Below are 115343 nucleotides of genomic sequence, written 5' to 3' on the forward strand. Positions count from 1 at the left end.
GTCGGCGATGCGTCGGACCGCCCGCAGGTCATGCGAGACGAACACCATCGCGACGCCGGTGCGCTCCCGCAGCCGTTCCAGGAGCGTCAGCACCGCGTCCTGCACGGTCGCGTCGAGTGCGGTCACGGGCTCGTCGAGCACGAGGACCGCCGGGTCGGTCGCCAGCGCCCGGGCGATCGCCAGCCGCTGCCGCTGCCCGCCGGAGAGCGTCAGGGGCGAACGGCTGCGGAGCGCGGGGTCGAGCTCGACCTGCCGCAGCGCCCGGTCCACCCGGTCACCGAGGTCGCCCGTCGCCCGTCGAGCCGCGCCGTCCGTCAGCGCGTCGGCGAGCACCCGCTCCACGCTCCAGCGCTCGTCGAACGTTGCGCCGGGGTCCTGCACGACGGCGGAGACCCGTCGGCGTCGGGGTCGTCGCTCGCGTTCGGGGAGCGGTGCCCACGGCTCGCCGTCGAGGGTCACGGTGCCCGTGTCGGGGTCCTCGAGGCCGAGGAGCATCCGGACGACGGTCGTCTTGCCCGAGCCCGACGCCCCGACGACGCCGAGCGACCGCCCGCGCTCGATGCCGAACGACACCCCGCTGACGGCGTCGACGCGGTCGTAGGCCTTCCGCAGGTCCTGCGCCACCAGCACGGCCGCGCTGTGGGCCGGGTCGTGCGAGGTTGCACACTCCGTGCGAGGGTCGGACCCCCGCACGGAGTGTGCAACCTCGCACCGGTCGACAGACCGCGCACCGTGCGCTTCGGTACCGGCACCAGCGGCACGGGCCGTGGCGACGACACCGTGCGCGGCAGCAGCGACGAGCGCCCGCGTCACCGGGTGCTCCGGCGCGCGCAGCACCCGCGTCACCGGACCCGACTCCACGACCCGCCCGGCGTCCATCACGACGACCCGGTCGGCCCACCCGGCGACGAGCCCGATGTCGTGCGTCACGACGAGCAGCCCGGCGCCCCGCTCCTGTGCCGCGCGGAGCTGTTCCATCACCCGGACGGCGACCCCGGCGTCCAGCGCCGTGGTGGGTTCGTCGGCGACGACGAGCGCCGGCGCCCCGATCGTCGCCGCGGCGATGAGCGCCCGCTGCCGCATGCCGCCGGACAGCGTGCCGGCGAGCCGCCCGTCGGAGGCGATCGCGGGGTCGAGCCCGACGCCCTCGAGCGCGTCGCGCACGGCGTCCACGCGCTCCCTGGCGCTCAGCTCGGTGTGCAGCCGCAGGGTGTCGGCGACCTCGCGCCCGACCGGACGCAGCGGGTCCAGGGCGCCCAGGGCCTCCTGGCCGACGTAGCCGACGCGCGATCCGCGGACCGTCCGCCAGCGCCGTTCCGTGAAGGCGCGGACGTCGAGCCCGGCGACCTCGAGCCGTTCGGCACGGACGGCGGAGCCGGACGCGGAGAGCCCGAGCAGGGCCCGGACGGTGACGGTCTTGCCGGAGCCGGACGCACCCACGAGCGCGACGCACTCGCCGGCAGCGACGTGCAGGTCGACGTCGTGGACGAGCGCCTCGCCGCCGATCGTGACGGACAGTCCGTGGGCCTCGAGGACGTTCACCGCAGCGCTCCTGTTCGTCGGAGTGCCCGGCCGAGCACGGTCACGGCGGTCGCGAGCACGACGATCGCCAGCCCGGGGAAGGTGCTCATCCACGGCGCGGTCAGCAGGTACGTGCGGCCGTCGGCCAGCATCGCGCCCCACTCCGGTGCCGGCGGCGGTGTCCCGACGCCGAGGTAGCTCAGCGCCGAGGCCCAGACGACCGCCTGCCCGATGCCGAGCGTGCCCACGGCGACGACCGGCCACAGCGCGGCGGGCAGCACGTGCCGGATGACGATCCGGGCGGGGGAGCGCCCGAGCAGCACCGCGGTCTCGACCACCTGCGAGGACCGTGCCGACCGGACGAGCCCCCGGACGATGCGGGCGTAACCGGGCGCCGTGGCGAACCCGACCGCGAGCATCGCCGGCACCGGACCGGGCCCGGTCACCGCGATGACGACGAGCGCGACGAGGAGCAGGGGGAGGGCGAACGCGACCTCGGTGACGCGCCCGACGACGGCGTCGACGACCCGTCCGCCGAGGCCGGCCACGACGCCGAGCACCACCCCGACGACCCCGCCGACCAGGGTCGCGACGACCCCGACCAGCAGGCTCGCGCGGGCGCCGGCCACGACCCGCGCCAGGACGTCACGCCCGGACTCGTCCGTACCGAACACGTGGCCGGGGCCGGGAGCGAGCAGCGCCTCGGTCGGGTGCACCGCGAGCGGGTGCGCGCCGCCGAGCACCGCCGGCCACACGGCGGCGACGACCGCCAGCGCGACGACCCCCGCCGCCACCAGACCGGCCGGTCCGAGCGTCCCCCCACGGAACCGCTCGGACCGGTCACGGCCGCTGCCGGTGTCGGCCGGGAGGCTCGGCTCGGCGATCCCGCTCACCGCGCGCCCGCCCCGTGCCCGGCCCCGGCAGCCCCGGCCCCGGCGTCCCCGGCGTTGGCGTCGCCAGCCCGCTGAGATCGCACTCCGTGTCGCCTCCCAGCGCCAGGACCCGACACGGAGTGCGATCTCGGCGCATCGGGAGCGCGGGAACCGCGCGGGTCGACGGCCCGCTCGACGAGGTCGGCCACCGCGAGCACCACGACGTAGGCCGCCGCGGAGACGAGTGCGATGCCCGCCACGAGCGGCATGTCCCGCTGGGTCACGGCGGTCACGAGGGCACGCCCGATGCCGGGCAGCGCGAACACCGACTCCACGACGACGGCCCCGGACACCAGGGACCCGAAGGCCCAGGCGGACAGGGCGATCCCGGGCAGTGCCGCGTGCCGGAGCAGGTGGCGTCCGAACAAACCGGCGCGGGTCTCGCCCCGGCCGCGGGCGGCGAGCGCGAAGGCCGAGCGCTGGGCGTCGACCACGCCGTCGCGGACCGTCTCGGCGAGGTACCCGGCGACCGGCACCGCGACCGTCAGCACGGGGAGCACCCACCCCCGGACGCTGCCGTCGCTGACCGCGGGCACCCAGCCGAGAGCGCTCGCGAAGACGACGATCAGGACGCTGCCGAGCCAGAAGTGCGGCGTGACGCTCGCCGTGACCGAGATCGCGCTCGTCAGCGCCGCGGCGACCCGGCCACGCTGCGTGGAGCACCACGCGGCGACGATCGCGAGCACCCACGCGACGACGAGCCCGGCGACCGCCAGGGTCAGCGTCACCGGGAGCTGCTGCCCGAGGAGCGTCGCCACGGGCGTGCGGAACGCGTACGAGTCCCCGAGCTGCCCGGACGCCAGGCGGCCGAGGAACACCGCGTACTGCACGAGCACCGGCCGGTCGAAGCCGTAGTCCTGGCGCACCTGCGCGACCGCGGCGGCCGAGGCCTGCGACCCCGGTCCACCGATGACCGCGAGCGCCGGGTCACCGGGGATGAGCCGGATGGCGACGAAGACGATCGTCGCCACCGCCCAGAGCACCCCGATGCCGCCGACCGCACGCCGGAGCACCCAGCGCGACCAGTGCCCTGCGACCGCAGCGGCGCCGGAGCGTCGCCCGTCTGTGGGACGCCTGGGGAGCCTCCTGTCCGTCACCGCGTCAGCGGTCGATCCAGGCGGTGCCGAACCACGGGGTGGAGACCGCGGTGGTCTCGATGCCGTGGACGGCCGAGCGGTACAGGAAGTGGTTCTGCTGGTCGTAGAGCGGCAGGACCGTGCCGCTGGCCAGGATCTTCTGCTGCGCCTCCTTGTACAGGGTGCCGCGCTCGCCGGAGTCGGACGTCCGTGCCGCACGCTGCAGGAGGTCGTCCACGGCCGGGTCGTCGAGCTGCGCGAGGTTGGCGAAGTAGCCCGACGGTGCCGGGGTGATGCTCGCGCTGTCGTAGAGGATGCGGAGCACGTCGGCGCCGACCTTCGTGTACGGGGCGCTCACGACGTCGTACTGGTTCTTCGCCAGGGCCCCGTACCAGCTGGACAGGTCGAGCTCCTCGAGCTGCACCTTGATGCCGACCTCGGCCTCGGACGCCTGGATCTGCTGGAACAGGCTGCGCTCGGCGGGGACCGACTGGTTCGTCGAGACCGGGAACGTGACCGTGAGCTGCTTGCCGTCCTTCTCCCGGACGCCGTCGCTGCCGACCTTCCAGCCGGCGTCGTCGAGGAGCTGCTTCGCCTTCGACGGGTCGTGGTCGAACAGCTGCTCGTCGGAGTACCCGTACGGCTCGACGCTGGAGAGCACCGAGTACGAGCGCTTCGCGGTGCCGAGGAACAGCGAGCTGATGCCGGGGTTGATCTCGGCGCCGGCGATGAAGGCCTTGCGCACGGCCTCGTCCTGGAACACGCCGTGCCCGGAGTTCAGCTCGAGGCGGTTCGACGCACCGGGCCGCGGGGCGTCGAGGTCGCGGATGGCGGCCTTCGCGGACGCGGCCTTGAGCTGGTCGGGCTGCGCGTTGTCGATGACGTCGACCTGGCCGGACTGCAGCGCCGCGTAGCGCGAGGTGGCGTCGGGGAGGAAGCGCCACGTGATGCCGGAGAGGCGCGGTTTGGTGGACCCCCAGTACTCCGCGTTCTTCGCGAGCGTGACCCGGTCGCCGTGCTTCCAGTTCGTGATCGTGAACGGGCCGGTGCCGACGGGTGACTCGCAGTTCACCGCCTGTGAGCGGTCGAGCGCCTTCGGGCTCTCCATGCCGACCCACGGCTGCGAGAAGGACTCCAGCAGGGCACTGTCCGGGCGGCTCAGCGCGAGCGTGACGGTGTGGTCGTCGGTGGCGGTCGCTGTCGTGATGGACTGCAGCGCGAGGTAGCCCGTGCTCGACGCCGTCTTCGGGTCCTGCACGTGTTCGATGTTGCGCACCACGGCGGCGGCGTCGAACGGAGTGCCGTCGGTGAACGTGACGTCGTCGCGGAGCGTGAACGTCAGGGTCCTGCCGTCGTCGCTCGTGGTCCACTTCGTCGCGAGGGCGGGCACGGGCATGCCGTCCCGCAGCCCGACGAGCTCCTCGATGTACTGGGTCGAGAGCAGCGCCTGCGGGTAGTTGCCGCCGACGTGCGGGTCGAGGCAGGTCGGTTCGGCGTCGCCCGAGGCGTACGTGAGCGTGCCGCCGGCGACCGGGGTGCTGCTCGTGGTGCTCGCGCCCGAACCGGTGCAGGCCGTCAGGGCGAGCAGGATCGTCGCGGCGCCCGCGACAGCGCTGGCAGCGCGCATCCGAGCTTTCTGTACTGAGTCCAACATCATGGCGAACCGAGTCTAGCTGTTCAATGGGGACATGGATGAACGCAGTCGCCGCGGGGGACGACCACGCCGCTCGAGCGCCGAGGTGCTCGCGGACGCGGCGGCGGAGCTGTTCCTCGAACAGGGCTACGGCCGCACGACCGTGGACCAGGTCGCCGCCAGGGCCGGGGTCAGCCGGGCGACCTTCTTCAACTACTTCCCGGCGAAGTCCGACGTGATGTGGCTCGAGCTCGACGCCGCCGTCGCCGCGCTGCCGGAGCTGCTCGCGGCGTCCACCGAGCCCACGGCCGTCCGCGCGGTCGAGGACGCCCTGCTCGCCGCAGCCCGTGCCCACGACCCGGAGCGGGTGCCGTGGGCGGTGGCGCAGGCGGAGGTGATGGGGATCGGTGCCGAGCTCGTCGCCAGCGTGGCCGCGCGGGTCATGGCCCAGCACGCCGCCGTCGCCGCGTTCGTGGGGCGGCGGACCGGGGAGCAGGCCGGGGCGCTCTGGCCGCAGACGGTGTCGGGCGCGATGCTCGGGGCAGCGGCGGCGGCGTTCGGGGTGTGGGTCGCAGACGGGGTCGGCCGCCGGGCCCTCGTCGAGTACGTCGCCGCGGCGCTGACCCCGGTGGTCGCGGGGCTCGACGCGCGCTGAGGCGTCAGGCCCGCAGCGTCCCCGCGCCGCCCGACGCCACGTCCTCCACCGTCCCGTCCCGCACGGTCTGCGGGATCTCGTCGCCGGTGGGCACGAGCGCCACGTCGTCCGGGTAGCTCAGGGTGAGGACCGCCTCCTCGATGTACTGGCTCTCCTCGAGCGACTTCTCGACGTCCCGCAGTCGGACGGCCACGTGGGACTCGTCCTCGTTGCCGGTGAGGTCGACCGCCGCGACGAGGTACACGCGGGACGGCCCGACGAACTCCAGGTGCAGGTAGGTCACGCGCTCGACCTGCTTGCGGGCGAGCAGCTCGACGAGCACCGCGTTCTCCAGCTCGGGGGAGGTGCTCTCGCCGAGCAGGAACCGGCGGTTGCGGTCGATGAGCACGATCGCCACGACGCCGAGCAGCAGGCCGACCGCGATCGAGCCGATGGCGTCGAAGACCGCCAGGCCGGTGACCTGGTGCAGGAACACCCCGAGGAACGCGATGACCAGGCCGACGAGGGCGGCGGCGTCCTCGGCGAAGACGGCACGGAGCGTCGGGTTGGAGGACTGCAGCACGTGCCGCAGCACCGGCACCTTCCGCTTCGTCGCCGCCCCGTGCGCCTGGCGGTACGCCTGCAGGAAGCTCGTGCCCTCGAGGCAGAACGACAGCGCGAGCACGACGTAGTTGAGCACGACGTCCTCGGCCGGCCCGGTCTCCCCGAGCTCCGAGATGCCGTGGTAGATCGAAACGATCGCGCCGGCGGTGAACAGCCCGAACGCGGCGAACATCGACCAGATGTAGGTCTCGCGGCCGTACCCGAGCGGGTGAGCCGCGTCCCGCTTCTTCGCTCCCCGCCGCTCGGCGATGAGCAGGAAGATCTCGTTGCCGGTGTCGGCCCACGAGTGCGCGGCCTCGGCCACCATCGACGCCGACCCGGAGACGAGCGCAGCGATCGACTTCGCGATGGCCACGAGCAGGTTCGCCCCGAAGGCGATGATGACGGTCAGCATGGACTCGGGACGGTCCTGCTGCTGTTCAGACGACGGCATCACTCAAGCATGCTCCCGTCCGGTAAAGTCGTGTTCCACAGGCATCGATCCGGCCATCACCGGGGAGTCATCCGGAAGAACGCGGACCGTCTCGACGGGCCGTCAGTAGAACCGGACGGGTTCGGGACCGTCACCATCCCCGACGACGAGCGGTCGTCCCGGTCCCACCGGCACGGCAAGCGAGGTGGTACCGCGGAGCCCTCGGGCCCCGTCCTCGTGGAGACGAACCGAACCCACAGGAGCCCCCGTGCGTTACCCGCTCACCTCGAACACCGACGGCGTCACCCCGTCGCCCTCCTTCCCCGCCGTCGAGCAGGGGATCCTCGCCTTCTGGAAGGGCGACGACACCTTCCGCGCGTCGATCGAGGCCCGCAACGGCTGCGACGAGTGGGTCTTCTACGACGGCCCGCCCTTCGCGAACGGCCTGCCGCACTACGGGCACCTGCTCACCGGCTACGCGAAGGACGTCTTCCCGCGCTACCAGACCATGCGCGGCAAGCAGGTGCACCGCCGCTTCGGCTGGGACACGCACGGGCTCCCCGCCGAGCTCGAGGCCATGCGCCAGCTCGGCATCACGGAGAAGCACGAGATCGACACCATGGGCGTCGACGTCTTCAACGCCGCGGCGCGGAAGTCGGTGCTGCAGTACACCGACGAGTGGCAGCAGTACGTCACCCGCCAGGCGCGCTGGGTCGACTTCGAGGACGACTACAAGACCCTCGACGTCACCTACATGGAGAGCGTGCTGTGGGCGTGGAAGCAGCTCTGGGACAAGGGGCTGGCGTACGAGGGCTTCCGGGTCCTGCCGTACTGCTGGAACGACCAGACCCCGCTCTCGAACCACGAGCTGCGCATGGACGACGACGTCTACCAGATGCGCCAGGACCAGTCCGTGACGGTGTCCTTCCCGCTGCAGGGGGCCCGCGCTTCCGAGCTCGGTCTGGACGGCGTGCGGGCGCTCGCCTGGACGACGACCCCGTGGACGCTCCCGACGAACGCCGCGCTGGCGGTCGGGCCGGCGGTCGCCTACGTGGTGCTTCCGGCTGGGCCGGGAGGCTCCGCTGACGGCGGCAGCGCCGGTTCTGACAGCTACATGCTCGCCGCCGACACCGTGGCCGCCTACGCGAAGGACCTCGGCTACGAGACGGCCGAGGCCGCTGTCGCGGCCGTCACGCGTGAGCTGCAGGGCCGCGAGCTCGACGGTGTCGAGTACGAGCGCCTGTTCGACCACCTCGCCGACACCGAGGGCATGGAGAACGGCTGGAAGATCCTGGTCGCGGACTACGTCGAGACGGGTGAGGGCACCGGCATCGTGCACCAGGCCCCGGCGTACGGCGCTGACGACCAAGAGGTCTGTGCCGCCGCCGGGATCCCCGTGGTGCTCTCCCTCGACGAGGGCGGCGTCTTCACGTCGCAGTTCGGCGACGTGGCCGGCCTGCTGTGGTCGGACGCGAACAAGCCACTGACCAAGGCCGTACGCGACGCCGGACGGCTCCTCCGCCAGGCGTCCTACGAGCACAGCTACCCGCACTGCTGGCGCTGCCGCAAGCCCCTCATCTACAAGGCCGTCTCGTCGTGGTTCGTCCGCGTCACCGAGATCCGCGACCGCATGGGCGAGCTGAACCAGGACATCACCTGGGTGCCGGACAACGTCAAGGACGGCCAGTTCGGCAAGTGGGTCGGCAACGCCATCGACTGGTCGGTCTCCCGCAACCGCTACTTCGGCACGCCGATCCCGGTGTGGGTGTCCGACGACCCGGCGTACCCGCGGCAGGACGTCTACGGCTCACTGGCGGACATCGAGCGCGACTTCGGCCGCCTGCCGGTGGACGCCGAGGGCAACGTCGACCTGCACCGCCCGTTCATCGACGACCTGACCCGCCCGAACCCCGACGACCCCACGGGGAACTCGACCATGCGCCGGATCTCCGACGTGTTCGACGTCTGGTTCGACTCCGGGTCGATGCCGTACGCCCAGGTGCACTACCCGTTCGAGAACCGTGAGTGGTTCGACACCCACAGCCCCGCCGACTTCATCGTCGAGTACATCGGGCAGACCCGCGGCTGGTTCTACGTCATGCACGCGCTCTCCACCGCGCTGTTCGACCGACCGGCGTTCACGAACGTCATCAGCCACGGCATCGTCCTCGGGTCCGACGGCCAGAAGATGTCGAAGTCGCTCCGCAACTACCCGGACGTCTCCGAGGTCTTCGACCGCGACGGCGCCGACGCGATGCGCTGGTTCCTGATGTCCTCGTCGGTGATCCGCGGCGGCAACCTCGTCGTCACCGAAGAGGGGATCCGCCAGGGCGTCCGCGAGTTCCTGCTGCCGTTCTGGTCGACGTACTACTTCTTCACGCTGTACTCGAACGCCTCCGGCGCCGACGGCTACCAGGCATCGCGGCGCACGGACAGCACCGACGTCCTCGACCGGTACCTCCTCGCGAAGACCCGCGTGCTCGTCACCGACGTCACGACGCACCTCGACGCGCTCGACACACCGCTCGCGGCGCAGGCCATCCGCGACTTCGCCGACGTGCTCACGAACTGGTACGTCCGCCGCTCGCGTGACAAGTTCTGGCTCGGCGCCGCGTCGTCGTCCTCGGCGAAGGACGCCTTCGACACGCTCTTCACGGTGCTCGAGACCCTCGCGCGGGTCGCGGCCCCGCTCGCACCCCTGGTGTCCGAGGAGATCTGGAAGGGCCTGACCGGCGGCCGCAGCGTGCACCTCACCGACTGGCCCGACGCCGCCGAGTTCCCCGCCGACGACGCCCTCGTCACGGGGATGGACCGCGTCCGGGACGTGGCCTCGAAGGGCCTCGCGCTCCGCAAGGCGACGGGCAAGCGTGTGCGCCTGCCGCTCGCCACGCTGACGCTCGTGCTGCCGGACAGCGACGCCGTCGAGCCGTTCACGGACATCCTCCGCGACGAGCTCAACGTCAAGCGGGTCGTGCTCGAGGCCCAGGCTGAGGAGTCGCTGGCGCAGTACGGCATCGAGCGCAAGCTCACCGTCAACGCCCGCGCTGCCGGCCCCCGCATCGGCAAGGCCGTGCAGCAGGTCATCCCGGCCGCCAAGAAGGGCGACTGGGTGGCGACCGACACCGGCGTGACCGTCGGTGGCATCGACCTCGTCGAGGGCGAGTACACGCTCGACCTCACCGTCGCCGACGCCGCCACCGCGGTCGCGTTCCTCGACGGCGGCGGGTTCGTGGTGCTCGACACCGTGACCACGCCCGAGCTCGAGTCCGAGGGGCTCGCCCGCGACGTCGTCCGTGCCGTGCAGCAGGCCCGTCGTGACGCCGACCTCGACGTCAGCGACCGCATCGTCCTGACGCTCGGCGCCGACACCGTGGCCGCGGACGCCGTCCGGACCCATCAGGACCTCATCGCGGGGGAGACCCTCGCAACGACCATCGACGTGGTGGAGACCACGTTCGCCGACGGCGAGGGCACCGTCGTCGGTGACGGTGCAAAGGTGTCCGTGGAGGTGGCACGCGCATGAGCGACAGCAACCACGACCAGCACGACGACGGTCAGGACGACGGCATCCGCCACGACGCCGACGGGATCGAGATCCCCGTCGGACCGTCCGGTGACACCAACCCGGCCGAGTCCGTGCCGTTCGGCGGGGACGACGACGAGGTCAAGCGCGTCGAGGCCGCCCTGTACGCCAGGATCGGCGAGCAGTCGCCCGAGCACCGGCTGACCGCGACCCGGCGCGCCGTCGAGCTCCTCGGCGACCCGCACCTGGCGTACCCGGTCATCCACATCACCGGCACGAACGGCAAGACCTCGACCGCCCGGATGGCCGAGAGCATCATCCGCGCGCACGGACTCCGCACCGGACTCATGACGAGCCCACACCTGGTGTCGATCCGGGAGCGCATCGTCATCGACGGCGAACCCATCGCGGCCGACCGCCTCGTCGAGAACTGGGACGACATCACCCCGATCCTCGACATGACCGACGCCGAGCTCACCGCCAAGGGCGAGCTCCCGCTGACGTTCTTCGAGGCCCTGACGGTGCTCGCCCTGGCGTGCTTCGCCGAGGCGCCCGTCGACGTCGCCGTGATCGAGGTCGGCATGGGCGGCGAGTGGGACTCCACCAACGTCGTCCAGAGCCAGGTGCAGGTGTTCACCCCGATCGCCATCGACCACGCCAAGCAGCTCGGCAACACCGTCGCCGAGATCGCCCGGACCAAGTCGGGGATCATCAAGCCGTCCTCGGCGGTCGTGTCGAGCGCGCAGGTGCCGGAGGCGCTCGCCGAGCTCGAGCGGGCCGCCGAGCTCACCGAGTCGTCCCTGGCAGTCGAGGGCAAGGGCTTCAGCGTGCTCGACGTCACCCCGGCCGTCGGTGGCCAGCTCATCACCGTGCAGGGCGTGGCCGGGCGCTACGACGACCTCTTCCTGCCGCTGTTCGGCGCGCACCAGGCCCACAACGCCGCCGTCGCCATCGCCGCGGTCGAGTCGTTCATCGGGCGCGGGTCGCAGCCGCTCGACCAGGACGTCCTCAGCGAGGGGCTCGCCGGCGCCACCAGTCCCGGTCGCCTGCAGCCCATCGCCCAGGACCCGACCGTCGTGGTCGACGCCGCGCACAACCCCCATGGCGCGAAGGCCCTCGCCGAGGCGCTGCCGGTCGCGTTCCCCTCCGGACACGTCGTCGGCGTGGTCGGCATCCTCGCCGACAAGGACGCGCGCGGGTTCGTCCGGGCGCTCCGGGACACCGTCCGGACGTTCGTCGTGACCCAGCCGCCGGGGGAGCGGGCGCTCGACGCCGACGCCTTCGCGCGGATCGTGGTCGACGAGGTCGGCGGCGACCGCGTCGTCGTCGAGCCGGTGCTCGCGCAGGCCCTGCAGGAGGCCCGCGACCTCGCGGACGAGGACGACGCCGACGACGCCATGGTGCTCGTCGCCGGGTCGATCGTCATGGTGGGCGCCGTCATGGAGCTGGTCCACCGGGAAGGCGGGGCGAAGTGACGGACGCAGGGGGAGCCTCCCGGCCGGGTCGACAGCCGCGCACGCGGCGACCGCGACGCGACCGCGGAGCCCAGGAGAGCCTGCTCTCCATCACGCTCGTGCTCGAGGCGATCATGTTCTTCTTCCCGATGCTCGTCGTGTTCGGCAAGCACACCCTGCCCGCCGGAGTGGCCTTCGGTGGCGGCCTCGCGGCCATCGTCGTGCTGGCGCTCGCGTCGCGTCTGACCGGCAGTCGTGCCGGTGTATGGTTCGGGTGGCTGCTCCAGGCGGCCATCCTCGCGACCGGCTTCATCGAGCCGTTCATGTTCGCGGTGGGCGTGGTGTTCCTGGCGCTGTGGGTGTTCTGCTTCGCCAAGGGCGCGCAGCTCGACCGCCAGAACGCCGCTGCACGACGTGCCGCCGCCGAGGACTGATCCCATCCACCCCCGAACTCCAGGGAGCACCGCTGTGTCCGACTTCGAAGAGACCCTCGTCCTCGTCAAGCCCGACGGCGTCGCCCGCCAGCTCACCGGTGAGGTCCTGCGCCGCATCGAGGCCAAGGGCTACGAGATCGTCGACCTCAAGATGCTGACCGCCCCGCGTGACCTCCTCGACGCGCACTACGAGGAGCACCAGGGCAAGCCGTTCTTCGAGCCGCTCGTCGAGTTCATGCAGTCCGGCCCGGTCGTCGCCGTGCGCGTCGCCGGCAACGGCGTCATCGCGGGCTTCCGCTCGCTCGCCGGCACCACCGACCCGACCTCGGCCGCGCCCGGCACCATCCGCGGTGACCTCGGCCGTGACTGGGGCCTCAAGGTGCAGCAGAACCTGGTGCACGGCTCCGACAGCGCCGAGTCGGCCGCCCGCGAGCTGGGCCTCTGGTTCTCCTGACGCATCGCGCACCCGCGAACGACGAAGGCCCCCACACTCACTGAGTGCGGGGGCCTTCGTCGTGCGGGCTACTTGGTCGAGCCGCCGTTCTGCTCGACGAACGCGGCGAAGGAGTCGGTGTCGCTCCAGGCGCTGGTGTTGTCGGCGTTGTACTGCTTGCCGTTGACGATGACCGTCGGGGTGCCGGTGAGCTTCGGGACGTCCGAGTTCGCGAGGGGCTCGGTGAGCACGCGGTTCGTGGCGTCGGCGACCCAGTTGGCGAAGCGCTGGTCCGTGATGCAGGACGCGACGTCCTTGTTGGTGGCACCGGCGCCCTCGGCGATGTCCGCGAGCTTCTGGTTCGTCAGGCCGCGGGTGCTCTCGGACGGCTGGTTGGCGTAGAAGGCCGTGTTGACGTCGAGGAAGGCGTCGGGGTCGTAGTTCGCGACACAGGCCGCAGCGGCGGCGGCACGGGTCGAGTACTTCGAGCCGAGCGAGACGCGGTCGAGCAGGTTGAACGGGTGGATCTCGAGCGTGGCCGAGCCGTCCTGCACCCACTTCTTGATCTGCGGCATGTTGCCGGTCTCGAACTGGTTGCAGACGGGGCACATGTAGTCCTCGTACACCGTGATGTTCGCGACCGAGCTGTCCTGCTTGGTGGCGGTCGGCTTGCCCTTCTCCGGGATCGCCTTCGTCTCGACGGGGACGATCTTGCCGTTCTGCCCCTGCAGCACGATGCCGTCGCTCGCCATGTTCTTCGGCCCCGGGCCCGCCGGCTGCACCGAGTTCGCGATGACCAGCACCACGACCGCGACGATCGCCAGGGCCCCGACGATGATGCCGCTGATCGTCAGCGTGCGGTTGCGGCGCCTGCGGGCCTGGTCCTTCGCGCGCTGGGCGGCGGCGCGCTCGCGGGCCGCGTTCCTGCGAGCCTTCTTGCTCTCGTTGTCGCTCATCGGGAACGAGCGTAACGGCTGCCGACGCGCCGACGCGGCGTCCTGGCTGAGAAGAGCCCAGGAATCGGGTGACACGTCACCGAGTTCGCATCGGCGTGCGCGTCAGGAGAACACCGGCGTGCGCGTCAGGAGAACCGGTCGTCCGGGCCACGGGACCCGGCGTCCGCGTCACAGGAACGACAGGACCGTGGGGAACTTGATCAGGATCGTCACCACGATGAAGAGGTAGTTCGCCAGGGGGAACGCCCAGCAGAACGGCAGCAGCGCCCGGCCGATGCGACGTCCACCGTCACCGAACGTGCCCCGGGACAGGTTCCAGATCGTGAACACCCAGAACATCGGGATCGTCATCGCCCACACGAGCATGCACCACGGGCAGAGCGCGCCGATGAACCAGACGGTCTGCGTGAAGAGCCACGTGACGAACACCCACGCCAGGAACACGCCGGCGTTGAACGCGATCCAGAACCACCTGGTGCCGCGGAACCCGGCGAGCAGCACCACGCCCACGGCGATCGGTGCCACGAAGCCCATCACGCCGATGAGCGGGTTCGGGAAGCCGAGGAGGTGCCCCTGCGCGCTCGTCATGACGTCCGAGCAGTTCACGAAGGGACTGACGTCGCAGGAGAGCACCGCCTTCGGGTTCTCGTACTTCGCGAACTCGTCGAGGACCAGGCGGAACGCCGCGTAGAGCGCGACGACGCCGGTGACGAGGAGCAGGATCGCGATCGCGACGGGACGACGGGTGGTGGGTGCTGTCGTGGTCACGGCGTCATCATGACACGGGCCTCCGACCGTTCTCCGTCGTCGCGTGCGACAATGACAGTCGTCGCACGGCCGATCCGTGTGACGACGAGAGCTTTCCGGGCGACAGCCCGGACGAACAAGGCACGGTGACAGCGTGCCGTGACCGGACGACGCGTCACTTCCGACGCCGGACCGGGTGGGGCCGGGTGCTCCGCTCGGGCGGACACGAGATGTCGACGCCGGACGGTCACTGACCAGCGAGTGCGGGTGGCGTGGCCGCCGCCCGCCACAACCACAGAGTTCCCGCCACCCGACAGGGCCAGCGCGGGGTCGAGGAGTGCACCAGTCCATGGTGGAGCAGAGCGAACACAACGCGAACGACAACAACGACGACGCACCGAAGCGACGGGGCCGCCTGTTCGGCGGACGCCGCGCCCGGTCGGGGCAGCAGACCGCCGGGGGCGTCCCGACGTCCACGGACGCGGTCGAGACCACCGGGGCGTCCGAGCCGAGCGCACCGGAGCAGGCCGCGACGGAGACGACCGAGCCGGTCGTGACCGATTCGGTCTCCGTGCAGGTCGACGTGCAGACCGGCGCGACCGCGGTGGCCCACGACGTCAGCACCCTCACCGGTGACCTGCCGGTCGTGGACGCCGAGGCGGTCGCCGCCCAGGCAGCCGACGCCGAGGTCGCCGCGGTGGCCGAGGCCGCCGGAGCGGACGACGCGCCCGAGACCGCCGTGGCCGACGCCGCTGCACTGGCGGACGAGCTGGCGACGACCCCGGAGCAGAGCACGGGTGCCGCGACGGAGGCCAGCACGGTCGCCGCGACGGGGGCCACCACGGCCGCCGCGACGGAGACCAGCACGGTCGCCGCGACGGGGGCCACCACGGCCGCCGCCCGCAACGCGCTCCGCTGGTCCGACGAGGACGGCGACACCGAGGCCGACGACGAGACCCCGACGGACTCGGACACGGCCGCGACCGACGAGCCCGCCGCGCCCGCGACCCCCGCGGCCGAGGCCCCCAAGGCGACCTCCACCCTCAGCCTGATCTTCCACGCCCCGGTCCTGCCGGAGCTCCCCGTCCGCGGCGCCCGGTCCGACCGGGACGACCGCTGGGACGAGGACGACGACCAGGAGTCCGGCAGCCGTCGTCGCACCCGTCGTCGTGGCAGCAGCGCCGACCGTGAGCCCCGCGAGCCGCGCGACCACCAGGAGCCCCGCCGCCGCGAGGTCGAGTACATCACCGAGCCCCAGAAGGTGAAGGGCTCCACCCGTCTCGAGGCCAAGAAGCAGCGTCGCCGCGACGGCCGTGACGCCGGCCGCCGTCGCCAGGTCGTGACCGAGGACGAGTTCCTCGCCCGCCGCGAGAGCGTCGACCGCCAGATGATCGTCCGCTCCAGCGCGGAGAAGATCGAGATCGGCGTCATCGAGGACAACGTCCTCGCCGAGCACTACGTCACCAAGTCGCACAACGTGTCGCTCATCGGCAACGTCTACCTCGGCAAGGTGCAGAACGTCCTCCCGTCGATGGAGGCCGCCTTCGTCGACATCGGCCGCGGCCGCAACGCCGTGCTCTACGCCGGTGAGGTCGACTGGAACTCCGTCGAGACCGGCAACCACGGCCGCCGCATCGAGGCAGCGCTCAAGCCGGGCGACAAGGTCCTCGTGCAGGTCACGAAGGACCCGGTCGGCCACAAGGGCGCCCGCCTGACCAGCCAGGTCTCGCTGCCCGGTCGCTACCTCGTCTACGTGCCGAACGGCTCGATGAACGGCATCTCGCGGAAGCTCCCGGACACCGAGCGCGCCCGCCTGAAGAAGATCCTCAAGGCGGTCCTGCCCGAGCACGCCGGCGTCATCGTCCGCACCGCGGCCGAGGGCGCCACCGAGGAGCAGCTGACGCGCGACGTCCAGCGCCTCACCGCGCAGTGGGAGGCCATCCAGAAGAAGGTCGCTGTCGGCCAGGCGCCGGTCATGCTCCACTCGGAGCCCGACCTGCTCGTGAAGATCGTCCGCGACGTCTTCAACGAGGACTTCACGAAGCTCATCATCGACGGCGACGCCGCCCGCGAGACGATCGAGGAGTACCTCGACGCCGTCGCGCCCGACCTCAAGGACCGCGTCGAGCTCTACGACGGCCCGGACTCCTTCGAGGAGCACCGCCTCAACGAGCAGGTCGAGAAGGCCCTGGACCGCAAGGTCTGGCTGCCCTCGGGTGGTTCGCTCGTCATCGACCGCACCGAGGCCATGACCGTGGTCGACGTCAACACGGGCAAGTTCGTCGGTTCCGGGGGCAACCTCGAGGAGACCGTCACGAAGAACAACCTCGAGGCCGCCGAGGAGATCGTCCGTCAGCTCCGGCTGCGGGACATCGGCGGGATCATCGTCGTCGACTTCATCGACATGGTGCTCGAGTCGAACCGTGACCTCGTCCTGCGTCGTCTCGTCGAGTGCCTCAGCCGCGACCGCACGAAGCACCAGGTCGCCGAGGTCACCTCGCTCGGCCTCGTGCAGATGACCCGCAAGAAGATCGGTGTCGGCCTGCGCGAGTCCCTCGACGAGGTCAACGCGAAGGTCAACGACAACAACGCCGACCCCGGTCCCTCCAAGGGGCGTCGCAAGGGGCGTGGCAACGGCTCCGAGGGTGCGTCCTCGGCCGGCAGCTCGAACGGGCCGCGCGGCAACGGCAACGGGAACGGCAACGGGTCCGGGTCGAACGGCTCCGGCGGCGAGCAGAAGGCGTCGCACGCACACCAGATCACGGACGACGTGAAGCACGCGCTGTCCCGGATCGCCGCGTCGACCATCGGCCACGAGGAGCCGGCCGCGTCGCCGACCGCTCCCGAGTCGTCGTCGTCCCCGGCTTCGGCACCCGCCGCACCCGCCGCACCGGCAGCGTCGGCGGCCCCCGCGGCCGCCGATGCCCCCGAGACGTCGACCGAGGGTGGCCCCAAGCGCCGTCGTCGTCGCGGTGGTCGTGCCAGCTCCGAGCAGAGCGCCCCGGCATCGACCGACGGCGTCCTGACGCTGCCGGCCCCGGCCGCCGCCACCGCCGCCCCGGCGGTCGCTCCCACCGAGCGCACCGCCGCGTCGACCGAGGCCCCGGCCGCGACCACGCCGGCCGCGACCACGCCGACGGCCGACGCAGCGACCGCGCCGGCACCCGAGCCGTCGACCCCGTCGACCCCGCCGACCCGTCGTCGGGCGTCCTCGTCCGCCACGGTCACCCCGGCCGACACCACGGTCGCCATCCTCGACATCCCCGTCGCGGTCACGAAGCGCGAGCCCCGCAAGGCACCCGACGCGGACTCCCTCCTCGACTCGGTCCTGCAGGCGCTCCCGGAGCCGAAGCAGCCCGGTCAGGGACGGTCCCGGTCGCGCCGTGTCTCGTCGGGCAGCATCAGCGCCCCGGCGACCACCGACGGTGCGGCCTCCGACGACGGCACCGTGATCCTGGGGAGCTAAGGTGGCGAACCCCGAGCACCGCCCGCAACCAGACGACCGCGGGTACTACGGCGCCGGGTGGCAGCAGCAGCCGCCGCAGCAGTACGCCCAGCAGCAGCAGCGCGGCGGCGGACCGGCCGGCGGCGGGTACCACCCGCCCCGGCCGCCCCGGCGGGCGGGGGACCCGACCAGGGCCTTCGCGCCCGGTGCCTCCGGCGCTGCGGTCGCCGGAGCGGCCATCGCGGTCGTCGGGGTGCTCGCGGTGCAGGCCCTGTCCGGCCTCATCGGGATGATCGGCACGAGCCTGTACGTCGGCCCGTTCGGCTCCTACGGCGGTCACAGCGTCGTGCTGAGCTTCGCCACGGCCGTCTTCCTGACGCCGTTCCCGTTCTACGCGGGCGCCTTCCTGGCGCTGGCGTTCCTCACGCCGATCACCCGGCGCAGCCCGCTGCCCGTCGTCCTGCTCCGCGCGGTCCTCGGCGGCGCCGCCGGCACGCTGGCCCTGGCGCTCGTCGGGATCGTCACGGGTGCCTACGGCGCGGTCGACGACGGGCCCAGGCGCCTGGTGACGGACGTCCTGACGTCGCCGCTGCAACGCGGTGTGCCGCTCACCGCGATGCTCCTCGCCGCCGCCACGGTGGCGTGGCTCTGGCTCGGCCGTCCCCGTGGCCGCACCGGACGCCCGGGTTCCGGCACGCCGGGCACGGTCCGTCCGGCGGACGCGGTCCCGCCGGCGACGGTGCAGCCCCAGCAGCCGCCCGCCCAGCAGTGGGCGCCCCCGCAGCAGCAGTGGGGACCGCCGCCGGGTCGCTGACCCGACGTGCCCTGGTCATGGCACCCACCGGACAGGAGGCTCGTGGCGACCCCGCCACGGGCCTCCTGTCCGTGCTGGGGGCGGCTCAGAAGCCGCGCTTGTCCCGCTGAGCGACCCGCAGACCGCTCCGGATCAGGCGGAGCACCAGCTCGCGCCCGGACACCGGCGTCGCGCCGAGCGCGACCAGTTCGTCGTAGCGGGCCTGCGGCACGTCGTAGTGGTCGTGGTCGAACGCCCGGCGTGGCACACCGGCACGTGCTGCGAATTCGTGGAGCTCCGCGTACGATAGGTCACTGACGAGGTGCGACCACACGGTTTCGTGGGCGGGCCACGTCGGTGGGTCGATCAACACGGTCACGTGTCCATGCTAGGCGCGTGTCGCCGTTTGACCGGACCCATGCCCATCGAGTACGCTCGATCCCTGGTGTCAACGGGCCGTTCTGCCTGTGTCGCCGGCCACCGGTTCCGCCGGTGGTCGCGCAGGAACAGACACCCGAGACTTCCCTCAAGCAGAGTTACGTAAGGATTTCCACGTGGTTTACGCAGTAGTGCGCGCCGGCGGCCGTCAGGAGAAGGTCGAGGTCGGCACGATCCTCACCATCGATCGCAAGAAGGCCGATGACCAGGGCAACATCGAGCTCGCGCCCGTGCTCCTCGTGGACGGTGACACCATCACCTCCGCCGCGACCGACCTGGCGAAGGTGACCGTCACCGCCGAGGTGCTCGAGGACCTCCGCGGCAAGAAGGTCATCATCCAGAAGTTCAAGAACAAGACCGGTTACAAGAAGCGCCAGGGCTTCCGCGCGGACCTCACGCGCGTCAAGGTCACCAAGATCGCGTAAGGCGGGAGCAGACAATGGCACACAAGAAGGGTGCGAGTTCCACTCGCAACGGTCGTGACTCGAACGCACAGCGCCTCGGCGTGAAGCGCTTCGGTGGCGAGGTCGTCAACGCCGGTGAAATCATCGTCCGCCAGCGTGGGACGCACTTCCACCCGGGCGCGAACGTCGGCCGCGGTGGCGACGACACGCTGTTCGCCCTGGCCGCTGGCTCGGTCGAGTTCGGCACCAAGGGTGGCCGCAAGGTCATCAACATCGTCGACGCCGTGAGCGTCTGACGACACAGTTCTCTGGATGAGGGGCGGGCCGCGTGCCTGCCCCTCATTCGTGTTTCGACGGCCCCGGCCGTCACTGGCGGCTCCGGTCGCCTCTGGTCTACGGAGAGTGAACAACCGATGGCGACGTTCGTCGACGACGTGATCCTGCACCTCAGCGCGGGGAACGGCGGCAACGGATGCGTGTCCGTTCGTCGCGAGAAGTTCAAGCCACTGGCCGGTCCGGACGGTGGCGACGGCGGCGACGGCGGCGACATCGTGCTCGTGGCCGACCCGCAGGTCACCACGCTGCTCGGCTACCACCGCTCGCCGCACCGCTCCAGCCGCAACGGCCAGCCGGGCATGGGCGACATGCGCAGCGGTCTCAGCGGAGCCGAGCTCGAACTCCCCGTGCCCGTCGGCACCGTGGTCTACGACGAGTCCGGCGAGCTGCTCGCGGACATGACCGAGCCGGGGATGCGCATCGTCGTGGCCCAGGGCGGTCAGGGTGGCCTCGGCAACGCCGCACTCGCCTCGACGAAGCGCAAGGCCCCCGGGTTCGCGCTCCTCGGCACCGACGGCGAGTCCAGCGACGTCCGGCTCGAGCTCAAGACGATCGCCGACGTCGCCCTGGTGGGGTACCCGAGCGCCGGCAAGTCCTCGCTCATCGCCGCGGTCTCCGCCGCGAAGCCGAAGATCGCCGACTACCCCTTCACCACGCTGACCCCGAACCTCGGCGTCGTCGAGTCGGGAGAGGTCCGCTTCACCGTCGCCGACGTCCCCGGGCTCATCGAGGGCGCGTCGGAGGGCAAGGGCCTCGGCCTCGAGTTCCTCCGCCACGTCGAGCGCTGTGAGGTCCTGCTGCACGTCATCGACTGCGCCACCCTCGACCCGGGCCGCGACCCGATCAGCGACCTCGACGTCCTGCTCCGCGAGCTGGAGCGCTACCCGGTCCCCGAGGGCCAGCTGCCGCTGCTCGAGCGCCCGCAGCTCATCGCGCTCAACAAGATCGACGTCCCCGACGCCGCCGAGCTGGCCGCGTTCGTGACCCCGGAGCTCGAGGCCCGCGGCTACCGCGTCTTCCCGATCTCCACCGCGTCGCACCAGGGCCTCCGCGAGCTGAGCTTCGCCCTCGGCGGCATCGTCGAGCAGGCCCGCCTCGCGAAGGCGGCCGAGCCGCTCCCGGAGCGCATCGTCATCCGACCGAAGGCCGTCGACGCCAAGGGCGGGTTCACCGTCCGTGCCGAGGGCGGCGAGGAGCACCGCTTCTACCGCGTCCGCGGGTCGAAGCCGGAGCGCTGGGTGCAGCAGACCGACTTCACCAACGAGGAGGCCATCGGCTACCTCGCCGACCGGCTCGCCAAGCTCGGCGTCGAGGACGGCCTGTTCAAGGCCGGGGCCGTCGCGGGCTCGACCGTCGTCATCGGTGGCGACGGCGGCATGATCTTCGACTGGGAGCCGACACTCACCTCGACCGCGGAGCTCATCACGAGTGCCCGTGGCACCGACGCCCGACTCGACCAGTCCGGGCGCCAGACGAGCAACGAGCGTCGACAGAACTACTACGAGCGGATGGACGCCAAGGCCGCCGCGCGTGCCGAGCTCGAGCAGGAGCGGAAGTCCGGCATGTGGGCCGACGCCGAGGACGAGCAGGACTGACCACCGCATGACCGACACGACCTCCCTCGGCCCCGTCCGCCGGCGCGCTGACCTCCCGCGTGCCCGGCGGATCGTGGTCAAGGTCGGGTCGTCGTCGGTCTCGGGCGACGCCGCCGGCCAGATCGGGTCGCTCGTCGACGCCCTCGCCACCGCGTACGGCCACGGGACCGAGGTCGTCCTGGTGTCGTCCGGTGCCATCGCGACGGGCTTCCCGTTCCTCGGGCTCGAGGGCAGGCCGGACGACCTCGCCACCCAGCAGGCGGCGGCCGCCACCGGGCAGAACGTCCTGATGTTCCGGTACCAGCAGCAGCTGGACCGGCACGGCGTCGTCGCGGCCCAGATCCTGCTGACCGCCGGGGACCTGCAGAACCCGACGCACCGGGTGAACGCGCAGCGGGCGATCGACCGGCTGCTCGCGCTGCGGGTGCTGCCGATCGTCAACGAGAACGACACCGTCGCCACGCACGAGATCCGGTTCGGCGACAACGACCGGCTCGCGGCACTGGTGGCACGGCTCCTCGGGGCCGACGCCCTCGTGCTGCTCTCCGACGTCGAGGCCCTGTACACGAAGCCGCCGGAGCAGCCCGGGGCCGAACGCATCGACGAGGTCCCGTTCGGGGACGAGCTCGCCGGGGTCACGTTCGGGTCCGTGGGCGCGGCCGGGGTCGGCACCGGGGGAGCCGGCACGAAGGTCGCGGCGGCACGGCTCGCGGCAGAGGCGGGCACCTCGGTGCTCGTGACCGCGACGTCCCTGGTCGACCGGGCCCTGGCGGGGGAGCACGTCGGCACCTGGTTCCACGCGGCGCCGCGGGGGTGACGGTCCGGCCCTGACGCCGCCGGTCGTCGGCTGCCGCCGTCACGCGGGTGGTGCCGGTCGCTGACTGCTGCCGTCACGCGGGTGGTGCCGGTCCTACAATCGACCCATGTCGCTGACCGCCCCCGCTCCGACCCTCACCGACAAGCTGGTGGCGGCCCGCGCCGCGGCCGGGACCCTCGCGACGGCCACCACCGCCGTCAAGGACGCCGCGCTCCTGGCCATCGCCCGGGCGGTCCGTGCGGCCACTGACGACATCGTGGCGGCGAACCACCTCGACCTCGTCGCGGGCGAGGACAGCGGGCTCGCCGGGGGACTCCTCGACCGGCTCCGACTCGACCCCGCCCGGATCGACGCGCTCGCAGCGGCGGTCGAACACGTCGTCGGGCTCACCGACCCCGTCGGCCAGTCCGTCCGCGGGTCGGTGCTGCCGAACGGCCTGCAGCTCAGCCAGGTCCGCGTGCCGTTCGGCGTCGTCGGCGCGATCTACGAGGCCCGTCCGAACGTGACGGTCGACATCGCGAGCCTGGCGCTCAAGAGCGGCAACGCCGTGGTCCTGCGCGGGGGATCGGCAGCGGAACGCACGAACGCGGTGCTCGTCGGGGTGCTGCAGGACGCGGTCGAGTCCGTCGGGCTGCCGCGTGCGCTGGTCCAGACGATCGACGAGTTCGGTCGCGCGGGTGCGACGGAGCTGATGCGCGCCAGGGGCCTCGTCGACGTGCTCATCCCGCGGGGCAGTGCATCGCTCATCCAGACGGTCGTCACCGAGTCGCAGGTCCCGGTGATCGAGACCGGCGCCGGAGTCGTGCACGTGTTCCTCGACGCCTCGGCACCCCTGGCCCGGTCCGTCGACATCGTGCTCAACAGCAAGGTCCAGCGGCCCAGCGTCTGCAACGCGCTGGAGACCCTGCTCGTGCACCAGGACGCCGCCGAACGGCTCCTGCCGACGCTGGCGGACCGGCTCCGCGCGGCCGGGGTCACCCTCCGCGGTGACGACGCGACCCGGGCGATCGTGCCGGGCGTGCTCCGCGCGACCGACGTCGACTGGGCGACCGAGTCGATGGACCTCGACCTGTCGATCCGGGTGGTGGCCGACGTCGACGCCGCCATGGCGCACATCGCGCAGTGGTCGACGCACCACACCGAGGCGATCGTGACGAACGACGTCGACACCGCCGAGCGCTTCCTGCAGGCCGTCGACTCGGCCGTGGTGATGGTCAACGCGTCCACGCGGTTCACCGACGGCGGTGAGTTCGGCTTCGGTGCCGAGGTCGGCATCTCGACGCAGAAGCTGCACGCGCGGGGGCCGATGGGGCTGCCCGAACTCACCAGCACGAAATGGGTCGTGCGCGGACAGGGTCAGATCCGCGGCTAGACTGGCCCACAGCCTTCCTCGATCGATCGGAGCATCGCACCATGACCCTCCTCGCTGAAGCCGCCGAGAACGCCTCGTCGGTCCCCGCGTTCATCTTCCCGGTCGTGGCTGCTGCGTTCTTCGCCTTCCTCGGTTTCGTCACCTGGTCGTTCCGCGACATCGCGTACCGCCACTCGAACAAGTTCGAGGCCACCCGCACCCACGAGACCGGTGTGGACGAGTACGGCCACACCAAGATCTGACGCGCCGCTCCATGCTCGAGAGCTCGGGGCGGCCCCGCATCGGTGTGATGGGTGGCACGTTCGACCCCATCCACCACGGCCACCTCGTCGCGGCGTCGGAAGTCGCCAGGTCGTTCGACCTCGACGAGGTCGTCTTCGTCCCCACCGGGCAGCCCTACATGAAGTCCGGTGTCACCGACGCGGAGCACCGCTACCTGATGACGGTCATCGCGACCGCGTCGAACCCGATGTTCACCGTCAGCCGTGTGGACATCGACCGTCCCGGCCCGACCTACACGGTCGACACCCTCCAGGACCTCCACGAACAGCGCCCCGACGCGCAGCTCGTCTTCATCTCCGGTGCGGACGCCGTCCAGCAGATCGTCGACTGGAAGGACCACGACGGCCTCTGGGACCTCGCGCACTTCGTCGCCGTCACGCGTCCTGGCCACAACCTGAGCATCACCGGGCTCCCCGAACGTGACGTGAGTCTGCTCGAAGTCCCGGCTCTGGCGATATCCTCGACCGACTGTCGTGACCGGGTCCGACGTGGCAACCCTGTCTGGTACCTGGTTCCCGACGGCGTCGTCCAGTACATCACCAAGCACCACCTGTATCGGAGCGTTGCATGAGTCCGTCCGACGCGCAGCCGCCCCTGTCGCGGCGCCAGGCGCGCGAGCGAGAGCGCGCAGCCTCGGCCGGGGGCCAGCCCGTGACCCCGCCGCCGACCGTGGCCGCCCCCCAGCCCACCTCCGTCGACGGCGCACGCCGTCGCCCCGGGTCGCACGTCGCTCCGGCGGCGCCCGGCCCCGCGCAGTCCGCCGCGCCGGTCGTGCCGTCGGCACCGACCTTCGCCGGCGTGCCGGACCAGCCCCCGGCCTCCGCAACGGAGATCGTGCCGGGGTCCGGCGGTCTCACCCGCCGACAGATCCGTCAGATGCGCGCCGCCGAGGGCCAGGCCACCGGTCCGGTGCCGCTCCGGAACCCGGCACCGCAGTCGTCCGACCGCACGATGCAGGACGTGCTGGGGACCGTCGCCGAGCTGCAGGGCGACCAGGGCGGCACCACGCCGCCGACCGCTCCCGCCGGGTTCGCCGGGTCGACGCCTTCCGCATCGCCCTCGCCCGCATCGCCCACGCGCGCTCCTGCATCGCTGCCCGACCCCGTCGCTGAGCCGTCGGACTGGCAGGAGCCCTCCACCGAGACCACGCACCTCGACGAGGCCGCGGTCGAGCAGGCCACCGCCGCCGACGGGTCCCCGGATGGACTCGAGCCCCTCGAGGAAGCTGCCTCGCACGCCGAGGAACCCCGACGCCACCGCTCGACCTGGGCGCCCCAGGCCGGTGACGCCACGTCGGACGCCGACGACGTCGCGACCGACGGCGGCTCGACGGACCGCGTCCCGGACGCCGACGCCGCCGCTGAGCTGCCGGCCGGCGTCCTGACGGACACCACGGCTGCGCCGGACGCTGCCGCCGCGACGCCCGGGGTGTTCCCGCTGTCGCTCGACGACGACGACACCAACGAGGTCCCGGTCCAGCACGACGACCGTCCGGCCTCGGCTGACGCACAGTCGTCGCAGGCAGCCCCGGGGGTGGCCTTCGTCCGCCCGCCCGAGCCGAAGCCGATGACGACCACGTTCGCCACACCCGTCGGACACTGGTCCACGCAGGCGCACGACTCGAACGACACCGAGGTCCACGACGAGGCGACCGGCATCCGTCGGGTCGCCGAGACGGGCTCGAACGCGATCATCCTGCCGAACTCGGCGCTGGCGGACCCCACGGGTGCGCTCAACGCCACGGGAGAGGTCATCCTGACCGGTTCGATCGACCTGCCGGCGTCCCTGTCCTCGACCGGGTCGCACCGGCCGATCGACGGCGCCGAGGTGGACCGCCTGCTCGAGCAGCACGACGAGCAGCCCGAGACGGACGCCAGCCCCGTGCGGGCGAGCCGTGCGGTGTCGAGTCACACGTCGACGCGGCAGGTGGTCCTCGCGGCCGCCAAGCCGAAGGAGTCGCGGGTGCCGATGATCCTCGGGTTCACCGTCGGCGGCGTGTGCGTCGCCGCTGCCACCGTCATCGTCGTCGCGCTGGTCTCGACGAACTTCTTCGGGTCCTGACGTCCGCGTCCTCCCACCCGTGTCGGCCCCCGCGGTCGACGACCCCCGCGCCGCCGTCGGTGGCGTGGCTTATGATCGTGTCCCGTCCGGTGTCCTGCCGGATGACAACCGGAAGGACTCCGTGACCGCTTCCACCCGTGCTCTGGAACTCGTGCAGGTCGCCGCCGGCGCCGCCGACGCCAAGCAGGCCGAGGACCTCGTGGCCCTCGACGTGACCGGCCCGCTGCAGCTGACCGACGTGTTCCTCCTCGCCACCGGGCGCAACGAGCGCAACGTGATGGCCATCGCCGACGAGGTCGAGGACCGCATGCTGCAGGCCGGCGCCAAGACGCTCCGCCGTGAAGGCCGGAGCGAGGGCCGCTGGGTCCTCATCGACTTCGGCGACATCGTCGTGCACGTCTTCCACGAAGAAGACCGCCAGTACTACTCGCTCGAGCGTCTCTGGTCGGACTGCCCGACCATCCCGCTCGACGTCGTCGTCGCGAACGCCCCGGCGGAGACCCCGGCCGACGCCTGACGCCGACGCGCCCGGGGTGCCAGCGCGATTTCGCTCCCGGGGTCGGCCATGGTGTACGCTTCACTGGTGCCTCGGGGGAACCCGGGACACGAAGTACACATCGGATCATGGGTCTGTGGCGCAGCTGGTAGCGCACCTGCATGGCATGCAGGGGGTCAGGGGTTCGAGTCCCCTCAGATCCACCCACGAAGCCCCGCTCTCCACTCGGAGAGCGGGGCTTCTTTCGTTCCGGGCTGGGTGCCAGCAGACGTGCGCGGGTCTCGGGGCGGATGCCGCCGGTTCGCTACGCTGAGCGCATGAGCAACGACGCCCCCCTCTCCGGCACGCAGCTGTCCATCGCCGCCGCCGGGTACACCGCCGAGATCGCCACCGTGGGAGCCACGCTCCGCGCACTTCGGCAGGGGGACCGCGACCTCGTCGTCCCGTTCGAGGCGGACCAGGTCCGCCCGGTCTTCCGCGGGGCCGTCCTCGCCCCGTGGCCGAACCGCGTGGTCGACGGCCGCTACACCTTCGACGGGCAGGACCATGAGCTCGCCCTGTCCGAGCCGAAGCGCTCGCACGCCCTGCACGGTCTGGTCGGCTGGGTGGACTTCGCGGTCGAGGTGCACGAGGCGGACCGGGTCACCCTGACGACGACCGTCCCCGCGCAGGAGGGCTACCCCTTCCGCGTCGTCGTGCACGTGGAGTACCGCCTCGACGCCGAGGGCCTGCACACGACCGTGACCGGCACGAACACCGGCGACCGCCCGGCACCGTGGGGGACCGGCCCGCACCCGTACCTCTCCGCAGGCGCAGGGAGCGTCGACGACTGGACGCTGACCCTGCCCGCCGCCGAGGTGCTCGAGGTCACGGAGGACCGGCTCGTGCCGACGGACCTCGTCCCCGTGCACGACGAGTTCGACCTCCGCACGCCGACCCTGATCGGCAGCCGCTTCATCGACCACGCCTTCACCGGCTTCGACCGTGACGCCGACGGCACCGCCGCGATCACCGTCACCGCCGCCGACGGGCGTGGCGTCCGTGTGACCTTCGGCACGGAGTGCGGCTGGGCCCAGGTGCACACGGCCGACCACGTCGTGCCGGAGTACCACCGCTCGGGCCTCGCGGTCGAGCCGATGACCTGCGCGCCCGACGCGTTCAACGCGGGCGAGGACCGCGGCCTCGTCGTGCTCGCCCCCGGCGCGGCACACGCGGCCGCATGGACGATCGCGGCCGTCTGAGGATCGAGTCCCGTCGGGTGGACGGGGTCGACCTCGCGGCCCTCGTCCGATCGGAGGAGGGCGACCTCGTCTGGTTCGACTCCGCCCTGCCCGATGACGCGCCCGCATCGGCCGCACACCGGGCTCGGTGGTCCGTCTTCGCCCCGTGCAACGGTCCCTTCGCCGTGCGGTTCCGCCACGAGGCCCGATCCGCCGTCATCGACGTCGCGGCACCGGCCCGGTCGTGGTTCGGCATCGCCCGATCGGAGGACCGCCCCGCGTTCGCCGTGCTCGACGACCTGCTCGCCGCCACCCCGCGCCTCGACGAGCCCCTCGCCGGTCTCGGGTTCGCGCTCGGCTGGGTCGGCTTCCTCGGCTACGAGCTCGGCCGGGAGTCCGGGGGTCCCGACCGGACCGCCGACGGCCACGCGGACGCCGACCTGCGGTTCGTCGACCGTGCCGTCGTCGTCCGTGACGACGGCAGGGCGTGGGCGCTCGTCCTGGTGAGCGACGCCGAACCGGTGGCCAGCGCCGCCAACCGGGCCTGGCTCGACACGGTGGCCGCCCCGGCACCGGTGGCCGACGTCGTCGGCGGGCCCCCGAGCCTCCCGGACGGGTCGGCGGCGACCGGACGCGTGTCGCGCGCCGCGTACGAGACCGCGGTCGACGCGTGCCGCGCCGAGATCCGCGAGGGGAACGCGTTCCAGGTCTGTCTCACCACCGCCTTCACCCTGCCGGTGGCCGCCCAGGAGGCTCCGCTCGGGTCCGCCACGGACCCGCAGCTCGACGAGTACCTGCGCATGCGCGCGACGGACCCGGTGCCGTTCGGGGCGTACCTGCGGCTCGGACCGCTGCGGGTGGCGAGCCGGTCGCCGGAGCGGTTCCTGCGGATCGACGCGGACGGCGGGGTGCTCGCCGAGCCGATCAAGGGGACGCGGCGACGGCTCGAGGACCCCGAGGCGGACGCGGTGGTGCGTGGCGAACTGGCGGCGAGCGTCAAGGACCGCGCGGAGAACGTGATGATCGTCGACCTGCTGCGGAACGACCTGCTGCGGACGGCGACGCCCGGGTCGGTGCACGTCGACCGGCTGTGCGACGTCGAGACGTACGCGAGCGTGCACCAGATGGTGTCGACGATCGGCGCCGTGGTGCCGGAGGGGACCTCGCGGGCGGCGGTGGTGCGGGCGGCGTTCCCGCCCGGGTCCATGACCGGTGCGCCCAAGATCAGCGCGATGGCCGTCTCCGACCGGTTGGAGGATGTGCCGCGCGGGGTGTACTCAGGCGCGATCGGGTACTTCTCGACGAGCGGTGCAGCGGATCTGTCGGTGGCCATCCGGACACTGGTGACGGTGGTCGGTGCGGACGGCGTGCGGTCACGGACGCTCGGAGCCGGTGGCGCGGTGACCTGGTCCTCGGTCGCGCAGGACGAGGCGGACGAGGTCGAGACGAAGACACGGTCGGTGCTGGGGAGCGTGGGGGCGTCAGCGTCCTGGTGAGCTGATCGAACGGGTGTTCGAACCGCTGTCCACGAATGTCGGACGCGATTGACATCATCGAACACATGTTCGAATATGAGGGCATGCAGACGGCGACGGCACTCCGTTCGCCCGGGGACCGCGCTGAGCGCCCCGGGCGTCGTGGCGCTGCCGTCAGCGGTGCCGGCGGTGCCGCCGACCACGTCCGGGACGCCCGCGCGGCACTCGACCGGATCACGTCGCTGCGGTCGCGGGTCAACGCCATGGAGTCCACCCGCGTCGACACGGCGGGACTCCCCACGGCGGCGGCGCTGGAGCCCCTGCTGCCCGGGGGAGCCATCCGGGTCGGCGGCACCTACGCGGTGCCCGAGTCCGTGCTGCTCGCGATGACCATGCTGCAGGCGGCCTCCGCAGCGGGGGCGTGGTGCGCGGTCGTCGGGGTGCCGTCCTTCGGGATCGAAGCCGCGGCGGCGGCCGGGATCGACCTGGAACGCCTCGTGCTCGTGCCCGACCCGGGCGACCAGTGGCTCGCCGTGACCGCGGCGATGGCCGACGTCGCGCAGATCGTCCTGACCCGCCCACTCGGACGGGTCGTGCCCGGTGACGTCGCACGGCTGTCCGCCCGGCTGCGGCAGCGCGGGGGGGCGCTCGTCGCCCTCGGGTCGTGGCCAGGAGCAGACGTCACGCTGCGGGTGACGTCGTCCACGTGGTCGGGGATCGGGCAGGGGCACGGCCACCTGACGGAGCGCCGTGCCACGGTGACCGCGACCGGTCGTGCCGGTGCGGTGCGGCCGCTCAGCGCCGAACTGCTGCTGCCGGCGGCCGACGGCGTGGTCAGGACCGCGACGCCGATGCCGGTGGCACTGCCCGGGGGCGGCGAGCACGGCGTGCGCGGCGACCTGCGGCCCGTGGCGGTGGCGTCGTGATCGGGCAGCAGCGCGTCCGCGTCGACGCGATCGTCCGTGGTGGCGGTGCACTGCCCGAGCCCCCGCCCACCAGGACCATCGTGCTCTGGTGCCCGGACTGGCCCGTCATCGCCGCGGCCCGGGCAGCGGGTGCGCCGCCGGAGCAGCCCTTCGCGGTGGTGTCGAAGGGCCTGGTGTACGCGAGCTCGGCGTCCGCGCGCCAGCACGGGGTCGTCCGGGGGCTCCGGCTGCGCGAGGCCCAGGCGCGCTGCACGGACCTCGTCGTGCAGTCCTACGACGACGCCCTCGACCACCGTGCGTTCGAGCCGGTCATCCGGGCTGTGGAGGCAGCGGTGCCCGGGGTCGAGGTCCTGCGCCCCGGCACGCTCGCGCTGCGGTCCCGCGGTCCGGCGCGCTACTACGGCGGTGAACGCGCCGCAGCGGCCACGCTCGCGGGGATCGCCGCCGACCACGGTGCGCCGGGGGTCCGTGCCGGTGTGGCGGACACCCCGTTCGCGGCGGAGCAGGCGGCCAGGGCCCGTCCGGTCCGGCCGGGGGAGCGCGTGCGCATCGTGCCGGTCGCCGGTTCGTCCGACTTCCTGGCGCCGCTGCCGCTCGGGGTGCTGGGCGACGCCGACCTGGCCTCCGTGCTCGACCGCCTCGGGATCACCACGCTCGGGGCGTTCGCCGCGCTGCATGACGAACAGGTGCGCGACCGGTTCGGGCTCGCCGGGGCGTTCCTGCACCGGCTGGCGGGCGGCCGCGACCCACGCGAGATCTCCGCGCGCGAGATCCCGCCGGAGCTCCGGACCGAGGCCTCCTTCGAGCCGGCGCTCGACCGCGCCGACCAGATCGCGTTCGCCTTCCGCCGGTCGGCCGACGACTTCGCCGACCGGCTCCGCGCCGCCGGGCTCGTCGCGACGACGATCCGCGTGGGGATCCTCGACGAGCGGGACATCCTGCTCGAGCGCACGTGGACCCACCCCCGCTGGTTCGAGGCCGCCGACGTGGTCGACCGGGTGCGCTGGCAGCTCGCCGGCGGGGTCGACCCCACCGGGCTCGAGGCCCCGGTCACGTCGGTGGTCCTCGAACCGGTCGCCGTCGACGACATGGCGAACCACGAACGCGGGCTGTGGGGGTCTGGGCCGGACGAGCGGGTCCACCACGGGCTCGCCCGCGTGCAGGGCATGGTCGGACACGACGGCGTGGTGACCCCGCGCATCGGCGGAGGACGCACCCTGTCCGAGCGGATGGTGCTCGTGCCGTGGGGCGACGCGCCACCCGCCGACCTCGGCGCCGTGCGGGACCGCCCCTGGCCCGGCAAGCTCCCCGGGCCGCCCCCGGCCACCGTGCTCGAGCGTCCCCGACCCGTGGACGTCGTCACGGTCGACGGCGGCAGCGTGGACGTCGACGACCGCGGTGTGCTCTCGGGCACGCCCGGCCGGTTCCGGGCAGAGGGCGACCGCGGCGGTGGCTTCGGTGCGGTGACCGCGTGGGCCGGTCCCTGGCCGCTCGTCGTGCGCTGGTGGGACGCCGGCGGTCGGCGGCTGCACCGGTTGCAGCTCGTCGACGCCGAGGGGCGGGCCTGGTACCTGGTCCTCGCCGACCACCGCTGGTGGGCAGAGGCGGTCGCCACGTGAACAGGAGCAGCTGATGGGGTACAACAACCCACCGATCCCGTGGTCGCAGTTCGAGCGGGCGCTGTCCGACAAGCGGAGCCCGGGGACCGCACACGAGGGCGACGGCGGGGACAGCCCGGCGTGGTCGCGCAAGCGTGCGCCGTACGAACCGTCCGAGGTCGCCCGGGGCGGTGACGCTCCCACCGTGCCGTACGCGGAACTGCACGCGCACTCCACGTTCAGCTTCCTCGACGGCGCCAGCCAGCCCGAGCACCTGTTCGAGGAAGCCGCCCGGCTGCGCCTGCACGCCCTCGCGCTCACCGACCACGACGGCTTCTACGGCGCTGCCCGGATGGCGGAGGTCGCCGAGGCCTACCCGACCGTCGGCACCGTGTACGGCACCGAGCTCTCCCTCGGCCTGACCGAACCGCAGAACGGGGTCCCGGACCCCGGGGGATCCCACCTGCTGCTGCTCGCCGACGGACAGGACGGCTACCACCGGCTTGCCGGCGCCGTCACGAGTGCCCACCTGCGCGCCGGGTCCGAGAAGGGCCGCCCGCAGTACGACCTCGACGACCTCGCCCAGCGCTCCGGCGGACACTGGCGGGTGCTGACGGGCTGTCGGAAGGGTGCCGTGCGACAGGCACTCGAACGCGGCGGCGAGTCCGCGGCCGACACGGCCCTGCGCGCGCTGCTGGACCGCTTCGGGACCGGCAACGTGGTCGTCGAGCTCCTCGACCACGGCGACCCGCTCGACAGCGCCAGGAACGACGCCCTCGCGGCGTTGGCGACCGCGCACGCGCTGCCCGTCGTCGCGACCGGCAACGTGCACTACGCCACTCCCGACCGGTTCCCCGTGGCGACGGCACTCGCCGCGGTGCGGGCACGACGGAGCCTCGACGAGATCGACGGCTGGCTGCCGGCCGCCGACACCGCCCACCTGCGCTCCGGCGCCGAGATGGCCCGTCGGTTCGCGCGGTACCCGGGCGCGATCGAGCACAGCGTGACGCTCGCCGACGAACTCGGCTTCCGCCTGAAGACCGTGCAGCCCGGGCTGCCCGACATCGACGTCCCGGACGGCCACACCGCGATGTCGTGGCTGCGGGAGCTCACGTGGGACGGCGCGCGTCGCCGGTACCCGGGCAGCGCGGACGGTGTCGACCCGCACAAGCGGGAGCGCATCGAACGCGAGCTCGCGGTGATCGAGGACAAGAAGTTCCCCGGCTACTTCCTCATCGTCCGCGACATGGTCCAGTACGCCAGGGGGCGGGGGATCCTCTGTCAGGGGCGCGGTTCGGCGGCGAACTCGGCGGTCTGCTACCTGCTGGAGATCACCGCGGTGGACTCGATCCGGTACGGCCTGCCGTTCGAGCGGTTCCTGTCGGCGATGCGTGACGAGGAGCCCGACATCGACGTCGACTTCGACTCGGACCGCCGAGAAGAAGTGATCCAGTACGTCTACGACAAGTACGGCCGGTACAACGCCGCGCAGGTCGCGAACGTCATCACCTACCGGCCGAAGGGCGCCGTGCGGGACATGGCCAAGGCGCTCGGCCACAGCCCCGGGCAGCAGGACGCCTGGTCCAAGCAGGTCGAGCGCTGGGGGTCCGTCACCGAGAGCCAGGACCACGACATCCCGGCCGAGGTCGTCGGGCTGGCCAGCGACGTCCTCGGGTTCCCCCGACACCTCGGCATCCACTCCGGTGGCATGGTGCTCACCGACCGGCCCGTGGGCGAGGTCGTGCCGATCGAGCACGCCCGCATGGACGGCCGCACCGTGCTGCAGTGGGACAAGGACGACTGCGCGTACATGGGGCTGGTGAAGTTCGACATGCTCGGGCTCGGCATGCTCGCGGCGCTGCAGTACTCGTTCGACCTCGCGGCGGAGCACTGCGGGGAGCGCTGGGAGATGCACTCCATCCCGAAGGAGGAGCAGGGCGTCTACGACCAGCTGTGCCGGGCGGACACGATCGGGGTGTTCCAGGTCGAGTCCCGCGCGCAGATGGGCACGCTGCCCCGACTGCTCCCGCGCCGGTTCTACGACCTGGTGATCGAGGTCGCGCTGGTGCGCCCCGGGCCGATCCAGGGCGGCGCGGTGCACCCGTACATCCGGCGCCGTACCGGCGAGGAACCGATCACCTACATGCACCCGTCGCTCGAGCCGGTGCTCGAACGCACCCTCGGTGTGCCGCTGTTCCAGGAGCAGCTGATGCAGATGGCCATCGCCGTCGGCAACTGCTCGGGCGACGACGCCGACCTGCTGCGGCGTGCCATGGGGTCCAAGCGCGGACACGAGAAGATCGACCGGCTGCGGGACAAGCTCTACGCGGGCATGGCGGACAACGGCATCCACGGCGCGGACGCCGACGCCATCTACGCCAAGATCCAGGCGTTCGCGAACTTCGGCTTCGCGGAGAGCCACTCGATCAGCTTCGCGCTCATCGTCTACGCCAGCGCCTGGATGCGGCTGCACTACCCGGGAGCCTTCCTCGCGGCGCTGCTCCGGGCCCAGCCGATGGGGTTCTACTCACCGCAGACCCTGGTGGCCGACGCCCGCCGACACGGCGTCGAGGTGCTGCGTCCGGACATCCTGCGCTCGGCGGTCGACGCCACCCTGGAGCCCCTCGAGGGACACACCGCTGGTCCACACGGTGACGACGCCTGCCTCGCCGCCGAGCAGCCCCCCGTGCTGCCGTTCGACAGGACACGGCCCGACGACACCGCGCAGCACCGGCGGGACGGCGGCCTCGCGGTCCGGCTCGGGCTGGCCGAGGTGGCCTCGCTCGGACGCAAGAGCGCCGAGCGGATCGTCGCGGAGCGGGACGCCAACGGACCGTTCACGGACATGTCCGACCTCGCACGTCGGGTCGGACTCACGACGGCACAGCTCGAGGCCCTCGCCGCCGCCGACGCGTTCGCACCGTTCGGGGTCGACCGCCGTGGCGGCATGTGGTCGGCTGCCCAGGCCGCAGCCGAGCGTCCCGACCAGCTGCCGAACACGCAGGTCGTCGTGCAGCCGCCGCTGTTCGGACAGATGACGAGCGGCGACGTCCTCATCGCGGACATGTGGTCCACGGGCATGACGACGGACGACCACCCCGTCGGGCACCTCCGCGACCGGCTGCGGGCGAAGCGGGTGCTCAGCGTCGGAGACCTCGCCACGGCCGAGAACGGTCGGCGGATCGAGGTCGGCGGCATCGTGACGCACCGGCAGCGTCCGGCGACGGCGTCGGGGATCACCTTCCTCAACGTCGAGGACGAGACCGGCCTGGTCAACGTCATCTGCAGCGTCGGGGTGTGGGGGCGGTACCGACGGGTTGCCCGGGAGTCACCGGCGGTCGTCGTGCGCGGGATCCTCGAGCGTTCGCAGGACGGCGTCGTGAACGTCGTGGCCGACCGCATCGAGCGCCTCCCGCTGGCGGTCAGGACGAGGTCCCGTGACTTCCAGTGACGCGCATGCCGCGCCGCGCGCTCCCCGCTCCGCGGTGCCTGCACCCCGTCCGCACCCCGCTGCGTCGGCACGGACTGGGCGGGAGGCGCGGTGTGGGCTGGCACCGAGCCTCCTGTCCGGCGTACCCGCCGCGAGCGGTCGCGACACCCCGCTCAGGTCCGCCGACCGATCACGGTCCGTCGGTCGGAGCGTCGCGGAGCGACGACGACCGCCCACTCGGCGGAACGCATGCGGGGCGTCGTGCCCACTCGACGCTCGCGCTACCGCGCCACGGGGACGCGCACCGTGACCTCGAGGCCACCGGAGCGGACGTTGCGGAGGGACGCCGTGCCTCCTGCCCGTTCAGCGACGGCACGCACGATCGCGAGCCCCAGGCCGGAGCCGCCCGGCAGGGGGATCGTGCCGGTCGCCGGGTCGGGAGCCGGGCGGGACTTCCGGGCCTCGTCGGGTCGGGTGAAGCGGTCGAAGGCCACGGGTACGAAGGACTCGGGCACGCCGGGCCCGTCGTCGGTCACCTGGAGCTCGCCGAACTCGGGCGTGCTGCGCCAGGTGACGAGGACGCCGCCGCCGCGGGGGAGTGCGGAGACCGCGTTGCCGGCGATGTTCGTCACGAGTTGGGCCATGCCACCCACGTCGAGCCGGTAGCGGGCTTCGTCCGGACCCGGACCCGGTGCCGAACCGGAACCCGGAGAGGCAGCCGGCGGCTCCAGGTCGAAGTCGACCGTGATGTCCTTCGTGCTCGCGATCAACCGGACCCGGTCGACGGCGGCCATCACCTCGTCGCCCAGGTCGGACCACGTCGAGAGCGCCTGCTGGTCGGTGTCGCCGGCGCGCTCGGACTCCTCGATCCGGGACAGCGTCAGCAGGTCGTTCGCCAGCCGGGACAACCGCGCGACATTGTTCTTGGCGCGCTCGATGTGCTCGGCCAGCGCGGCGGCGTCGCCGGTGTCGAGCGAGGCGAGGTCGAGCTGCGTGGTGAGGATCGCGAGCGGGGTGCGCAGCTCGTGGCTGGCGTCGGAGACCATCTGGCGCTCGCGCTCGGTCGCCTGCCGGGTCCGTGCCAGGAACGCGTTGAGGGTCACGGCGAGGGACGCCAGTTCGTCCTGCGCCGGCCCGACCGGCAGCTCGGCGCGCTCGGGGGCGACGGAGAGCCGCTCGGCCTCGCGGCGCATCCGGTTCACCGGCCGGAGGGCGGCGGTGGCGAGGATCCACGACGCGACCCCGAACGCGACGAGGATCGCCAGCCCGGTGACCGAGAGCGTGGTGGTGAGGTCATCGACGACGATCGCCTCGGCCTGGGCGTTGCGGGCGGCGACGACGGTCCAGCGGCCGGCCTGGTTCACGGGGTGCTCGACGACGACGCGGTACTGCGACCCGGACACGTCGATGACGCTCGTGCCCGCGGCGGTCGTGGTCAGGCTGCCGAGGGCGTTCTCGACCCGGGACGGCATCGTGGAGAGCACGATGTCGCCCTTGGGGGAGACGACGGCGACGAGTTGCAGGTTCCCCGGCGGCGAGAAGTCCGGGTTGCTGTCGACCTCGAGCGTGGCCACGTACGGGTCGGCGTCGGCGTCGAGCAGCGTCCTGGTGGCCGACGCGACGACGCTCACCACCTGGAACCGCATCACCAGGACGAGCAGCACGATGACGACCGCGGCGATCGCCGTCGAGCCGATCGTGATCCGCGACCGGAGCGAGAGCAGCCGGAGCGGCCGGATGAAGCGCAGCACGTCGGGCGCGTCAGGACCCGAGCAGGTCGAGCCGGTAGCCGCGTCCGCGCACGGTGGAGATGGCGACCGTCGCCTCGTGCGACGTCAGCTTCTTGCGGAGGTACGAGATGTACTGCTCCACGACGTTCGGGTCCACGTGCTGCGAGCCGTCCCAGACCTCCTCGAGGATCTTGGGCCGGTCGACCACCGTGCCGACGGAGCGCGCGAGCAGGCGCAGCAGCGCGAACTCGGTGGGGCTGACGGCGACGCGCTGGCCCTGGATCGAGACCCGGCGCGCCTCGGAGTCGATGGCGACGTCGCCGACCTCGATGATGCGCGGTGCCCCGGCGGCCTCACGGCGGCCGAGTGCGCGGAGCCGGGCGGTGAGCTCGGCGAAGGCGAACGGCTTCGTCAGGTAGTCGTCGGCACCGGCGTCCAGGCCGAAGACCCGGTCGTCGACGCCGTCACGGGCGGTGACGAGCAGGATCCGTACGGGGTCCTCCCGTTCACGGATGCGCCGCGCCAGCTCGAACCCGGACATGCCGGGCATCATCACGTCGACGACCGCCAGGTCGAACGCGTTGTCACCGAGCGCGATGAGCGCCTCGACACCGTTCTCGACCGCGGTGACGCGGTACCCCTCGGCGGCGAGACCGCGTTCCATGAGGGCGCGCATCTCGTCGTCGTCCTCGACCACCAACAGCCGCATAGTGACCTCCTGGCACCCATCGTGGCATCGAACCGGCGTCCGGTGGTGTCCCGGCGGCGATCCTGACTGAATCTCGTCACAGCGTGCCCCGCGATCGAGGGACGTGAGGACTTCTTGCGTCGTTGCTAGGCTCCCCGGCAGGACGGGCTGTACCCGACGGACCGTCCTGTCTCTGGGGGACCCATGAACGACCACGCCGACCACCCGGCAGTCATCCGACTCCGCGCCGAGCTCGACGCCGCGTGGAAGGGCGTCGGAGCACTCGCGCAGCTCGAGGACGTCAGCCGCGACCGCGTCGTGGCCGAGCTCCGCGCCGCCGTGCCGGACGTCGCCAGTCGCGCCGCTCGCGAAGCCGGACAGGAGGCGGTGGTCGCCGAGATCCGTCGGTTCGCGGCCGTCGACGTGGTCGCCTCCGACCCCACCGTGCCGAGCCGCGTGATCTGGGGCGACATCGTCGGCACCGCCACCGTCGCGGCCACCGCCACCACGACGCTGTCGTAGGAGGGGCTGGCACCCCGGCGCCGCGGCACACCGGCGCGGCTCCGGTGCGCGGCACCGCGGGTCAGTCGTCCTCGCCGAGCAGCTCCTCGCGCACGCGACGGATGTCCTCGAGCAGAGCGCCGATGAGGACCCAGTGCCGGGAGTTCGGCCGGACGACCTCGAGCGGTGCCGTGAGCGCGGTCTCGGACTCCTCCACGAGGACCTCCGGTTCCGCCTGTGCCAGCTCCGTGGACTCGACCTGCCGTCCGAGCGCCCGCACGTCGGCGCCGATCCTGGCCACCTCGGTCGCGATCCGCCCCACCATCGGGTCGGCGCGGAGGTCGGGCGTGGCGGTGTCACGGATGGCTCGCGTCATGCCGGTGACCCGGGTGACGAGGACCCGCAGGTGCTCGGTCACGGCGACGTCCCGGTCGAGGATCGTCCGGTGTCGGCCCCCGCGCGGGTTCATCGTGAGCGACTCCCGCGCCGCGGTGAGGGCGGCGTCGGCCTTGGCGTGCTGCTGGCGGAGCGCCCTGGCCCGGAGCAGGGCGTCGTGCCACCGGTCGTGGTCCCAGCCCTCGGTGAGGCCGATCGCGACCCGCTCGAACGCCACCGCGGTGTCCCGCGCCAGCCGACCGACCGCCAGGTGCGCCGGCCGGAGCAGCACCGGCGGCACGATGACGGCGTTCACGACGAGGGCGACCGCCGCGCCGAGCACGGTCTCCAGCACCCGGTCGGCCGAGTAGTTCGGCGTGACCACCCCGGCGGTGAGCACGAGCATCCCGCTGATGCCGACCTGGGTCGCCGACGTCGGGGTGAGCCGGAGCGCCCAGGCCATGACGATCGACACGACGATCGCGACGAGCACGACCCACACCGCGTTGCCGAGCAGGAAGTGCAGCCCGGTCGCCAGCACGACGCCGAGCACGACGCCGGCGCTGCGCTCGAGGCCCTTCACGAAGGACTGGTTGATGCTCGGCTGGACGACCAGCAGCGCCGCGATGGCCGCGAAGGTCGGGAAGGGCCCGCGGATGACGAGTTCCGAGAGCAGGACCGCCGCGACCACCGCGACCGCGGTCTTCACGACCTGCAGGAAGGGGGAGCGGCTCGAGCTGCGGAGGCGCGAGACCGGGTTCACGAGGACCACGCTAGCCACGCATCCGCACGCCGAGCCGTGCACGAACGCGACGAAAGCGCACGGACACGGTTGACTGGTGTCGTGTGGCCGAATCATGAGCGCGTCATCCCGGAGGCCTTCGTCGGCTCCGGGACCACTGTGGTGGCCGCGCGCGCGCACTCGGTCGAGCCGTCGGGCAACGGGTACCTCTACGGGTACGAGGTCGACACCCTGGACCGCAACAACCTGCGCGCCACCGTCCTGACCTACGTCGACACCGGCGGCACCCACGACCAGAACAGCGCCCTGGTGACCGACCCCGCGACGAACGAGCCGGTCTCGGTCTGGGCGTACCCGAACGACCCCGGCCTGCCGGTCCTGCCGCAGGTGACCTACCGCGACGCCGTGGCAGAGCTCCTCACCACCCTCGGCATGCCGGTGACGAACCCCGTGCTGACGGTCGCGGCCTACCGCCCGGGCAAGCGCGCCGTGGTCCGGGTCGACGCCCCCGAGGGCACGCTCTTCCTCAAGGTCGTCCGCCCCCACCGTGTCGCCCCGATCGTCCGCACCCACGAGCAGTTCGTCGCGGCCGGGCTCCCGGTGCCGCGCGTGCTCTCCAGTCGCGGCGACGGCCTGCTCGTGCTCGAACGCATCCGCGGCGTGCCGGCGGGCAGCCGGATCCTCGACATCGCCGACGACCCGCGCTTCGTGGCGTCGCTCGCCGCGCTCACCGGCCGGATCGCCACCGTGCCGATGACCCAGCAGGCCCGAGCCGACGCGATGGACCACGCCGACTGGCACCGGAAGACGCTCGTCACGGCGCTGCCACAGGACGCGCTCGAGATCGACGAGCTCTACGACGCCATCGGCCGACGCTCGATCGGCTGGACCACGACGGACAAGCAGGTCGTGCACGGCGACCTGCACCTGGAGCAGGTCTTCGTCGACGAGGACGAGCCCTGGCGCATCTCCGGCCTGCTCGACATCGACACCGCCGGCTGGGGCTACCCCGTCCGCGACATCGGTGCCGTGGTGGCGCACCTCGTCGTCACCGGGCTGTGGCACCGCTCCCGGGGCGACGCCGACCGCGGCGCAGCCGCGGAACGGCTCGCCGACGCGATCGCCCGCGACTGGGCCGCGCGGAACCCCGCCGCGGCCCAGCGACTCGGACCGGCCATCGGTGCCCAGCTGTTGGCGCACGCCGGCGGCCAGGCGACCACGGGTTCCGCGAACGGCATCGCCACCGCGGAACAGCTGCTGCGGGCGACACGGGCAGCGCTCGCGGAACCGGCCCCGAGCCTCCCGGCCGACGGTCTCGGCCGTCCGCGGTCCGCACCCCGCGCCTGAGACGCGCGTTCCCACTCGCCACGCGCGATCCCGCCTGCCACCCGATGTGCGGCAGGTCAGAACGCGCGTCGTGGGTCGGAAGATCCGACTGAGTACGCGTGATTCCGCCTACCACGCGGGTTTCCACTCGCCACGCGCGATCTCGCCTGCCACCCGATGCGCGGCAGGTCAGAACGCGCGTCGCGGGTGGGAAGATCCGACCTGGGACGCACGATCCCACCCGCCACGCGCGGTCCGGCCCACTGCCACCGCCTGGAGGCTCGACGCGCGCGGGGTGCGCCGAGTCGCCTCCGTCGGTGGTCCGGGAGTACACTGACCGCGCACGCACCGCGTGCTCGCACGTCGCGTCGATTCCGGACACGGCACTCGACCGGTTGGCCGAGCGGGCACCGGATCCGCGACCGCTCCCGGCGAGTCGCGTGCGTGCGACAGCGCCGGATCCTCCGCGCAGATCGAGCCCATCGGACACCACCCGGGTGACCGCGACGGGCACGGTCGACAGCCAGACCGTCGTGGGGATCGGCGCACCGGTGGGCCGCATCGGCCCGCCACGGCAGCGGTGCGACGGACGCACCGACGACTTCCGCCAGGACGGCGGCTCGCCCCGGTCTCGGGACGGAACAAGGAGGAGCCTTGGCTCGATCAGGCACGCGGCGTGCAGCCGGTGGGACGCGGACCGCGTCACGCCGGACCCGGCCGCTCGACAACGACGGCGTCATCCCCGTGCTCGCCCGCGCGGTGCGCGAGGTCGAGGCGGCCGCCCAGCGCGGGCCGCTGAAGGCGTCGAACCGCACGAAGTTCCAGGCGGTCGCGCTGCTGATGCGCGAGGAACGCTCCCGCGTCAAGGCGGACACGACGCTCACGGACGCCCAGCGCGCCGAGCAGATGAAGCGGCTCGACGGCGTCGCGACGATCCTCGCCAAGACGGCGGCGCGCGACACCAGCGTCATCCAGCTCCTGGCCGAGGAGTCGCCCGTCACCGAGGCGACCCGCACCGTCAAGCGCGACATGATGATCGCCGGCGGCGTGGAGATGCAGCCGGAGGACCTCGTCATCGCGGCCGAGCCCGCGCCGGTCGTCACCGCGCAGGAGCGTGCCGTCGTGCCGCAGGCCGTCGTGCAGCGCCAGCTCGCGAACCCGTTCCTGCCGCCGGACTTCGCCCTCGCCGACCAGCCCGTCGCGCACCCGCGTCGCCTGGCGAACTGGGAGCTCTTCGGACCGCTCTTCAAGTCCTTCGAGTACGGCGCCGGTGGGGGATCGGCATCGATGCCGCTGCCCGACCCGACCTCCGTGCAGACGATCTCCGGCACCACGCTGATGCAGCACCAGGCGGAGCTCGTCGCCGCCGCAGCACAGGGCCACCGCACGTTCCTGCTCGCTGACGAACCCGGACTCGGCAAGACCGCGCAGTCGCTGCTCGCCGCAGAGGCCGCCGGGGCGTACCCGCTCCTCGTCGTCGTGCCGAACGTCGTCAAGACGAACTGGGCCCGCGAGGCCGCCCGCTGGGTGCCGAACCGCCGCGCGACGGTGATCCACGGCGACGGTGACGACCTCGACGGGTTCGCCGACATCGTGATCGTGAACTACGAGATCCTCGACCGGCACTTCGGCTGGCTCGGGGCCTTCGGGTTCAAGGGCATGGTCGTCGACGAGGCCCACTTCATCAAGAACAAGGACTCGCAGCGCTCGAAGTTCGTGCTGCAGCTGGCCGAGAAGATCCGCGCGCGCACCTCGTCGCCGCTGCTCATGGCGCTCACCGGCACCCCGCTGATCAACTCGGTGGAGGACTTCCGCACGATCTGGGAGTACCTCGGCTGGATCGACGACAAGAAGCCGCGCGCGCAGCTCATGAACGAGCTCGAGGACATCGGGCTCACCCCGGCCGACCAGGGCTTCTTCGCCGAGGCCCGTCGTGCCGTGATCGACATGGGCATCGTCCGGCGCCGCAAGGTCGACGTCGCCGCTGACATCCCCGCCCGTCGCATCGCCGACATCCCGGTGGAGCTCGACGGCGACGAGGGCCGCTCGATCCGCGACGCCGAGCGTGAGCTCACCGCGAAGCTCGTCAAGCGGTACCACCAGGCGCTCGACGCCCGCACCGGCCAGGCGCCGGTCGACGGCATCGACCACAAGCTCGTCCGCCAGGTCGCGCGGTGGGAGCTCGAGGACCAGGACGCCTCCTCCACCGGGGAGAACGTGTTCTCGATGGTCCGGCGCATCGGCCGCGCGAAGGCCCAGCTCGCGGCGGACTACGCGGCGCAGCTGGCGGCCAACGTCGGCAAGGTCGTCTTCTTCGCCAAGCACCTCGACGTGATGGACCAGGCAGAAGAGGTCTTCGCCCGCCGGCACCTGCGCACCGCGACGATCCGCGGCGACCAGACCGCGGCGCAGCGCACGGCCGAGATCGACTCGTTCGTGAACGACCCCGACGTCGCCGTGATCGTCTGCTCGCTGACGGCAGCCGGCGTCGGGCTGAACCTGCAGGTGGCGTCCAACGTCGTCCTCGCCGAGCTGTCCTGGACCAGTGCCGAGCAGACCCAGGCGATCGACCGTGTGCACCGCATCGGGCAGGAAGAACCCGTCACCGCGTGGCGCATCATCGCCGCGCAGACGATCGACACGAAGATCGCCGAGCTCATCGACTCGAAGGCCGGCCTGGCAGCGCGTGCGCTCGACGGCTCCGACGAGGAGGTCGTCGACTCTGGCGACATCCAGCTCGACGCCATGGCGGCCCTGCTGACGGAGGCGCTCGGCGGCTGAGCTGGGTGCGTGCGTGCTGGTGCGCAAAACACCGGTGTTCGTGCGTCGCGCCGCGGAGTTCCGCGGCGTGGAGCACGAACACCGGTGTTTTGCGTCCCGGACGGCGCCGCCGGCACCGCGCGTCAGATGCGCGACTGGACCTCGGCCAGGGATGGGTTCGTCGCCGTGCTGCCGTCGGGGAACACCAGCGTCGGAACGGTCTGGTTGCCGCCGTTGACCTCGGCGACGAGCTCGGCCGTGCCGGGCGTCTGCTCGATGTCGACCTCGGTGAAGGGCACGCCGGCCTTGGTCATCTGGTTCTTCAGGCGGGCGCAGTAGCCGCACCAGGTGGTGGTGAACATGGTGACGCCGCCGGCCTGGGGCACGAACGCGTCGCGGGTGATCGTCTCGCTCATCTCCACAGGCTAACCCGCCGTGTCGTGAGCACCCCCTGCACCCTGGTAGACAGGGGCATGTGACGGACACGCACCTCGAGATCGAGCGCACGTACGACCTGCCCGACGACGCCAGCCTCCCGGACCTCATCGGGGTCGGCGGCATCATGCAGGTCGACCACCAGGAGCCCTTCGAGCTCGACGCCACCTACTGGGACACCGAGCGCTACGACCTCGTCGCCGCGCACGTCACGGTCCGTCGGCGCACGGGCGGCACGGACGCCGGCTGGCACATCAAGCGCGCCGAGTCCGACACCGTCCGGCACGAGGAGCACTTCCCGCTCACCGACGACGCCGACACGGTGCCGGTCGAGGTCCTCGCCGCACTGTTCACCGAGCGCCGCGGCCGCGGTCTCCACCCGGTCGTGCGCATCACGACGACCCGCACGGTCACGCGACTCCTCGACGAGGACGGCGACCAGATCGCCGAACTCGCCGACGACCGCGTGAGCGCCGAGCGTCTCGACGACGACGCCCCCGCCGACCCTCGCACCTGGCGAGAAGCCGAGGTCGAGACCGTCGAGGGGGTCGACCAGCAGGTCGCCCACGAGTTCCTCCGGTCGCTCGACGGCCGCTTCGCCGCAGTCGGAGCCGGCCCCGCCGCCGTCGCGTCCAAGCTGGCACGTGGGCTGGCAGGAGCACCCGCACCGCGCCTCCAGTCCGCGGACAAGCCCGACAAGGGCACCGTCGCCCGCGCGATCACCAAGCGACTCAAGAAGCTGCGCTCCGCGCTGCTCGGCCAGGAGGCCCGGCTCCGCTCCGGCGACACCGCCGGCCTCCGCGAGACGGCCGAGACCGCGCTCGGGGTCGCCGCCGTCCTGCAGACGTACCGTCCGGCGTTCGCCGCGACGGAGGACCTGGACCGCGCCGCCGAGGCGGCGGACGCCCTGGCAGCCGTCACCGCCAAGGCCGCACTGGCCGAGTACCTGATCGAGCGGCTGCCGCGTGCCTCGTCGCCCGCGCAGGACGAACTCGTCGACGCGATGACCCGTGAGCGCATCCTGGCGTCGACCCGGGAGCGCCGTGACCAAGCTTCCCGCGACGTCGTGGCGTTCCTGCACACCGAGGCGTTCCTGGAGCTCCTCGACGCCCTCGACGACGCCGTGGAGCGTCCCGCGCCGACCGCGTGGGCGCTGCGCTCCCCGAAGCACGCGGCGCAGGACGTCTCTGCCATCGTCAAGCCCCACGTTCGGCAACTCGTCCGTGACGCCGTGGCCGATGACACCTCGGACACCGCCGCTGCGCGCGAGGCTGCCGACCGTGCCACCACCGAGCTGGCGTGGCAGGCGACCATGCGTGCCCGGATGGCGATGGACCTGCTCGGGGACGACGCCTTCCCGCACGCGCTGTGGAAGCGGATCGGTGCTGCGGCGGACGTCCTCACGGAGCGGGTGCGGTCGCTGTACGCCCTCGATGCGCTGCGGGCCAACGCGGCGATCGCGGAGCGCGGCGGTGAGTCGACGTTCGGGTACGGCGTGCTGGCGGGCGACCGGGTGCGCCTGGCAGAGGAGTCCTACGACGAGGCGGTGCACGCGCTCAACCGCGTGTGACGCCGGGGCGCGCGCGTGTGCGCGTGCGCTCGTGCCCGTCCATCGAGGGAGCAGACGGCGTCGTCTGCTCCCTCGATGTGGTTCGGGCCCTAGCCCGCCGCGATCGGCGCCGCCGAGGCCGCCGCGGGGGAGACGTCGGCCAGTCCGAGCGTGTCGAGGATCCACGCGAGCTCGAAGGCGCGCTCCTGCCACGAGGCGTAGCGGCCGCTGACGCCACCGTGCCCCGCGGCCATCTCGGTCTTCAGGAGCACCGGGGCACCGACCTCGCGGAGCTTCGCCGTCCACTTGGCGGGTTCGACGTAGAGCACGCGGGTGTCGTTGATCGAGGTGACCGCGAGGATCGCCGGGTACTCGACGTCGGTGCGGACGTTCTCGTACGGGCTGTACTCGCTCATGTAGCGGTAGACCTCGGGGTCGTGGAGCGGGTCGCCCCACTCGTCCCACTCGATGACGGTCAGCGGCAGGTCGGGGTCGAGGATGCTCGTGAGTGCGTCGACGAACGGCACGGCGGCCACGATGCCGGCGAAACGGTCCGGGGCGATGTTGGCGACGGCGCCCATCAGGAGTCCGCCGGCGCTGCCGCCCTCGGCCACGAGCTGGTCGGGGCTGGTGCGTCCGGTGGCGATGAGGTGGTCGGCGACCGCGACGAAGTCCGTGAAGGTGTTCTTCTTCGTCAGGGTCTTGCCGTTCTCGTACCAGTGCCGGCCGAGTTCGCCGCCGCCGCGCACGTGGGCCACGGCGAAGACGACGCCGCGGTCGAGCAGCGACAGGCGCATCACGCTGAAGCCGGGGTCGATCGAGTACTCGTACGAGCCGTAGCCGTACAGGTGCAGCGGCGCCGGGGCCTCGGCGTCGACGGCGTCCCGGCGCCACACGAGGGAGACCGGCACTCGGGTGCCGTCCTCGGCCGTGGCCCAGTCGCGCTCCTGCACGTAGTCGTCAGGGTCGTAGCCGCCGAGCACGGGCTGGCGCTTCAGCACCGTGACCTCGCCGGTCGCCAGGTCGAGGTCGCTCACCTCGGACGGGGTGACGAACGAGGTGAACCCGATGCGGAGCGTCGGCTGGTCCCACTCCGGGTTGCCGCCGAGGCCGGCGGAGAACAGGGCCTCGTCGAAGGGGACCTCGCGGGACTCGCCGTAGCCGTCGCCCTCGATCGGGATGATCGCGACACGGGGGAGGGCCTCCGCGCGGTACTCGATCGCGAGGTGGCCGGCGAAGGCGTCGGCGGACTCGATGCGTCGCTCGGTGTGGTGCGGGACGACGACGCGGCGGTCGGTCTCGGAGGTCGGGTCGTCGGCGGGGACGTCCACGAGCTCGAAGTTCTCGGCGCCGTCGTTGTGCAGCACGAGCAGGCGGTCGCTGCCACCGACGATGGCGTGCTCGATCTCGTACTCGACGCCCTCGCGCCGGGGCCACACGACGTGGAACTCGCCCGTCGGGTCGGCGGCGTCGAGGATCCACGCCTCGGACGTGATCTTCGAACCGAGCTCGATGACGATGTACTGCGACGACCGCGTCACGCCGATGCCGACCCAGTAGCGGTCGTCGGGCTCCTCGAACACGACGACGTCCTCGGTCGAGGAGGTCCCGACGGAGTGCCGCCAGATGCGGTCCGGGCGCCAGGAGTCGTCCACGGTGGGGTAGAAGACGTAGCGGCCGGAGGGGTCGAACGTGGCGCCGGAGCCGGTGTTCTCGACGACGTCGGGCAGGTCCTCGCCGGTGGTGAGGTCGCGGACGTGCAGGGTGTAGCGCTCGTCGCCGGCGACGTCCACGCCGTACAGCAGCCGGGTGCCGTCGTCGGAGATGTCGTAGGACCCGAGCGAGAAGAACTCGTGGCCGTCGGCCAGGGTGTTGCCGTCGAGGACGACCTGCTCGCCGGGGAGCGTGGCCGCGCTCTCCTCGAGCGAGGGCGGGGTCCAGTCGTCCGGACCGCTGATCGGGGCGCGGCACTGGACGCCGTACTGGCTGCCCTCGGCCGTGCGCGTGAAGTACCACCACTGGCCCATGCGGACCGGGACCGAGAGGTCGGTCTCCTGCACGCGGCCCTTGACCTCGCCGAAGATGCGCTCGCGCAGGGCGGCGAGGTGGTCGGTCGACGCGGCGGTGTGGGCGTTCTCGGCTTCGAGGTACGCGATGGTGTCCGGCGACTCCTTGTCCCGGAGCCACTCGTAGTCGTCGACGAAGTCGATGCCGTGGTGGGTCCGGGTGACGGGCCGCTTGTCGGCGGTGGGCGGGGTGGTCGCTTCGTGCTCGCTGCTCACCGTGCCAGCCTAGGCCGCGTCCTCGTGCACGAGCTCGCGGCGCACGCTGTCGCGCACCCCGACGGCGACCCGCTCGGCGAAGGCGTCCAGCTCGGTGGCGACCCCGGTGACCAGCCAGGCCCGGCCTCGGCGGCGCTGCGTGACCGGACGGATGGTCCTGGTGCGCTCGAGCGTGCGGACCAGGGCGTCGACCGATGCGGGACCGGACCCGGGCGGACGCCGCCGGACAGCGACGACGAGGTCCTCGGCGTCGTCCTCGGTCAGGACGGCGTCGCGGGAGAGCTCGGGGAGCGGCCAGGGGAGCTGCCGATGGAGGTCCTCGGCATGCTCGTCGAGCAGCAGTGCCGCCAGCGCCGCCTCGTCGCACACCGTCCCGATCGCCACCGCGAGGTCGGCGACGAAGTCGTGCACGAAGCCGGAGCGGTACCGGGCGAGGTGCTCGAAGTACCGCGACCGGTCGGCCACGAGTGCGGTGGCGACCGGCACGGTGATCGTCGTGGTGAGCCCGCGGCGGCGCAGGACCGCCCCGATGAGCGCACGCCCGACGCGCCCGTTCCCGTCCGTGAAGGGGTGGACGGACTCGAACTGGGCGTGCGCGATCGCCGCCTGCGCGACGGGGTGCAGGTCGTCACGCTCGAGGAACGCGACCAGGTCAGCCATGGCACCGGGGACGAGCTCCGGTGGTGGCGGGACGTACGTCGCGAGCCGCGGGCTGCCGCCCCCGCCGATCCAGTTCTGCACGGTGCGGTACCGGCCGGCGTCGCGGCCGTCGAGCGGGTCGTCGCGCATCAGGTCGTGGTGCGCGGCGAGGATCGAGCGCTCGGTGATGCGACCGGCGCCCGCATCGCTGCCCGTGCTGGCGTCGGCGGTCAGGCGTCGGAGTGCCGTCGTCGCGGCGACCATGAGCGTCGCGCTGCCGTTCGCCCGGACACCGACCACGGCGCGGGCGTAGTCGTCGAGGTCGGCGTGCTCGTCCTCGATCCGGGACGACGCGACGGCCTCGGTCCGTGCCAGCAGTCCGCCGAGTGCGCCGAGCCGGTCCCCGTGGTGCTGGTCGAGGTCCAGCAGGGCCGCGGCTGCCCGGTCGAGCAGCGCGAGGTCATCGGGAACGGGGACGTACCGGCGATCGGCGATGGGCGGCGGCACGGAGGTCGTGACCGCGGTGCAGAGCCGGTCGGCCCGAGGACCACGGCGCGAACTGCGCCAGGGGCGCTCCGCCGTGCCGTGGACCGTCCACTCGGGAGCGGGAGCGGGAGCGGGAGCGGGAGCGAGACCGGGGCCGTCGTCGTCCATGTGTCCTCCTGTCGTCCTCTCCGAGCGTAGGCACGGCGTCGCCCTGACCAGGCACTGTCGGAATGTTGTATTTCGCCTCGCCCGTCACCGGCCGTGGCTACCGTGGACGACATGACCAACACGTTCGCGATCACCGGTGCCCACGTCCCCGTCACGTCCCAGGAGTTCGACGGCGGTGCCGTCGTCGTGCAGGACGGCCGCATCACCGCGATCGGCGCGGACGTCACGCCGCCGCCGGGCATCCCCGTGATCGACGCCGCGGGCGCCTGGCTCCTCCCCGGCTTCGTCGAGGCCCACGGGCACGTCGGCATCCACGAGGAGGCGAACGGCCCTGCCGGCAATGACACGAACGAGCTCACCGGACCCAACCAGGCCGCGGTCCGCGCGATCGACGCCGTGGACATCGACGACGAGGGCTTCCGTGACGCACTGTCCGGCGGCGTCACCGCGATCGTCGTCAAGCCCGGGTCCGGCAACCCGATCGGCGGCCAGTCGGTGGCGATCAAGACCTGGGGCGGCCGGACCATCGACGAGCAGCTCATCTCCGACGCCGTGAGCGTGAAGAGCGCCCTCGGCGAGAACCCGAAGCGCGTCTACGGCGACAAGGGCCAGACGCCCTCCACCCGGCTCGGGGTCGCGAAGGTCATCAGGGAGGCCTTCGTCGACGCGCAGAACTACCGTGCCGCACGGGACGCCGCCGCCACGAAGGGCGAGCCGTTCGCCCGTGACCTCGCGAAGGAGACCCTCGTCCGCGTGCTCGACGGCGAGCTCGTCTGGGACCAGCACACCCACCGCCACGACGACATCGCCACCGCGATCCGCCTGTCGGAGGAGTTCGGCTACCGACTCGTCGTCAACCACGGCACCGAGGGCCACAAGATCGCCGACGTCCTCGCCGCGAAGGACATCCCGGTGATCTACGGCCCGCTCTTCACCAGCCGGTCCAAGGTCGAGCTCCGCGACCGGGGCATCCCGAACCTCGCGGCGCTCGCCGCCGCCGGTGTCCGGGTGGCGATCACCACCGACGCGCCCGTCGTCCCGATCGCCATGCTCGTGACGCAGGCGACGATGGCGGTCCGCGACGGCCTGCCCCGTCAGACGGCGCTCGAGGCCCTCACCGTGAACCCGGCGACGTTCCTCGGGTTCGGCGACCGCGTCGGGCGCCTCGAAGCTGGTTGGGACGCCGACCTGGTCCTGTGGTCGGGCGACCCGCTGGACGCCACCAGCCGTGCGACCCGGGTGTGGATCGACGGCACGCAGGTCTTCGCGTGGACCGACGGCGTCGGCGTCACCACGCCGCGCTGGTAGCGCGCCTCAGGACTCCCGCGACAGCAGGAACTCGTTCATCTGCTCCGTCAGGTCGAGGTCCATCGCCTGCTCGTCCCCGTTCACCAGCCGGATCGGGGCGGCCTGCCGGACGCTCGACACCAGCCACAGGGCATCCGCTGCCCGCAGGTCCGCCATCGTGACGAGCTCGTAGGCCGTCTCGATGCCCTCGGCCTCGGCGAACCGGAAGACGTCCGCCTGCGTGGTGCCGGCGAGGATCCCGATGTCGGTGCGCGGCGTCACGAGTCGTCCGCCGACCGACATCACCAGGTTGGCGCGGGTGCCCTCGAGCACGTACCCGTCGCTCGAGACGAACAGGGCGTCGTCGGCGCCGCGCCGGACGGCCTCGCGCAGGGCGGCCATGTTCACCGCGTACGACAGCGACTTCGCGCCCTGCAGCAGCCACGGGGAGGTGCGCTCGACGTCGTGGCGGTACCCGCGGTCGAGCGTCACGACCGAGATGCCCTGCGTCCTGGCGGGGGTCGAGTCGCCCGAGGCCGCCGCGTACACCCAGCCGGTGGGGCGGTCGGAGCCCTCGACGCCGCGGGTCATGACCGTCTTCGCGAAGGCCTCGTGCACGGGGTCGAGCTCCGCGCAGACGGCCTCGACCGCGCGGCGCCAGGCGTCGAGGTCGGGCAGCGGCAGGTCGAGCATGCGGGCCGAGCGCACGAAGCGGTCGAGGTGGGCCTCGAGCGCCTGGGGACGGCCGTCGACGACGGTGATCGTCTCGAAGACGCCGTCACCGCGGATGATCCCGAGGTCCTGCACCTGGAGGTTCGCGCCGAGCGGGGCCTCGTACGTGAAGGCATCGGCGGCGGGGTCGTGCGCGGCGGCCTCGCGCGAGGGCTGGTTCAGGACGGCGAGCACGGTTTCGGTCATGCGACCATCCAACCGCAGGTCAGCTCTGCTTCGGCAGGGCTCCCATGAGCTTCCAGACGGCCTCGGTCAGCTCCGGGTGCTGCAGGGCGATGCGACGCAGCCGGTGGTACTCCTCGCCGAGCCTGGTGCCCTGCCCGGAGGCGGGGTGCATCGACCACTGCGCACTCCGGCGTCCGATCGCGTCGTCCAGCTCGAGGGCCTCCTCGCGGAGGATGAGCACGACCTGCTCGTCGACGCTCGGCAGCATCGGCATGAACTCCCACGGGTCGTCGCCCTGCCGACTGCGGTGCTCGACGATCATCGAGATCTCCTCGGCAGCCTCGGCACGCAGCACTTCGAGGCTGCGCCCGAACCGACGGTGCTCAGCCATGGTGCCCCCGCAGACCACCTGCCATGGAACGAGCGTACGCCAGATCTTCGGCCAGACTGGACACGTGCCGACCCGTGACGAGACCAAGAACCAGCACCCCCGAGTCGTCGTCGTGTACCTGCTGCGCGACGGCGTCGACGGACCGGAGGTGCTCCTCGGGGAGAAGCGCCGCGGGCTCGGGACGGGGCGCGTGGTCGGCCCCGGCGGCAAGCGCGAGCCGGGGGAGACGGCGGTCCAGACCGCCGTGCGCGAGGTCGCCGAGGAGGTCGGCCTGCGGCTCGACCCCGCCGACCTGGAGGCTCGTGGCACGTTGGACTACCGGTTCCCGTTCCGACCGTCCTGGTCCCAGGTCTCCGACGTCTTCGTCGCTCGGCGCTGGTCCGGCACCCCCACCGCGAGCGACGAGCTGGAAGCGCGGTGGATCCCGGTCGACGCGGTGCCGTACGACGCGATGTGGGACGACGCCCGCTCCTGGCTGCCGAGCGTGCTCCGAGGCGGGAGGGTCGAGGCCCGCTTCACGTTCGCCGAGGACAACGCGACCGTCGCCGGGTTCACGGGCACCGGCGTCGACGCACCGGCGCTGCCGTAGCGCGGCGCGGCGCGGGCTCAGCGCTGCTGCTGCGTCCGGGTGCTGCCCGTGCGCGCCTGCTCCGCTTCGGCCATGACGTCAGCGTCCCCGCTCCGGCCGCCGAGCGGGCGGACGAAGAAGTCGACGATGCCGACGACGATCGCGCCGACGAGCGCGAACATCGCCCACCCGACGAAGAGCCCGGCGGTGTCGCGGCCGTCCGCTGGTGCCAGGACCACGCTCGAGACCCAGAGCACGGCGGTGAGCGCGAGCAGGACGACGACGAGCGTGACGAGGAGGCGGTGCCAGGCGGTGCGGGTCATGATCGGCCCAGGATACCGCCCGGCGTGGCGGTCCTCAGCGGGCCGCGTGCCGACTGTGCGAGGTGCTGGCGGGCTCGCCCGAGGTGCCGGAGCCGTCGGTCCGTGGGACGGGGCGGGTGCGTGGGCCCGCACCAGGGCCTCCCGTCCGGCTGCCTGCCGACTGCCGGTCCGTCTGCCGGACCACCGGGATGCGGCCCGTGGTCAGGGGTTCGTTCTCGAGGCCGTCGCGACCGCCGGTGAAGACGTCGCCGCTGACGCGGTCGTCCTGCCAGTCCTCGTCGCGGAGGACCTGCAGCGTGCCGGTCTCGGTGGACGACAGCCCGTGCCGCTCGAGCTCGATGTCTCGCTGCTGTCCGAGGAACTCCCGGTTGGCGTTCTGGGCGTCCTGGAACATCGTGGTGCGACCCGTGACGATCGCGCGGATGCGGCGGCGCTCCCACCACATCTTGCCGAAGTACATGAGCACCAGGCCGGCGCCGGCGTAGCAGGCCATCGTGATCAGGCCGCGCGCGGGGCCGGGGCCGACGCCGTAGATCTGGTGCTTGATCATGTCGACCATGCTCGAGCCGACGACGACGTTGTTGAGCCAGGCGAAGGGCTCGGGCATGAACCACTTCGGGTAGGCGCCGCCGGAGGACGGCATCGACAGGAAGACGAAGCAGATCATGGCGGGCGCGGCGATGAACCGGCCGACGAAGTAGCTCAGGCCGTTGACCGCCAGCCCGATCGCGACGATCCAGCCCCACGCGATGAGCACGAGTTCGATCCAGTGCCCGTGGATGGCACCGACGACGGGCCCGGCGAGCGTGTTCGTGATGAGCGAGATGACGAGACCACCGACGACGATGACCGTCATCCGGGTGCGGTGCCGCAGCGGGCCGCCCATGATGCCGATGAACATCGCGACCATGTAGCCGCCGATGCACCAGGCGAGCATCACGTACATCGGGACGGTGCCGTACTCGTCGTACGCGGGGAGCGCGGCGAGCTCGGTGACCTTCGGCGCCGCGACGCCGATCGCGGTGAGCACGGCGCTCAACGTCGCGGGGACGAGGTTCGCGACCTGGAACTGGTGCGCACTGGCCTTGAAGAACTCGTTCGTCGACGGGTCGTAGGCGACCGCCATCGACCCGGCGAGCACGTCCCGCTTCGCCGCGACGAGGGAGTCGTACGTGTGGAAGACGAACTCCCCGGGCAGGGCCTTCTGGACGGCCGCGATGAAGCCGGGGTCGCTGCCGATGAGGGCGATCGGCACGTCGTGCGGGTGCGGGGCGTGGAACGCGAAGACGTAGCAGAGGCAGAAGCCGACGATGAAGAACAGCGGCATCCAGAGCTGCAGGCCGATCAGCTGCAGCGAGGGGTGCAGCGTCGAGAACCAGCGGCGGTAGGCGCTGATGTGCTGCGGCTGGGGGACCGGGGCCTGGCTCCGGACGGTCGACCGGGAGGACCCGGCGACCTTCGCGCCGCGGCGGGGTGCGGTGCCGCGGGCGGAGGGGCGCGTGGTGCGCTGCTTCGGAGCGGGTCGCGGTCCGGACGCGCCGGGTCGGTCCGGGGTGTCGGAGTGCTTCGGGACGTCGTTCCGCGGGGTGCTCACTGGCGCGCTGTGCTCCTGGTCTCGTGTTGGGTCATCCGAGGATACGCCCGGCCTCTGACCGCGGCCCTGGGTGTCGACCCGGCCGCCGCCACCGCCGTCGCATCACCGCTGCCACCGCCAGGGCGCAGCGCTACGACCGGCTGCGGGACGCCTGCGCCGAGTCCATCGCCAGCTCCTCGGCGTCGAGGGTCACGAGCACCCGGCGCATGACCTCCTCGTCGAGGTTCCCGCGCTCGCGCTCCTCGAGCACGATCTCGCGGCGCCGGTCGAGCAGTTCGCGGCGGATGTCCTGGATCTGCGAGCCGCGGAGGCGTGACGGGGCGTTGCGGTCCTCCGACTCCTCTTCGGCGGCGTCCTGCCGGAACGTGTCCGCCTGGCGCTGGAGGCGGCTCTTGAGCCGGCTGACGACGGAGTCGACGGCCTGGTCGCCGTACTGCTCCGCCCACTCGGGTCGGCGCTTGTCGAGCAGCTCGATCGCCGCCTCGGTGGTGCGCTGGTTGAGGCGCATCTCGCTGCGGACGTCCTCCTCGCCCTCTTCCGGGTCCTGCACCTTGAGCGACCGGATCACGAAGGGCAGCGTCAGGCCCTGCAGCAGGAGCGTGCCGACGGTCACGATGAACGCGATCACGAAGATGGTGTCCTGGGCCTTGATGTCGACCGGGTTCGCCACGACCGAGACCGCCGCGGCCAGGGTCACCACGCCGCGCATGCCCGTCCACGAGATGACCGTCAGCTCTCGCCAGTTCAGCTTCGGCTCCGCTGAGCCGCGGATCCAGCGGAGGGACGGATGCCCGCGTGACAGCCGGATCCGCAGTGGTCGGAGCCATCGCCCGTTGAAGCGGTTGCGGACGTAGGACTCGAAGACGAACAGCGGCCGCACGAGGATCACGACCGCGAGCACGACGGCCGCCGCGGTCAGGGTCTGCCCGAGACTCCGCTCGCTCTTGATGAGGTCCTGCACGACGGTGTTGAGCTGCAGACCGATGAGCGCGAAGACGAAGCCCTCGAGGATGACGTCGATGCTCGTCCAGAGGGGGCGCTCCTGCAGGCGGGTGGCGTAGCCCTCCTTCGGCGAGTTGTAGCCGATGTAGAGCCCGGCCGTGACGACCGCGATGACGCCGGACCCGGAGAGCTCCTCGGCGAGGATGTACGCCACGAACGGCAGCAGGATGCTCATGATCGTCTCGACGACCGGGTCGTTGATCCGCATCCGGATCCAGTGCACGAGCACGCCGAGCACGATCCCGACCGCCAGACCGACGCCGATCGCCAGGCCGAAGATGCCGAGGTCCTGCCAGATCGTCAGCGAGGTGCCCGCGGCGATGAGCGTGAACACGCGCACCAGCGTCAGGGAGGCGGCGTCGTTGATGAGGCTCTCGCCGGACAGCACCGTCATCACGCGGCGGGGGAGTCCGAGCTTGCGGCCGATCGCGGCGGCTGACACCGCGTCCGGCGGGGCCACGATGGCGCCGAGCAGGATCGCCGCCGGCCAGTCCATGTCCGGGATGATGATGTACGCCGCCAGGCCGACCGCGAGCGCCGTGATGATGACGAGGAAGATCCCGAGTCGGCGGATCTGCTTGATCGACGTCCGGAAGCTCTGCCACGACACGTCGAGCGCCGCCGAGTAGAGCAGCGGGGGCAGGATCACCGTCAGGATCAGGTCGGAGTCGATCTCGATCGGCGGCAGACCCGGCAGGAACGACGCGGCCAGCGCCACCGCGGTGACCAGCAGCGGAGCGGGCAGTCCCTTCGACCGCGCGAACCCGGTGACGAGCAACGATCCGACCAGCAGGATGAGGAGCTCGGCGGTGTCCATGGCCTCATTCTCCCATCGGCATGCTTCCGAACCTGAACGAGTTTGAAGGCCGGGTGAACATCGGGTGACGATCTGGGTTTGCCCCGGACGCCGCGGACTGGTTCACTGGCCCGCGGTGGACATCACACTCATAGTCGTCCTGGTCATCGCGTTGGCCCTCTTCTTCGACTTCACAAACGGATTTCACGACACCGCCAACGCGATGGCGACACCGATCGCCACCGGGGCCATGAAGCCCAAGGTGGCGGTCACGGTCGCCGCGGTGCTCAACCTCGTCGGTGCGTTCCTCAGCACCGCCGTCGCGACGTCGATCTCGCACGGGTTGATCAACGAAGGCCCCGGTGGGGTCGCGATCTCGCCGGAGATGATCTTCGCCGGGCTGATCGGCGCGGTGGTCTGGAACATGATCACGTGGCTGCGCGGCCTGCCGTCGTCGTCGTCGCACGCGCTCTTCGGCGGGCTCATCGGAGCGGCGATCGTGGGTGCCGGGTTCCAGTCGGTGAACTACCTGGCGCTCCTGACGGTCGTCATCATCCCGGCGTTCCTCTCCCCGGTGATCGCGGCGTTCGTGTCGTTCCTGTCGACGCGCATCGCGTACCGGATCACCCGACGCCCCGTGTTCCCGAACGAGCGCGGCGGCTTCCGTGTCGGCCAGATCTTCACCTCGTCGATGGTGTCGCTCGCGCACGGCACGAACGACGCGCAGAAGACGATGGGCGTCATCACGCTGACGTTGATCGCGTCCGGCGCCCAGTCGTCGAACCAGGGCGTGCAGTTCTGGGTCGTCGTGGCGTGCGCCCTGGCCATCGCCCTCGGCACCTACACCGGCGGCTGGCGCATCATCCGCACCCTCGGGTCGGGCATCACCGAGATCCGCGCCACGCAGGGCTTCGCGGCCGAGGCCTCGACCGCCGCCACGATCCTCGCGTCGAGCCACCTCGGCTTCGCGCTGTCCACCACGCAGGTCTCGTCCGGGTCGATCATCGGTGCCGGCCTCGGTCGCCGCGGCTCGAAGATCCAGTGGTCGACCGCCGGCAAGATCGTCATCGCCTGGTTCATCACGCTGCCGGCCGCCGCTGCCGTCGGCGCCGTGGCCTCGGGCATCGCCCGCTTCGGCATCGTCGGACTCGTCATCGACGTGGTCATCGGCGCCGTCGTGATCCTCGGCCTGTACCTCTGGTCGCTCCGCAAGCCGCACGAGCAGGCCTCCGCGATCGAGGTCGACGTCGCCGCGAACGCGGTCTACACCCGCAAGGAGCTGCGCGACCTGCAGCGCAAGAAGCGTGCCGAGAACGTCGCCGCACGCCGCGCCGAGCTGAGCCGCGAGCGCACCCTCCGACGCATGGGTGCTCGCAAGGGAGGACGCCGCTGATGGGCATCGACTGGTTTGCCTTCCTGACCGTGGCGCTCGTCGCGGTGGTCGCCTCGTGCTTCGTCGTCTCCGTGTACTCGGTCGGACTCCGTTTCTGGAGCGCCGCCGACACCCGCGCGGGCAAGTTCACCGTGAAGGACGACGGCACGATCGGCCCGGCGACGGCCGGCTTCCCGAATCCGTCGGGGGCGACAGGGGCCGTCCGTGGCCTCCGCACCCTGGCGATCGCGTGCTTCGTGGTCTGCGCCGCGACCGTGCTCTACGGCATCTACCTCATCGTCCCCCAGTTCCACTGACGCGGCGCTCGCTGCGCGCTGCGCTCTGGCCGTAGTGTGCGCTGGTGCGAGGTCGTGCACGTGGTGCGCACTCGTGTGCGCGCACGGGGTGTGCAACCTCGCACGGGGCGAGCGAACTCGCACCGTGCGACCGCGCGGTCCTGCCCGCTCGCCGTCCGCCGGCCGGGAGGCTCGTGACGGCCTGGCACCGCGCCTCCCGTCCGCCCCGGCCCGGCCACGCACCGGCTGGTGCGACGTAGCGCACGTGGTGCGCGGTCGTCGCCGCGCACGGGGTGTGCAACCTCGCACGGCGCGTGAGAGCCCGCACTGTGCGAGCGCGCGGTCCTGCCCGCTCGCCGTCCGCCGGCCGGGAGGCTCGTGGCGGCCTGGCACCGCGCCTCCTGTCCGCCTCGGCGCGGCCACGCACCCGCTGGTGCGAGGTAGCGCACGTGGTGCGCACTCGTTGGCGCGCACGGGGTGTGGAACCTCGCACGGCGCATGAGAGCCCGCACTGTGCGACCGCGCGGTCCTGTCCGCTCGCCGCCCGCCGGCCGGGAGGCTCGCGGCGGCCTGGCACCGCGCCTCGTGTCCGCCTCGGCGCGGCCACGCACCCGCTGGTGCGACGTTGTGCACCGGGTGCGCGCTCGTGGGCGCGCACGGGATGGGCAACCTCGCACCGGGCGAGCGAGCCCGCACGGTGCGACACCCACCAGCACCGGACCGGCCGGACGGACTGGGTTAGCCTCGGATGGTGGACCACGACGAGGAGGCGCACGTGAGTGTTGGGACCCGCACGGAGACCGATTCCCTGGGGACGAGGGAGGTGCCCACAGACGTCTACTGGGGGATCAACACCCTCCGGGCACTGGAGAACTTCCCGATCACGAGCGTCCCGATCTCGGTGTACCCGGACCTCATCGAGGCCCTCGCGACCGTGAAGCAGGCGGCCGCCCGGGCGAACAAGGCGATCGGTGTCCTCGACGCCGAGCGTGCCGACGCCATCGACCAGGCGGCGCAGGAAGTCCGTGACGGTGCCCTCCGCGAGCAGTTCGTCGTCGACGTGGTGCAGGGCGGCGCGGGCACGAGCACGAACATGAACACGAACGAGGTGCTGGCGAACCGGGCGCTGGAGATCCTCGGGCGCGAGCGGGGCGACTACGCGTACCTGCACCCGATCGACCACGTGAACCGCAGCCAGTCGACGAACGACACGTACCCGACGAGCGTGAAGATCGCCATGATCTTCAGCGTGGGGCGGCTCATCGACCAGATCGAGCAGCTCTCGGCCGCGTTCGCGGAGCGGGGACGGGCGTTCGCGGACGTGCTCAAGGTCGGGCGCACCCAGCTGCAGGACGCCGTGCCGATGACGCTCGGGCAGGAGTTCACCGGCTTCTCGCACACCATCCAGGAGGACGCCCTGCTGCTGCGCCGGGTCACCCCGCTGCTCGCGGAGATGAACCTCGGCGCGACGGCGATCGGCACGGGCATCACGGCGGACCCGCTGTACCGCGACGAGGTCCGTCGGCAGCTGCAGGTGGCCAGCGGCATCGACGTGGTCACCGCGCCCGACCTCATCGAGGCCACGAGCGACGCCGGCTCGTTCATGACGCTCTCCGGCACGGTGAAGCGGAGTGCGATCAAGCTCTCGAAGATCTGCAACGACCTGCGGCTGCTCGCGTCGGGACCGCAGGCCGGGTTCGGCGAGATCACCCTGCCGGCGCGCCAGGCCGGGTCGTCGATCATGCCCGGCAAGGTCAACCCGGTGATCCCCGAGGTCGTCAACCAGATCGCGTTCGCGGTCGCCGGGGCCGACACGACGGTGACGATGGCGGCCGAGGCCGGGCAGCTCCAGCTCAACGCCTTCGAGCCGATCATCGCGCACTCGATCCTGCAGTCACTGCAGTGGATGACCCGCGGCTGCGCGACGCTCCGCGAGCACTGCGTCACCGGGATCGAGGCCAACGAGGCCAAGCTCGCGGCCCAGGTCGACACGAACGTCGGCGTCGTCACGGCGCTGACGCCGTACATCGGCTACGCGGCCGCGGCCTCGATCGCGCACACGGCACTGACCACGTCGACGCCGATCAGCACGCTCGTCACCGCTGCCGGTCTCATGGACGAGGCCCAGGTGCAGCGCGTGCTGAGCCCTGCCAGGCTGTCGGGGATCGAGCTCGCGACGGGGGCGATCCCGGTGATCACCGAGGAGATGTTGGACGCCGAGGCGCGGCGCCGCTGACCCTGCCGGGCCGCGCGAGGCTGGTCAGACCGCGCGTCGCGAGTCGAATCGCGCGTAGGCAGTCATTCCTTCCGACCCGCCACGCGCGTTCCCACATCCCATCGCAGGCGATGTGGGAAGGACCGCTCAAGACCCCCCACAACCGTCAACCGACCCCCCTCAGGGCATCGGCCGCTCGCCCACCCGGACCTGCTCGGCGACCTCTCGCAGGTGCTGCTGCTCCGCAGGCGGCGTCGGCTTCTCGTCGTCGGGCAGCTCCGCAGCCGACACCCGCACCTGCCGAGCGGCCGCGACGTCCGCGTCCCGCCACCGGGCGAGCGTGAAGTTCCGCGTGACGTCCCGCAGCGGCAGCCGGATGGACTCGTCGGCGTCGATGCCCGCGAGGAGCTGCCGCAGCCGGATGACCTCGGAGTCGAGCTCCCCGCCGACGACCAGCACGAAGTTGGAGATGTAGAGGTACACGAGCAGCAGGAGCGCACCACCGAGCCACCCGTACGCGATGCTGCTGCCGCCGATCGTCTCGACGTAGAGCGCGAACCCGAACGTCGCCATCGCCCACGTCACGATGGCGAACGCGGCGCCCGCGGAGACCCAGCGGAGCTGCGGCGTCTTCACGTTCGGCGTCGCGTAGTACAGCACGGCCACCATCACCACGAGGTCGACCGCCAGCACGGGCCACTTCGCCACGTCCCAGACGTCGTCGATCCAGGGTGCCCAGCCCATGCTCGCGACGATCGCCGCCGAGATCGTCGGGGTGCCGAGCAGGATCACGATCGCGATCGCGCCGCCGACCATGATCAGCAGCGTGACGAGGAGCATCATGCCGCGGAACTTCCAGATCCGGCGGCCCTCCTCGACCTCGTACGCGGTGTTCATCGCCCGGCCGAACGCGGTCGCGTACCCGGACATCGACCAGAGCGTCAGCAGGACGCCGATCCAGAAGCCGAGCCACGGGTTGTCCAGGCTGAGGAGCTGCCGGAGGGGCTGCTCGAGGTGCACGGCGGTCTCGGGGCGGACGATGAACCCGAGGATCTCGATGACGTCGCTCACGCTGTCGCCCTGCCGGTCGACGATCGAGAGCGCGGAGACGACCGCGAGCGTGGTCGGGAACACCGTCAGGAGCGCGAAGAAGGTCAGGGACGCCGCGGCGTCGACGACCCGGTGCCGGATCACCGAGTGGTAGGTACGGCGCACGACCGCACGGACCCCGGTCCGCTGGAGGTCACGCGTCACGCGGTCCGGCATGGGTCCGAGAATATCGGTTGTGTGAGCAGCCCACGTCTTCTGCGACCCACCACCGGACGGGAGGCCCGTGGCGGCGCCGCCACGAGCCTCCCGTCCGGTGGTGGTCCGGACCACCCCAGGGGGGAGACGGACTCAGTTCGCGTTCGGGTGCAGCGCGTCGTAGCGGCGGAAGGACGGCACGAGCCGCAGGAGCAGCGCGACGAGGCCGATGATCGCGACGCCGCCCAGGATCGGCGGCACCGCGATCCCGGCGGCGACGACGAGCCCGGCGTAGAGGTCACCGACGCGTGGCCCGCCCGTGACGACCACGGTGAAGATGCCCTGCAGTCGGCCCCGCATGCCGTCGGGGGACGCGGCCTGCAGGATCGTGTTGCGGAAGACGGAGCTGACGTTGTCGGCACCGCCCGCGACGGCGAGGAACACCGCGGCGGCGCCGAGGGCCGGCAGGATGCCGGTGCTGAAGGACTCGCCAGCGCGGCCGCCGAGCACGTGGGCCAGCGCCACCACGACGCCGAACGCCGAGATCGCCCCGCCGTAGACGGTGATCGCCCAGCCGACGGCCTCGCCCTGGCGGCGGACGTGGCCGAGCGGGCCGGAGAACACGCTCGAGAGCAGCGCCCCGATCGCGTACGCGGCCGTCAGGGTGCCGACGGTGATGGCCCCGCCGCCGATGACCAGCGCGCCGATCGCGGGGAAGAGCACCCGCGGCTGGCCGAACGTCATCGCGATGATGTCCAGCACGAACGTCATCGTGATGTTCCGCGACCCGCGGAGGAACCGCGCTCCCTCGACCAGGGAGCTGAGCCCCGGGCGGAGGGCCCCCTGGTCGGCAGCCATCCTCGGCAGGGTGAACACCCCGAGGAAGGCGCAGGTGAAGAGCACGACGTCGATCGTGTAGGTCGGGGCGAAGCCGACGGTGGCGATGAGGACACCGGCGATCGCGGGGCCGACGGTGACCTGGAAGCCGGACGCGATGCCGCCGAGGGCGCTCGCCGCTGGGAGCAGGTCGGTGCCGACGAGCCGCGGCACGATCGCGGAGCGCGAGGCCCCGCTCACGGTCGCCGCGACCGCGTTCACCGTCGCGAGCAGGTAGAGCAGGGCGACGCTGTGCAGCCCGAGCCAGGAGTGCGTGGCGATCAGCGCGACGGCGACCCAGGCGACGATCGAGGACACCAGGGCCACGGTGCGGCGGTCGAAGGCGTCGGCGAGCATCCCGCCGTACAGCCCGGCGACGATCATCGGCAGCAGCGCGATCACGCCCACGAGTGACACCGCGAAGGTGGAGCTGGTGATGTCGTAGACCTCGAGGCCGACGGCGACGGTGGTCATCTGCGTGCCGATGCCGGCGATCGCCGTGCCGGCCCAGAGTCGGGCGAACGCGGGGGACCGTCGGAGCGGCGTGAGGTCGGCGAACAGGCGGCGCGGCGGTGCGGGCGTGTCCTGCGGGGGAGTCGGTGGTGTCACGGTGGAACCATTCTGCGGCCTGGAGGGGTGCTGCGTCTGCTCCGTGCGCGGTCTGGTTGACTTGCCGACATGACTGACCTGAACAGCAAGCCCGAGTTCGACGCGCCCGAGGGCCCGGCCCCCACCGACCTCGTCATCACCGACATCGTCGAGGGCTCCGGCGACGAGGCCACGGCCGGCTCGACCGTCAAGGTGCACTACGCCGGCGTCGAGTACGAGTCCGGCGAGGAGTTCGACAGCTCCTGGGGCCGTGGCGAGCCGATCGACTTCCCGCTCGCGGCGCTCGTCCGCGGCTGGCAGGAGGGCATCCCCGGCATGAAGGTCGGCGGGCGCCGCAAGCTCGTCGTGCCGCCGGAGCTCGCCTACGGCCCGGCCGGCGGCGGACACTTCCTCTCCGGCAAGACCCTGATCTTCGTCATCGACCTGCTCGGCGTCCGCTGATGACGTCCGGTGCGCCCGTCGCCCCGACCGTCGAGCTGAACGACGGGCACCGGATGCCGGTGCTCGGCCTCGGCACGTACTCGCTCGACGGCGACGAGGGCGCCGCGGTGATCGGCACGGCCATCGCCAGCGGCTACCGCCTGCTCGACACAGCGCTGAACTACGGCAACGAGGACGCGGTGGGCCGAGCGGTCCGCGACGCCGACGTCCCGCGTGACGAGCTCTTCGTCACGTCGAAGCTGCCGGGGCGCCACCACGGCTACGACGAGGCGCACCGGTCGATCGACGAGACCCTCGGCAACCTGGGGCTCGACCACGTCGACCTGTACCTGATCCACTGGCCGAACCCGTCGGTGGACGAGTTCGTCGAGACGTGGAAGGCGTTCGTGGACCTCCGTGACAGCGGCAAGGTCCGCTCGATCGGTGTCTCGAACTTCACGCCGGCGCACCTCGACCGGATCACCGACGCGACCGGTGTCGCGCCGGCCGTCAACCAGGTCGAGCTGCACCCGTACTTCCCGCAGGCCGCCCTGCGCGCCGTGCACGCCGAGCGCGGGATCGTCACCGAGAGCTGGAGCCCGCTCGCGAAGCAGTCGGAGCTCCTGACCGAGGCCCCGGTCCTCGCTGCCGCGAAGGCCCACGGGGTCACGCCCGGCCAGGTCGTGCTCCGTTGGCACGTCCAGCTCGGTGCCGTCCCGGTGCCGAAGTCCGGCGACGCCGACCGCCAGCGCGAGAACCTCGACGTGTTCGGGTTCGAGCTCACGGGCGACGAGGTCGCGGCGATCTCCGGCCTCGAGCGCGGACGTCTCTGGGACGGCGACCCGGACACGCACGAGGAGATGTAGCGAGCCGCAGCACCACGGACCGCGGCGTCAGCCCGAGGGACAGGGGGACTACACTGGATACCCCTGTCCCGAAGGGTTGCGTGTGTCCGAACCGACCGAGATCGACCGCGAGCGAACGTACGTCGACGGACTCTTCGTCCGCCTCGACGAGCTGACCGCCGAGGCCGAACAGCGCCTCGCTGAGACCCGCCGTCAGGCCGTCGGCGGGAACCACCAGAGCCGCAGCGAACGCGATGCCTTCGCCCGGCTGTACGAGGACACCATCCACACGCTCGAGCGTGTCGGCGACCGGCTCGTGTTCGGCCGGCTCGAGGTCGCGGACCCGCCCGCCGACGAGTCCGCCTTCCGGTACATCGGCCGCGTGGGCCTCCGCGACGCCGAGCACCGCCCGCTGCTCCTCGACTGGCGTGTGCCCGGGGCCAGCGCCTTCTACCAGGCCACCGCCGCGTACCCGATGGGCATGCGCGCCCGCCGGCACCTCTCGCTCGAGGGCCGCAGCGTCGTCGGCGTCGAGGACGAGGTCTTCGACGCCACGCTCTACGACGACGAGCGCACCCACCTGCAGGGCGAAGGGGCCCTGCTCGCCGCCGTCACCGCGGAGCGCACCGGTCGGATGACCGACATCGTCGCCACGATCCAGGGCGAGCAGGACCGCATCATCCGCTCCCCACTGGAGGGCGTCCTCATCGTGCAGGGCGGCCCCGGCACCGGCAAGACCGCCGTGGCGCTGCACCGCGCCGCGTACCTGCTGTACTCCTACCGCGAGCGCCTCCGCGGGTCCGGCGTGCTCGTCGTCGGGCCGTCCCCGGCGTTCCTGACCTACATCGAGCAGGTGCTGCCGTCCCTCGGCGAGACCGGCGTGGTGATGGCGTCGCTCGGCTCGCTCTACCCGGGGCTCCACGCCACTCGGCACGACCGCCGCGAGGTCGCCGCGGTCAAGGGCTCGGGGGAGATGGCCGACCTGCTCCGCCGTGCCGTCCGCTCGCGTCAGGTCGTGCCGACGGCGTCCGTGGAGCTCGACGTCGAGGGTGAGCGGCTCGTCGTGCCGCCGCAGCTCGTCGCGGACGCCAGGCACCGGGCCCAGGACCGCGGCAAGCCGCACAACGTCGCCCGGGTGTCGTTCAACAAGGGCGCACTCGACGCCATGACGAAGCTCCTCGCCGAGCAGCTCCGGCAGCGCGGCACCACCGTGGACGACGCCGACATCAAGGTGCTCCGCGAGGACATCCGGTCCTCGTACGACGCCCGCGTCCTGCTCAACACCGCCTGGCTGCCGCTGCCCGCGGAGAAGCTGCTCGAGGACCTCTACGCCCGGCCGAACTGGCTGGCGTCCCTCACGCCGAACTGGTCGCCGGAGCGCCGGGCCCTGCTCGCCCGGGAGCGCGGCGCCGGCTTCACGGTGGAGGACGTCCCCCTGCTCGACGAGGCCGCCGAGCTCCTCGGCACCTTCGACCCGACCGGCGGGGCGGCGAAGCGCCAGGCGAAGGCCAGCCGGAACCGCGACATCGAGAACGCCCGTCAGGCCATCGAGAACATGGGCGTCGAGGGCATCGTCTCCGCGGAAGAGGTCGCGGGTGCGTTCGCCGAGGGCGGCGACCCCCGCACCACGGCCGAGCGCGCTGCCGAGGACCGCGAGTGGACCTACGGCCACATCGTCGTCGACGAGGCCCAGGAGCTCTCGCCGATGCAGTGGCGGGTGCTCGCGCGGCGCAACCCGCTCCGGTCCTTCACGATCGTCGGCGACATGGCCCAGGGTTCCTCACCCGGAGCCGCCCGCACGTGGGAGGACGTCATCGGCGCCCTCGCCCGTCGTCGTCGGGGCCGCGCGCCGCAGGTGCCCCTCGACCACCGCGTCGCCGAGCTCACGGTGAACTACCGCACCCCGCGGTCCATCGTCGAGGCCGCCGGCGCGTTCGCCGCCGCGGCCGGCCTCACCGTCACCGCGAACCAGGCGGTCCGGGACGGCGACCCCGTGGAGCGGGTGTCCGTGTCGCGGGCCGAGGTGCTCGACACCGTCGCTGCCCGGGTGGCGGGCGAGCGCGCGCACATCGGCTCGGGGACGATCGGCGTCATCGTGCCGGAGTCGCAGGTGGACGTCGTCCGGCAGCGGCTCGCGCAGGGCGACCTCGACGTGCGCAGCCTCGGGTCGCCGCGGCCGGGCTCGGTCACGGTGCTCACGGGGGCCGACGCGAAGGGCCTCGAGTTCGACGGCGTGGTGCTCGTGAACCCGGACTGCGTCGGTGCGGACGCCGCCCGTGCCGCCGCCGCGGTCTACGTCGCGATGACCCGTCCCACGCGGCGGCTCACGGTCATCGACGTGGTCTGACCCGGACGGGAGGCCCGGGTCGGCTCCGTCAGTCCGGCTCGCCCTCGGTCCGCACGCGTTCCACGAGCGCGGCCAGCGGGCCGTCGAGTGCACGGCCGGGCACCCGGACGGTGGTGCTCGCCACGGTGATCGTCCAGACGTAGTCGTCGGGCACCGGGGCCACGGGCTGGTGCGCTGCTCGGGGCACCGCGTCGACCAGGTCGGACCAGCCGTCGGGGTCGACGTCCGTGTCGATCCGCCAGCCGCGGGTGAGGCCGGCGAACCCACCGCTCCGACGCACGAGGATCTGCATGCGCCCGACCCTACGCCGAGCGCTCGACGGCCCGCGTGGTCAGTCGAGCACGCCCACCATGCGCCAGGCGTCCGCGACGGCGACCGACTGCGGGGAGCCCGACCCGAACCGGGTGTCCGCCGCGGACACCGTGACCCGGGCGAAGCCGGCGAAGTCGATCGACGCCGTCACCTCGGCCGAGGTCAGCGCGTCCCACCACACCGCGCCGGCACCCTCCCAGGCGTTCCCGCCGATCGCCGTGGCGGCGAGGTAGAACGCGTGGTTCGGGATGCCCGAGTTCGTGTGCACCCCGCCGGCGTCGTCCTCGGTCTCGACGTAGCCGGCCATCGTCGCCGGCTGGGGGTCCTTGCCGAGCACCGGGTCGTCGTACGCGGTGCCCGGCGCCCGCATCGAGCGGAGTGCGACGCCGTGCACGGCGGGTGTGAAGAGCCCCTCGCCGATGAGCCAGCTGGCCTCGGCGGCGGTCTGCCCGGCGGTGTACTGCGCCACGAGGGACCCGAAGACGTCGCTGACCGACTCGTTCAGCGCCCCGGACTGCCCCTGGTACGTCAGGTCGGCGGTGTACTGGGTGACGCCGTGAGTGAGCTCGTGGCCGATGACGTCGAGCGCGATGGTGAAGCGGGTGAAGACCTCGCCGTCCCCGTCGCCGAAGACCATCCGGGAGCCGTCCCAGTAGGCGTTGTCGTAGTCCTGCCCGTAGTGCACCGTGGCGTCGAGCGGCAGCCCGGCGCCGTCGATGGACACCCGCCCGAAGACGTCGAGCCAGAACGCGTGCGTGGCGCCGAGGCCGGCGTAGGCCTCGTCCACCGCGGCGTCACCGGTGTCGGCGGCGCCCTCGCTCCTGACGACGGTGCCCGGCAGCGTGGTCGTCCCGTGGGCGTCGGCGATGGTGCGCTGCGGCGACGGATCGGGCGCGGTCGCGGTGCGCGGGGCGTGCAGGGCCCGGGTCTTCGGTGCCTGCACGGCGTCGAGCGAGGCCAGGGCCGTCCGTGCCGCCGGCGTGGCACGGGGGAACGCGTCGGTCGGCGCGTCGGCGATGGCGCGCAACAGGTACGGCGGGACGACGGAGTGGAACGGGGCAGCGGTCATGCCAGCCATGCAACCCCTCGGCACCGACACTCGCGTCAGCCGTCGCCGTCCCTGCGGTTCTGGACCAGGTCGAGCGCGTACGACTCCCACCACTGTCCGGCTGCCGGGCCGCCGTTGCAGGTGCCGTCGCTGAGCCCCGGCGTCTTGACCCAGAGCAGGGCGTCCAACCGCGAGGACCCGGCCGTGACGTGGGGCGACTGCCCGAGTCCTGCGCCCTCCGGGTTGCACCAGGTGCCGAGCCACCCCCGGCCGTTCCGGGACACGTCGATGACGAAGTGCGGGTCACCACCGACGGCGTCGGCGAGCCGGTCGGCGTAGGCGCGCTCCTGGTCGACGCGGTAGAAGTTCGACACGTTCGTGAAGAAGCCCTGCGTCCGGTCGACCCCGGCCTGCCGCAGCCACCGGGCCATCGTGGCGGTCGGCACGCGGTTCTCGTTCCCGCCGTCGAGGTACACCGTCAGCCCGTGCCCGCTGAGCTCGTCCACGGCCTTGCGGAGCAGCGGCAACCGGGAGTCCGCCAGGCGCTTGCAGACGTGGATCTGCGCGATCGCGTCGGGTTCGACGAGCACGACCGCGTGCGACCCCGCCGTCGCCCGCACGACCGACCGGACCCACGGCAGGTACTCCGCCGCGGTGGTGCCGCCCTCGGAGTAGTGGCCGCAGTCCCGGTCGGGCACGTTGTAGAGGACGAACACCGGGGTCTTGTCCTGCCGCCGGGCGTTCGCCACGACCTCCCGGACGGTCTTCCGGGTCGTCGTGACCGATGGGTCCGTGAGCCAGGTCGCGATGGGTTCGTCCGCGATGACGGCGATCCGTCGTGCGGTGCTGGTGTCGCCGTCCGCTCGTGCCTGGGTCTCGCGTCGGCCTGCCTGGTTCTCGCTGGCCGGCTGTCGGGCGAGTCCACCGGGGAAGGCCTGCGCGGCGCTCTGCCGGTCGACGATCCGGCGTCCGTCCGGCCCGTTCGGCACGGTCGGCACCCACAGGGCCACCCCGACGACCACCGCGACCACGACCGCTGCGGCACCGCCGATCCAGGCCCACTGGCGCGAGGCGCTCGGCGACCGACGCGCCCTGGGCACGCGGTCGTCCGGGGGCAGCTGCTGGTCCGGCATCGAGCGGTCCTCCCTGGTCACCGCCGCGCGTCGCGACGCTGCCCATGCTTCCATCCCGTCGGCCTCCACGGCCACCCCGCACCGGCGTTCGCCCAGCATCGCCGCTGCTGCTGCCCAGGAGCGCTCCAGGTCTCGCGCAGGACGGTGCCCCACACTGACCGGATGCTCCGGAAACTCCTCCTCCTCGCCCTCACGGCGGCCTACGCCTGGGTGATCTGGCGGATGACGCTGACACCGCACGTGTTCACCTCGGCGGAGAACTCCCTCGTCCTGCACGCCATCGCGTGGGCGCAGCACCTGCCCCACGGGTCGTGGCTGACGTACGACCGCACCGAGTTCCTCGCGAACGTCGCCATGTTCGTCCCCGTCGGCCTGATCGCGGCGCTGTGGTTGCCGCGGCGCTGGTGGTTCCTCGCGGCCGTCGTCGCGGTCGGGCTGTCCGCGGGCATCGAGCTCGCGCAGGGCACCCTGCTGCCGTACCGCGTGGCCGACCCTCGCGACGTCCTCTCGAACGGCCTTGGCGGACTCCTCGGCGCGACGCTCGTCGGCTTCGTCCGCAGCCTGCTGCCGGCACCCCGCCGTCGACGCCTGCGCGCCCGCACCGTCTGACCCGGCCGAGGTCCTCGACGCGGCCCTGCTCTGGTAGGCTCTCCAGGTTGCCGTCGAACGGCCGCGGACAAAGAGCGCTCACGCATCAGGCGTGGGCACCGCGCAACGGACAGAAGGGGATCACCATGGCACTTGATGCACAGGTCAAGCAGGAGATCATCGAAGAGTACGCGACCCACCCGGGCGACACCGGATCCCCCGAGGTCCAGGTCGCCGTTCTGACGCGTCGTATCAACGACCTGAACGAGCACCTCAAGGAGCACAAGCACGACCACCACTCGCGTCGTGGTCTGCTGCTCATGGTCGGCCAGCGCCGCCGCCTCCTCGGCTACCTCTCGGACGTCGACATCGCCCGCTACCGTGCGCTCATCGAGCGTCTCGGCCTGCGCCGCTAGTCGTCGCCGCACCGCTTGACCGAACGCCCCGGACCTCCTCGTGAGGACTGGGGCGTTCTTCGTTCCCGACGTGCGGGTTCCCGACAAGCGGGTTCCCGGGAATGTGCACGCGGCCTCCCGAGTTCGGTACAGTGTTCATGCAAACGCATTGAAAGATCGGGAGATCCCATGACCACCATCGCCGTCGTCTCCGCCGGACTCTCCGAGCCGTCGTCCACACGCCTCCTCGCCGACCGCCTGGCCGAGTCCGCCGTCGCCGCGATCGCAGCACAGCACGGAGGCGCGCCCCGCGTCGTGCACGTCGACCTGCGTCCGCTGGCGCACGAGATCACCGACGCGATGCTCACCCGCTTCGAGGCACCCGCCCTCGCTGCCGCCACCGCCGCGGTGATCGGGGCCGACGCCGTCGTGTTCGTCGCGCCGGTCTTCACCGCCGGCATGAGCGGCCTGGCGAAGTCGTTCCTCGACGTCCTCGACAAGGACGCCCTCGCCGACATGCCGGTCCTCCTCGCGGCCACCGGTGGCACGTCCCGCCACTCGCTCGCGATCGAGCACGCCATGCGCCCCGTGTTCGCCTACCTCCGGGCGGCCGTCGTGCCCACCGGCGTGTTCGCCGCGACGGACGACTGGGGAACAGACGGTGACCAGGCGGCCCTCGACGGACGCATCCGCCGGGCCGGTGCCGACCTCGCCTGGGCGATCGGGGCCTCCCGTCGGGTTCCGCAGGACGCGACCGCCCTGCCGGAGGTCACCGACTTCGCGAGCCTGCTCGGCGGCCTGGGGCACTGACCGCCCCGCGGTGCCGACGCGTCAGTACCAGTGCGGGTTGACGCTCATCTCGTGGTTCCAGGCCCCGCACGGGGTGCCGTAGCTGCTCTTGATGTAGGCCAGGCCCCAGTTGACCTGCGTGTCCTGGTTGGTGCGCCAGTCGGCACCGGCGGCGGCGAGCTTCGACGCCGGCAGGGCCTGGGGGATGCCGTACGCACCGCTCGAGGCGTTCAGGGCGTTGGCGCGCCAGCCGGACTCCTGCGTCCACAGGGACACGAGGCACCCGAACTGGTCGTCCCCCCAGCCGTAGCTGCCGAGGGCGCTGCGGGCGTAGGCCTGCGCCGCCGCGGGGTCGACGGTCACGCCGCCGGTGTCCGGGTAGGCGTTGCCGGGAGCTGCCAGGGCCGGGGCGCTGGCCGATGCCTGCGCAGCCGCTGCGGCCTGTGCCGCGGCGCGGGCAGCGGCTGCCTGCGCTGCCGCCTGTGCGGCGACGGCGCGCCCGACCTCGTACCGACGTTCCGTCTCGGCGGTGGAGTCCTGCAGCGACGCGAGCTGCGCGTAGAGCTCGGTGCTGTGCGACTCCGTGGACGCCACGGCCCGGTCGGCGCGGTCCTCGGCGGTCTTCGCCGCGGTCGCCTTCGTCTCGGCCGCCGAGGCGAGGGACGCCCGCTCGGACTCGGCCCGCCGCGCCTGGTCGCCGAGCGACGACGCCGTCCCCGCCGCGACGGAGGCGTCGTCCATCACGCCGGACCACGTCGTCGTGAGCTGGTCGATGGCGCCGAGCTGGTAGAGCAGCTGGTTCGGGTCCTTCGTCGTCGCGATCCTGGTGGTCATCTGGTCGCCCGAGCCGTCCCGGTAGAGGCTCGCCGCGAGCTGTCCGGCACGCGTCCGCGCGCGCTCGGCGGTCGCCCTGGCCGCGTCGGCCTGGGCCTGGAGGCTCGTGGCGGCCTGGGTGGCCGCCTGCAGGTCCGCCTCGGCCTGCGCGGCGACCGCGGAGGCGTCGAGCGCGACCTGCGACTTCGCGGCGGCATCGGCCTGCGCCGAGCGGAGTGCGGCCTTGACCCGCTGGACCTCGGCCCGCTTGGCGGTCTCGTTGCCCTTGGCCTGTTGGACGTCCTGCCAGCTCGGGTACTCGGTGGCACCGGCTGGAACCGCGGTCACGAGGGAGCCGACGAGCGCACCCACGACCACGACGGCCGCGACGAGTACGCGTCTTCCAGGAACACGACGCATGGGGGAAGGGTACCGAGGACACGCCCGTTCGCCGCCAGCCTCGCCGCCGATGCACCGCCCGATGCTAAAGTCAGGGCGTCCGGGGACCGTTTCCCGAGACGCCACACAACATCGCACGCAGACCGGCACGAAGCTGGTCATCGGTGGTGGCATGCGGGCCGAAGAGCTCCCGACTGCTTCTACTGCTGGCCAGGCATGCGTTCCGCGTCGTGGAGCGCACGTGCACACACGTGTGCCCGAGGCCGGGTCTGCTGCACCACAGACGCAAGGAGGCATCCTCTTGGAGGGTCCCGAGATCAAGTTCGCTGAAGCGACCATCGACAACGGTCGCTACGGCACCAGGACGGTCCGGTTCGAGACCGGTCGTCTCGCGCAGCAGGCACAGGGTGCCGTCGCTGCGTACCTGGACGAAGAGACCATGCTGCTGTCGGCCACCAGTGCCGGCAAGCACCCGCGGGAGGGCTTCGACTTCTTCCCGCTGACGGTCGACGTCGAGGAGCGTTCGTACGCCGCCGGCAAGATCCCCGGCTCGTTCTTCCGCCGCGAAGGCCGTCCCTCGACGGAGGCCATCCTGGTCTGCCGTCTGATCGACCGGCCGCTGCGCCCGTCGTTCGTCGACGGTCTCCGCAACGAGGTCCAGATCGTCATCACCGTCCTGAGCATCGCCCCGGACGAGTTCTACGACGCGCTGGCCATCAACGCCGCGTCCGCGTCGACGCAGATCTCCGGTCTGCCGTTCTCCGGCCCGATCGCCGGTGTGCGCCTCGCACTCATCGGCGACCAGTGGGTCGCGTTCCCGAAGGCGTCGCAGCTCGCCGAGGCCGTCTTCGACCTCACCGTCGCCGGCCGTGTCGTCACGGACGACGCGGGCAACGAGGACGTCGCGATCATGATGGTCGAGGCCGAGGCCACCGAGCACAGCTGGGACCTCATCCAGGGCGGCGCCACCAAGCCCGACGAGGCCGTCGTCGCGCAGGGTCTCGAGGCGGCGAAGCCGTTCCTCAAGTCCCTCGTCCAGGCCCAGGCCGAGCTCGCCGCGCAGTCGGCCAAGGAGATCCAGGACTACCCGGTCTTCCCGCCGTACGCCGACGAGGTCTACGCCGCCGTCGAGTCCATCGCGCTCGCCGAGCTCGGTGACGTCTACAAGATCGCCGCGAAGACCGAGCGCCAGGACGCCGACGACGCACTGAAGTCGCGAGTCAAGGCCGCCATCGCCGAGCAGGTCACCGCGGGCACGCTGCCCGAGGTCGCCAACAGCCAGGTCAGCGCCGCGTACAAGTCGGTCACGAAGAAGGTCGTCCGCGGCCGCATCCTGACCGAGCAGGTCCGCATGGACGGTCGTGGCCTCGCCGACATCCGTCCGCTCGACGCTGAGGTCGCCGTGATCCCGCGCGTCCACGGTTCCGCGGTGTTCCAGCGCGGCGAGACGCAGATCCTCGGCGTCACCACGCTGAACATGCTCAAGATGGAGCAGCAGATCGACTCGTTGTCGCCCATCACGAAGAAGCGCTACCTGCACCACTACAACTTCCCGCCCTACTCGACCGGTGAGACCGGCCGCGTGGGTTCGCCGAAGCGTCGCGAGATCGGGCACGGCTTCCTCGCAGAGCGCGCCCTCGTGCCGGTGCTGCCGTCGCGTGAGGAGTTCCCGTACGCCATCCGTCAGGTCTCCGAGGCGCTCAGCTCGAACGGCTCGACCTCGATGGGTTCCGTCTGCGCCTCGACCCTGTCGCTGCTCAACGCCGGTGTGCCCCTCAAGGCCCCCGTCGCCGGCATCGCCATGGGCCTGGTGTCCGACACCGTCGACGGCCAGACCCGCTACGCGGCGCTGACCGACATCCTCGGAGCCGAGGACGCCCTCGGTGACATGGACTTCAAGGTCGCCGGCACGTCCGAGTTCGTCACCGCGATCCAGCTCGACACCAAGCTCGACGGCATCCCGTCGTCGGTGCTCGACGCCGCGCTGAAGCAGGCCAAGGAGGCCCGCTCGGCCATCCTCGGTGTGCTGAACGAGGCGATCGACGGCCCCGACGAGATGGCCGACACCGCTCCGCGCGTCATCTCGGTGCAGATCCCCGTCGACAAGATCGGCGAGCTGATCGGCCCGAAGGGCAAGACGATCAACGGGATCCAGGACACCACCGGTGCCGACATCTCGATCGAGGACGACGGCACGGTCTACATCGGTGCCGTCGACGGTCCGTCCGCCGAGGCTGCGCGTGCGCAGGTCAACGCGATCGCGAACCCGACCAACCCGGAGATCGGGGACCAGTTCCTCGGCACCGTCGTGAAGATCGCCACGTTCGGCGCCTTCGTGTCGCTGCTCCCGGGCCGTGACGGTCTGCTCCACGTCTCCGAGGTCCGCAAGCTCGCCGGTGGCAAGCGCGTGGAGAACGTCGAGGACGTCCTGGGCGTCGGCCAGAAGATCCTGGTCGAGGTCACCAAGGTGGACGACCGCGGCAAGCTCTCGCTCGCGCCGGTCGTGGCCGACGAGGTCGACACCGAGGGTCGCGACGACCACGGGTCGCACGCCGAGGCACCCGCCGAGGGCTGAGTCCCCGCACGACCGAACGGCCGCCACTCCTGCTGGAGTGGCGGCCGTTCCGCGTTGCCGGGTGCTGCGCTCAGGCGGCGGGCGTCTCCTGCGTGCCGGTGAGCTGCGCGCGACCCAGGACGTGCTCGCGCAGGACGAAGCCGACGACCGCGGGGGTCGCGTCGGCCGGGGCCTCGAGCACGGGGACGTCGAGGGCGCTCAGCGTGAAGACGTAGCGGTGCGAGCCGTGTCCGGCGGGCGGGGCGGCACCGAGGAACGTGTCCGTGCCGAACTCGTTGCGGCGGCGGAGTGCCTCGGCCGGCAGCAGCGCGTCGTCCGTGCCGGCACCCGCGGGGAGCTCGGTGGCGGACGCCGGGATGTCGGTGAGGCTCCAGTGCCAGAAGCCCGAGCCGGTGGGTGCGTCGGGGTCGTACACGGTGAGCACGTAGCTCTGCGTGCCCTCGGGGGCGCCGGTCCAGGCGAGGGCGGGGGAGCGGTCCTCGCCGCCGACGTCGGAGCCGCGCGCCGAGGTGGGCAGTTCGCCACCGTCGGTGAAGTCGGTGCTGGTGAGGGAGAAGGAGGGCACCTCGGGGAGGCGCCAGAGCGGGTCGTTGGCCATGGGCCCAGGCAACCACCCGTGCCCTGGTGGTGCCCGGGAGCCGGGCGGGAGACGAGCGGGAGGCCCGGTGCCAGCTGGCACCGGGCCTCCCGTCCGTCATGCGGTCGCGCTCACCGCGACCGGTGCGATCAGGCCGGTCCGGTCGCGCTCCCGGGGTTGCCGCTCGCCACGATGGCGCCGTTGACGCCCTCGGGGAAGAAGCCGCCCTTGTCGATCTGGTTCGGGTTCAGGAACACGATGTTGAGCACGCGCTCCGCGGTGCGGCCGTACGCCAACGAGTTGGCGTCGGTCGGGACGAAGTTCACCGCGCCGGTCGACGTCGTGATGCCCTGGTCGTCGTCGGTCGGCCCGTCGAGCGAGTCGCGGGCGTCGGAGATCTTGTTCGCCGGCACCTGCAGCCCCTTGTCGAAGAGCTTCGAGCGGATGATGCCCGCGTGGTACGCCTCGACGGCCAGGATGCCCGCCGCTGCGCTGAGGTACGTCTTGTTGGTGATGAGCGGAGCCGCGCCCTTGTAGGCGGTGACCCCGACGTCCTCGAACACGTAGGCGCCGAGCAGGAAGGCCTCCTCGCTGGCGAAGGGGTTGAAGGTCCCCGTCGGTCCGACCACGCCCGCGGCCCGGGCGGCCGCGGTGAAGGCGTTCGTGAAGTCGATCTTCGGTCGCGAGACGGCCGCACCACCGAGCGCCGAACGCAGGAACGCCACGTGTGCACGCTCGTCGTTCGCGATCTCGGTGGCGATCCCGCGGATGGCCGCGGTCTTGAACGGCACCTTGCTGCCGCCGACGACGGGCCCCTGGGGGTCGATGCCGGTGGTCATGCTGGCGGTCAGTCCGGTGCCGAACACGGCGCGGAGGTAGAACTCGGCCTCGAGGTACTCGAGGTTGAGCGCGAAGTTGAGGATGGCGGCGTCGGAGACGGCACCGTCCTCAGCGGGGGAGGCGGAGGCTCGGTCGGTGGTGAGCACCGAGGAGCCCAGCGCGGCGATGCCGGCTGAGGCGCCGGCGACGCCGGCGGCTGCGAAGAAGCGACGTCGATCGAGAGCGTTCTCGGCGCTCCGGTCGATGGCGTGACGGATGAATCGGTTGTCGAACATCGGTGTCCTCGTGACGTGCTGGCAGCACGGACCCGGCCGACGCTGCAGGGAAACGGGTCGGCTGGGCACGGTCGGCGGGTTGGTCGACCGTGGGGTGAAGCTACCCCCGGACGGGGGCGTCCACCAGGGGTGATGCGGAAACCGGTCGGCGGTCAGCCGGCCAGGACGCGTTCGGCGACGCGGCCGAGTGCGGCGGTGGCCGCGATGGCGTCGCCCGCGTACGCGCCGGACATCGCGCCGTCGCGGGCGAGCATCAGCTCGTCGGCGCCGTCACCGGGCAGCGGGTGGCCGGCGTCCTGCAGCAGGTCGGCCAGCCGCTCGGTGTACCAGTCGCGGTGCGAGGCCACGACGACCCGGATCTGGTCACGGGGGTCGTGGTACTCGGCGGCGGCGTTCAGGAAGGCGCAGCCGCGGAAGGTCGGGGCGTTCACCTCGTCCGCCACGGCGGTGACCCAGGCACGGACGGCGTCGGAGGCGGTGCCCGCGTCGGCCACCAGGGCGTCGAAGGCCTGCTGCACACGGTCGTGCTGCGTGTGCACGTAGGCCAGGATCAGGTTGTCCTTGGACCCGTAGTGCTTGTAGAACGTCGCCTTCGTGACGCTGGCCTCGGAGATGAGGCGGTCGACACCGACGCTGTGGATGCCCTCCTCGTAGAAGAGCCGGTTCGCGGTCTCGAGGATGCGGACCTTCGCGCCGCCGGAACGGGGAGCCGGGGGGACGCTCGACCCGTCCGGCGACGCGAGGCCACTGGTGCTCTTCCCGAGGAGACGCTGGACGGTCGGTTGGGGGGAATCGACCGTCACTGCGTGGCTCCTCGGTGGTCATCGGCTCCGCGGCTGAGTGGGGGAACTCGGTGCCGCCGAGGACTGATGTCCCGAGCCACCGGATCGGGATCTAGCGGGGGCTACCGATCCGGCATGCATGACTGTAGCACGAATGAGGACAGACAGACGAGTCGGTCTGTCCTCGATTTCTGTACCCCAGATCGAGGCACAGCCGACCGGCGCCCGCAAGCTGGCAGGACGGCGCCGGATCATCAGTAGGCTCGACCGCGATGAACCACCCAGTGCCGTTGCCCCTCGAGGCCCCGGACACGTCGTTCCTGACGTCCGGGGGATCCTTCGTCCGCCGAACCGTGCTCCCCTCGGGCGTACGCGTGCTGACCGAGGCGGTTCCGGCATCCCACTCCACGAGCATCGGGTACTGGGTCGGTGTCGGCTCCAGGGACGAACGCGCCGGGCAGTACGGCTCGACCCACTTCCTCGAGCACCTGCTCTTCAAGGGCACGACCACCAGGAGCGCGCTCGACATCGCCGTCGCGTTCGACTCCGTCGGGGGCGAGCACAACGCAGCCACGGCCAAGGAGTACACCTGCTACTACGCCCGGGTGAGGGACGCCGACGTCCCGATGGCCGTGCGCGTCATCGGAGACATGGTGACGAACTCCGTGCTCGAGCCCGCCGCCTTCGACATCGAGCGCGGGGTCATCCTCGAGGAGCTCGCGATGGCCGCCGACGACCCGGCCGACCTCGCCGGGGAGGCCTTCTTCGCGTCGGCGTTCGACGGCCACGCGCTCGGTCGTCCGATCGGCGGCACCCCGGAGAGCATCCGCGCCGTCCAGCGCGACGAGGTGATGGCGCACTACGCCGAGCACTACGCACCGAACGGGCTCGTCATCACCGCGGCCGGTGCCGTGGACCACGAGCGCTTCTGCGCCCTCGTCGACGAGGTCTTCCAGACCGCCGAGCGCGCCCGTCCGGTGGACCGCCGCACGGCGCACACGGTCGCCGACCCGGTCGCCGAGAAGCTCACCGTGATCAACCGTCCGACCGAGCAGGTCAGCATGCTCCGCGGGTCGCAGGGCCTCGACCTCCGCGACGAGCGGCGGCCCGTGCTCAGCGTCCTCAACGCCGTCCTCGGCGGCGGGATGAGCTCACGGCTGTTCCAGGAGGTCCGGGAACGCCGTGGTCTCGCGTACGCCGTGTCCTCCTTCGCCCCCGCCTACCTCGACAACGGCGCGTTCGGGGTCTACGCCGGGTGCGCGCCCGACAACGTCGCCGGCGTGATCGACATCATCGACGCCGAGTTCCGCCGCATGGTCGACGCCGGCATCACCGAGGACGAGCTCCGTCGCGCGAAGGGCCAGATCGAGGGCGCGCTGACGCTCTCGCTCGAGGACTCCGACGCCCGGATGACCCGTCTCGGCCGCGCCGAGCTCGGCACCGGTGAGTTCACCGACCTCGACACCGCCCTGGAGCGCGTCGACCGCGTCACGACCGGTGACGTCCTCGACCTGGCCCGTGACCTGCTGACCCGCCCGACGATCACCGCGGTGGTCGGCGACGTCGAGCGGTCGGCGCTCGAGTCCGCCCTGGGCACCGGCGGTCGATGACGGAGATGTCGCACTACCTCTACCTCGTCCGACACGGCGAGCACCAGGACGCCGAGCACGGCCTGCGCGACGGCAAGCTGTCCGAGCGCGGCAAGCGGCAGTCGATGCTCATCGCCGACCGCCTCGGGGGCGTGCCGTTCGACGGCGTGTACCACTCGCCGCTCGAGGCCCCGAGCGAGACCGCGTCGTTCCTGGCGCAGCGCCTGCCCGCGATCCAGCCGGAGCCGTCGACGCTGCTGTTCGACTGCATCCCGTCCGGACCGACGCCGGACATGCCCACGGCCTACAAGAAGTTCTACGGCGGGATCACCGAGGAGGAGATCATCGCCGGACAGGCCCAGATGGGCGACGCAGTCGCCGAGTGGTTCACCCCGGCGATGCAGGACCGACACGACCTCGTCATCACGCACAACGCCGTGATCGGCTGGTTCGTCCGCGAGGTCTTCCAGGCACCCGAGTGGCGCTGGATGGGCACGAACGTCGCCCACACCGCGCTGACGGTGATCCGGATCCGCTCCGCGAAGCCCGCCGAGCTCGTCACGCTCAACGACACCGCGCACCTGCCGGTCGAGCTCCGCACCGGCCTGCCGGTCGAGCAGCCGCTCTAGCGGGTCAGACGCCCCGGCGGTACCAGGCGGTCGCGTTCGGGTTGTCGTTGAAGGGCTCGACGCGGTCGTACCCGCGGCTCCGGTACATCGCGCCCGCAGCGACGAGGGAGTCGTTCGTGTCGAGCACGATCGCCGTCGCGCCGAGCTCCGCGCCCGCCTGCTCCAGGGCGTCCATGACGGCCGTCGCGACCCCGCGGCCACGCCCGGCCGGCGTCACGAACACGTGCTTGACCTCGTAGCGGACGTCCGCGCCGTCGTCGGCGATCCGCCGCAGTCCGCCGCACCCCACGGGGACGTCGCCGTCGTACGCCACGACGAACACCCCGCGCGGCGGCGTGAACTCCTCGGCCGGGGTGCGCTTGCGCGAGTACGAGCCCTGCGCGCTCGGGAAGGTGGCCTCGCGCTCGTCGAGGTAGGCGTCGAGCAGCGCGTCGACCTCGGGCAGGTCCGCCGGGACGGTGCGCACGGTGACCGGGATGCGATCGGGGGTCATGGGTCGATCCTAGGATGGGCGCATGGTCACTCCCGTCGCCGTCGTCGGCGCCACCGGTCGTCTCGGAGGCCTCGTGGCCGCCGTGGTGGACGACCTGCCCGAGTTCGAGCTCGTCGCCCGGCTGTCGTCGAAGGACGGCGCCCACGAAGCCGGGCCCGCGGTGTTCAACGGGGCGGCGGTCGTCGTCGACGTGACCGTCCCGGCGCTCAGCCCCGCGATCGTCGAACACGCCCTCGCGAGCGGCGCGAACGTGCTGGTCGGCACCTCGGGGTGGTCCGCCGCACGGCTGGCCTCGCTGCGGTCGTCCCTGGCTGACCGACCGGAGCAGGGTGCCTTCGTGGTGCCGAACTTCTCGATCGGGTCGGTCCTCGGCACCCACCTCGCCACGATCGCCGCGCCGTGGTTCCCGTCGATCGAGATCGTCGAGACCCACCACGCCGGCAAGGTCGACTCACCGTCCGGCACGGCCGTCCGCACCGCCGAGCTCATCGCCGAGGCACGGCGCGAGGTCGGCCCCGTCGAGGCCCCGCACGTCGACCAGCGTGCCCGTGGCCAGCAGGTCGCCAGCGTGCCGATCCACTCGCTGCGGCTGCCGGGCGTCAAGGCCCTGCAGGACGTCGTGCTGAGCGGGCCGGGGGAGACCCTGACGATCCGCCACGACACCACCGACGACGTCGCCTACGCCCCGGGCATCCGGGCGGCCCTGGCGGCGGTCGGCTCGATGCGCGGGCTCACCGTGGGCCTCGGCTCCGTGCTCGGCATCGGCTAGCGGAGGCGCTGATGCGACTCCGCTCGCCGTTCTGGGGCGCCGCCCTGATGGCCCTGCTGCTCGCGCTCTACATCGTGCTCGTCGGGCAGCGTGCCGTGGCGTTCATCGCGACCGGGCTGCCGATCGGCATCGCGATCGGGGTCGCCCTCGCCGTCTTCGCGGTGATCGGTGCACTCCTGCTCGTCCTGGAGTTCCGGTTCGGCCTGCGGATCACCCGGCTCGGAGCCCGGCTCGAACGGGAGCACGGCACACCCGCCGACGTCGTGCCCCTGCGACCGTCGGGGCGTCCCGACCGCGCCGCCGCGGACGAGCTCTTCCCGCAGTACAAGGCCGAGGTCGAGGCGACGCCGGACGACTGGCGTGCCTGGTTCCGCCTCGGGGTCGTGTACGACGCCGCGGGGGACCGGAAGCGTGCGCGGGCGGCCATGCGGACCGCGCTCGCGCACGCCGGGGGCCAGGACGCGCGCGCCGGGCGGCCCTGAGCCGGTCGCGGTGTCCCGAACACCTCAGAACGCGGCGTCGACCGCGATCTCGGCCTGCGTGAACCGGAACACGTAGCCCGACTCGAGCAGCTTCGTCGGGACCATCTGCTGGCTCGACAGGAGCATCTCGTCGGCCGCGTCCCGCAGCAGCGTCCGCAGCGCGAACTCCGGCAGGCGGAACACGTAGGGCCGGTGCAGGTCCTCCGCGACGCGCTTGGTGATGCGGTCGGCGACGGCGGGCTCCGGGCCGGACAGGTTCACCGGGCCCCGGACCTCCGACGCCGACGCGGCCGTCGCGAGGTGCACGATCGCGCCGACCTCGTCCTCCAGCGCGATCCACGGCCAGAACTGCCCGCCCGTGCCGAGCCGGCTGCCCAGGCCGAAGCGGGTCAGCGGGATGAGCGGCGCGAGCGCGCCACCGCCCTGGCCGACGACGATGCCGGTGCGGAGCATGACGACACGGACGCCCTCGGGAGCCGTCGCCGCGGCGGCCTCCCACGCGGTGCAGACGTCGGCGAGGAACCCGCTGCCGGGCGCGGCGTCGTCCTGCAGCACGTCGGAGGGCCGGTCGCCGTAGACGCCCGACGCCGACCCGGACAGGAACAGGCGCGGCGGGGTCGTCGCCCGGCGCATCGCGTCGACCAGCGTGGTCGTGGCGTCGACGCGGGAGCGCTCGATCTCCTGCTTGTACGTGTCGGTCCAGGGGAGCTTGCCGATGTTCGCCCCGGCGAGGTTGACCACGACGTCGGCCCCGTCGAGCACGGCGGGGTCGAGCGGGCGCTGCCCGGGTGCCCAGCGGAACTCGGTGGGCGTGTGGGGTTCGCGTCGGACCAGGGTCGACACGTGGTGCCCGGCCTCGCGCAGTGCGCGGACCAGGGGGGTCCCGATGAAGCCGGACGCGCCGGCCACCAGGATCGAGAGCGGCTGTTCCGCCATGTGGGCCTCCATGGCTGCCACGGTACTCAGCAGCCTGGAGGCTCGGCTGGCGTCCCGACCGCGTCTCGCGCGTGTGGGTGGTCGCGCTTACGATCATCTGGTGACCGACACCGCGACCGTCCTGCCCGACGCCTCCGTCTCGACCCCGTACGAGGACCTCCTGCGGCGCGTGCTGGAGGAGGGCTCGCCGAAGGGCGACCGCACCGGCACGGGGACCCGCAGTGTCTTCGGCGCGCAGCTCCGCTACGACCTGTCGGAGGGCTTCCCGCTCGTCACGACCAAGCGGGTGCACTTCAAGTCGATCGCGTACGAGCTCCTCTGGTTCCTGCGCGGTGACGGCAACGCCACCTGGTTGCAGGAGCACGGCGTCCGGATCTGGAACGAGTGGGCCGGTGCCGACGGTGACCTCGGCCCCGTCTACGGCGTGCAGTGGCGCTCGTGGCCGACGCCGTCGGGTGAGCACGTCGACCAGATCGCCCAGGTGATCGAGCAGATCCGGACCAACCCCGACTCCCGCCGACTGATCGTGTCGGCGTGGAACGTCGCGGACATCCCGGACATGGCCCTGGCGCCCTGCCACGCGTTCTTCCAGTTCTACGTCAACGACGGCAAGCTCTCGTGCCAGCTCTACCAGCGGAGCGCGGACATGTTCCTCGGCGTGCCGTTCAACATCGCCTCGTACGCCCTGCTCACGCACATGATCGCCGCGCAGACCGGGCTCGAGGTCGGCGACTTCGTGTGGACCGGCGGCGACTGCCACGTCTACGACAACCACGTCGAGCAGGTCCGCGAGCAGCTGTCCCGCACGGCGTACGCGCCCCCGACGCTCGAGCTCGCCCCGCGCGACTCGATCGACGACTACGAGTACGAGGACTTCACCGTCGTCGGCTACCACCACCACCCGGCGATCTCCGGCGCCGTCGCGGTCTGATGGCGGACGGCAGCTGGGTCGAGCCCGTCCGCGGCGTCGGCATGGTGTGGGCACGCTCCGTGGGCGGTGTCATCGGCGCCGACGGCGGGATGCCCTGGCACGTCCCGGAGGACCTCGCCCACTTCCGCCAGGTGACCGGCTCGTCGACCGTCGTGATGGGCCGTCGGACGTGGGAGTCCCTTCCCGAGCGGTTCCGCCCGCTGCCCGGCCGGCGCAACGTCGTGCTCACCCGCGACACCGCCTGGAGCGCCGAGGGCGTCGTCGTCGTGCACGACCTCGCGGCGGCGCTCGACACCGACGAACCCGTGTGGGTCATCGGCGGCGGCCAGGTGTACGCCGCGGCCCTGCCGTTCGCCGACCGGGTCTCCGAGACCGTGATCGACGTCGAGGTCGACGGGGACACCGTCGCCCCGGCGCTCGCCGACGGCTGGGACCTCGTCGACGACGGGGCGTGGCAGGAGTCCCGGGAGGGCCTGCGCTACCGGTTCCTCGAGTGGCGCCGGGGAGCATGAGCGCCACCGTCTGTCCGGACGGCGGCCCCGACGCGCATCCCCGGTACGCTGGTGCCCGTGTCCACGCGTGAGAATCCCTTCGGCCAGGTCCTCGTCGCCCTCGTGACCCCGTTCACGGCCGACGGCGAAGTCGACTGGCCGGGCGTCGAGCGGCACATCGACGACTGCATCACCGCCGGGGCCGACGGCATCGTCGTGACCGGCACAACCGGCGAGACCTCGACGCTCACCGACCCCGAGAAGCTCCGCCTGGTCGAGGTCGGCAAGTCCGTCGCCGCCGGTCGCGCGAAGATCATCACGGGCGGTGGCTCGAACGAGACCGCGCACGCCATCCACCTGTACAAGCAGAGCGAGCGGGCCGGTGCCGACGGCGTGATGATCGTCACGCCGTACTACAACAAGCCGACCCAGGCGGGTGTGCTGACCCACTTCCGGATGATCGCCGACGCCACGGACCTGCCGGTGATCCTGTACGACATCCCCGGTCGCACCGGCATCCCGATCACGTACGACACCATCCTCCGGGCGTCGAAGCACCCGAACATCCTCGCCGTGAAGGACGCCAAGGGCGACTTCGCCGAGGTGTCCCGCGTGCTGAACAACACCGACCTGATGTACTTCTCCGGGGACGACACCAACGTGCTCCCGCACCTGTCCATCGGTGCCACCGGGCTCATCGGCGTGACCGCGAACATCACCAGCGCGCCGTACCGCACGATCGTCGACGCCGTGAACGCCGGCGACCTGGCGACCGCCACGCGGGAGCACCAGCGCCTCGAGCCGCTCGTTCGCGCCGTCATGACGCACGTGCCCGGCACCGTCGCGGCGAAGTACATCCTGCACGGGCTCGGCCGCATCGGCAGCCCGCGCGTCCGTCTGCCGCTCGTCGGCCCCGAGGACTCCGAGGCCTACGCCATCGAGACCTCGCTCGAAGCCGTGCACGGGATCCCCGGCGCCGACTTCTCCAACTTCCGCCCGGACCGCAACGCGGCCGCCGGCGGTGCGCTTCCGAAGGTGCCAGGCACCACCCGTTGATCGACCGCGGCGCGCGGGTGCGCGTCGCCGAAGCAGTCAGGACCGAATGCCCACGCAAGTCTCCGAACCCCAGCCCCTCGAGCCGGGCACCCTCCGTGTCATCCCCATCGGGGGACTCGGCGAGATCGGTCGAAACATGACCGTCTACGAGTACGAGGGCAAGCTGCTCGTCGTCGACGCCGGCGTGCTCTTCCCCGAGGAGCACCAGCCGGGCGTCGACCTGATCCTGCCCGACTTCTCGCCGATCCGGGACCGCCTCGACGACGTCCTCGGTGTCGTGCTCACGCACGGCCACGAGGACCACATCGGTGCCGTCCCGTACCTGCTGAAGCTCCGCGCCGACATCCCGCTCATCGGCTCGACGCTGACCCTCGCGCTGGTCGAGGCCAAGCTCAAGGAACACCGGATCAAGCCGTACACGCTCGTCGTGGCCGAGGACCAGACCGAGCAGATGGGCCCGTTCCACCTCGAGTTCGTCGCGGTGAACCACTCGATCCCGGACGCCCTCGCCGTCGCCATCACCACCCCGGCCGGCCGCGTGCTGCACACGGGTGACTTCAAGATGGACCAGCTCCCGCTCGACGACCGCATCACCGACCTCCGCGCCTTCGCGCGCCTCGGTGAGGCCGGCGTCGACCTGTTCCTGCCCGACTCGACGAACGCCGACGTCCCCGGGTTCACCGCCCCGGAGCGCGACATCGGCCCGGTGCTGGAGAACATCATCATGCGGGCGCGCAAGAAGGTCGTCGTCGCGAGCTTCTCCTCGCACGTGCACCGCGTCCAGCAGGTCCTCGACGCCGCTGCCGCCGCGAACCGCAAGGTCGCGTTCATGGGCCGCTCGATGATCCGCAACATGACGATCGCCGCCGAGCTCGGGTACCTGCGGGTGCCGGAGAACGTGCTGATCGACACGAAGAAGGCCAAGAACGTCCCGGACGACCAGATCGTCTACATGTCGACGGGGTCGCAGGGCGAGCCGATGGCCGTCCTCGCCCGCATGGCGAACCTCGAGCACCAGATCGAGATCGGCGAGGGCGACACCGTCATCCTGGCGTCCTCGCTCATCCCGGGCAACGAGAACGCCGTCTACCGCGTCATCGATGGCCTGACGAAGCTCGGTGCGCGGGTCGTGCACAAGGGCAACGCGAAGGTGCACGTCTCCGGCCACGCGTCGGCCGGTGAGCTCCTGTACTGCTACAACATCCTGCGTCCGCGCAACGTCCTGCCCGTCCACGGCGAGCACCGCCACCTGTACGCGAACGCCGACCTGGCGATCCAGACGGGTGTGCCGCCGCGCAACGTCATCCTCGGGCAGGACGGCATCGTCGTCGACCTCAAGGACGGCCTCGCGAGCGTCGTCGGACAGCTCGACATCGGCTACGTCTACGTCGACGGCTCCACCGTGGGCGAGATCACCGACGCCGACCTCAAGGACCGCCGGGTCCTGGCAGAAGAGGGCTTCATCTCGATCGTCTGCGCCCTGGACTTCACCACCGGGCAGTGCGTGATCGGGCCGGAGATCTCCTCGCGCGGCTTCGCCGAGGACGACTCCGTCTTCGACGACGTCCGCCCGCAGATCGCCAAGGCCCTGGCCGACGCGGCCGGCAACGGCACGCACGACCAGCACGCCTTCAGCCAGGTCGTCCGCCGGACGGTGGGCCGCTGGGTGAACACGAAGCACCGCCGTCGTCCGATGATCGTCCCGGTGATCATCGAGGCCTAGTCGGTCCGGCGCGCAGCGCCGGTGCATCAGCCAGGAGGCTCGGTGCGGGTCCGTGACGGACCCGCACCGAGCCTCCTGGCCGTCCAGGGCCGTTCCACAGCCGTGCGCGCCTCCCTCGGTTCGTCGTGGGGAACGGTTAGGGTTCTGCCCATGGCCGGAGGCACCAAGTCGACCACGCGCTCGCGCGCGTCCACGTCGTCCCGCGGAAGTGGGGCGCGCGGTTCGTCGCGCACCCAGGCCACCACGAAGAAGCTCCCGCAGGCCACGCCGCCGGTGGAGTTCCACGGGGAGAACCCGCTCGTGACGGTGTGGATGGGCATGGCGCACGCGGTCGGGGCGATGTTCCGACTGCTCGGCAAGGAGACCCTCGAGAAGGACCAGCGCCGCGACGGCTTCCCCTTCTTCCTGTTCGTGCTGGCGATCGTCGGCGCGGTCGTGGAATGGCTCAACCCGACCAACGGGGTGTCGGTCGCGCTGGACGCCTACACGTTCGGCGGGCTGTTCGGCCGTCTGGCCTTCGCCCTGCCCGTGATCATGGTCGTGTTCGCCGGCTGGCTGTTCCGGCACCCGGCGTCCGTGCACGACAACACCCGGATCGGCATCGGCCTCGGGCTGCTGCTCGTGTCGATCTCCTCGCTCTGCCACGTCTTCGGCGGACAGCCCAGTGCGGCCGACGGCATGCCCGTCCTCGCCGCGGCCGGCGGTGTCCTCGGGTGGGTCGTGATCGGCTGGCTCGTCGCCGTCGCTACGCCGTGGGTGGCCGTCCCGGTCGCGATCGTGCTGCTCGTGCTGTCGCTGTTCATCATCACGAAGACCCCGCCGAACAAGGTCGGTCGTCGCCTGCACGAGCTCTACGCGTACCTGTTCGGTGCGCCCGCCCCGGCTGCGGAGGACGTCGACGACGCCCCCGTCGAGCCGACCAGGCCGACCCGCAAGCGCGCCACGAAGACCGACTCCCAGGGCCTGCAGCTGTTCGAGGACCTCGGCTTCGACGAGGACGAGCAGGCGGCCGAGGGCGCCGAGAACCAGACCCCGTGGTGGCGGCGGAACAAGACCGGCCGTGAAGAGGACCCGGCGTACGACACCCCCGTCATCCCGCCGGCCGCTGCCGCTGCTGCGGCCGCCGCTCCCGTGCCGACGCCCGCACCGGTGCCGACGCTCGCGCCGGCCCCGACCGTCGGTGCCGCTGCCGGCCTCGTCGACCTCACGCCGGCCGAACCCGTGTCGGTGAACCTCAACGACTCCGCGGAGCAGGACGTCGCCGCCGAGCTCGACCGTGCCGAGCAGGCCCTCCGCGACTTCGGCGCCCCGGTGCCGGACGACGCCACCGCCGTGATCCGTCCGGCGCAGGACGTACCGCTCGTGTCGCCCGCGCTGCCCGACGAGGACCCGGCCGCAGCCGTCCTGCCGTCGGCCGCCTCGGACGACGACCCGTCCCGCCCGTACCGCCTGCCGGCAGCGACGACGCTGAGCTCCGGCACGCCGTCGGTCGCCCGCAGCCAGGCGAACGACGACATCGTCGCCGCGATCATGGGCGTGCTCACCGAGTTCAAGGTCGACGCCAGGGTCACGGGCTTCTCCCGCGGGCCGACGGTCACCCGGTACGAGATCGAGCTGGGCCCGGGCGTCAAGGTCGAGCGCGTCACGGCGCTGTCGAAGAACCTGTCGTACGCGGTCGCCTCGAACGAGGTCCGCATCCTGTCGCCGATCCCGGGCAAGAGCGCGATCGGCGTCGAGATCCCGAACTCCGACCGCGAGATCGTCTCCCTCGGCGACGTGCTCCGGTCGAGCGCCGCGACCAAGTCGAAGCACCCGATGACGATCGGCGTGGGCAAGGACGTCGAGGGCGGCTTCGTCGTCGCGAACCTCGCGAAGATGCCCCACCTGCTGGTCGCCGGCTCCACCGGCTCCGGCAAGTCGGTGTTCATCAACTCGATGATCACGTCGCTGCTCATGCGCGCGAAGCCGTCCGAGGTCCGCATGGTCCTCGTCGACCCGAAGCGCGTCGAGCTCTCGATCTACGCCGGTGTCCCGCACCTCATCACGCCCATCATCACGAACCCGAAGAAGGCGGCGGAAGCGCTGCAGTGGGTCGTGAAGGAGATGGACATGCGGTACGACGACCTGGCGTCGTTCGGGTTCCGCCACGTGGACGACTTCAACAAGGCGATCGAGAACGGCGAGATCATCCTGCCCGCGGGCAGCGAGCGGAAGCTCAAGCCGTACCCGTACCTGCTCGTCGTGGTGGACGAGCTCGCGGACCTCATGCTCGTCGCCCCGCGCGACGTCGAGGAGTCGATCGTCCGCATCACCCAGCTCGCCCGTGCCGCCGGCATCCACCTGGTGCTCGCCACACAGCGTCCGTCGGTCGACGTCATCACCGGCCTGATCAAGGCCAACGTGCCGTCCCGCATCGCCTTCGCCGTGACCAGCGTCACCGACTCCCGCGTCATCCTCGACCAGCCGGGCGCCGACAAGCTCATCGGGCAGGGCGACGGGCTCTTCCTGCCGATGGGGTCCTCGAAGGCCGTCCGCGTGCAGGGCGCCTGGGTGCAGGAGAGCGAGGTCGCCGAGGTCGTCCAGCACGTCACCCGGCAGGCCCAGCCCGAGTACCGCCAGGACGTCGCCGCCGTGGTGGAGCGCAAGGAGGTCGACGCCGACATCGGTGACGACCTCGAGCTGCTGCTCGCCGCGGTCGAGCAGGTCGTCTCGACGCAGTTCGGGTCGACGTCGATGCTGCAGCGGAAGCTCCGCGTCGGCTTCGCCAAGGCCGGACGCCTGATGGACCTGATGGAGTCGCGCGACATCGTCGGGCCGTCGGAGGGTTCGAAGGCCCGCGACGTGCTCGTCACCGCGGACCAGCTGCCCTCCGTGCTCGCGAAGCTCCGCGGCGAGGAACCGCCCGCCGCTGCCGCTGCCGCTCCGGTGGCGCCGGTGCCCGGCGACGACGGCGGCGACCGGTACAGCGCCGACCCGGTCGGCGACATGACCCGCGGGTACGATGCAGTGGACGACGAACCAGACGAGGACGCCTGGGGCCTCACGGGCAGGGAGTGAGCACGATGACCGCCTCCGACGGCACCACCACCAAGCGGTTCCCGTGGCGCGGACGCCTGATCCGCAAGGGCCCGGGGCCCGCGTCCACCGCGAACGTGGCGAACATCATCACCGTCATCCGGATCCTGATGGCGCCGCTGTTCTTCGTCCTGCTGCTGTCGGACGCCGGCCAGGACACCGGCGTGCGCATCTGGGCGGCCGTGGTCTTCGTGGTGGCGATCGTCACCGACAGCGCCGACGGCATCATCGCCCGTCGTCAGGGGCTCGTCACGGACTTCGGCAAGCTCGTCGACCCGATCGCCGACAAGGTGCTCATCGGCGGCGCCCTCGTCGCCCTGTCGATCCTCGGCGAGCTGCCGTGGTACGTCACGGTGCTCATCATGGTCCGCGAGATCGGCATCACCGTCTTCCGCTTCGCGGTGCTCTCCGACCGGGTCATCCCGGCCAGCCGCGGCGGGAAGATCAAGACCGTCCTGCAGGCCGTGGCGATCACCCTGGCGTTGTTCCCCTGGTGGGGCTTCGCCGGGGACTTCGCGCACTGGACGAACGGCATCCTGATGACCGCGGCGGTCATCGCCACCGTGCTGAGCGGGCTGGACTACCTGTACCAGGCCTGGAAGCACAACCGGACCGCAGCATGACGGACGCTGTCCGGATCGCGCCGACGCTCGTCGCGGAACTGACAGTCCGCGGTGAGACGGTCGCGGTGGCGGAGTCGCTCACGGGTGGCCTCGTCGTCGCCGAGCTGGTCGCCGTGCCCGGTGCGAGCGCGGTCGTCGTCGGTGGCGTCGTGGCGTACGCCACCCCCGTCAAGGCGTCAGTGCTGGGGGTCTCCGCGGAGCTGTTGGCCGCCAACGGCGCCGTGGACCCGGAGGTCGCACGACAGATGGCCAGCGGTGTCCGGCACGCCCTCGCCGTCGACGGCGTCCCCGCCACGTGGGGGATCAGCACCACGGGCGTGGCCGGACCGGACCCGCAGGACGGCCAGCCGGTCGGCACGGTCTTCGTCGGGATCGCGTCCGAGGCGGGTGCCGAGGCCTTCGCGCTGCACCTCGACGGTGACCGTGAGGCAATCCGGAACGCCTCGGTCTCCGAACTCCTGACACGACTGTCCATCCAGCTCGAGACCGGGGAATGACCCGCGTTACCACCGGGTTACATCTCACGCAATCTCCAGCAGGACGGCAGCCCAGGTGGCTAGCATGCTGCAACCGGCAACGCGCAGTTGCTGAACCCGAACCGGTCATCCCGATCGGCCGGGCGCGGAGACGACAGAGAGGAGGAGTTCTCATGGTTCTCGTTCGTCAGGAAATCGGCGATGTCCTTCGGGACTTCCGCTTGCAGAAGGGCCGGACCCTCCGTCAGGTCGCGTCCAAGGCCAGCGTCGCACTCGGGTACCTCAGTGAGGTCGAGCGCGGACAGAAGGAAGCCAGTTCGGAGATCCTCGCATCCGTCGCGGACGCGCTGGACACCCCGATCTCGACCATCATGCGCGAGGTGGGCGACCGCCTCGCCGTCGTGGAGGGCCTGACCGCCGTCCCGGACACGCTCCCGGACGAGCTCGTCGCCGAGTTCGACAACGACCTCGCGGTGCGCTGAGACGCACTGCCCTCCCGAACGCCCCCGCCGGTCCGCCGGCGGGGGCGCTCGTCGTCCGGGGGTCGGTCTACCCTTGACGGATGCGCGTGAGTGAGTTCTGGCGAGCCGTCGACCAGGTGTTCGGGGAGGCCTACGGGGCCGTCGTTGCACGGGACGTCGTGCTCGAGGACCTCGGCGGCCGGTCCGCGGCGGACGCCATCGCCGCGGGGATCGACACCCGCACGGTGTGGGACGCCCTCTGCGACTCGCAGGACGTCCCGCTCGACCGTCGGCACGGCAAGGGCCTGATCGACCCGCCGAACTGAGGTCGGTGCACCCGAACACGTGTTCGGCGTGTCGCTCGAACGCGTGTTCGACCGGTGGTAGCTTCCTCCACAGCGGCGTACCCGGCGGATTCCTTCCACAGGCAGCGTGGTGACCGGCAGTGATGTCGGTGGCCCGCCCTAGGTTCGGAGTCATCGGGAACACCCGAAGCCTTGTCCGAGAACCCCTGGCCCTGCACCACCGGCCGCGGGGGATCGGACAGCCTACAGGCGGCAGACACCGAGCAGAAGGACCACCACCATGCCATCACCCGCAGACCGCGAGAAGTCCCTCGAGACCGCACTCGCGCAGATCGACCGGCAGTTCGGCAAGGGTGCTGTCATGCGCCTCGGCTCGGACGAGCGCGCCCCGGTCGCCACCATCCCGACCGGCTCCGTCGCGCTGGACGTCGCGCTGGGGATCGGTGGGCTGCCGCGTGGCCGCATCATCGAGATCTACGGCCCGGAGTCCTCCGGCAAGACCACGCTCACGATCCACGCGATCGCGAACGCCCAGCGCAACGGTGGCATCGCGGCCTTCATTGACGCCGAGCACGCGCTCGACCCCGAGTACGCCAAGGCCCTCGGTGTCGACATCGACGCCCTCCTGGTGTCGCAGCCGGACACCGCCGAGCAGGCCCTCGAGATCGCCGACATGCTCGTCCGCTCGGGGTCCATCGACCTGATCGTCATCGACTCCGTCGCCGCGCTCGTGCCCCGCGCCGAGATCGAAGGCGAGATGGGTGACTCCCACGTGGGTCTGCAGGCACGCCTCATGTCGCAGGCGCTCCGCAAGCTCGCCGGTGGGCTCAACCAGACGCAGACCACGATGATCTTCATCAACCAGCTGCGCGAGAAGATCGGTGTGTTCTTCGGTTCCCCCGAGACCACCTCCGGCGGCAAGGCGCTCAAGTTCTACGCGTCGGTCCGTCTCGACATCCGTCGCATCGAGACCCTGAAGAGCGGCACGGACGCCGTCGGCAACCGCACCCGCGTCAAGGTCGTCAAGAACAAGATGGCGCCGCCCTTCAAGCAGGCCGAGTTCGACATCCTGTACGGCACGGGTATCTCGCGAGAGGGCTCGCTGCTCGACTTCGGTGTCGACCACAACATCGTCAAGAAGTCGGGTGCCTGGTACACCTACGACGGCGACCAGCTCGGGCAGGGCAAGGAGAACTCCCGTTCCTTCCTGATCCAGAACCCCGAGATCGCCGCTGACATCGAGGGCAAGATCCTCGCGAAGCTCGGCATCGGTGGGGCCAAGCCCGCCGCCGACGCCGCTCCGGTCGAGTCCATCGAGCCCAAGCTCGCGCGCAAGGGCGCGTGACCAGCCGCAACGACGACGACGCGGACCTCGCACCGGTCACTGACCTGTTCGGTGCGAGGACCCGTCGTCGTGCGGAGGCGTCCAGCGCCGAGGACGACGCAGCCGTACCTCCGGTGTCGTCTGACCCCGCGCGTCCGTCGTCCGTGTCGTCCCGTCCGTCGTCCTCGTCGTCACGGATCGCTCCGGTCGCCGACATCACCGGCGTCGACCCCGCGGGGCCATCCGTGGACGACGACGGCGACCACCACGTCGACGACACGACGGATGCCGACGCGGACAGCCCCGTCCCGATCGGTGGGCCGCGCGGGCAGGCCACGTGGGTGTCGCCGGTCGTCGGTGACGGCACCGGTCGCACGGCCCGGGCCGAACAGTCCGGGTACGACGACGACGGCGCCGACGCGACCACCGCCTCGGTCTTCTCGATCAGCGGGGGCGAAGAGATCGACCCCGCCGACGCGCCCCGTCCGCTCGACGAGCAGCGCGCGGATGCCGAACGCCTAAGCATGCGTGCGCTCGGTCGCAAGGGCGTGAGCGAGTCCGAGCTGCGGACGATGCTCACGGGCAACGACCTCGAGCCCGACGTCGTCGAGCACGAGATCGAACGACTCACCCGGGTGGGGCTCCTCGACGACGTCGCGCTGGCCACCGACCTGGTGGACCGGCTGCACGACCGCAAGGGCCTCGGCCGCCAGGGTGTCGTCGCGGAACTGCGACGCCGCGGCATCGGGGCAGAAGCCATCGACGCCGCACTCGACGCCGCTGCGGAGGACGAGGACGACGAGTTCGTCCGGGCGATCGAGCTCGCGCAGAGGCGGGCCGGACAGCTCCGTGGACTCGACCGTGCCACGGCCGAGCGACGACTCTCCGGGTTCCTCATGCGCAAGGGCTACAACGGCGGCGTGGTCCGGATCGCGGTCGAGCGTGCGCTCTACGGCGGCGGCCCGAAGCCCGGCGGACCGCGCGGTACCGTCCGCTTCGAGTAGCGACGAACGACGGCCATGGTGCGTCACCGTGAGAATTACACTGTGACGACCATGGCCACCGTCGCAGCGCGCCCCCGCACCTACGAAGTCCGCACCTACGGGTGCCAGATGAACGTGCACGACTCGGAACGGCTCAGCGGGTCGCTCCAGGCGTCCGGGTACGTCGCCGCTGACGGCGAGCAGGCCGACGTCGTCGTGATCAACACCTGCGCCGTGCGCGAGAACGCCGACAAGCGGCTCTACGGCAACCTCGGGCTCCTCGCCGGCATCAAGCGCGAGCACCCGGGCATGCAGATCGCGGTAGGCGGGTGCCTGGCGCAGAAGGACAAGGCCGTCATCCTCGAGAAGGCGCCGTGGGTGGACGTCGTCTTCGGCACGCACAACATGGGGTCCCTGCCGACGCTGCTCGAGCGTGCGCGGCACAACGGCGAGGCGCAGCTCGAGATCCTCGAGTCGCTCGACGTCTTCCCCTCGACGCTGCCGACCAAGCGCGAGTCGACGCACAGCGGCTGGGTGTCGATCTCCGTCGGGTGCAACAACACCTGCACGTTCTGCATCGTGCCGTCGCTGCGCGGCAAGGAGAAGGACCGCCGGCCAGGGGACGTCCTCGCCGAGGTCCAGGCGCTCGTCGACGACGGCGCCATCGAGGTCACGCTGCTGGGGCAGAACGTGAACTCCTACGGCGTCGAGTTCGGTGACCGCCAGGCGTTCAGCAAGCTCCTCCGCGCGACCGGGCAGATCGAGGGCCTCGAGCGCGTGCGCTTCACGAGTCCCCACCCGGCGGCCTTCACCGACGACGTCATCGACGCCATGGCCGAGACGCCGAACGTCATGCCGCAGCTCCACATGCCGCTGCAGTCGGGGTCCGACCGGGTCCTCAAGGCCATGCGCCGCAGCTACCGCAGCGAGTGGTTCCTCGGGATCCTCGACCGCGTGCGCCGAGCGATGCCGCACGCGGCGATCTCGACCGACATCATCGTCGGCTTCCCCGGCGAGACCGAGGCGGACTTCGAGGACACGCTCCGGGTCGTCGAAGCGGCGCGCTTCGCCACGGCGTTCACGTTCCAGTACTCCATCCGCCCCGGCACGCCCGCGGCGACGATGGACGACCAGCTGCCGAAGGAGATCGTGCAGGCGCGGTACGAGCGGCTCGTGGCGCTGCAGGAACGCATCACCGCCGAGGAGAACGCGAAGCAGGTCGGCCGGACGGTGGAGGTGCTCGTCGCGACGGGGGAGGGCAAGAAGGACGAGGCCACCCACCGGCTCTCCGGACGCGCCGAGGACTCCCGCCTGGTGCACTTCTCGGTCCCGGCGGGGTCGGACGTCCCCCGCCCGGGCGACGTCGTCACCGTGGAGGTCACCCGGTCGGCGCCGCACTTCCTCATCGGCGACGGAGACGCCCCCCTGCGCATCCGTCGCACCCGTGCCGGCGACGCCTGGGACCGTGCCGAGGCCGAGTCCTGCGGCGTCCCCACGCCCGCGGCGCCGGGCGCCGGTCCGAAGCCGGTGTCGCTGGGCCTGCCGTCGCTCCGTGTCGGGCGCTGACACCCCCGGGCAGCTGATCGCGGTCGTCGGGGCCACCGGGACGGGCAAGTCCGACCTCGCGATCGCGATCGCCGACCGGCACCGCGACCAGGGCCGCACGGCGGAGATCGTCAACGCCGACGCGATGCAGTTCTACCGGGGGATGGACATCGGCACCGCGAAGGTGCCAGAGCACGAGCGCCACGGCATCCCGCACCACCAGCTCGACGTGCTCGACGTCACGGACGAGGCCAGCGTCGCCGCCTACCAGCGCGACGCCCGCGCGACGATCGACCGCGTGCTCGAGGAGGGCGGCGTGGCCGTGCTCGTCGGCGGCAGCGGCCTGTACGTGTCGTCGGTGCTCCACGACCTCGACTTCCCGGGCACCGACCCGGAGCTCCGCCGTGCGCTCGAGCAGGAGCACGAGGACCACGGGCCGGCGCCGCTGCTGGCCCGGCTGCGCGACCTCGACCCCGAGGCCGCCGCGACCATCGACGCCCGCAACCCGCGGCGGCTCATCCGCGCCGTCGAGATCGCGAGCCGGTCGGACCGCGTCACCACGAGCCTCCCTGCCGCGCCCCGCGCATGGCGACCGGCCAGGGTGCTGCACCTGCGTCGTGACCGCGAGCAGCTCGTCGCCGCGCTCCACGAGCGCGCCGCACGCATGTTCCGGGACGGCCTCGTCGACGAGGTCGCCGGCCTCCGCGACCGCGGGCTGGAGCAGGGCCGGACCGCGCGCGCGGCGATCGGCTACGCGCAGGCGTTGGACGTGCTGCGCGGGGAGGCCAGCGTCGAGGACGCGGTGGAGGCCACCGGCATCGCGACGAGGAAGTACGCGCGACGACAGGTGTCCTGGTTCCGCCGGTACTCCGAGGCCGAGGAGCTCGACGTCACGGGAGCGGACCGCGACGGCCTGACGGCGGTGGCCCGTAGGATCGTGCCGTGACCGAGCTGCACTTCACCAAGGGCCAGGGGACCGGCAACGACTTCGTCCTGTTCGCCGACCCCGACGCGACGGTCGACCTGACCCCGGACCGCATCCGCGCGATCGCCGACCGGCGCTTCGGCGTGGGCGCGGACGGCGTCATCCGGGCCGTGCGGTCCGACGCCATCGCGGAGGGCCGCGCCATCGTCGCCGAGGACCCCTCGGCCACCTGGTTCATGGACTACCACAACGCCGACGGCACGGTCGCCGAGATGTGCGGCAACGGCATCCGTGTGTTCGCGCGGTACCTGACCGAGTCGGGGCTCGTCGACCTCCAGCCCGGGGAGACCCTCTCCGTCGGCAGCCGCAAGGGCATCGTCGACATCCAGCGGCAGGCGAACGGGTTCGCGGCGGACCTCGGGCGATGGGGCCTGGGGATCGAGGGCGGCGGCGCGGACGACGTGCTCGTCCGCGCGAAGAACCTCGACCGCGCCCGACCAGGCCTCGGTATCGACGTCGGCAACCCGCACGTGGTCGTGGCCCTGGCGACCGAGGACGAACTCGCGGGCCTCGACCTCACCTTCATCCCCGTGCTCGACCCCCCGCCGGCGGCCGGGGCGAACGTCGAGTTCGTGCTGCCGGGCGAGCCCCTGGTGCAGGACGGCATCGGGCAGATCACGATGCGCGTGCACGAGCGGGGCAGCGGCGAGACGCTGTCGTGCGGCACGGGTGCCGTGGCGGCTGCCCTGGCGACGCGGCACTGGGCGGGGTCCTCGGCGCCGGACACCTGGCGCGTGCGGGTCCCCGGCGGGGTCGTCACCGTGCGGATGTTCGCGGCCGAGGACGGCGAGCACGTGTCGCTGGCCGGGCCCGCGGAGCTCGTGTTCTCGGGGGACCTGACGGTCTGACGGGTGGGGCGGGGCGGGCTGGCGCTGGCCGTTCGGCTCGTGGTGCCAGCCGTTCCGCGTGGTGCGAGGTTCCGCACCCGGTGCGAGGCCACGGCCGCGCACGGCGTGCGCAACCTCGCACCGGCCGGGCCAGCGCGCACGGTGCGCGCTCCGGCCGGGAGGCTCGGCTCGGCTGGTCGACGTCGGTGACGATCGCCGTGCCTCCCGTCCGTACCCGCGCCCGGTGACAGGTTCTGCACTCGGTGCGAGGACACGGCCGCGCACGGCGTGCGCAACCTCGCACCAGCCGGACCAGCGCGCACGGTGCGCGCACCGGCCGGGAGGCTCGCCCCGGCTGGCCGACGCCGGTCACGTTCGCCGCGCCTCCCGTCCGTACCCGCGCCCGGTGCGAGGTTCTGCACTCGGCGCGAGGCCACGGCCGCGCACGGCGTGCGCAACCTCGCACCAGCCGGACCAGCGCGCACGGTGCGCGCTCCGGCCGGGAGGCTCGGCTCGGCTGGCCGGCGTCGGTCACGTTCGCCGCGCCTCCCGTCCGTACCCGCGCCCGCGCCCGGTGCGAGGTTCTGCACTCGGTGCGAGGACACGGCCGCGCACGGCGTGCGCAACCTCGCACGAGCCGGGCCGGCGCCCAGCCGCCGCGGCGCCTACTCCGCCGTGCGCCGCACCCGCAGCACGCGGAACCCCTTGTCCGTCGTCGCCCGGGTGACCTCGTACGACGCACCGAGTGCCTCGCCCAGCCACTTCTGCAGGGAGTCGCCGCCGAGGTCCTTCGAGACGACGAGCCAGGCGTCGCCCGCGACCTCGAGCCGGGGGAGCCAGGTCAGCAGGATCGCGTGGAGTTCGTCCTTGCCCACCCGGATCGGCGGGTTGGACCAGATCGTGCGGAAGCGCAGGTCGGCTGGCACGTCGGACGGCAGCGCGATCGACACGTTCGCGGCGCCGGCGGTCGCAGCGTTCTGCCGCGCCAGGTCCAGCACCCGCTCGTTGACGTCGACGCCCCAGACCTGGGTGTCCGGGGAGCGCAGGGCCATCGCGATCGCGAGCGGCCCCCACCCGCAGCCGACGTCGAGCAGGGCGCCGTCGGTGGCAGGCTCCGGCACCGCGTTCAGCAGCACGCGGGTGCCGCGGTCGAGCCCGTCGGGGCTGAAGACGCCGGCAGCGGTGGTCAGCGACAGCGAATGCCCCGCCAGGGTGACCTCGATCTGCCGGGGCCGAGCCTGGCTCTCCGGGGTGGCCGAGAAGTAGTGGTCGTTCGCCATGGAAGAACCGTACCGGGAACCCCGTGTGTCCTGAGGGCGCCGGAGGTACCCTGTGGACAGCATGACGGAACCCAACAACCAAGCTGAAGGCGACGGCGTCGTCGAGCGCGTGCTGCGCAACGCCGACTCGCGAGCCAGCTCGTCCATCTTCGCCCCGGCGCAGGCCATCCAGACCCGATCGGTCGACGACTCCGGCTGGTCCGGCGACGGCGACCAGTACGACCGTGAGGACCGCGCAGCGCTGCGTCGCGTCGCGGGCCTCTCCACCGAACTCGAGGACGTCACCGAGGTCGAGTACCGGCAACTCCGGCTCGAACAGGTCGTCCTCATCGGCGTGTACGCCCAGGGCGACGCCGCCGACGCCGAGAACTCCATGCGGGAGCTGTCCGCCCTCGCCGAGACCGCGGGTGCCGTGGTCCTCGACGGGCTGCTGCAGCGCCGCCCGAACCCCGACCCGGCGACCTACCTCGGCAAGGGCAAGGCCGAGGAGCTCGCGATGGTCGTCAAGGCCACCGGCGCGGACACCGTGATCGCCGACACCGAACTCGCGCCCTCGCAGCGCCGTGCGCTCGAGGACGTCGTCAAGGTCAAGGTCATCGACCGCACGGCCGTGATCCTCGACATCTTCAGCCAGCACGCCAAGACCAGAGAGGGCAAGGCGCAGGTCGAACTCGCGCAGCTCGAGTACCTGCTGCCCCGCCTCCGCGGCTGGGGTGAGTCGATGTCCCGCCAGGCCGGTGGTCAGGTGTCCGGTGGTGCCGGCATGGGCTCACGTGGTCCCGGTGAGACGAAGATCGAGCTCGACCGACGTCGCATCCACACGCGCATGTCGAAGCTCCGGCGCCAGATCGCCGGCTTCGCCCCGGCACGGGAGGCCAAGCGCGCCGACCGGCACCGCAACGACGTGCCGAGCGTCGCCATCGCCGGCTACACCAACGCCGGCAAGTCGTCGCTGCTGAACCGCCTGACGAGCGCCGGCGTGCTCGTGCAGAACCAGCTCTTCGCGACGCTGGACGCCACGGTCCGCCGGACCGAGAGCACCAAGGGCCGCGAGTTCACCTTCGTCGACACGGTCGGCTTCGTCCGCAACCTGCCGCACCAGCTCGTCGAGGCCTTCCGCTCCACGCTCGAGGAGGTCGGCGAGGCCGACGTCATCGTGCACGTGGTCGACGGCTCGCACCCCGACCCCGCCGCACAGCTGGCAACGGTGCGCGAGGTGATCGGTGATGTCGGAGCGCGTGACATCCCGGAGATCGTCGCCTTCAACAAGGCCGACCTCATCGACGACACGCAGCGCATGGTGCTCGTGGGGCTCGCCCCCGACGCCGTGTTCGTCTCCGCACGCACCGGCGAGGGCATCCCCGAGCTGCTGCAGGCGATCGAGGACCGCCTCCCCGAGCCCGACGTGGAGCTCACCGTCGTCGTGCCGTACGACCGCGGCGACCTGGTCTCACACCTGCACGACGCGGGATCGGTCGAGTCCGTCGACTACGTCGAGGACGGCACCCGCCTGCGGGTGCGCGTCTTCCAGCGCCAGGTCGCCGAGCTGGACCCGTACGTGGTCGCGCCGGTCGCGTCCGTCTGATCCCAGCCGAACGGCCAGGAGGCTCGACCTGCGTTCGCAGGGCGAGCCTCCTGGCCGTTTCCGGTCACGTCCGGTGACCGGCGCGCTCAGAGCGAGCGGAGGACCGCGACGACCTTGCCGAGCACCGTGGCGGCGTCGCCGAGGATGGGCTCGAACGCGGTGTTCCGGGGGAGCAGCCACGTGTGGCCGTCCCGCTGCCGGAAGACCTTGACGGTCGCTTCCTCGTCGAGCATCGCGGCGACGATGTCGCCGTTGTCGGCGGTCTGCTGTGCGCGGACGACGACCCAGTCGCCGTCGCAGATCGCGGCGTCGATCATGGACTCACCGACGACCTTGAGCATGAAGAGGTCACCCGTGCCGACGAGCTGACGGGGCAGCGGGATGATCTCGTCGACGTGCTGCTCGGCCGTGATCGGGACACCGGCGGCGATCCGGCCGACCAGGGGCACGAGCGTGGTGGCGTCGACGTCGGGGCCGTCCACGTCCGGCGTCGGTTCGTCGACCAGCACCTCGAGGGCACGGGGACGGTTCGGGTCACGTCGGATCCAGCCGCCGAGTTCGAGCTGCCCGAGCTGGTGGGACACGCTCGACAACGAGGAGAGCCCCGCGGCGTCGCCGATCTCCCGCATGCTCGGCGGGTAGCCCCGGCTGGCGATCGACGCTCGGATCGCGTCGAGGATCGCCTGCTGCTTGGCCGTCAGCGGTTTCTGGACCCGCAGTTCGTCCGCCACGTCGTCTCGCCTTCTCGTCGGACCGTGGATGGCTGTCCCAGGAATGTCGGTGGTCCCCGTGAGACTTGTCCAAGTCAGTCGAAACAGTATCCGACCGCACTCTGCCGGACAAACACCTGTTCGAGCGTGTCGCACAGAAAACCGCCCCGATCTGCCCCGGGGGACTTGTGCGTCGCATCGTTCGAACGTATGTTCGGTACAGGGCTTCGGGTCATCCGAGCAGGAAGGCACAACGACATGAGCACCATCGGCGTCATCAACGGCAGCACGATCAGCAGCAGCGGCCTCGCTGGCATGCACGGCACGGTCGTTCGTTCACGGCTGCGCCTCACCCGCCGCGGCCGCGTCGTCTTCACGACACTCGCGGCGCTGCCGGTGCTGGTCGGTGTCGCGGTCTTCGCGTTGAACGGTGGGCAGGCCTCGGCCGGCAACACCTCCGCGGACGTGCACTTCCAGACCGTCACGGTCGAGCCCGGCGAGACGCTCTGGCAGCTGGCCGAGCAGACCGCTCCGAACGCCGACCCGCGCGACTTCGTGCAGGACGTCGTGAGCCTCAACGCGCTCGACGGCTCCGGCGTGCAGGCCGGCGAGCAGCTGGCGATCCCGGCGAAGTACGCGGACACGAAGGACGCCGACACGAAGTAGCCCGTCCGGACGGCCGGGCGCCACACGGCCCGACCGCTCTACGATGGATCGGTGGCATTCACGCTCGAAGACCTCCCGATCCGAGACGACCTCCGCGGTCTGAGCCCCTACGGCGCTCCGCAGAAGCACGTCCGCGTGCAGCTCAACGTCAACGAGAACACGCATCCCGTCCCGCAGGACGTGGCCGACGACATCGTCGAGTCGGTCCGCCGGGCGCTCGGCACGGTGAACCGCTACCCGGACCGGGAGTTCACCGAGCTGCGTGAGTCCCTCGCCGGGTACCTCGGGCACGGGCTGGCAGCGGAACAGATCTGGGCCGCGAACGGCTCGAACGAGGTCATCCAGCAGCTCATGCAGGCCTTCGGTGGTCCCGGCCGCTCGGTCCTCGGCTTCCCGCCCACGTACTCGATGCACTCGATCATCGCCTCGGGCACCGGCACGCGGTGGATCCCGGCGGAGCGCGACGCCGAGTTCCGCATCTCCCCGGAGACCGCGACGGCTGCCGTGCGCGAGCACCAGCCCGACATCGTGTTCCTGTGCGGGCCGAACAACCCGACGGGCACGCCCCTCGAGCTCGCGACGATCGAGGCCGTCTACGACGCCACCGACGGCATCGTGATGGTGGACGAGGCCTACGCCGAGTTCATGCCGGTGGGACAGCCGACGGCGCTCACCCTGCTCCCCGGACGCGAGCGCCTCGTGGTGTCCCGCACCATGAGCAAGGCGTTCGCGTTCGCCGGTGCCCGTGTCGGCTACCTCGCGGCCCACCCGGCCGTGGTCGATGCCCTGCGCCTGGTGCGCCTGCCGTACCACCTGTCGGCGCTGACGCAGGCGGCCGCCGTCGCCGCGCTCCGGCACGCCCCGGAGATGCTCGCGATGGTCGACGACATCCGCGGGCAGCGGGACCGCATGGTGACCGAGCTGCGCGCGATGGGCTACACGCCGCACGACACCTGGTCCAACTTCGTGCTGTTCGGTGGCGTGGCCGACCCACAGGCCGCCTTCGAGTCGCTGCTCGACCAGGACGTCATCGTGCGCGACCTCGGCATCCCGAACCACCTCCGCGTCAGCGCGGGGACGGCGGAGGAGACCACCGCGTTCCTCGACGCCATGCGCCGGGTCACCGCCGAACAGCCGCCGGTTAGGGTTGCAGCATGACCGCCCGCACCGCCGAGATCACCCGTTCGACGAGCGAGTCGAGCGTGTCCCTGTCGCTCGACCTCGACGGCACCGGCACCTCCGACATCAGCACGAGCGTGCCGTTCTTCGACCACATGCTCACCGCGTTCAGCAAGCACTCGCTGATCGACCTGCGCGTGCGGTCGACCGGCGACACCGACATCGACGTGCACCACACCGTCGAGGACACCGGCATCGTGCTCGGCCAGGCGCTCAAGCAGGCCCTCGGCGACCGTGCCGGCATCGGTCGCTACGGCGACGCCCTCGTCCCGCTCGACGAAGCGCTCGCCCAAGCCGTCGTCGACGTCTCCGGTCGCCCGTACCTCGTGCACTCCGGAGAGCCCGAGGGCTTCGAGTACCACCGCATCGGCGGACACTTCACCGGGTCGATGGTGCGCCACGTGTTCGAGGCGATCACGTTCAACGCCGGGATCACCGTGCACGTCCGGGTGCTCGGCGGTCGAGACCCGCACCACATCGCCGAGGCAGAGTTCAAGGCGTTCGCCAGGGCCATGCGCCGCGCGGTCGAGCTCGACCCCCGCGTCGACGGCATCCCCTCGACGAAGGGCGCCCTGTGAGCACCGGTGGCAAGAACGTCGTCGTCCTCGACTACGGCTCCGGCAACGTGCACTCCGCGGCGAAGGCCCTGGAGCGTGCGGGCGCTGACGTCACGCTGACCTCCGACAAGCGCGCGGCGCTCGAGGCCGACGGGCTCCTGGTGCCGGGCGTCGGTGCGTTCGGCGCGGTGATCGACCAGCTCGAGAGCGTGCAGGGCGGCGAGATCGTCGACCACCGCCTCGCTGGTGGCCGACCGGTCCTCGGGATCTGCGTCGGCATGCAGGTGTTGTTCTCGCGCGGTGTCGAGCGGGGCGCCGACGTCGAGGGCCTCGCGCAGTGGCCCGGCACCGTCGACCAGCTCCAGGCCGAGGTGCTGCCGCACATGGGCTGGAACACCGTCGACGCCCCGACCGACTCCGTGCTGTTCGACGGCCTGCACGACGAGCGGTTCTACTTCGTGCACTCGTTCGGCGTCACGGACTTCCCGCTCGACGCCTACGGCCCCTTCCGTGCGCCGAAGCTCACGTGGGCCGAGCACGGGCAGCGCTTCATCGCGGCCGTGGAGAACGGCCCGCTCACCGCCACGCAGTTCCACCCGGAGAAGTCGGGGGAGCCGGGCATCCGGCTCCTGCGCAACTGGGTCGACTCGCTCTGACCCGCGCCGCGCCGGTGGCGTCGCTCGGGGCGGACCCGTGCCGAGCCTCCCGACCGGTGCTGTTCCACGACGGACCGGAGCCGGCGCATCCGCCAACCGGACCGCGAACCACCCACGACGAAACCGACAGGACCATGACCGAGCTGACCTCGACCCCGCCCCTCGTCCTGCTGCCCGCCGTCGACGTCGTCGACGGGCAGGCCGTCCGCCTGACCCAGGGCGAGGCCGGCAGCGAGACCGGCTACGGCGACCCGGTGGCCGCGGCCCGCACCTGGCGTGACCAGGGCGCGGAGTGGATCCACCTCGTCGACCTCGACGCGGCCTTCGGGCGCGGCGACAACCGCCGGGTCATCGCGAAGGCGATCCACGAGGTCGAGGGCGTGCAGGTGGAGCTCTCCGGCGGCATCCGCGACGACGCGTCGCTGAAGGCCGCACTCGCGACCGGTGCTGCACGCGTGAACCTCGGGACGGCCGCACTGGAGAACCCGGAGTGGGCCGCGCGTGTCATCGGTGAGTACGGCGACCAGGTCGCCGTCGGGCTCGACGTCCGCGGGACCACGCTGTCCGGCCGCGGCTGGACGAAGGAGGGCGGCGACCTGTGGGAGGTCCTCGACCGGTTGGAGGAGGCGGGCTGCGCGCGCTACGTCGTGACCGACGTGACGAAGGACGGCACCCTGCAGGGCCCGAACCTCGAGCTGCTCCGGAAGGTGTGCGACCGGACCGACCAGCCCGTCGTGGCGTCCGGGGGCATCTCCACGCTCGATGACCTCGTCGCCCTGCGGGAACTGGTGCCGCACGGCCTCGAGGGCGCGATCATCGGCAAGGCGCTGTACTCCGGGGCGTTCACGCTGCCGGCCGCGCTCGACATCGCCTCGGAGTAGTCGTGGCCGGCATCTCGAACGGCCGCGGGGGCGGACCCGAGGACGCGCACGACCACGGGCTCGCAGCGGCGGACTCCGCCGGGTTCCCGTGGGCCGGCCGCACCTTCGACAGCCACGACGACGCCTTCGCCGACGACGACGGCCTGGCCGACCCGGCCGTCCTGGCGGCGATCGCCGCCCTGGAGGATGGCGGATCGCAGGCCGCAGTGGTATCGGCACTCGCCTCGGCCCGCCTGCTCATCCCGCTCGTCGCCGAGGCGGGCGAGGTCGGCCAGACCCCCGACGGACGCCTGGTCGACAAGACGCAGGAGCTGTCCATCGTGACGGTCGCCGGACCGGACGGCCGCACGGTGATGCCGGCGTTCACCTCGGTCGCGGCGATGCAGGCCTGGGACGCGACCGCACGGCCGATCCCGGTCGAGGCCCGTCGCGTCGCGATGGCCGCCGCGAGCGAGGACACCCAGCTCGTCGTGCTCGACCCGACGTCGACGAGCGAGTTCGTGCTCCGTCGCCCAGCGGTGTGGGCCATCGGGCAGGACCTGCCGTGGGCACCGTGCTTCGAGGACCCTGCCGTGGGGCAGGCCTTCGCGGAGTCGGTCGCGGGGGAGTCGGCCGTGGCACGGGTCGAGCTCGCGCCGGGGGACCCCCTCGGGCGGTTCGCCGGGCCGGAGCTGACCGTCGGGCTCGCGCTGCACCCGGGGCTCGACCGCGAGCAGGTCGGGGAACTCGTGGGCCGGCTCCAGCAGCGGTGGACCGCGGACGCCGTCATCGCGGAGCGGGTGGACAGCATGCGGGTGGCGTTGCGGCCAGCCTGAGCCGAAGGCACGCGTGCTGCGGCACGGCGGTGCGGGCCCGGTCTCGGCGTGGTGCGCCGGTACGATGACCAGGTGAGCACCAACCCGACGACCCAGTCCGGCACCGGCGAGACCACCTACGGTCCGACCGGCCGGCCCGTTCGGGCGTTCCCCATCCCCGAGGAGCTCGACGGCCACGGCCCGGCCCGCATCATCGCGCTGTGCAACCAGAAGGGTGGGGTGGGCAAGACCACCACGACCATCAACCTCGGCGCCGCGCTCGCGGAGTACGGTCGCAAGGTCCTCGCCGTCGACTTCGACCCGCAGGGCGCCCTGTCCGCGGGCCTCGGCGTGCGCACCCACGACATCCCGACGGTCTACGACCTGCTCATGGGCTCCATCAAGGACCCCAACCAGGTCATCCAGCCGACGAACACCCCGTACCTCGACGTCATCCCGGCGAACATCGACCTGTCGGCCGCCGAGGTCCACCTGGTGAACGAGGTCGCCCGCGAGCAGATCCTGGCCAGCGTCCTGCGCAAGGTCGCCGGCGACTACGACGTGATCCTCGTGGACTGCCAGCCGTCACTGGGCCTCCTCACCGTGAACGCGCTCACCGCGGCGCACGGTGTGCTCATCCCGCTCGAGTGCGAGTTCTTCGCGCTGCGCGGCGTGGCCCTGCTCATCGAGACGATCGACAAGGTGCGGGACCGCCTGAACCCCGCCCTGCAGCTCGACGGCATCCTCGCGACGATGTACGACTCGCGGACGCTGCACTCGCGCGAGGTCATGGAGCGCGTCGTCGACACCTTCGACGACCGCGTGCTCGACACCGTCATCTCCCGCACCGTGAAGTTCCCCGACGCCACCGTGTCCGCGCGTCCCATCACGCAGACCGCGCCGGACCACGCCGCGGCGCACTCGTACCGGCAGCTCGCACGGGAGCTCGTCCAGCGTGGCGCCGTCGCCTGATCCCGCTGCCGCTGGCACGCCCGCTCCTGCCGGCACCCCCGCTGGTGCGGACGGCCCTGCTCCCGCTCCGGCGGGCGCCCCGGGCTTCCGCGTCCGCCTGCGGAACTTCGACGGGCCGTTCGACCTCCTGCTCTCGCTGATCACCAAGCACGAGCTGGACATCACCGAGGTCGCCCTCGGCGTCGTCACCGGCGAGTTCATCGCGTACGTGCGCCAGGCCGAGTCGGTCGACGAACTCGACGAGGCGAGCGAGTTCCTCGTCGTCGCGGCGACCCTGCTCGACCTGAAGATCGCCGGGCTCCTGCCGCAGGGCGAACTCGTCGACGCCGAGGACGTCGCACTCCTCGAGGCCAGGGACCTGCTGTTCGCCCGGCTCCTGCAGTACCGCGCGTTCAAGCAGGCCGCCGGCTGGTTCGGCACGCGGTGGGGGACCGAGTCGCGCCGGCACGCGCGGAGCGTCCGACTCGAGGAACGGTTCCGCGCCCGCACCCCCGAGCTCGTCTGGACCCTGACCGTGCAGGACTTCGCCGCGCTCGCGACGCTGGCCTTCGCCCCGCGGGAGATCCCGACGATCGGGCTGGACCACCTGCACGCCCCGCTCGTGAGCATCCGCGAGCAGGCGGCGGTCGTCGTGTCGATCCTCCGGACCCGTGCCGAGTCGGGCGATCCCGACGTCGCGTTCCGGGAACTGGTCGCCGGGGTCGACACGGCGGGTATCGTTGTGGCTCGTTTCCTCGCGATCCTCGAGCTGTACCGCACGGCGTCGATCACCTTCGAGCAGGACGAACCGCTGGGGGAGCTCACCCTGCGGTGGACCGCGGAGCACTGGACCGACGAGAGCCTCGCCAATCTTGGAGCCGACTATGACGGATGACGTCCACGACGTCTCGAGCGCCGAACCCGGCGGGGCGGACGAGCTCGCCGACGCACGGGCGATCGAGCACGCGATGCGCGCACAGGCAGCGGCGAGGCACGACGTCGCCGCCGACGTCGCCGTCGACCGGCAGCTCGAGGCCATCCTGATGATCGCCGACGAACCCCAGTCCCTCGTCGCGCTCGGCACGGCCGTCGGCGCTCCCGTCCCCGTCGTCCGCCAGGCCGTCGAACGGCTCGTCGCGGACTTCGACGGCGTCGACGGCACCGTCCGTCGCGGCTTCGAACTCCGCGAGGTCGGCGGCGGCTGGCGCTTCTACGTCCGCGCGGACCTCGACGACGTCGTCGAGCAGTTCGTCGAGGCCGAACGCCCGTCACGCCTGTCGCAGGCCGCACTCGAGACGCTCGCCGTCGTCGCCTACAAGCAGCCCATCACGCGCTCCCAGATCGCGTCGATCCGCGCCGTCAACGTCGACGGCGTCGTCCGCACCCTCGTGGCCCGCGGTCTCATCGAGGAGTCGTTCACCGACTCCGAGACCGGAGCCATCAACTACGTCACATCCGACCTGCTCCTGCAGCAGCTCGGCATCAACTCGCTCGAGGAACTGCCGCTCATCTCGCCCCTCCTGGAGGACGGCGTCGACGGCTTCGAGCAGAACGAAGGGATCCCTGATGGCCGCGTATGAGGACAGACGAGACGACGGCCGGTCCGGCGGACGCCCAGACCGGTCAGGAGGCTCGGACCGCGCAGGTGGACCGGGTCGCGCTGGTGGTGCTGGTCGCTCCGGCGGTGCCGGTCGCGACGGCGGTGCCGGCCGCTCCGGGTACGGCTCGGACCGTGGTGGTTCGGGTGGGTCCGACCGTGGTGGTTCCGACCGGGGCGGGTACGGCGGGCGTTCCGGCGCTCCTGCCGGACGTTCGGGTGGGTACGGCTCGGACCGTGGTGGTTCGGGTGGGTCCGACCGTGGCGGTTCGGACCGTGGCGGGTACGGCGGGCGTTCCGGCGCTCCTGCCGGTCGTTCCGGTGGGTACGGCTCGGACCGTGGTGGTTCGGACCGCGGCGGGTACGCCGGACGGTCCGGTGGGCCCGGCCAGCGGGACGACCGCGGAGGACAGCGCGACGACCGCGGGTACGGCCGCCGTGACGACCGTCGTGACGACCGCCCGCAGGGACGCCGCGACGACGACCGCGGGTACCGCCCGCGCCAGGACGACCGCGGCGCACCCCGTCGGGACGACCGTGGTGCGCCGCGCAGCGACGACCGCGGGTACGGGCGTCGCGACGACGACCGGAGCGCTCCCCGTCGTGACGGCGGCTTCGTCCGCCGCGAGGACGACCGCGGTGGCCGTCGGGACGGCGGCTTCGTCCGCCGGGACGACGACCGTGGCGGCCCCCGCCGTGACGACCGTGGTGCTCCGCGCCGTGACGACCGCGGTGCTCCGAGGCGCGACGACGACCGTGGGTACCGACCCCGTCAGGACGACCGTGGTGCTCCGCGCCGTGACGACCGTGGCACCGGCGACCGTGGGTTCCCGCGCCGCGACGACGACCGTGGGTACCGCCCTCGTCAGGACGACCGTGGTGCTCGGCGCCGCGACGACCGAGGCACCGGCGACCGTGGCTTCCCCCGCCGCGACGACCGCGACGCCCCGCGCCGTGACGACCGTGGTGCCGCCGACCGCGGCCCTGCCCGTCGCGACGACGACCGGGGGTACCGCCCCCGCCAGGACGACCGCGGCGCTCCCCGCCGCGACGACCGTGGCGCCCCGACCGGCGACCGTCGCTCGGCCCCGACCGGCGACCGTCGCTCGGCCCCGACCGGCGACCGTCGGACCGAGCGCCCCCGGTGGAGCTCGTCCGACAAGGACCAGCGCGACCGCCGCGAGGACCGCGACCGCCGCGACGACCGTCGCAGCGCCCCTCGAGAGGGCAGCGACGCCAGCCGCGTCTGGCACAACGGCCGTCGGTACGTCGGCGGCACGGCCACGGTCCGCAACAAGGCGACGACCCCGCGGCCCGCTGGGCAGCGTGACGACCACGGCGCACCGCTCGAGGGCACCCCGGAACGGCCGATCATCCCCGAGTGGGACGCGGACGGTGCCGCTTCAGCCCCCGAGCAGCTGCAGCCCGAGGGCGAGCGCCTGCAGAAGGTCATCGCCGCCGCCGGTGTCGCGTCCCGTCGTGTCGCCGAGAACCTGATCGCCGAGGGCCGGGTCTCGGTCAACGGCGAGGTCGTCGAGGCACTCGGTCGTCGTGTCGACGCCGAGAAGGACGAGATCACCGTCGACGGCGTCCCCGTGCAGGTCGACACCTCGCGCCGGTACGTCCTGCTGAACAAGCCGACGGGCGTCGTGTCGAGCATGCTCGACGAGCGCGGCCGTCCGGACCTGTCCCAGTACGTCGACAAGTACGAGGAACGGCTGTTCAACGTCGGACGGCTCGACGCCGAGACCGCGGGCCTGCTCCTGCTGACGAACGACGGCGCGCTCGCCCACGTGCTCGCGCACCCGTCGTTCGGCGTCGCGAAGACCTACGTCGCGAAGGTCGCGGGCAACGTGAACCCGGCGACCGTGCAGCAGCTGCTCGACGGTGTGGACCTCGAGGACGGCCGGATCGCCGCCGACAAGGTCCGTCTGCTCGAGTCGTCGCGGGGGGAGTCCCTCCTCGAGCTGACCCTGCACTCCGGCCGCAACCGGATCGTCCGGCGCATGTTCGACGCCGTGGACCACCCGGTGCTCGAGCTCGTCCGCCGATCGTTCGGTCCGCTCCACCTCGGCACCCTGCCGAGCGGTCGGACCCGCGAGCTGAGCGGCGTCGAGCTCGGCGGCCTGCTCGGCATCGCCCGCAGCGCCGGTGCGGACGCGCGCTCCGGCCCGGACTCCTCGGAAGAGGACACGACCGACTGACCGACGGTCGTCATCACCACCATCACCACCGAGGCCGGGCGCTGTGCGTCCGGCCTCGGTCGGTAGGCTTGCCGCGTGACCACGCCCACCCCGCACGACCCGACCGCCGAGGTCGACCGCCGGCTGCGGGGACCCGTCCGGATCGTCGGCACCGGCCTGCTCGGCGCGTCCATCGGCCTCGGCCTCCGGCAGCAGGGCGTCGACGTCATCCTCGACGACGTCTCCCCGGCCGCACTGGCGCTCGCCGTGGACTACGGCGCGGGTCGCCGCCCGTCGGAGCACGACGCCCCGGAGCTCGTCGTCGTCGCGGTCCCGCCGGACGTCACGGCGCAGGTCGTCGCCCGCGAACTGACCGCACACCCCGACGCCGTCGTCACCGACGTCGCCAGCGTCAAGTCGGTCCCGCTCGAGCGGCTCAGGGCCGTCGGCGCCGACGTCTCGCGCTACATCGGCTCGCACCCGATGGCCGGCCGCGAGCGCAGCGGTCCCACGGCCGCCCGCGCCGACCTGTTCATCGGCCGCCCCTGGGTCATCGCCGGGCACGATGACATCACCTACCGTCGTGCCGCCGTGGTCGAGGCCCTCGCGCTCGACCTCGGCGCGACCGTGGTCCCGATGGAGCCCGGCCCGCACGACCAGGCCGTCGCGATCATGTCCCACGTGCCGCAGCTCGTGTCCACGCTCATGGCCTCCCGACTGCGGGACGCCCCCGAAGCCGCACTGGGCCTGGCCGGCGGTGGCATCCGCGACGTCACCCGCGTCGCGTCGAGCGACCCCGGCCTCTGGGTCCAGATCATCGGGGCAAACGCCGCGCACATCCGGCCCGTGCTGGTCGACCTGCAGGGCGAGCTCAGCCGGCTGATCGACGCCCTCGACGACCCGGAGGCCCCCGGGGCACCGCGGACGATCGCCGAGACCATGGCGTCGGGCAACCGCGGCGTCGAACGCCTGCCGGGCAAGCACGGCACCACCAGACGGTTCGCCCAGGTCGTCGTCCTCGTCGACGACCGACCCGGGCAGATCGCCGACCTCCTGACCGCCATCGGCGAGATCGGCATCAACCTCGAGGACCTGCGCCTCGAGCACTCACCGGGCGCACCGATCGGCATCGTCGAGGTGTCGGTCGTCCCCGAGCAGGAACAGCGGCTCATCGAGGAACTCGAGGGCCGCGGATGGAGGATCGCAGCAGCATGGGCCTGAACGACGACGGACGCACCAACGACTCCGGGATCACCGGCGGGCCGAGCGGCCCCGACACCGGTCTCCCCACCCCCGGCGACCAGCCGGGGCCGGTGACCGGACCCTCCGGTGGCACCGACGGACTGGGCGGCGGCGAGCCGGGCCTGACCCGCGACCCGATGCCCGCCGGGCTGGCGGACGGCGCCTACGTGGCGAAGTTCGTCATCGCGGTGGACGGTCCCGCCGGCAGCGGCAAGTCGAGCGTCTCCCGCGCCGCGGCCCGTCTGCTCGGCTTCGGGTACCAGGACACCGGCGCCGCCTACCGTGCGCTGGCGTGGCACGCGCTCCAGCAGCAGGTCGACCTCGACGACCCCGCGGCCGTCCTGGCGAGCTGGGACACCTTCGACTACACGATCGGCACCGACCCCGACGCCTACTTCGTCCGCGTCGGCGACACCGACGTGACCGATGCCATCCGCACCCCGGACGTGACCGCCGCGGTGGCGCACATCGCCAAGCTCCCCGAGGTCCGCGCACGCCTGGTGCAGCTCTTCCGGACCGTCATGCGCAGGACCGACGCCCAGGGCATCATCACCGAGGGCCGCGACATCACGACCGTGGTCGCACCCGACGCCGAGGTCCGCATCCTGCTGACCGCCGACGAACAGGTTAGGATGGCACGGCGCTCGGCAGAGGTCTCGACCCAGTCGGCCGCCGACACCTCGGCAGCACTCGCCCGGCGAGACGCCGCCGACGCGAAGGTCGTCGACTTCATGAACGCCGCGGACGGCGTCACGACGCTCGACTCCACCGACCTCGACTTCGACCAGACCGTCCAGGCGGTCGTCGACCTGGCCCGTACGGCCGGACACTGACACACACACGCGACCACAGGGTCGCCGGCAAGGAACCCACCATGGCGCAACCGGACAACGGCCCAGAGCACGACGACTTCCCGGAGTACGACGAGTCACTGGGCGACCGACTCGCGAGCCTCGACGAGTCCGAGGCCGAGCAGCGGGCGACCGCGCTCCGGGCCGGGCTCGAGGACTACGACCTCGACGAGGAAGACGTCGCGCTCCTCGAGACCGCGCAGCTCGGCCCCGACGGCATCGCGTACCTGCCCGCACTGCCCGTGCTGGCGATCGTCGGTCGCCCGAACGTCGGCAAGTCGGCGCTCGTGAACCGCATCCTCGGCCGCCGAGAGGCCGTCGTGCAGGACGTCCCCGGCGTCACGCGTGACCGCGTCAGCTACAAGGCCGAGTGGAACGACCGCCGCTTCACCCTCGTCGACACCGGCGGGTGGGAGCCGGACGCCAAGGGCATCAACGCCTCGGTGGCGCTCCAGGCCGAGGTGGCGATCGACCTCGCCGACGCGGTCCTCTTCGTGGTCGACGTGACGGTCGGCATCACCGCGACCGACGAGCACGTCGTCAAGATGCTCCGCGGCACGGACAAGCCCGTCATCGTCGTGGCGAACAAGTCCGACGACGAGCGCCGTGACCTCGACGCCTTCGAGCTGTGGAACCTCGGGCTCGGCGAGCCGCACCCCGTGTCGGCGCTGCACGGCCGTGGCGTCGCGGACCTGCTCGACCTCATCATCACGACGCTGCCGGAGATCTCCGCCGTCGCCAAGCAGGAGCTCGGCGGTCCTCGTCGTGTCGCGATCCTCGGTCGGCCCAACGTCGGCAAGAGCTCGCTGCTCAACAAGGCGGCCGGCGAAGAGCGCGTCGTCGTGAACGAGCTCGCCGGCACCACCCGTGACCCGGTGGACGAGCAGGTCGAGCTCGGCGGCCGTGTCTGGCGCTTCGTCGACACCGCCGGCATCCGCAAGCGCGTGCACCTGCAGCAGGGCGCCGACTTCTACGCCTCGCTCCGCACCACGGCCGCACTCGAGAAGGCCGAGGTCGCCGTCGTCGTCCTCGACGTCACCGAGCCGGTCTCCGTGCAGGACCTCCGCATCATCGACCTGGTCCTCGAGTCCGGTCGTGCCCTCGTCCTGGCCTACAACAAGTGGGACCTCCTCGACGACGAGCGCCGCCGCTACCTCGAGCGCGAGATCGAACAGGACCTCGCGCACGTCGCCTGGGCCCCGCGCGTGAACATCTCGGCGCGCACCGGTCGGCACCTCGAACGCCTCGTCCCCGCCCTCGAGACCGCACTCGAGTCGTGGGACACCCGCATCCCGACCGGCAAGGTCAACGCCTTCATCGCCGAGCTCGTGCAGGAGCACCCGCACCCCGTGCGCGGTGGACGCCAGCCCCGGATCCTGTTCGGCACGCAGGCCGCCAGCCAGCCGCCGACGTTCGTGCTCTTCACGACCCAGTTCCTCGACCCGCAGTACCGCCGCTTCATCACGCGGCGGCTGCGCGAGGTCTGGGGCTTCGCCGGCACGCCGATCACCGTGAACATGCGTGTCCGCGAGCGCCGGAAGCGTACCTGATCCGATCCAGCACGACATGACGGCCGCCGGGGCGATGCTCCCGGCGGCCGTCGTCGTCCCCGGGATCCTCGACGGGCCCCTCGCCGTCGCCCGCGGTCCGGCGTACGATCCGTGCATGTCACCGCCGTCGGGCTCCGCGCGCGCCGGTCGGATCGCGGGCGGGGTGAGCGTCCTCGCCGGTGTGGTCGCCGTCTCCGTGTTGCTGTCGATCCCGGTCCCGACCGGCCGGTCCACACCGGAGCCACTCGTCCGTGCCACCCCGTCGACGGCACCCGCGCTGCCCCCGGTGGACGAGCCCTGGTACCGCACCGGCCTGCCCGTCGAGGGCGACATCGTCCCCATCGGTGCCCGCACGACCGGTCGCGTCGAGGTCGTCCGGTCCGGCGAGCGGAGCGTGCGGGTGACCATCACCGACTTCGCCACCGACCTGACCACGGCCGACATCCGCGTGCAGCTGACCGCCGGAGACGTGATCGACGGTCGGCACGGCGCACGATGGGTGCCGGACGGCAACCCGGTCGAGGTCGGTGTCGTCCCGCACGGCGCGACGTCCGCCGTGATCGAGGTCAGCATCCCGCAGATCCTGCCGGACCCGGTGCACTCGCTCGTCGTCCTCGACTGGAACACCACCACGATCATGGGTGGTGCGGAACTGGTCCCCGCATACGGCACGATGGTCGGGTGACGCTGCCTTCCCTCGCCGACCGGGTGTGGTGCCGCCTGCAGCTCGACCGTCTCGCCGGCGGACGCCAGGCGGGCTACGTCATCCGGCAGGACATGCTCGCGCACCCGGACACGGTGCGCTCGTTCCGGTGGATCCGCTGGCTGCTCGTCGCGGAGACCGTCGTGGGCCTGGCGGCGATCGTCATCGCGATCGTGCTCACACACCTGGGGCAGACGGTGCCGTGGGCGGTGTGGTTCCGCGCCACGGTCGTGCTGCTCATCACCCTGACGCTCTACGTCTTCGCCTGGCGCGCGCAGCTCGGCTACTACTGGGCGTACCAGCGGCTCCGGCTGTTCAGCCGGGTCTTCCCGATCGTCACACTCGTCATCGCGGCGATCCCCGGCCTCTACCCGTTCTGGATGGTCGTCGAGCAGATCCTGTTCTCGGTCCTCATGGTCGGGATCGGGGACGTCCTCACCTCCGACCACATGCGCTCGACGTTCCCGAAGCCGGTCCGCCGACCCGCTCCGTAGGATCGCACCATGGTGATCCTCGGCGGTGTGCGGTTCGACCCGGACGACCTCCCGCGGTTCGCGGGCGAGTTGACCGCGCGGGTGTTCGGCGGCGCCCGGGTCCCGACCCTCGACGAGCCGGACGTCGGCGACGCGATCGCGCTGCTGGCCGAGTCCGGCGGGGGAGCGGTCGACCCGGACGAGTTCGACCCGGCGGAGCTCCTGGCCTACGTCCTGGGCATCGTCGCCGCCGAGACGTCCCTGCCCGCCGCTGCACTGCTCGCGCCCGTCGACCTCGACGTCCGCCGCGCGCGGGTGGAGGACGCCGTCCGCCGCGTCGTCGGCCACCGCGCCTGACACCAGCCGGCACCGGCACCAGCACCAGCACCGGCACCAGCACGAGCACCAACACGAGCACCAGCACCAGCACCGGGTCGCGCAACGCCCGGACCCGGGACCGACAGAGCCTGCCACGATCAGCGTGGGCGGAGCATCGTGGACACCATGACGAACACGACCCTCCCCGGTGGCACCTTCCGCCTCGCTGACGACCTCGAACTCACCCGCGTCGGGTACGGCGCGATGCAGCTGGCGGGCAAGGGGGTGTTCGGACCCCCTGCCGACCGTGACGAGGCGATCCGCGTCCTCCGCACGGTCGTCGAACTCGGCATCACGCACATCGACACGTCGGACTACTACGGCCCGCACGTCACGAACGAGATCATCCGCGAGGCCCTCCACCCGTACCCGGCGGACCTCCGCATCGTGACGAAGGTCGGCGCCCGACGTGACGCGAAGGGCGGCTGGCCGAATGCCCGCGAGCCGCACGAACTCGTCGAGCAGGTGCACGGCAACCTCGAGCGGCTCGGCGTGGAGCGGCTCGACGTCGTGAACCTCCGCATGGGCGGCTTCGACGCGCCGCAGCCGGGATCGATCGCCCCCCAGTTCGAGGCACTCGCCGAACTCCAGCAGCAGGGGCTGATCAACCACCTCGGCGTGTCGACCGTGACCGCCGAACAGCTCGCCGAAGCGCAGGGCATCGCCCCCGTGGTCTGCGTCCAGAACCTCTACAACCTCGCCCGCCGCGAGGACGACGCACTCGTCGACCTCACGGCCGAGCAGGGCATCGCGTACGTCCCGTACTTCCCGCTCGGCGGGTTCTCGCCGCTGCAGTCCGAGGCCCTCGACACGGTCGCGGCCCGCCTGGACGTGCCGCGCCTCACCGTCGCGCTCGCGTGGCTGCTCCAGCGCTCGCCGAACATCCTCCTGATCCCCGGCACCTCGTCGGTGGCCCACCTCCGCGACAACGTGGCGGCCGCCGGCTTCACCCTGCCGGCCGACGCGGTCGCCGAACTCGACGCGATCGGTACCGGCGCGTAGGCGCCACCACCCGGGTCGGCTGGTGCCGACGACGGACGGGAGGCT

Annotated in this window: 105 protein-coding genes and 1 tRNA gene; 74 read left to right on the top strand and 32 right to left on the bottom strand. The window is 72.0% G+C overall.

Features of this window, described 5'->3' with window-relative positions; genetic code table 11:
* From OXR63_RS02725 to OXR63_RS02740, 4 genes are all read right to left on the bottom strand, one after another.
* The coding region (locus OXR63_RS02725; protein ID WP_267419889.1) for an ATP-binding cassette domain-containing protein at positions 1 to 1542 on the bottom strand (1542 nt) is incomplete at its 3' end.
* Entirely contained in the window at positions 1539 to 2414 is an 876-nt protein-coding gene (locus OXR63_RS02730; RefSeq protein ID WP_267419891.1) for an ABC transporter permease, read from the bottom strand. The genes OXR63_RS02725 and OXR63_RS02730, both read right to left, overlap by 4 nt.
* The gene (locus OXR63_RS02735) at positions 2411 to 3466 is read right to left on the bottom strand and encodes an ABC transporter permease (protein ID WP_267419893.1); all 1056 of its coding nucleotides are present in this window, start codon (positions 3464 to 3466) and stop codon (positions 2411 to 2413) included. Before OXR63_RS02735 ends, OXR63_RS02730 begins: the two co-directional genes overlap by 4 nt.
* 88 nt (positions 3467 to 3554) lie before the next feature.
* On the bottom strand, positions 3555 to 5156 hold the full coding sequence (locus OXR63_RS02740) for an ABC transporter substrate-binding protein (protein ID WP_267419895.1): 1602 nt from the start codon (positions 5154 to 5156) through the stop codon (positions 3555 to 3557).
* 61 nt (positions 5157 to 5217) lie between these two features.
* Between OXR63_RS02740 and OXR63_RS02745 the strand changes: the two genes are divergently transcribed.
* Positions 5218 to 5817 (top strand): TetR family transcriptional regulator, encoded by a 600-nt coding sequence (locus tag OXR63_RS02745; RefSeq protein ID WP_267419896.1) that lies wholly within the window; start codon positions 5218 to 5220, stop codon positions 5815 to 5817.
* A gap of 4 nt (positions 5818 to 5821) precedes the next feature.
* On the opposite strand, the gene OXR63_RS02750 is transcribed toward OXR63_RS02745, so the two are convergent.
* Positions 5822 to 6853: a cation diffusion facilitator family transporter gene (locus OXR63_RS02750; RefSeq protein ID WP_267419897.1), complete on the bottom strand. Its 1032-nt coding sequence runs from the start codon at positions 6851 to 6853 to the stop codon at positions 5822 to 5824.
* Between the two features lie 247 nt (positions 6854 to 7100).
* On the opposite strand from OXR63_RS02750, the gene ileS reads away from it, so the two are divergent.
* Genes ileS through ndk form a run of 4 tightly spaced genes read left to right on the top strand, consistent with a single transcriptional unit; the run spans position 7101 to position 12697 of the window.
* Complete coding sequence (gene ileS / locus OXR63_RS02755; protein ID WP_267419898.1) at positions 7101 to 10355, top strand: isoleucine--tRNA ligase; 3255 nt, start codon at positions 7101 to 7103, stop codon at positions 10353 to 10355.
* Positions 10352 to 11830: a bifunctional folylpolyglutamate synthase/dihydrofolate synthase gene (locus OXR63_RS02760; RefSeq protein WP_267419899.1), complete on the top strand. Its 1479-nt coding sequence runs from the start codon at positions 10352 to 10354 to the stop codon at positions 11828 to 11830. Before ileS ends, OXR63_RS02760 begins: the two co-directional genes overlap by 4 nt.
* Positions 11827 to 12243, top strand: coding sequence for a DUF4233 domain-containing protein (locus tag OXR63_RS02765; protein WP_267419901.1), 417 nt, complete (start codon positions 11827 to 11829; stop codon positions 12241 to 12243). The genes OXR63_RS02760 and OXR63_RS02765 overlap by 4 nt, the downstream gene beginning before the upstream one ends.
* A 34-nt stretch (positions 12244 to 12277) precedes the next feature.
* Positions 12278 to 12697 (top strand): nucleoside-diphosphate kinase, encoded by a 420-nt coding sequence (gene ndk / locus OXR63_RS02770; RefSeq protein WP_194627893.1) that lies wholly within the window; start codon positions 12278 to 12280, stop codon positions 12695 to 12697.
* Between the two features lie 68 nt (positions 12698 to 12765).
* Here the strand turns inward: ndk and OXR63_RS02775 are convergent, their stop codons facing one another.
* Positions 12766 to 13632, bottom strand: coding sequence for a DsbA family protein (locus OXR63_RS02775; protein ID WP_267419903.1), 867 nt, complete (start codon positions 13630 to 13632; stop codon positions 12766 to 12768).
* A 168-nt stretch (positions 13633 to 13800) separates the two neighbouring features.
* On the bottom strand, positions 13801 to 14400 hold the full coding sequence (locus OXR63_RS02780; RefSeq protein WP_267419905.1) for a vitamin K epoxide reductase family protein: 600 nt from the start codon (positions 14398 to 14400) through the stop codon (positions 13801 to 13803).
* Positions 14401 to 14728: 328 nt separating this feature from the next.
* Between OXR63_RS02780 and OXR63_RS02785 the strand changes: the two genes are divergently transcribed.
* Both OXR63_RS02785 and OXR63_RS02790 read left to right on the top strand, forming a co-directional pair.
* Complete coding sequence (locus OXR63_RS02785) at positions 14729 to 17845, top strand: Rne/Rng family ribonuclease (protein WP_267419906.1); 3117 nt, start codon at positions 14729 to 14731, stop codon at positions 17843 to 17845.
* A gap of 1 nt (position 17846) precedes the next feature.
* A complete protein-coding gene (locus OXR63_RS02790; RefSeq protein ID WP_267419908.1) occupies positions 17847 to 18638 on the top strand; it encodes a hypothetical protein in 792 nt (263 codons plus the stop codon).
* Between the two features lie 85 nt (positions 18639 to 18723).
* Here OXR63_RS02790 and OXR63_RS02795 read toward each other — a convergent pair whose 3' ends face one another.
* The gene (locus OXR63_RS02795; protein WP_267419910.1) at positions 18724 to 18996 is read right to left on the bottom strand and encodes a DUF4031 domain-containing protein; all 273 of its coding nucleotides are present in this window, start codon (positions 18994 to 18996) and stop codon (positions 18724 to 18726) included.
* A gap of 175 nt (positions 18997 to 19171) precedes the next feature.
* On the opposite strand from OXR63_RS02795, the gene rplU reads away from it, so the two are divergent.
* From rplU to OXR63_RS02870, 15 genes are all read left to right on the top strand, one after another.
* On the top strand, positions 19172 to 19480 hold the full coding sequence (rplU, locus tag OXR63_RS02800; protein WP_071274205.1) for a 50S ribosomal protein L21: 309 nt from the start codon (positions 19172 to 19174) through the stop codon (positions 19478 to 19480).
* A 14-nt stretch (positions 19481 to 19494) separates the two neighbouring features.
* Positions 19495 to 19755: a 50S ribosomal protein L27 gene (gene rpmA, locus OXR63_RS02805; RefSeq protein WP_071274202.1), complete on the top strand. Its 261-nt coding sequence runs from the start codon at positions 19495 to 19497 to the stop codon at positions 19753 to 19755.
* Between the two features lie 117 nt (positions 19756 to 19872).
* Positions 19873 to 21390 (top strand): GTPase ObgE, encoded by a 1518-nt coding sequence (obgE, locus tag OXR63_RS02810; protein ID WP_267419919.1) that lies wholly within the window; start codon positions 19873 to 19875, stop codon positions 21388 to 21390.
* Positions 21391 to 21397: 7 nt separating this feature from the next.
* Entirely contained in the window at positions 21398 to 22207 is an 810-nt protein-coding gene (proB, locus tag OXR63_RS02815; protein ID WP_267419920.1) for a glutamate 5-kinase, read from the top strand.
* A gap of 106 nt (positions 22208 to 22313) precedes the next feature.
* On the top strand, positions 22314 to 23579 hold the full coding sequence (locus OXR63_RS02820; RefSeq protein WP_267419921.1) for a glutamate-5-semialdehyde dehydrogenase: 1266 nt from the start codon (positions 22314 to 22316) through the stop codon (positions 23577 to 23579).
* A gap of 41 nt (positions 23580 to 23620) precedes the next feature.
* Positions 23621 to 23821 (top strand): hypothetical protein, encoded by a 201-nt coding sequence (locus OXR63_RS02825; RefSeq protein WP_071274190.1) that lies wholly within the window; start codon positions 23621 to 23623, stop codon positions 23819 to 23821.
* Positions 23822 to 23832: 11 nt separating this feature from the next.
* The gene (gene nadD / locus OXR63_RS02830) at positions 23833 to 24432 is read left to right on the top strand and encodes a nicotinate-nucleotide adenylyltransferase (protein WP_194627912.1); all 600 of its coding nucleotides are present in this window, start codon (positions 23833 to 23835) and stop codon (positions 24430 to 24432) included.
* The gene (locus OXR63_RS02835) at positions 24429 to 25922 is read left to right on the top strand and encodes a hypothetical protein (protein ID WP_267419922.1); all 1494 of its coding nucleotides are present in this window, start codon (positions 24429 to 24431) and stop codon (positions 25920 to 25922) included. The genes nadD and OXR63_RS02835 overlap by 4 nt, the downstream gene beginning before the upstream one ends.
* Positions 25923 to 26043: 121 nt before the next feature.
* Positions 26044 to 26439, top strand: coding sequence for a ribosome silencing factor (gene rsfS, locus OXR63_RS02840; RefSeq protein WP_267419923.1), 396 nt, complete (start codon positions 26044 to 26046; stop codon positions 26437 to 26439).
* A 109-nt stretch (positions 26440 to 26548) separates the two neighbouring features.
* Positions 26549 to 26621 (top strand) — tRNA-Ala (locus OXR63_RS02845).
* A 114-nt stretch (positions 26622 to 26735) separates the two neighbouring features.
* Positions 26736 to 27659, top strand: a complete 924-nt coding sequence (locus OXR63_RS02850) for an aldose 1-epimerase family protein (protein ID WP_267419924.1) — start codon at positions 26736 to 26738, stop codon at positions 27657 to 27659.
* A gap of 17 nt (positions 27660 to 27676) precedes the next feature.
* Complete coding sequence (locus OXR63_RS02855) at positions 27677 to 29134, top strand: anthranilate synthase component I family protein (protein ID WP_267419925.1); 1458 nt, start codon at positions 27677 to 27679, stop codon at positions 29132 to 29134.
* Positions 29135 to 29199: 65 nt separating this feature from the next.
* Entirely contained in the window at positions 29200 to 30039 is an 840-nt protein-coding gene (locus tag OXR63_RS02860) for a hypothetical protein (protein ID WP_267419926.1), read from the top strand.
* Positions 30036 to 31658: a DNA polymerase Y family protein gene (locus tag OXR63_RS02865; protein ID WP_267419927.1), complete on the top strand. Its 1623-nt coding sequence runs from the start codon at positions 30036 to 30038 to the stop codon at positions 31656 to 31658. The genes OXR63_RS02860 and OXR63_RS02865 overlap by 4 nt, the downstream gene beginning before the upstream one ends.
* A 13-nt stretch (positions 31659 to 31671) precedes the next feature.
* Positions 31672 to 35088, top strand: coding sequence for an error-prone DNA polymerase (locus OXR63_RS02870; RefSeq protein WP_267419928.1), 3417 nt, complete (start codon positions 31672 to 31674; stop codon positions 35086 to 35088).
* Between the two features lie 260 nt (positions 35089 to 35348).
* Here OXR63_RS02870 and OXR63_RS02875 read toward each other — a convergent pair whose 3' ends face one another.
* Complete coding sequence (locus tag OXR63_RS02875; protein WP_267419930.1) at positions 35349 to 36818, bottom strand: sensor histidine kinase; 1470 nt, start codon at positions 36816 to 36818, stop codon at positions 35349 to 35351.
* A 10-nt stretch (positions 36819 to 36828) separates the two neighbouring features.
* Entirely contained in the window at positions 36829 to 37506 is a 678-nt protein-coding gene (locus OXR63_RS02880; RefSeq protein WP_194660744.1) for a response regulator transcription factor, read from the bottom strand.
* A gap of 183 nt (positions 37507 to 37689) precedes the next feature.
* Between OXR63_RS02880 and OXR63_RS02885 the strand changes: the two genes are divergently transcribed.
* On the top strand, positions 37690 to 38007 hold the full coding sequence (locus tag OXR63_RS02885) for a hypothetical protein (RefSeq protein WP_267419933.1): 318 nt from the start codon (positions 37690 to 37692) through the stop codon (positions 38005 to 38007).
* 61 nt (positions 38008 to 38068) lie between these two features.
* On the opposite strand, the gene OXR63_RS02890 is transcribed toward OXR63_RS02885, so the two are convergent.
* Positions 38069 to 39124 carry an FUSC family protein gene (locus OXR63_RS02890; RefSeq protein WP_267419934.1) on the bottom strand — a complete coding sequence of 352 codons (1056 nt, stop codon included), beginning with the start codon at positions 39122 to 39124 and terminating at the stop codon, positions 38069 to 38071.
* Positions 39125 to 39205: 81 nt separating this feature from the next.
* Between OXR63_RS02890 and OXR63_RS02895 the strand changes: the two genes are divergently transcribed.
* Together OXR63_RS02895 and OXR63_RS02900 are read left to right on the top strand one after the other, a co-directional pair.
* The gene (locus OXR63_RS02895; protein WP_267419935.1) at positions 39206 to 40450 is read left to right on the top strand and encodes an aminoglycoside phosphotransferase family protein; all 1245 of its coding nucleotides are present in this window, start codon (positions 39206 to 39208) and stop codon (positions 40448 to 40450) included.
* Positions 40451 to 41083: 633 nt separating this feature from the next.
* On the top strand, positions 41084 to 43210 hold the full coding sequence (locus tag OXR63_RS02900; protein ID WP_267419936.1) for a DEAD/DEAH box helicase: 2127 nt from the start codon (positions 41084 to 41086) through the stop codon (positions 43208 to 43210).
* A 122-nt stretch (positions 43211 to 43332) separates the two neighbouring features.
* On the opposite strand, the gene OXR63_RS02905 is transcribed toward OXR63_RS02900, so the two are convergent.
* A complete protein-coding gene (locus tag OXR63_RS02905) occupies positions 43333 to 43605 on the bottom strand; it encodes a mycoredoxin (RefSeq protein WP_267419937.1) in 273 nt (90 codons plus the stop codon).
* Positions 43606 to 43664: 59 nt separating this feature from the next.
* On the opposite strand from OXR63_RS02905, the gene OXR63_RS02910 reads away from it, so the two are divergent.
* The gene (locus tag OXR63_RS02910; RefSeq protein WP_267419939.1) at positions 43665 to 45194 is read left to right on the top strand and encodes a CYTH domain-containing protein; all 1530 of its coding nucleotides are present in this window, start codon (positions 43665 to 43667) and stop codon (positions 45192 to 45194) included.
* 89 nt (positions 45195 to 45283) lie between these two features.
* On the opposite strand, the gene OXR63_RS02915 is transcribed toward OXR63_RS02910, so the two are convergent.
* The gene (locus OXR63_RS02915; RefSeq protein WP_267419941.1) at positions 45284 to 47455 is read right to left on the bottom strand and encodes a S9 family peptidase; all 2172 of its coding nucleotides are present in this window, start codon (positions 47453 to 47455) and stop codon (positions 45284 to 45286) included.
* Positions 47456 to 47464: 9 nt separating this feature from the next.
* The gene (locus OXR63_RS02920; protein ID WP_267419943.1) at positions 47465 to 48748 is read right to left on the bottom strand and encodes a Fic family protein; all 1284 of its coding nucleotides are present in this window, start codon (positions 48746 to 48748) and stop codon (positions 47465 to 47467) included.
* Positions 48749 to 48859: 111 nt separating this feature from the next.
* Here OXR63_RS02920 and OXR63_RS02925 point away from each other — a divergent pair, with 111 nt between their 5' ends.
* Complete coding sequence (locus OXR63_RS02925; RefSeq protein ID WP_267419944.1) at positions 48860 to 50056, top strand: amidohydrolase; 1197 nt, start codon at positions 48860 to 48862, stop codon at positions 50054 to 50056.
* Positions 50057 to 50062: 6 nt separating this feature from the next.
* Here OXR63_RS02925 and OXR63_RS02930 read toward each other — a convergent pair whose 3' ends face one another.
* The gene (locus tag OXR63_RS02930; protein WP_267419945.1) at positions 50063 to 50953 is read right to left on the bottom strand and encodes an aminodeoxychorismate lyase; all 891 of its coding nucleotides are present in this window, start codon (positions 50951 to 50953) and stop codon (positions 50063 to 50065) included.
* A gap of 19 nt (positions 50954 to 50972) precedes the next feature.
* Positions 50973 to 51323, bottom strand: a complete 351-nt coding sequence (locus tag OXR63_RS02935; RefSeq protein ID WP_267419947.1) for a tryptophan synthase subunit alpha — start codon at positions 51321 to 51323, stop codon at positions 50973 to 50975.
* A 64-nt stretch (positions 51324 to 51387) separates the two neighbouring features.
* On the opposite strand from OXR63_RS02935, the gene OXR63_RS02940 reads away from it, so the two are divergent.
* Complete coding sequence (locus OXR63_RS02940; RefSeq protein WP_267419949.1) at positions 51388 to 51912, top strand: 8-oxo-dGTP diphosphatase; 525 nt, start codon at positions 51388 to 51390, stop codon at positions 51910 to 51912.
* Between the two features lie 17 nt (positions 51913 to 51929).
* Here the strand turns inward: OXR63_RS02940 and OXR63_RS02945 are convergent, their stop codons facing one another.
* The 3 genes from OXR63_RS02945 to OXR63_RS02955 all read right to left on the bottom strand — a co-directional run bounded on the left by OXR63_RS02945 (position 51930) and on the right by OXR63_RS02955 (position 55627).
* Complete coding sequence (locus OXR63_RS02945) at positions 51930 to 52214, bottom strand: hypothetical protein (RefSeq protein ID WP_267419951.1); 285 nt, start codon at positions 52212 to 52214, stop codon at positions 51930 to 51932.
* Between the two features lie 34 nt (positions 52215 to 52248).
* Positions 52249 to 53808 carry an ABC transporter permease gene (locus tag OXR63_RS02950; protein WP_267419953.1) on the bottom strand — a complete coding sequence of 520 codons (1560 nt, stop codon included), beginning with the start codon at positions 53806 to 53808 and terminating at the stop codon, positions 52249 to 52251.
* A 130-nt stretch (positions 53809 to 53938) separates the two neighbouring features.
* The gene (locus OXR63_RS02955; protein ID WP_267419954.1) at positions 53939 to 55627 is read right to left on the bottom strand and encodes a cation:proton antiporter; all 1689 of its coding nucleotides are present in this window, start codon (positions 55625 to 55627) and stop codon (positions 53939 to 53941) included.
* Positions 55628 to 55742: 115 nt separating this feature from the next.
* On the opposite strand from OXR63_RS02955, the gene OXR63_RS02960 reads away from it, so the two are divergent.
* The 3 genes from OXR63_RS02960 (at position 55743) to OXR63_RS02970 (ending at position 59510) form a co-directional block, all read left to right on the top strand.
* The gene (locus tag OXR63_RS02960; protein ID WP_267419955.1) at positions 55743 to 56999 is read left to right on the top strand and encodes an inorganic phosphate transporter; all 1257 of its coding nucleotides are present in this window, start codon (positions 55743 to 55745) and stop codon (positions 56997 to 56999) included.
* Positions 56999 to 57295 (top strand): hypothetical protein, encoded by a 297-nt coding sequence (locus OXR63_RS02965; RefSeq protein WP_267419956.1) that lies wholly within the window; start codon positions 56999 to 57001, stop codon positions 57293 to 57295. The genes OXR63_RS02960 and OXR63_RS02965 overlap by 1 nt, the downstream gene beginning before the upstream one ends.
* Before the next feature lie 727 nt (positions 57296 to 58022).
* Positions 58023 to 59510, top strand: coding sequence for an aspartate ammonia-lyase (locus tag OXR63_RS02970; RefSeq protein WP_267419957.1), 1488 nt, complete (start codon positions 58023 to 58025; stop codon positions 59508 to 59510).
* Between the two features lie 159 nt (positions 59511 to 59669).
* Here the strand turns inward: OXR63_RS02970 and OXR63_RS02975 are convergent, their stop codons facing one another.
* Together OXR63_RS02975 and OXR63_RS02980 are read right to left on the bottom strand one after the other, a co-directional pair.
* A complete protein-coding gene (locus OXR63_RS02975) occupies positions 59670 to 60755 on the bottom strand; it encodes a YihY/virulence factor BrkB family protein (RefSeq protein WP_267419959.1) in 1086 nt (361 codons plus the stop codon).
* A 132-nt stretch (positions 60756 to 60887) separates the two neighbouring features.
* Entirely contained in the window at positions 60888 to 62219 is a 1332-nt protein-coding gene (locus OXR63_RS02980) for an MFS transporter (RefSeq protein ID WP_267419960.1), read from the bottom strand.
* Between the two features lie 69 nt (positions 62220 to 62288).
* On the opposite strand from OXR63_RS02980, the gene OXR63_RS02985 reads away from it, so the two are divergent.
* From OXR63_RS02985 to OXR63_RS02995, 3 genes are all read left to right on the top strand, one after another.
* Positions 62289 to 62660 carry an FKBP-type peptidyl-prolyl cis-trans isomerase gene (locus OXR63_RS02985; protein ID WP_056121789.1) on the top strand — a complete coding sequence of 124 codons (372 nt, stop codon included), beginning with the start codon at positions 62289 to 62291 and terminating at the stop codon, positions 62658 to 62660.
* Positions 62660 to 63505, top strand: coding sequence for an aldo/keto reductase (locus tag OXR63_RS02990; RefSeq protein WP_267419962.1), 846 nt, complete (start codon positions 62660 to 62662; stop codon positions 63503 to 63505). Before OXR63_RS02985 ends, OXR63_RS02990 begins: the two co-directional genes overlap by 1 nt.
* Positions 63506 to 63587: 82 nt before the next feature.
* Positions 63588 to 65831, top strand: a complete 2244-nt coding sequence (locus OXR63_RS02995) for a HelD family protein (RefSeq protein WP_267419966.1) — start codon at positions 63588 to 63590, stop codon at positions 65829 to 65831.
* 28 nt (positions 65832 to 65859) lie between these two features.
* Here OXR63_RS02995 and OXR63_RS03000 read toward each other — a convergent pair whose 3' ends face one another.
* Genes OXR63_RS03000 through OXR63_RS03010 form a run of 3 tightly spaced genes read right to left on the bottom strand, consistent with a single transcriptional unit; the run spans position 65860 to position 68324 of the window.
* Positions 65860 to 66123 (bottom strand): protealysin inhibitor emfourin, encoded by a 264-nt coding sequence (locus OXR63_RS03000; protein WP_267419967.1) that lies wholly within the window; start codon positions 66121 to 66123, stop codon positions 65860 to 65862.
* 39 nt (positions 66124 to 66162) lie between these two features.
* Positions 66163 to 67212 (bottom strand): M4 family metallopeptidase, encoded by a 1050-nt coding sequence (locus OXR63_RS03005; protein WP_267419968.1) that lies wholly within the window; start codon positions 67210 to 67212, stop codon positions 66163 to 66165.
* Between the two features lie 35 nt (positions 67213 to 67247).
* On the bottom strand, positions 67248 to 68324 hold the full coding sequence (locus tag OXR63_RS03010) for a glycoside hydrolase family 6 protein (RefSeq protein WP_267419969.1): 1077 nt from the start codon (positions 68322 to 68324) through the stop codon (positions 67248 to 67250).
* A gap of 162 nt (positions 68325 to 68486) precedes the next feature.
* Here OXR63_RS03010 and OXR63_RS03015 point away from each other — a divergent pair, with 162 nt between their 5' ends.
* From OXR63_RS03015 to OXR63_RS03025, 3 genes are all read left to right on the top strand, one after another.
* The gene (locus tag OXR63_RS03015) at positions 68487 to 68933 is read left to right on the top strand and encodes a VanZ family protein (protein WP_267419970.1); all 447 of its coding nucleotides are present in this window, start codon (positions 68487 to 68489) and stop codon (positions 68931 to 68933) included.
* A 125-nt stretch (positions 68934 to 69058) separates the two neighbouring features.
* A complete protein-coding gene (gene rpsO / locus OXR63_RS03020) occupies positions 69059 to 69328 on the top strand; it encodes a 30S ribosomal protein S15 (RefSeq protein WP_071270776.1) in 270 nt (89 codons plus the stop codon).
* Between the two features lie 168 nt (positions 69329 to 69496).
* Positions 69497 to 70117, top strand: coding sequence for a CE1759 family FMN reductase (locus tag OXR63_RS03025; RefSeq protein ID WP_267419977.1), 621 nt, complete (start codon positions 69497 to 69499; stop codon positions 70115 to 70117).
* A 21-nt stretch (positions 70118 to 70138) separates the two neighbouring features.
* Here the strand turns inward: OXR63_RS03025 and OXR63_RS03030 are convergent, their stop codons facing one another.
* Positions 70139 to 71329: a hypothetical protein gene (locus tag OXR63_RS03030; RefSeq protein ID WP_267419979.1), complete on the bottom strand. Its 1191-nt coding sequence runs from the start codon at positions 71327 to 71329 to the stop codon at positions 70139 to 70141.
* Between the two features lie 280 nt (positions 71330 to 71609).
* Here OXR63_RS03030 and OXR63_RS03035 point away from each other — a divergent pair, with 280 nt between their 5' ends.
* Positions 71610 to 73883, top strand: a complete 2274-nt coding sequence (locus OXR63_RS03035; RefSeq protein WP_267419981.1) for a polyribonucleotide nucleotidyltransferase — start codon at positions 71610 to 71612, stop codon at positions 73881 to 73883.
* Between the two features lie 70 nt (positions 73884 to 73953).
* On the opposite strand, the gene OXR63_RS03040 is transcribed toward OXR63_RS03035, so the two are convergent.
* The 3 genes from OXR63_RS03040 to OXR63_RS03050 all read right to left on the bottom strand — a co-directional run bounded on the left by OXR63_RS03040 (position 73954) and on the right by OXR63_RS03050 (position 76378).
* Positions 73954 to 74481, bottom strand: a complete 528-nt coding sequence (locus tag OXR63_RS03040) for a YbhB/YbcL family Raf kinase inhibitor-like protein (protein ID WP_267419983.1) — start codon at positions 74479 to 74481, stop codon at positions 73954 to 73956.
* A 128-nt stretch (positions 74482 to 74609) separates the two neighbouring features.
* The gene (locus OXR63_RS03045) at positions 74610 to 75575 is read right to left on the bottom strand and encodes a ferritin-like domain-containing protein (protein WP_267419984.1); all 966 of its coding nucleotides are present in this window, start codon (positions 75573 to 75575) and stop codon (positions 74610 to 74612) included.
* 152 nt (positions 75576 to 75727) lie between these two features.
* Positions 75728 to 76378 carry a TetR/AcrR family transcriptional regulator gene (locus OXR63_RS03050; RefSeq protein ID WP_267419986.1) on the bottom strand — a complete coding sequence of 217 codons (651 nt, stop codon included), beginning with the start codon at positions 76376 to 76378 and terminating at the stop codon, positions 75728 to 75730.
* Between the two features lie 251 nt (positions 76379 to 76629).
* On the opposite strand from OXR63_RS03050, the gene OXR63_RS03055 reads away from it, so the two are divergent.
* Both OXR63_RS03055 and OXR63_RS03060 read left to right on the top strand, forming a co-directional pair.
* The gene (locus tag OXR63_RS03055) at positions 76630 to 77967 is read left to right on the top strand and encodes a M16 family metallopeptidase (protein WP_267419988.1); all 1338 of its coding nucleotides are present in this window, start codon (positions 76630 to 76632) and stop codon (positions 77965 to 77967) included.
* A 5-nt stretch (positions 77968 to 77972) separates the two neighbouring features.
* Entirely contained in the window at positions 77973 to 78575 is a 603-nt protein-coding gene (locus OXR63_RS03060; protein WP_194628142.1) for a histidine phosphatase family protein, read from the top strand.
* A gap of 4 nt (positions 78576 to 78579) precedes the next feature.
* On the opposite strand, the gene OXR63_RS03065 is transcribed toward OXR63_RS03060, so the two are convergent.
* Entirely contained in the window at positions 78580 to 79068 is a 489-nt protein-coding gene (locus tag OXR63_RS03065) for a GNAT family N-acetyltransferase (protein WP_267419990.1), read from the bottom strand.
* Positions 79069 to 79090: 22 nt separating this feature from the next.
* Between OXR63_RS03065 and dapB the strand changes: the two genes are divergently transcribed.
* Both dapB and OXR63_RS03075 read left to right on the top strand, forming a co-directional pair.
* Positions 79091 to 79837 (top strand): 4-hydroxy-tetrahydrodipicolinate reductase, encoded by a 747-nt coding sequence (dapB, locus tag OXR63_RS03070; protein WP_267419991.1) that lies wholly within the window; start codon positions 79091 to 79093, stop codon positions 79835 to 79837.
* 11 nt (positions 79838 to 79848) lie between these two features.
* The gene (locus OXR63_RS03075) at positions 79849 to 80319 is read left to right on the top strand and encodes a hypothetical protein (RefSeq protein ID WP_267419993.1); all 471 of its coding nucleotides are present in this window, start codon (positions 79849 to 79851) and stop codon (positions 80317 to 80319) included.
* A gap of 24 nt (positions 80320 to 80343) precedes the next feature.
* On the opposite strand, the gene OXR63_RS03080 is transcribed toward OXR63_RS03075, so the two are convergent.
* Positions 80344 to 81267 (bottom strand): TIGR01777 family oxidoreductase, encoded by a 924-nt coding sequence (locus OXR63_RS03080; protein WP_267419994.1) that lies wholly within the window; start codon positions 81265 to 81267, stop codon positions 80344 to 80346.
* Between the two features lie 88 nt (positions 81268 to 81355).
* Between OXR63_RS03080 and OXR63_RS03085 the strand changes: the two genes are divergently transcribed.
* The 14 genes from OXR63_RS03085 to dapF all read left to right on the top strand — a co-directional run bounded on the left by OXR63_RS03085 (position 81356) and on the right by dapF (position 96081).
* Positions 81356 to 82186: a thymidylate synthase gene (locus OXR63_RS03085; RefSeq protein WP_267419995.1), complete on the top strand. Its 831-nt coding sequence runs from the start codon at positions 81356 to 81358 to the stop codon at positions 82184 to 82186.
* Positions 82186 to 82698, top strand: coding sequence for a dihydrofolate reductase (locus OXR63_RS03090; RefSeq protein ID WP_267419996.1), 513 nt, complete (start codon positions 82186 to 82188; stop codon positions 82696 to 82698). The genes OXR63_RS03085 and OXR63_RS03090 overlap by 1 nt, the downstream gene beginning before the upstream one ends.
* 57 nt (positions 82699 to 82755) lie before the next feature.
* Entirely contained in the window at positions 82756 to 83733 is a 978-nt protein-coding gene (gene dapA / locus OXR63_RS03095; RefSeq protein ID WP_267419997.1) for a 4-hydroxy-tetrahydrodipicolinate synthase, read from the top strand.
* Between the two features lie 46 nt (positions 83734 to 83779).
* Positions 83780 to 85456, top strand: a complete 1677-nt coding sequence (locus tag OXR63_RS03100) for a ribonuclease J (RefSeq protein ID WP_267419998.1) — start codon at positions 83780 to 83782, stop codon at positions 85454 to 85456.
* A 150-nt stretch (positions 85457 to 85606) separates the two neighbouring features.
* A complete protein-coding gene (locus OXR63_RS03105; protein WP_267420000.1) occupies positions 85607 to 88513 on the top strand; it encodes an FtsK/SpoIIIE family DNA translocase in 2907 nt (968 codons plus the stop codon).
* A 5-nt stretch (positions 88514 to 88518) separates the two neighbouring features.
* Positions 88519 to 89154: a CDP-diacylglycerol--glycerol-3-phosphate 3-phosphatidyltransferase gene (pgsA, locus tag OXR63_RS03110; protein ID WP_276589208.1), complete on the top strand. Its 636-nt coding sequence runs from the start codon at positions 88519 to 88521 to the stop codon at positions 89152 to 89154.
* Positions 89151 to 89651, top strand: a complete 501-nt coding sequence (locus tag OXR63_RS03115; RefSeq protein ID WP_267420002.1) for a CinA family protein — start codon at positions 89151 to 89153, stop codon at positions 89649 to 89651. Before pgsA ends, OXR63_RS03115 begins: the two co-directional genes overlap by 4 nt.
* 152 nt (positions 89652 to 89803) lie before the next feature.
* The gene (locus tag OXR63_RS03120; RefSeq protein WP_071270824.1) at positions 89804 to 90112 is read left to right on the top strand and encodes a helix-turn-helix domain-containing protein; all 309 of its coding nucleotides are present in this window, start codon (positions 89804 to 89806) and stop codon (positions 90110 to 90112) included.
* Positions 90113 to 90192: 80 nt separating this feature from the next.
* Positions 90193 to 90417, top strand: a complete 225-nt coding sequence (locus OXR63_RS03125; protein WP_267420007.1) for a DUF3046 domain-containing protein — start codon at positions 90193 to 90195, stop codon at positions 90415 to 90417.
* A gap of 259 nt (positions 90418 to 90676) precedes the next feature.
* Positions 90677 to 91741 carry a recombinase RecA gene (gene recA / locus OXR63_RS03130; protein ID WP_071270830.1) on the top strand — a complete coding sequence of 355 codons (1065 nt, stop codon included), beginning with the start codon at positions 90677 to 90679 and terminating at the stop codon, positions 91739 to 91741.
* Positions 91738 to 92724, top strand: coding sequence for a regulatory protein RecX (locus OXR63_RS18305; protein WP_267420008.1), 987 nt, complete (start codon positions 91738 to 91740; stop codon positions 92722 to 92724). Before recA ends, OXR63_RS18305 begins: the two co-directional genes overlap by 4 nt.
* 51 nt (positions 92725 to 92775) lie before the next feature.
* Entirely contained in the window at positions 92776 to 94269 is a 1494-nt protein-coding gene (gene miaB / locus OXR63_RS03140) for a tRNA (N6-isopentenyl adenosine(37)-C2)-methylthiotransferase MiaB (RefSeq protein ID WP_267420010.1), read from the top strand.
* Complete coding sequence (gene miaA, locus OXR63_RS03145) at positions 94256 to 95194, top strand: tRNA (adenosine(37)-N6)-dimethylallyltransferase MiaA (RefSeq protein WP_267420012.1); 939 nt, start codon at positions 94256 to 94258, stop codon at positions 95192 to 95194. The genes miaB and miaA overlap by 14 nt, the downstream gene beginning before the upstream one ends.
* Positions 95191 to 96081 (top strand): diaminopimelate epimerase, encoded by an 891-nt coding sequence (gene dapF / locus OXR63_RS03150; RefSeq protein ID WP_267420013.1) that lies wholly within the window; start codon positions 95191 to 95193, stop codon positions 96079 to 96081. The genes miaA and dapF overlap by 4 nt, the downstream gene beginning before the upstream one ends.
* A 644-nt stretch (positions 96082 to 96725) precedes the next feature.
* On the opposite strand, the gene OXR63_RS03155 is transcribed toward dapF, so the two are convergent.
* Positions 96726 to 97340 carry a class I SAM-dependent methyltransferase gene (locus tag OXR63_RS03155; protein WP_267420014.1) on the bottom strand — a complete coding sequence of 205 codons (615 nt, stop codon included), beginning with the start codon at positions 97338 to 97340 and terminating at the stop codon, positions 96726 to 96728.
* Between the two features lie 61 nt (positions 97341 to 97401).
* On the opposite strand from OXR63_RS03155, the gene hflX reads away from it, so the two are divergent.
* On the top strand, positions 97402 to 98925 hold the full coding sequence (hflX, locus tag OXR63_RS03160) for a GTPase HflX (RefSeq protein ID WP_267420015.1): 1524 nt from the start codon (positions 97402 to 97404) through the stop codon (positions 98923 to 98925).
* Positions 98926 to 99011: 86 nt separating this feature from the next.
* On the opposite strand, the gene lexA is transcribed toward hflX, so the two are convergent.
* Positions 99012 to 99656 carry a transcriptional repressor LexA gene (gene lexA, locus OXR63_RS03165; protein WP_267420017.1) on the bottom strand — a complete coding sequence of 215 codons (645 nt, stop codon included), beginning with the start codon at positions 99654 to 99656 and terminating at the stop codon, positions 99012 to 99014.
* A gap of 237 nt (positions 99657 to 99893) precedes the next feature.
* On the opposite strand from lexA, the gene OXR63_RS03170 reads away from it, so the two are divergent.
* The 17 genes from OXR63_RS03170 (at position 99894) to OXR63_RS03250 (ending at position 115298) form a co-directional block, all read left to right on the top strand.
* Positions 99894 to 100301, top strand: a complete 408-nt coding sequence (locus OXR63_RS03170) for a LysM peptidoglycan-binding domain-containing protein (RefSeq protein WP_267420019.1) — start codon at positions 99894 to 99896, stop codon at positions 100299 to 100301.
* Positions 100302 to 100352: 51 nt separating this feature from the next.
* On the top strand, positions 100353 to 101459 hold the full coding sequence (locus tag OXR63_RS03175) for a histidinol-phosphate transaminase (RefSeq protein ID WP_267420020.1): 1107 nt from the start codon (positions 100353 to 100355) through the stop codon (positions 101457 to 101459).
* Entirely contained in the window at positions 101456 to 102058 is a 603-nt protein-coding gene (gene hisB / locus OXR63_RS03180) for an imidazoleglycerol-phosphate dehydratase HisB (RefSeq protein ID WP_267420021.1), read from the top strand. The genes OXR63_RS03175 and hisB overlap by 4 nt, the downstream gene beginning before the upstream one ends.
* Positions 102055 to 102693 (top strand): imidazole glycerol phosphate synthase subunit HisH, encoded by a 639-nt coding sequence (hisH, locus tag OXR63_RS03185; protein ID WP_267420022.1) that lies wholly within the window; start codon positions 102055 to 102057, stop codon positions 102691 to 102693. Before hisB ends, hisH begins: the two co-directional genes overlap by 4 nt.
* Positions 102694 to 102827: 134 nt before the next feature.
* Positions 102828 to 103574, top strand: coding sequence for a bifunctional 1-(5-phosphoribosyl)-5-((5-phosphoribosylamino)methylideneamino)imidazole-4-carboxamide isomerase/phosphoribosylanthranilate isomerase PriA (gene priA, locus OXR63_RS03190; protein WP_194663226.1), 747 nt, complete (start codon positions 102828 to 102830; stop codon positions 103572 to 103574).
* Positions 103575 to 103576: 2 nt separating this feature from the next.
* The gene (locus OXR63_RS03195) at positions 103577 to 104389 is read left to right on the top strand and encodes an SseB family protein (RefSeq protein WP_374116056.1); all 813 of its coding nucleotides are present in this window, start codon (positions 103577 to 103579) and stop codon (positions 104387 to 104389) included.
* Between the two features lie 72 nt (positions 104390 to 104461).
* Entirely contained in the window at positions 104462 to 105340 is an 879-nt protein-coding gene (locus tag OXR63_RS03200) for a ParA family protein (protein ID WP_071271005.1), read from the top strand.
* Entirely contained in the window at positions 105324 to 106214 is an 891-nt protein-coding gene (locus OXR63_RS03205; protein WP_374116057.1) for a segregation and condensation protein A, read from the top strand. The genes OXR63_RS03200 and OXR63_RS03205 overlap by 17 nt, the downstream gene beginning before the upstream one ends.
* Before the next feature lie 73 nt (positions 106215 to 106287).
* On the top strand, positions 106288 to 106899 hold the full coding sequence (gene scpB / locus OXR63_RS03210; RefSeq protein WP_267420088.1) for an SMC-Scp complex subunit ScpB: 612 nt from the start codon (positions 106288 to 106290) through the stop codon (positions 106897 to 106899).
* Positions 106900 to 108286: 1387 nt separating this feature from the next.
* Complete coding sequence (locus OXR63_RS03215; RefSeq protein WP_374116058.1) at positions 108287 to 109120, top strand: pseudouridine synthase; 834 nt, start codon at positions 108287 to 108289, stop codon at positions 109118 to 109120.
* A 75-nt stretch (positions 109121 to 109195) separates the two neighbouring features.
* The gene (locus OXR63_RS03220; protein WP_267420024.1) at positions 109196 to 110320 is read left to right on the top strand and encodes a prephenate dehydrogenase; all 1125 of its coding nucleotides are present in this window, start codon (positions 109196 to 109198) and stop codon (positions 110318 to 110320) included.
* Between the two features lie 158 nt (positions 110321 to 110478).
* Entirely contained in the window at positions 110479 to 111174 is a 696-nt protein-coding gene (gene cmk / locus OXR63_RS03225; RefSeq protein ID WP_267420090.1) for a (d)CMP kinase, read from the top strand.
* 41 nt (positions 111175 to 111215) lie between these two features.
* Entirely contained in the window at positions 111216 to 112742 is a 1527-nt protein-coding gene (der, locus tag OXR63_RS03230; RefSeq protein ID WP_267420025.1) for a ribosome biogenesis GTPase Der, read from the top strand.
* A gap of 115 nt (positions 112743 to 112857) precedes the next feature.
* Positions 112858 to 113427, top strand: coding sequence for a hypothetical protein (locus OXR63_RS03235; RefSeq protein ID WP_267420027.1), 570 nt, complete (start codon positions 112858 to 112860; stop codon positions 113425 to 113427).
* On the top strand, positions 113424 to 113939 hold the full coding sequence (locus OXR63_RS03240) for a hypothetical protein (protein ID WP_267420028.1): 516 nt from the start codon (positions 113424 to 113426) through the stop codon (positions 113937 to 113939). The genes OXR63_RS03235 and OXR63_RS03240 overlap by 4 nt, the downstream gene beginning before the upstream one ends.
* 9 nt (positions 113940 to 113948) lie before the next feature.
* Positions 113949 to 114275, top strand: coding sequence for a hypothetical protein (locus OXR63_RS03245; RefSeq protein WP_267420029.1), 327 nt, complete (start codon positions 113949 to 113951; stop codon positions 114273 to 114275).
* Between the two features lie 147 nt (positions 114276 to 114422).
* On the top strand, positions 114423 to 115298 hold the full coding sequence (locus OXR63_RS03250) for an oxidoreductase (protein ID WP_267420030.1): 876 nt from the start codon (positions 114423 to 114425) through the stop codon (positions 115296 to 115298).
* Positions 115299 to 115343: the final 45 nt, after the last annotated feature.

Source organism: Curtobacterium sp. GC_Cur_3 (genome assembly GCF_026544205.1).
Taxonomy (GTDB): Bacteria; Actinomycetota; Actinomycetes; order Actinomycetales; family Microbacteriaceae; genus Curtobacterium.

What these genes read in the sequence shown, in the direction of transcription:
- OXR63_RS03250 (WP_267420030.1), top strand. Translation starts at nt 114,423, where the DNA reads ATGACGAACACGACCCTCCCCGGTGGCACCTTCCGCCTCGCTGACGAC.
- OXR63_RS02905 (WP_267419937.1), bottom strand. Translation starts at nt 43,605, where the DNA reads ATGAGCGAGACGATCACCCGCGACGCGTTCGTGCCCCAGGCCGGCGGC.
- OXR63_RS02970 (WP_267419957.1), top strand. Translation starts at nt 58,023, where the DNA reads ATGGTGGACCACGACGAGGAGGCGCACGTGAGTGTTGGGACCCGCACG.
- proB (WP_267419920.1), top strand. Translation starts at nt 21,398, where the DNA reads ATGACCGACACGACCTCCCTCGGCCCCGTCCGCCGGCGCGCTGACCTC.
- pgsA (WP_276589208.1), top strand. Translation starts at nt 88,519, where the DNA reads ATGACCGCCTCCGACGGCACCACCACCAAGCGGTTCCCGTGGCGCGGA.
- OXR63_RS02985 (WP_056121789.1), top strand. Translation starts at nt 62,289, where the DNA reads ATGACTGACCTGAACAGCAAGCCCGAGTTCGACGCGCCCGAGGGCCCG.
- OXR63_RS03120 (WP_071270824.1), top strand. Translation starts at nt 89,804, where the DNA reads ATGGTTCTCGTTCGTCAGGAAATCGGCGATGTCCTTCGGGACTTCCGC.
- OXR63_RS03235 (WP_267420027.1), top strand. Translation starts at nt 112,858, where the DNA reads ATGTCACCGCCGTCGGGCTCCGCGCGCGCCGGTCGGATCGCGGGCGGG.
- OXR63_RS03000 (WP_267419967.1), bottom strand. Translation starts at nt 66,123, where the DNA reads ATGCAGATCCTCGTGCGTCGGAGCGGTGGGTTCGCCGGCCTCACCCGC.
- OXR63_RS03115 (WP_267420002.1), top strand. Translation starts at nt 89,151, where the DNA reads ATGACGGACGCTGTCCGGATCGCGCCGACGCTCGTCGCGGAACTGACA.
- OXR63_RS02965 (WP_267419956.1), top strand. Translation starts at nt 56,999, where the DNA reads ATGGGCATCGACTGGTTTGCCTTCCTGACCGTGGCGCTCGTCGCGGTG.
- OXR63_RS03065 (WP_267419990.1), bottom strand. Translation starts at nt 79,068, where the DNA reads ATGACCCCCGATCGCATCCCGGTCACCGTGCGCACCGTCCCGGCGGAC.
- scpB (WP_267420088.1), top strand. Translation starts at nt 106,288, where the DNA reads ATGCGCGCACAGGCAGCGGCGAGGCACGACGTCGCCGCCGACGTCGCC.
- OXR63_RS02740 (WP_267419895.1), bottom strand. Translation starts at nt 5,156, where the DNA reads ATGCGCGCTGCCAGCGCTGTCGCGGGCGCCGCGACGATCCTGCTCGCC.
- OXR63_RS03055 (WP_267419988.1), top strand. Translation starts at nt 76,630, where the DNA reads ATGAACCACCCAGTGCCGTTGCCCCTCGAGGCCCCGGACACGTCGTTC.
- OXR63_RS03010 (WP_267419969.1), bottom strand. Translation starts at nt 68,324, where the DNA reads ATGCCGGACCAGCAGCTGCCCCCGGACGACCGCGTGCCCAGGGCGCGT.
- OXR63_RS02880 (WP_194660744.1), bottom strand. Translation starts at nt 37,506, where the DNA reads ATGCGGCTGTTGGTGGTCGAGGACGACGACGAGATGCGCGCCCTCATG.
- priA (WP_194663226.1), top strand. Translation starts at nt 102,828, where the DNA reads ATGACCGAGCTGACCTCGACCCCGCCCCTCGTCCTGCTGCCCGCCGTC.
- OXR63_RS02785 (WP_267419906.1), top strand. Translation starts at nt 14,729, where the DNA reads ATGGTGGAGCAGAGCGAACACAACGCGAACGACAACAACGACGACGCA.
- OXR63_RS03155 (WP_267420014.1), bottom strand. Translation starts at nt 97,340, where the DNA reads ATGGCGAACGACCACTACTTCTCGGCCACCCCGGAGAGCCAGGCTCGG.
- OXR63_RS03170 (WP_267420019.1), top strand. Translation starts at nt 99,894, where the DNA reads ATGAGCACCATCGGCGTCATCAACGGCAGCACGATCAGCAGCAGCGGC.
- OXR63_RS03030 (WP_267419979.1), bottom strand. Translation starts at nt 71,329, where the DNA reads ATGCGTCGTGTTCCTGGAAGACGCGTACTCGTCGCGGCCGTCGTGGTC.
- OXR63_RS02955 (WP_267419954.1), bottom strand. Translation starts at nt 55,627, where the DNA reads ATGGACACCGCCGAGCTCCTCATCCTGCTGGTCGGATCGTTGCTCGTC.
- OXR63_RS02870 (WP_267419928.1), top strand. Translation starts at nt 31,672, where the DNA reads ATGGGGTACAACAACCCACCGATCCCGTGGTCGCAGTTCGAGCGGGCG.
- OXR63_RS02920 (WP_267419943.1), bottom strand. Translation starts at nt 48,748, where the DNA reads ATGGACGACGACGGCCCCGGTCTCGCTCCCGCTCCCGCTCCCGCTCCC.
- OXR63_RS03060 (WP_194628142.1), top strand. Translation starts at nt 77,973, where the DNA reads ATGTCGCACTACCTCTACCTCGTCCGACACGGCGAGCACCAGGACGCC.
- OXR63_RS03105 (WP_267420000.1), top strand. Translation starts at nt 85,607, where the DNA reads ATGGCCGGAGGCACCAAGTCGACCACGCGCTCGCGCGCGTCCACGTCG.
- rpmA (WP_071274202.1), top strand. Translation starts at nt 19,495, where the DNA reads ATGGCACACAAGAAGGGTGCGAGTTCCACTCGCAACGGTCGTGACTCG.
- hflX (WP_267420015.1), top strand. Translation starts at nt 97,402, where the DNA reads ATGACGGAACCCAACAACCAAGCTGAAGGCGACGGCGTCGTCGAGCGC.
- OXR63_RS03005 (WP_267419968.1), bottom strand. Translation starts at nt 67,212, where the DNA reads ATGACCGCTGCCCCGTTCCACTCCGTCGTCCCGCCGTACCTGTTGCGC.
- OXR63_RS02745 (WP_267419896.1), top strand. Translation starts at nt 5,218, where the DNA reads ATGGATGAACGCAGTCGCCGCGGGGGACGACCACGCCGCTCGAGCGCC.
- OXR63_RS03045 (WP_267419984.1), bottom strand. Translation starts at nt 75,575, where the DNA reads ATGTTCGACAACCGATTCATCCGTCACGCCATCGACCGGAGCGCCGAG.
- OXR63_RS03090 (WP_267419996.1), top strand. Translation starts at nt 82,186, where the DNA reads ATGGCGGACGGCAGCTGGGTCGAGCCCGTCCGCGGCGTCGGCATGGTG.
- miaB (WP_267420010.1), top strand. Translation starts at nt 92,776, where the DNA reads ATGGCCACCGTCGCAGCGCGCCCCCGCACCTACGAAGTCCGCACCTAC.
- OXR63_RS02850 (WP_267419924.1), top strand. Translation starts at nt 26,736, where the DNA reads ATGAGCAACGACGCCCCCCTCTCCGGCACGCAGCTGTCCATCGCCGCC.
- OXR63_RS02835 (WP_267419922.1), top strand. Translation starts at nt 24,429, where the DNA reads ATGAGTCCGTCCGACGCGCAGCCGCCCCTGTCGCGGCGCCAGGCGCGC.
- hisB (WP_267420021.1), top strand. Translation starts at nt 101,456, where the DNA reads ATGACCGCCCGCACCGCCGAGATCACCCGTTCGACGAGCGAGTCGAGC.
- OXR63_RS02820 (WP_267419921.1), top strand. Translation starts at nt 22,314, where the DNA reads ATGTCGCTGACCGCCCCCGCTCCGACCCTCACCGACAAGCTGGTGGCG.
- OXR63_RS02930 (WP_267419945.1), bottom strand. Translation starts at nt 50,953, where the DNA reads ATGACCGAAACCGTGCTCGCCGTCCTGAACCAGCCCTCGCGCGAGGCC.
- OXR63_RS02750 (WP_267419897.1), bottom strand. Translation starts at nt 6,853, where the DNA reads ATGCCGTCGTCTGAACAGCAGCAGGACCGTCCCGAGTCCATGCTGACC.
- der (WP_267420025.1), top strand. Translation starts at nt 111,216, where the DNA reads ATGGCGCAACCGGACAACGGCCCAGAGCACGACGACTTCCCGGAGTAC.
- OXR63_RS03040 (WP_267419983.1), bottom strand. Translation starts at nt 74,481, where the DNA reads ATGGCCAACGACCCGCTCTGGCGCCTCCCCGAGGTGCCCTCCTTCTCC.
- OXR63_RS02760 (WP_267419899.1), top strand. Translation starts at nt 10,352, where the DNA reads ATGAGCGACAGCAACCACGACCAGCACGACGACGGTCAGGACGACGGC.
- OXR63_RS03075 (WP_267419993.1), top strand. Translation starts at nt 79,849, where the DNA reads ATGCGACTCCGCTCGCCGTTCTGGGGCGCCGCCCTGATGGCCCTGCTG.
- dapB (WP_267419991.1), top strand. Translation starts at nt 79,091, where the DNA reads ATGGTCACTCCCGTCGCCGTCGTCGGCGCCACCGGTCGTCTCGGAGGC.
- OXR63_RS02935 (WP_267419947.1), bottom strand. Translation starts at nt 51,323, where the DNA reads ATGGCTGAGCACCGTCGGTTCGGGCGCAGCCTCGAAGTGCTGCGTGCC.
- recA (WP_071270830.1), top strand. Translation starts at nt 90,677, where the DNA reads ATGCCATCACCCGCAGACCGCGAGAAGTCCCTCGAGACCGCACTCGCG.
- OXR63_RS03125 (WP_267420007.1), top strand. Translation starts at nt 90,193, where the DNA reads ATGCGCGTGAGTGAGTTCTGGCGAGCCGTCGACCAGGTGTTCGGGGAG.
- nadD (WP_194627912.1), top strand. Translation starts at nt 23,833, where the DNA reads ATGCTCGAGAGCTCGGGGCGGCCCCGCATCGGTGTGATGGGTGGCACG.
- OXR63_RS03015 (WP_267419970.1), top strand. Translation starts at nt 68,487, where the DNA reads ATGCTCCGGAAACTCCTCCTCCTCGCCCTCACGGCGGCCTACGCCTGG.
- OXR63_RS03025 (WP_267419977.1), top strand. Translation starts at nt 69,497, where the DNA reads ATGACCACCATCGCCGTCGTCTCCGCCGGACTCTCCGAGCCGTCGTCC.
- OXR63_RS02990 (WP_267419962.1), top strand. Translation starts at nt 62,660, where the DNA reads ATGACGTCCGGTGCGCCCGTCGCCCCGACCGTCGAGCTGAACGACGGG.
- OXR63_RS02860 (WP_267419926.1), top strand. Translation starts at nt 29,200, where the DNA reads ATGTTCGAATATGAGGGCATGCAGACGGCGACGGCACTCCGTTCGCCC.
- OXR63_RS03100 (WP_267419998.1), top strand. Translation starts at nt 83,780, where the DNA reads ATGCCCACGCAAGTCTCCGAACCCCAGCCCCTCGAGCCGGGCACCCTC.
- OXR63_RS03245 (WP_267420029.1), top strand. Translation starts at nt 113,949, where the DNA reads ATGGTGATCCTCGGCGGTGTGCGGTTCGACCCGGACGACCTCCCGCGG.
- OXR63_RS02825 (WP_071274190.1), top strand. Translation starts at nt 23,621, where the DNA reads ATGACCCTCCTCGCTGAAGCCGCCGAGAACGCCTCGTCGGTCCCCGCG.
- rpsO (WP_071270776.1), top strand. Translation starts at nt 69,059, where the DNA reads ATGGCACTTGATGCACAGGTCAAGCAGGAGATCATCGAAGAGTACGCG.
- OXR63_RS02925 (WP_267419944.1), top strand. Translation starts at nt 48,860, where the DNA reads ATGACCAACACGTTCGCGATCACCGGTGCCCACGTCCCCGTCACGTCC.
- OXR63_RS02775 (WP_267419903.1), bottom strand. Translation starts at nt 13,632, where the DNA reads ATGAGCGACAACGAGAGCAAGAAGGCTCGCAGGAACGCGGCCCGCGAG.
- OXR63_RS02885 (WP_267419933.1), top strand. Translation starts at nt 37,690, where the DNA reads ATGAACGACCACGCCGACCACCCGGCAGTCATCCGACTCCGCGCCGAG.
- OXR63_RS02945 (WP_267419951.1), bottom strand. Translation starts at nt 52,214, where the DNA reads ATGACCCGCACCGCCTGGCACCGCCTCCTCGTCACGCTCGTCGTCGTC.
- OXR63_RS02975 (WP_267419959.1), bottom strand. Translation starts at nt 60,755, where the DNA reads ATGCCGGACCGCGTGACGCGTGACCTCCAGCGGACCGGGGTCCGTGCG.
- obgE (WP_267419919.1), top strand. Translation starts at nt 19,873, where the DNA reads ATGGCGACGTTCGTCGACGACGTGATCCTGCACCTCAGCGCGGGGAAC.
- cmk (WP_267420090.1), top strand. Translation starts at nt 110,479, where the DNA reads ATGCCCGCCGGGCTGGCGGACGGCGCCTACGTGGCGAAGTTCGTCATC.
- OXR63_RS03080 (WP_267419994.1), bottom strand. Translation starts at nt 81,267, where the DNA reads ATGGAGGCCCACATGGCGGAACAGCCGCTCTCGATCCTGGTGGCCGGC.